At 60.1% G+C, this 114600-nt stretch carries 105 protein-coding genes and 2 pseudogenes (2 of these 107 running past the window's edge); 46 read left to right on the top strand and 61 right to left on the bottom strand.

The annotated features are described in order from the left end of the window. The 11 genes from JFU37_RS20615 to JFU37_RS20665 all read right to left on the bottom strand — a co-directional run. A protein-coding gene (locus JFU37_RS20615) for an acetyl-CoA C-acetyltransferase (RefSeq protein ID WP_201118030.1) crosses the window boundary here: on the bottom strand, nt 1-349 show its 5' portion. Its footprint begins 800 nt before the window's first position; 349 of the gene's 1149 nt are visible here — the first part of the coding sequence; the start codon lies at nt 347-349; the stop codon falls past the left edge of the window. 40 nt (nt 350-389) lie between these two features. Next, nucleotides 390-1445 carry an acyl-CoA dehydrogenase family protein gene (locus JFU37_RS20620; protein WP_201118031.1) on the bottom strand — a complete coding sequence of 352 codons (1056 nt, stop codon included), beginning with the start codon at nt 1443-1445 and terminating at the stop codon, nt 390-392. A gap of 10 nt (nt 1446-1455) precedes the next feature. Further along, the gene (locus tag JFU37_RS20625; RefSeq protein WP_201119487.1) at nt 1456-2622 is read right to left on the bottom strand and encodes an acyl-CoA dehydrogenase family protein; all 1167 of its coding nucleotides are present in this window, start codon (nt 2620-2622) and stop codon (nt 1456-1458) included. 10 nt (nt 2623-2632) lie between these two features. Next, nucleotides 2633-3388, bottom strand: a complete 756-nt coding sequence (locus tag JFU37_RS20630) for an enoyl-CoA hydratase family protein (protein ID WP_201118032.1) — start codon at nt 3386-3388, stop codon at nt 2633-2635. A gap of 11 nt (nt 3389-3399) precedes the next feature. After that, on the bottom strand, nt 3400-4467 hold the full coding sequence (locus tag JFU37_RS20635) for an NAD(P)H-dependent flavin oxidoreductase (RefSeq protein WP_201118033.1): 1068 nt from the start codon (nt 4465-4467) through the stop codon (nt 3400-3402). A gap of 2 nt (nt 4468-4469) precedes the next feature. After that, a complete protein-coding gene (locus JFU37_RS20640; RefSeq protein WP_201118034.1) occupies nt 4470-5342 on the bottom strand; it encodes an enoyl-CoA hydratase in 873 nt (290 codons plus the stop codon). Between the two features lie 26 nt (nt 5343-5368). Next, nucleotides 5369-6157, bottom strand: a complete 789-nt coding sequence (locus tag JFU37_RS20645; protein WP_201118036.1) for a CoA-transferase subunit beta — start codon at nt 6155-6157, stop codon at nt 5369-5371. A 12-nt stretch (nt 6158-6169) separates the two neighbouring features. Beyond that, complete coding sequence (locus JFU37_RS20650; RefSeq protein ID WP_201118038.1) at nt 6170-7051, bottom strand: CoA transferase subunit A; 882 nt, start codon at nt 7049-7051, stop codon at nt 6170-6172. 11 nt (nt 7052-7062) lie between these two features. Continuing rightward, nucleotides 7063-7953: a VOC family protein gene (locus JFU37_RS20655; RefSeq protein WP_201118040.1), complete on the bottom strand. Its 891-nt coding sequence runs from the start codon at nt 7951-7953 to the stop codon at nt 7063-7065. Between the two features lie 400 nt (nt 7954-8353). Beyond that, entirely contained in the window at nt 8354-9475 is a 1122-nt protein-coding gene (locus JFU37_RS20660) for an LLM class flavin-dependent oxidoreductase (RefSeq protein WP_201118042.1), read from the bottom strand. Between the two features lie 123 nt (nt 9476-9598). After that, nucleotides 9599-10783 carry a flavin-dependent monooxygenase gene (locus JFU37_RS20665; protein WP_201118045.1) on the bottom strand — a complete coding sequence of 395 codons (1185 nt, stop codon included), beginning with the start codon at nt 10781-10783 and terminating at the stop codon, nt 9599-9601. Between the two features lie 1066 nt (nt 10784-11849). On the opposite strand from JFU37_RS20665, the gene JFU37_RS20670 reads away from it, so the two are divergent. The 6 genes from JFU37_RS20670 (at nt 11850) to JFU37_RS20695 (ending at nt 18544) form a co-directional block, all read left to right on the top strand. Beyond that, on the top strand, nt 11850-12365 hold the full coding sequence (locus JFU37_RS20670; RefSeq protein WP_201118047.1) for a flavin reductase family protein: 516 nt from the start codon (nt 11850-11852) through the stop codon (nt 12363-12365). A gap of 9 nt (nt 12366-12374) precedes the next feature. After that, nucleotides 12375-14054, top strand: coding sequence for an FAD-binding protein (locus tag JFU37_RS20675; RefSeq protein WP_201118049.1), 1680 nt, complete (start codon nt 12375-12377; stop codon nt 14052-14054). Continuing rightward, the gene (locus tag JFU37_RS20680) at nt 14042-14797 is read left to right on the top strand and encodes a glucose 1-dehydrogenase (RefSeq protein ID WP_201118051.1); all 756 of its coding nucleotides are present in this window, start codon (nt 14042-14044) and stop codon (nt 14795-14797) included. The genes JFU37_RS20675 and JFU37_RS20680 overlap by 13 nt, the downstream gene beginning before the upstream one ends. A gap of 13 nt (nt 14798-14810) precedes the next feature. After that, on the top strand, nt 14811-15899 hold the full coding sequence (locus tag JFU37_RS20685; protein WP_201118053.1) for a ferredoxin--NADP reductase: 1089 nt from the start codon (nt 14811-14813) through the stop codon (nt 15897-15899). Nucleotides 15900-16145: 246 nt separating this feature from the next. Continuing rightward, a complete protein-coding gene (locus JFU37_RS20690; RefSeq protein ID WP_201118055.1) occupies nt 16146-16892 on the top strand; it encodes an SDR family NAD(P)-dependent oxidoreductase in 747 nt (248 codons plus the stop codon). 71 nt (nt 16893-16963) lie between these two features. Beyond that, the gene (locus tag JFU37_RS20695; RefSeq protein WP_201118056.1) at nt 16964-18544 is read left to right on the top strand and encodes a FadD3 family acyl-CoA ligase; all 1581 of its coding nucleotides are present in this window, start codon (nt 16964-16966) and stop codon (nt 18542-18544) included. 412 nt (nt 18545-18956) lie between these two features. On the opposite strand, the gene JFU37_RS20700 is transcribed toward JFU37_RS20695, so the two are convergent. The 3 genes from JFU37_RS20700 to JFU37_RS20710 all read right to left on the bottom strand — a co-directional run bounded on the left by JFU37_RS20700 (nt 18957) and on the right by JFU37_RS20710 (nt 22775). Beyond that, nucleotides 18957-20015 (bottom strand): IS110 family transposase, encoded by a 1059-nt coding sequence (locus tag JFU37_RS20700; RefSeq protein WP_201116416.1) that lies wholly within the window; start codon nt 20013-20015, stop codon nt 18957-18959. A 142-nt stretch (nt 20016-20157) separates the two neighbouring features. Continuing rightward, entirely contained in the window at nt 20158-21036 is an 879-nt protein-coding gene (locus JFU37_RS20705) for an SDR family NAD(P)-dependent oxidoreductase (RefSeq protein WP_201118057.1), read from the bottom strand. Beyond that, complete coding sequence (locus tag JFU37_RS20710; protein WP_201118058.1) at nt 21033-22775, bottom strand: FAD-binding protein; 1743 nt, start codon at nt 22773-22775, stop codon at nt 21033-21035. Before JFU37_RS20710 ends, JFU37_RS20705 begins: the two co-directional genes overlap by 4 nt. Before the next feature lie 265 nt (nt 22776-23040). Here JFU37_RS20710 and JFU37_RS20715 point away from each other — a divergent pair, with 265 nt between their 5' ends. The 3 genes from JFU37_RS20715 (at nt 23041) to JFU37_RS20725 (ending at nt 27077) form a co-directional block, all read left to right on the top strand. Continuing rightward, a complete protein-coding gene (locus JFU37_RS20715; RefSeq protein WP_201118059.1) occupies nt 23041-24618 on the top strand; it encodes a DUF1302 domain-containing protein in 1578 nt (525 codons plus the stop codon). A 23-nt stretch (nt 24619-24641) separates the two neighbouring features. After that, a complete protein-coding gene (locus tag JFU37_RS20720; protein ID WP_201118060.1) occupies nt 24642-26021 on the top strand; it encodes a DUF1329 domain-containing protein in 1380 nt (459 codons plus the stop codon). Between the two features lie 78 nt (nt 26022-26099). Next, the gene (locus tag JFU37_RS20725; protein WP_201118062.1) at nt 26100-27077 is read left to right on the top strand and encodes a 5'/3'-nucleotidase SurE; all 978 of its coding nucleotides are present in this window, start codon (nt 26100-26102) and stop codon (nt 27075-27077) included. 388 nt (nt 27078-27465) lie between these two features. Here JFU37_RS20725 and JFU37_RS20730 read toward each other — a convergent pair whose 3' ends face one another. Genes JFU37_RS20730 through JFU37_RS20740 form a run of 3 tightly spaced genes read right to left on the bottom strand, consistent with a single transcriptional unit; the run spans nt 27466 to nt 30339 of the window. After that, nucleotides 27466-28590 (bottom strand): 3,4-dihydroxy-2-butanone-4-phosphate synthase, encoded by a 1125-nt coding sequence (locus JFU37_RS20730; RefSeq protein ID WP_274609950.1) that lies wholly within the window; start codon nt 28588-28590, stop codon nt 27466-27468. Beyond that, a complete protein-coding gene (locus JFU37_RS20735) occupies nt 28587-29513 on the bottom strand; it encodes an alpha/beta hydrolase (RefSeq protein WP_201118064.1) in 927 nt (308 codons plus the stop codon). The genes JFU37_RS20730 and JFU37_RS20735 overlap by 4 nt, the downstream gene beginning before the upstream one ends. Then, nucleotides 29500-30339, bottom strand: a complete 840-nt coding sequence (locus JFU37_RS20740) for an SDR family NAD(P)-dependent oxidoreductase (RefSeq protein ID WP_201118066.1) — start codon at nt 30337-30339, stop codon at nt 29500-29502. Before JFU37_RS20740 ends, JFU37_RS20735 begins: the two co-directional genes overlap by 14 nt. Before the next feature lie 146 nt (nt 30340-30485). Between JFU37_RS20740 and JFU37_RS20745 the strand changes: the two genes are divergently transcribed. The 4 genes from JFU37_RS20745 (at nt 30486) to JFU37_RS20760 (ending at nt 33925) form a co-directional block, all read left to right on the top strand. After that, the gene (locus JFU37_RS20745; RefSeq protein WP_201118068.1) at nt 30486-31529 is read left to right on the top strand and encodes a Rieske 2Fe-2S domain-containing protein; all 1044 of its coding nucleotides are present in this window, start codon (nt 30486-30488) and stop codon (nt 31527-31529) included. A gap of 136 nt (nt 31530-31665) precedes the next feature. Beyond that, nucleotides 31666-32796 (top strand): helix-turn-helix transcriptional regulator, encoded by a 1131-nt coding sequence (locus JFU37_RS20750; protein WP_201118070.1) that lies wholly within the window; start codon nt 31666-31668, stop codon nt 32794-32796. Between the two features lie 87 nt (nt 32797-32883). Then, nucleotides 32884-33432, top strand: coding sequence for an ADP compounds hydrolase NudE (gene nudE, locus JFU37_RS20755; protein ID WP_201118072.1), 549 nt, complete (start codon nt 32884-32886; stop codon nt 33430-33432). A gap of 325 nt (nt 33433-33757) precedes the next feature. After that, nucleotides 33758-33925, top strand: a complete 168-nt coding sequence (locus JFU37_RS20760; protein ID WP_201118073.1) for a hypothetical protein — start codon at nt 33758-33760, stop codon at nt 33923-33925. Between the two features lie 53 nt (nt 33926-33978). Here JFU37_RS20760 and dmpG read toward each other — a convergent pair whose 3' ends face one another. Genes dmpG through JFU37_RS20780 form a run of 4 tightly spaced genes read right to left on the bottom strand, consistent with a single transcriptional unit; the run spans nt 33979 to nt 37570 of the window. After that, nucleotides 33979-35013, bottom strand: coding sequence for a 4-hydroxy-2-oxovalerate aldolase (gene dmpG / locus JFU37_RS20765; protein ID WP_201118074.1), 1035 nt, complete (start codon nt 35011-35013; stop codon nt 33979-33981). A 13-nt stretch (nt 35014-35026) separates the two neighbouring features. Further along, entirely contained in the window at nt 35027-35935 is a 909-nt protein-coding gene (locus tag JFU37_RS20770; RefSeq protein WP_201118075.1) for an acetaldehyde dehydrogenase (acetylating), read from the bottom strand. Nucleotides 35936-35954: 19 nt separating this feature from the next. Then, nucleotides 35955-36746, bottom strand: coding sequence for a fumarylacetoacetate hydrolase family protein (locus JFU37_RS20775; protein WP_201118081.1), 792 nt, complete (start codon nt 36744-36746; stop codon nt 35955-35957). Next, a complete protein-coding gene (locus tag JFU37_RS20780; RefSeq protein WP_201118083.1) occupies nt 36743-37570 on the bottom strand; it encodes an alpha/beta fold hydrolase in 828 nt (275 codons plus the stop codon). Before JFU37_RS20780 ends, JFU37_RS20775 begins: the two co-directional genes overlap by 4 nt. 266 nt (nt 37571-37836) lie before the next feature. Here JFU37_RS20780 and JFU37_RS20785 point away from each other — a divergent pair, with 266 nt between their 5' ends. Next, the gene (locus JFU37_RS20785) at nt 37837-38610 is read left to right on the top strand and encodes an SDR family oxidoreductase (protein WP_201118086.1); all 774 of its coding nucleotides are present in this window, start codon (nt 37837-37839) and stop codon (nt 38608-38610) included. A gap of 17 nt (nt 38611-38627) precedes the next feature. Further along, the gene (locus JFU37_RS20790; RefSeq protein WP_201118088.1) at nt 38628-39113 is read left to right on the top strand and encodes an SRPBCC family protein; all 486 of its coding nucleotides are present in this window, start codon (nt 38628-38630) and stop codon (nt 39111-39113) included. A gap of 223 nt (nt 39114-39336) precedes the next feature. On the opposite strand, the gene JFU37_RS20795 is transcribed toward JFU37_RS20790, so the two are convergent. From JFU37_RS20795 to JFU37_RS20820, 6 genes are read right to left on the bottom strand one after another with little or no spacing between them, the layout of a single operon-like run. Then, nucleotides 39337-39726, bottom strand: coding sequence for a steroid Delta-isomerase (locus JFU37_RS20795; RefSeq protein WP_201118090.1), 390 nt, complete (start codon nt 39724-39726; stop codon nt 39337-39339). After that, nucleotides 39727-40929, bottom strand: a complete 1203-nt coding sequence (locus JFU37_RS20800; protein WP_201118093.1) for an acetyl-CoA C-acyltransferase — start codon at nt 40927-40929, stop codon at nt 39727-39729. 31 nt (nt 40930-40960) lie between these two features. Continuing rightward, nucleotides 40961-41419: a MaoC family dehydratase gene (locus tag JFU37_RS20805; protein ID WP_201118095.1), complete on the bottom strand. Its 459-nt coding sequence runs from the start codon at nt 41417-41419 to the stop codon at nt 40961-40963. Nucleotides 41420-41421: 2 nt separating this feature from the next. Further along, nucleotides 41422-42204, bottom strand: a complete 783-nt coding sequence (locus JFU37_RS20810) for an SDR family oxidoreductase (protein WP_201118096.1) — start codon at nt 42202-42204, stop codon at nt 41422-41424. Between the two features lie 14 nt (nt 42205-42218). Beyond that, nucleotides 42219-43412, bottom strand: a complete 1194-nt coding sequence (locus tag JFU37_RS20815) for an acyl-CoA dehydrogenase family protein (protein ID WP_201118097.1) — start codon at nt 43410-43412, stop codon at nt 42219-42221. Beyond that, nucleotides 43409-44581 (bottom strand): acyl-CoA dehydrogenase family protein, encoded by a 1173-nt coding sequence (locus JFU37_RS20820; protein ID WP_201118098.1) that lies wholly within the window; start codon nt 44579-44581, stop codon nt 43409-43411. The genes JFU37_RS20815 and JFU37_RS20820 overlap by 4 nt, the downstream gene beginning before the upstream one ends. A 227-nt stretch (nt 44582-44808) precedes the next feature. On the opposite strand from JFU37_RS20820, the gene JFU37_RS20825 reads away from it, so the two are divergent. Next, the gene (locus tag JFU37_RS20825) at nt 44809-45450 is read left to right on the top strand and encodes a DUF480 domain-containing protein (protein WP_201118099.1); all 642 of its coding nucleotides are present in this window, start codon (nt 44809-44811) and stop codon (nt 45448-45450) included. 127 nt (nt 45451-45577) lie between these two features. Here the strand turns inward: JFU37_RS20825 and JFU37_RS20830 are convergent, their stop codons facing one another. Both JFU37_RS20830 and JFU37_RS20835 read right to left on the bottom strand, forming a co-directional pair. Beyond that, complete coding sequence (locus tag JFU37_RS20830; RefSeq protein WP_201118100.1) at nt 45578-46096, bottom strand: cupin domain-containing protein; 519 nt, start codon at nt 46094-46096, stop codon at nt 45578-45580. Between the two features lie 88 nt (nt 46097-46184). Continuing rightward, entirely contained in the window at nt 46185-47003 is an 819-nt protein-coding gene (locus tag JFU37_RS20835) for a shikimate 5-dehydrogenase (RefSeq protein ID WP_201118106.1), read from the bottom strand. Nucleotides 47004-47248: 245 nt separating this feature from the next. Between JFU37_RS20835 and JFU37_RS20840 the strand changes: the two genes are divergently transcribed. The 3 genes from JFU37_RS20840 to JFU37_RS20850 all read left to right on the top strand — a co-directional run bounded on the left by JFU37_RS20840 (nt 47249) and on the right by JFU37_RS20850 (nt 48357). After that, complete coding sequence (locus tag JFU37_RS20840; protein ID WP_201118107.1) at nt 47249-47635, top strand: hypothetical protein; 387 nt, start codon at nt 47249-47251, stop codon at nt 47633-47635. Nucleotides 47636-47867: 232 nt separating this feature from the next. Continuing rightward, nucleotides 47868-48062, top strand: a complete 195-nt coding sequence (locus JFU37_RS20845; protein ID WP_201118108.1) for a hypothetical protein — start codon at nt 47868-47870, stop codon at nt 48060-48062. A 112-nt stretch (nt 48063-48174) separates the two neighbouring features. After that, nucleotides 48175-48357, top strand: coding sequence for a hypothetical protein (locus JFU37_RS20850; RefSeq protein WP_201118109.1), 183 nt, complete (start codon nt 48175-48177; stop codon nt 48355-48357). On the opposite strand, the gene JFU37_RS20855 is transcribed toward JFU37_RS20850, so the two are convergent. Then, complete coding sequence (locus tag JFU37_RS20855; protein ID WP_201118110.1) at nt 48354-49415, bottom strand: AI-2E family transporter; 1062 nt, start codon at nt 49413-49415, stop codon at nt 48354-48356. The two genes, JFU37_RS20850 and JFU37_RS20855, sit on opposite strands and share 4 nt — an antisense overlap. 176 nt (nt 49416-49591) lie before the next feature. On the opposite strand from JFU37_RS20855, the gene trhP reads away from it, so the two are divergent. Continuing rightward, on the top strand, nt 49592-50917 hold the full coding sequence (gene trhP, locus JFU37_RS20860; RefSeq protein WP_201118111.1) for a prephenate-dependent tRNA uridine(34) hydroxylase TrhP: 1326 nt from the start codon (nt 49592-49594) through the stop codon (nt 50915-50917). A gap of 125 nt (nt 50918-51042) precedes the next feature. Here the strand turns inward: trhP and JFU37_RS20865 are convergent, their stop codons facing one another. Beyond that, entirely contained in the window at nt 51043-51906 is an 864-nt protein-coding gene (locus tag JFU37_RS20865) for a LysR substrate-binding domain-containing protein (protein ID WP_201118113.1), read from the bottom strand. 96 nt (nt 51907-52002) lie between these two features. Here JFU37_RS20865 and JFU37_RS20870 point away from each other — a divergent pair, with 96 nt between their 5' ends. Then, nucleotides 52003-52914 carry a DMT family transporter gene (locus JFU37_RS20870; RefSeq protein WP_201118115.1) on the top strand — a complete coding sequence of 304 codons (912 nt, stop codon included), beginning with the start codon at nt 52003-52005 and terminating at the stop codon, nt 52912-52914. 165 nt (nt 52915-53079) lie between these two features. On the opposite strand, the gene JFU37_RS20875 is transcribed toward JFU37_RS20870, so the two are convergent. Then, the gene (locus JFU37_RS20875; RefSeq protein ID WP_201119516.1) at nt 53080-53241 is read right to left on the bottom strand and encodes a hypothetical protein; all 162 of its coding nucleotides are present in this window, start codon (nt 53239-53241) and stop codon (nt 53080-53082) included. A gap of 92 nt (nt 53242-53333) precedes the next feature. After that, on the bottom strand, nt 53334-54047 hold the full coding sequence (locus tag JFU37_RS20880) for a FadR/GntR family transcriptional regulator (RefSeq protein ID WP_201118117.1): 714 nt from the start codon (nt 54045-54047) through the stop codon (nt 53334-53336). Between the two features lie 280 nt (nt 54048-54327). On the opposite strand from JFU37_RS20880, the gene JFU37_RS20885 reads away from it, so the two are divergent. After that, a complete protein-coding gene (locus tag JFU37_RS20885; RefSeq protein WP_201118119.1) occupies nt 54328-55674 on the top strand; it encodes an MFS transporter in 1347 nt (448 codons plus the stop codon). A 34-nt stretch (nt 55675-55708) separates the two neighbouring features. Further along, complete coding sequence (gene gudD / locus JFU37_RS20890) at nt 55709-57052, top strand: glucarate dehydratase (RefSeq protein ID WP_201118124.1); 1344 nt, start codon at nt 55709-55711, stop codon at nt 57050-57052. A gap of 205 nt (nt 57053-57257) precedes the next feature. On the opposite strand, the gene JFU37_RS20895 is transcribed toward gudD, so the two are convergent. Beyond that, a complete protein-coding gene (locus JFU37_RS20895) occupies nt 57258-58136 on the bottom strand; it encodes a LysR family transcriptional regulator (RefSeq protein WP_201118126.1) in 879 nt (292 codons plus the stop codon). 158 nt (nt 58137-58294) lie between these two features. Here JFU37_RS20895 and ampC point away from each other — a divergent pair, with 158 nt between their 5' ends. Both ampC and JFU37_RS20905 read left to right on the top strand, forming a co-directional pair. Then, on the top strand, nt 58295-59461 hold the full coding sequence (ampC, locus tag JFU37_RS20900) for a class C beta-lactamase (protein WP_342214960.1): 1167 nt from the start codon (nt 58295-58297) through the stop codon (nt 59459-59461). A 250-nt stretch (nt 59462-59711) separates the two neighbouring features. Further along, nucleotides 59712-60710, top strand: coding sequence for an autotransporter outer membrane beta-barrel domain-containing protein (locus JFU37_RS20905; RefSeq protein WP_242485788.1), 999 nt, complete (start codon nt 59712-59714; stop codon nt 60708-60710). A 135-nt stretch (nt 60711-60845) separates the two neighbouring features. Here the strand turns inward: JFU37_RS20905 and JFU37_RS20910 are convergent, their stop codons facing one another. Next, nucleotides 60846-61394 (bottom strand): DUF4174 domain-containing protein, encoded by a 549-nt coding sequence (locus JFU37_RS20910; protein ID WP_201118132.1) that lies wholly within the window; start codon nt 61392-61394, stop codon nt 60846-60848. Nucleotides 61395-61574: 180 nt separating this feature from the next. Between JFU37_RS20910 and JFU37_RS20915 the strand changes: the two genes are divergently transcribed. After that, nucleotides 61575-61943 carry a VOC family protein gene (locus tag JFU37_RS20915; RefSeq protein ID WP_201118142.1) on the top strand — a complete coding sequence of 123 codons (369 nt, stop codon included), beginning with the start codon at nt 61575-61577 and terminating at the stop codon, nt 61941-61943. A gap of 28 nt (nt 61944-61971) precedes the next feature. Here the strand turns inward: JFU37_RS20915 and JFU37_RS20920 are convergent, their stop codons facing one another. Together JFU37_RS20920 and JFU37_RS20925 are read right to left on the bottom strand one after the other, a co-directional pair. After that, nucleotides 61972-62757 carry a sulfite exporter TauE/SafE family protein gene (locus tag JFU37_RS20920; protein WP_201118144.1) on the bottom strand — a complete coding sequence of 262 codons (786 nt, stop codon included), beginning with the start codon at nt 62755-62757 and terminating at the stop codon, nt 61972-61974. A gap of 199 nt (nt 62758-62956) precedes the next feature. After that, nucleotides 62957-63706: a hypothetical protein gene (locus JFU37_RS20925; protein WP_201118145.1), complete on the bottom strand. Its 750-nt coding sequence runs from the start codon at nt 63704-63706 to the stop codon at nt 62957-62959. Nucleotides 63707-64037: 331 nt separating this feature from the next. On the opposite strand from JFU37_RS20925, the gene JFU37_RS20930 reads away from it, so the two are divergent. Further along, nucleotides 64038-64859, top strand: a complete 822-nt coding sequence (locus JFU37_RS20930) for an aldo/keto reductase (protein WP_201118146.1) — start codon at nt 64038-64040, stop codon at nt 64857-64859. A gap of 30 nt (nt 64860-64889) precedes the next feature. Next, on the top strand, nt 64890-65360 hold the full coding sequence (locus JFU37_RS20935) for a DUF1810 domain-containing protein (RefSeq protein WP_201118147.1): 471 nt from the start codon (nt 64890-64892) through the stop codon (nt 65358-65360). Here JFU37_RS20935 and JFU37_RS20940 read toward each other — a convergent pair. The 4 genes and pseudogenes from JFU37_RS20940 to JFU37_RS20950 form a co-directional block, all read right to left on the bottom strand. Next, nucleotides 65325-67685 (bottom strand): DNA polymerase II, encoded by a 2361-nt coding sequence (locus tag JFU37_RS20940; RefSeq protein WP_201118148.1) that lies wholly within the window; start codon nt 67683-67685, stop codon nt 65325-65327. The two genes, JFU37_RS20935 and JFU37_RS20940, sit on opposite strands and share 36 nt — an antisense overlap. 193 nt (nt 67686-67878) lie before the next feature. Continuing rightward, nucleotides 67879-68700 carry a methyl-accepting chemotaxis protein gene (locus JFU37_RS31335; protein WP_446739605.1) on the bottom strand — a complete coding sequence of 274 codons (822 nt, stop codon included), beginning with the start codon at nt 68698-68700 and terminating at the stop codon, nt 67879-67881. 36 nt (nt 68701-68736) lie between these two features. Next, nucleotides 68737-69561, bottom strand: a pseudogene (locus JFU37_RS31340) (cache domain-containing protein); the annotation flags it as partial. A 173-nt stretch (nt 69562-69734) separates the two neighbouring features. Further along, nucleotides 69735-71054, bottom strand: coding sequence for a Na+/H+ antiporter NhaC family protein (locus tag JFU37_RS20950; protein WP_201119489.1), 1320 nt, complete (start codon nt 71052-71054; stop codon nt 69735-69737). Nucleotides 71055-71402: 348 nt separating this feature from the next. Here JFU37_RS20950 and JFU37_RS20955 point away from each other — a divergent pair, with 348 nt between their 5' ends. The 5 genes and pseudogenes from JFU37_RS20955 (at nt 71403) to JFU37_RS20975 (ending at nt 76991) form a co-directional block, all read left to right on the top strand. Further along, nucleotides 71403-73550 carry a methyl-accepting chemotaxis protein gene (locus JFU37_RS20955; RefSeq protein ID WP_201118150.1) on the top strand — a complete coding sequence of 716 codons (2148 nt, stop codon included), beginning with the start codon at nt 71403-71405 and terminating at the stop codon, nt 73548-73550. A 285-nt stretch (nt 73551-73835) separates the two neighbouring features. Then, nucleotides 73836-74078 carry an AbrB/MazE/SpoVT family DNA-binding domain-containing protein gene (locus JFU37_RS20960; RefSeq protein ID WP_201118151.1) on the top strand — a complete coding sequence of 81 codons (243 nt, stop codon included), beginning with the start codon at nt 73836-73838 and terminating at the stop codon, nt 74076-74078. Next, nucleotides 74075-74470 carry a PIN domain-containing protein gene (locus tag JFU37_RS20965; RefSeq protein ID WP_201118153.1) on the top strand — a complete coding sequence of 132 codons (396 nt, stop codon included), beginning with the start codon at nt 74075-74077 and terminating at the stop codon, nt 74468-74470. Before JFU37_RS20960 ends, JFU37_RS20965 begins: the two co-directional genes overlap by 4 nt. 227 nt (nt 74471-74697) lie before the next feature. Continuing rightward, nucleotides 74698-75624, top strand: coding sequence for a transaldolase (gene tal, locus JFU37_RS20970; protein WP_201118155.1), 927 nt, complete (start codon nt 74698-74700; stop codon nt 75622-75624). A 113-nt stretch (nt 75625-75737) separates the two neighbouring features. After that, a pseudogene (locus JFU37_RS20975) lies at nt 75738-76991 on the top strand (IS3 family transposase). Nucleotides 76992-77146: 155 nt separating this feature from the next. Here the strand turns inward: JFU37_RS20975 and rssC are convergent. Continuing rightward, on the bottom strand, nt 77147-77629 hold the full coding sequence (gene rssC / locus JFU37_RS20980; protein WP_074875167.1) for an anti-sigma factor antagonist RssC: 483 nt from the start codon (nt 77627-77629) through the stop codon (nt 77147-77149). Then, nucleotides 77629-78810: a two-component system response regulator RssB gene (rssB, locus tag JFU37_RS20985; protein ID WP_201118160.1), complete on the bottom strand. Its 1182-nt coding sequence runs from the start codon at nt 78808-78810 to the stop codon at nt 77629-77631. The genes rssC and rssB overlap by 1 nt, the downstream gene beginning before the upstream one ends. Before the next feature lie 277 nt (nt 78811-79087). Between rssB and JFU37_RS20990 the strand changes: the two genes are divergently transcribed. Next, nucleotides 79088-79387 (top strand): PilZ domain-containing protein, encoded by a 300-nt coding sequence (locus tag JFU37_RS20990; protein ID WP_201118163.1) that lies wholly within the window; start codon nt 79088-79090, stop codon nt 79385-79387. A 124-nt stretch (nt 79388-79511) separates the two neighbouring features. Here the strand turns inward: JFU37_RS20990 and JFU37_RS20995 are convergent, their stop codons facing one another. Then, nucleotides 79512-80201, bottom strand: coding sequence for an MlaA family lipoprotein (locus tag JFU37_RS20995; protein WP_201118165.1), 690 nt, complete (start codon nt 80199-80201; stop codon nt 79512-79514). Nucleotides 80202-80401: 200 nt separating this feature from the next. On the opposite strand from JFU37_RS20995, the gene JFU37_RS21000 reads away from it, so the two are divergent. Together JFU37_RS21000 and JFU37_RS21005 are read left to right on the top strand one after the other, a co-directional pair. After that, entirely contained in the window at nt 80402-81022 is a 621-nt protein-coding gene (locus JFU37_RS21000) for an HAD family phosphatase (protein WP_201118167.1), read from the top strand. 109 nt (nt 81023-81131) lie between these two features. After that, nucleotides 81132-81395, top strand: coding sequence for a DUF4404 family protein (locus tag JFU37_RS21005; RefSeq protein WP_201118169.1), 264 nt, complete (start codon nt 81132-81134; stop codon nt 81393-81395). 108 nt (nt 81396-81503) lie between these two features. On the opposite strand, the gene queF is transcribed toward JFU37_RS21005, so the two are convergent. Together queF and copI are read right to left on the bottom strand one after the other, a co-directional pair. Next, on the bottom strand, nt 81504-82334 hold the full coding sequence (queF, locus tag JFU37_RS21010) for an NADPH-dependent 7-cyano-7-deazaguanine reductase QueF (RefSeq protein WP_201118171.1): 831 nt from the start codon (nt 82332-82334) through the stop codon (nt 81504-81506). Nucleotides 82335-82395: 61 nt separating this feature from the next. Then, complete coding sequence (copI, locus tag JFU37_RS21015; protein WP_201118174.1) at nt 82396-82920, bottom strand: copper-resistant cuproprotein CopI; 525 nt, start codon at nt 82918-82920, stop codon at nt 82396-82398. A 154-nt stretch (nt 82921-83074) separates the two neighbouring features. Here copI and JFU37_RS21020 point away from each other — a divergent pair, with 154 nt between their 5' ends. Both JFU37_RS21020 and JFU37_RS21025 read left to right on the top strand, forming a co-directional pair. Continuing rightward, on the top strand, nt 83075-83755 hold the full coding sequence (locus JFU37_RS21020; RefSeq protein ID WP_201118176.1) for a heavy metal response regulator transcription factor: 681 nt from the start codon (nt 83075-83077) through the stop codon (nt 83753-83755). Beyond that, nucleotides 83755-85104, top strand: coding sequence for a heavy metal sensor histidine kinase (locus JFU37_RS21025; protein WP_201118178.1), 1350 nt, complete (start codon nt 83755-83757; stop codon nt 85102-85104). The genes JFU37_RS21020 and JFU37_RS21025 overlap by 1 nt, the downstream gene beginning before the upstream one ends. 107 nt (nt 85105-85211) lie before the next feature. Here the strand turns inward: JFU37_RS21025 and JFU37_RS21030 are convergent, their stop codons facing one another. The 3 genes from JFU37_RS21030 to JFU37_RS21040 all read right to left on the bottom strand — a co-directional run bounded on the left by JFU37_RS21030 (nt 85212) and on the right by JFU37_RS21040 (nt 88464). Further along, nucleotides 85212-86456: a lipoprotein-releasing ABC transporter permease subunit gene (locus JFU37_RS21030; protein WP_201118180.1), complete on the bottom strand. Its 1245-nt coding sequence runs from the start codon at nt 86454-86456 to the stop codon at nt 85212-85214. 66 nt (nt 86457-86522) lie between these two features. Then, nucleotides 86523-87206 (bottom strand): lipoprotein-releasing ABC transporter ATP-binding protein LolD, encoded by a 684-nt coding sequence (gene lolD / locus JFU37_RS21035; protein ID WP_201118182.1) that lies wholly within the window; start codon nt 87204-87206, stop codon nt 86523-86525. A gap of 7 nt (nt 87207-87213) precedes the next feature. Beyond that, nucleotides 87214-88464, bottom strand: a complete 1251-nt coding sequence (locus JFU37_RS21040; protein ID WP_201118184.1) for a lipoprotein-releasing ABC transporter permease subunit — start codon at nt 88462-88464, stop codon at nt 87214-87216. A gap of 94 nt (nt 88465-88558) precedes the next feature. On the opposite strand from JFU37_RS21040, the gene JFU37_RS21045 reads away from it, so the two are divergent. After that, a complete protein-coding gene (locus JFU37_RS21045; protein ID WP_201118186.1) occupies nt 88559-89140 on the top strand; it encodes a PilZ domain-containing protein in 582 nt (193 codons plus the stop codon). Nucleotides 89141-89154: 14 nt separating this feature from the next. Continuing rightward, nucleotides 89155-89877, top strand: a complete 723-nt coding sequence (locus tag JFU37_RS21050) for a glycerophosphodiester phosphodiesterase family protein (protein ID WP_201118188.1) — start codon at nt 89155-89157, stop codon at nt 89875-89877. A gap of 42 nt (nt 89878-89919) precedes the next feature. On the opposite strand, the gene sthA is transcribed toward JFU37_RS21050, so the two are convergent. Together sthA and JFU37_RS21060 are read right to left on the bottom strand one after the other, a co-directional pair. Then, nucleotides 89920-91314 carry a Si-specific NAD(P)(+) transhydrogenase gene (gene sthA / locus JFU37_RS21055; RefSeq protein WP_201118189.1) on the bottom strand — a complete coding sequence of 465 codons (1395 nt, stop codon included), beginning with the start codon at nt 91312-91314 and terminating at the stop codon, nt 89920-89922. A gap of 207 nt (nt 91315-91521) precedes the next feature. Next, nucleotides 91522-92547, bottom strand: coding sequence for an FAD:protein FMN transferase (locus tag JFU37_RS21060; protein WP_201118190.1), 1026 nt, complete (start codon nt 92545-92547; stop codon nt 91522-91524). 356 nt (nt 92548-92903) lie between these two features. Here JFU37_RS21060 and tcuC point away from each other — a divergent pair, with 356 nt between their 5' ends. Then, entirely contained in the window at nt 92904-94205 is a 1302-nt protein-coding gene (gene tcuC / locus JFU37_RS21065) for an MFS transporter (RefSeq protein WP_201118191.1), read from the top strand. Nucleotides 94206-94375: 170 nt separating this feature from the next. On the opposite strand, the gene JFU37_RS21070 is transcribed toward tcuC, so the two are convergent. Beyond that, nucleotides 94376-95839: a glyceraldehyde-3-phosphate dehydrogenase gene (locus JFU37_RS21070; RefSeq protein ID WP_201118192.1), complete on the bottom strand. Its 1464-nt coding sequence runs from the start codon at nt 95837-95839 to the stop codon at nt 94376-94378. A 363-nt stretch (nt 95840-96202) separates the two neighbouring features. Here JFU37_RS21070 and mfd point away from each other — a divergent pair, with 363 nt between their 5' ends. The 3 genes from mfd to JFU37_RS21085 are packed head-to-tail and all read left to right on the top strand — an operon-like array spanning nt 96203 to nt 102934. Further along, nucleotides 96203-99652: a transcription-repair coupling factor gene (gene mfd / locus JFU37_RS21075; protein WP_201118193.1), complete on the top strand. Its 3450-nt coding sequence runs from the start codon at nt 96203-96205 to the stop codon at nt 99650-99652. 10 nt (nt 99653-99662) lie between these two features. After that, nucleotides 99663-100229, top strand: a complete 567-nt coding sequence (locus tag JFU37_RS21080) for a CsiV family protein (protein ID WP_201118194.1) — start codon at nt 99663-99665, stop codon at nt 100227-100229. An 11-nt stretch (nt 100230-100240) separates the two neighbouring features. Further along, a complete protein-coding gene (locus JFU37_RS21085; protein ID WP_201118195.1) occupies nt 100241-102934 on the top strand; it encodes a DEAD/DEAH box helicase in 2694 nt (897 codons plus the stop codon). A gap of 144 nt (nt 102935-103078) precedes the next feature. Here JFU37_RS21085 and JFU37_RS21090 read toward each other — a convergent pair whose 3' ends face one another. The 3 genes from JFU37_RS21090 to JFU37_RS21100 all read right to left on the bottom strand — a co-directional run bounded on the left by JFU37_RS21090 (nt 103079) and on the right by JFU37_RS21100 (nt 105705). Further along, nucleotides 103079-103816 (bottom strand): S-methyl-5'-thioinosine phosphorylase, encoded by a 738-nt coding sequence (locus JFU37_RS21090; protein WP_201118197.1) that lies wholly within the window; start codon nt 103814-103816, stop codon nt 103079-103081. Between the two features lie 12 nt (nt 103817-103828). Then, complete coding sequence (nagZ, locus tag JFU37_RS21095; RefSeq protein WP_201119490.1) at nt 103829-104827, bottom strand: beta-N-acetylhexosaminidase; 999 nt, start codon at nt 104825-104827, stop codon at nt 103829-103831. A gap of 170 nt (nt 104828-104997) precedes the next feature. Then, nucleotides 104998-105705: a TetR/AcrR family transcriptional regulator gene (locus JFU37_RS21100; protein WP_201118199.1), complete on the bottom strand. Its 708-nt coding sequence runs from the start codon at nt 105703-105705 to the stop codon at nt 104998-105000. Nucleotides 105706-105934: 229 nt separating this feature from the next. On the opposite strand from JFU37_RS21100, the gene lexA reads away from it, so the two are divergent. Together lexA and sulA are read left to right on the top strand one after the other, a co-directional pair. After that, nucleotides 105935-106543, top strand: coding sequence for a transcriptional repressor LexA (gene lexA / locus JFU37_RS21105; protein WP_054054288.1), 609 nt, complete (start codon nt 105935-105937; stop codon nt 106541-106543). A gap of 10 nt (nt 106544-106553) precedes the next feature. Next, the gene (sulA, locus tag JFU37_RS21110; protein ID WP_201118201.1) at nt 106554-107027 is read left to right on the top strand and encodes an SOS-induced cell division inhibitor SulA; all 474 of its coding nucleotides are present in this window, start codon (nt 106554-106556) and stop codon (nt 107025-107027) included. 94 nt (nt 107028-107121) lie between these two features. Here the strand turns inward: sulA and JFU37_RS21115 are convergent, their stop codons facing one another. From JFU37_RS21115 to fadB, 6 genes are all read right to left on the bottom strand, one after another. Next, nucleotides 107122-107355, bottom strand: coding sequence for a hypothetical protein (locus JFU37_RS21115; RefSeq protein WP_201118204.1), 234 nt, complete (start codon nt 107353-107355; stop codon nt 107122-107124). Between the two features lie 106 nt (nt 107356-107461). Then, the gene (locus JFU37_RS21120; RefSeq protein ID WP_201118213.1) at nt 107462-107986 is read right to left on the bottom strand and encodes a DUF6586 family protein; all 525 of its coding nucleotides are present in this window, start codon (nt 107984-107986) and stop codon (nt 107462-107464) included. Between the two features lie 254 nt (nt 107987-108240). Further along, the gene (gene topA / locus JFU37_RS21125) at nt 108241-110874 is read right to left on the bottom strand and encodes a type I DNA topoisomerase (protein WP_201118218.1); all 2634 of its coding nucleotides are present in this window, start codon (nt 110872-110874) and stop codon (nt 108241-108243) included. Between the two features lie 114 nt (nt 110875-110988). After that, entirely contained in the window at nt 110989-111225 is a 237-nt protein-coding gene (locus JFU37_RS21130) for a DUF1653 domain-containing protein (RefSeq protein ID WP_008028485.1), read from the bottom strand. 88 nt (nt 111226-111313) lie between these two features. Next, nucleotides 111314-112489, bottom strand: coding sequence for an acetyl-CoA C-acyltransferase FadA (fadA, locus tag JFU37_RS21135; protein WP_201118219.1), 1176 nt, complete (start codon nt 112487-112489; stop codon nt 111314-111316). Nucleotides 112490-112518: 29 nt separating this feature from the next. Then, nucleotides 112519-114600, bottom strand: the 3' portion of a protein-coding gene (gene fadB / locus JFU37_RS21140; protein WP_201118220.1) for a fatty acid oxidation complex subunit alpha FadB. Its footprint extends 66 nt past the window's final position; only the last 2082 of its 2148 coding nucleotides appear in the window; its start codon lies off the right edge, out of view; its stop codon occupies nt 112519-112521.

Consider the following 114600-nt stretch of genomic DNA (forward strand, 5'->3'; position numbering starts at 1 on the left):
GCACGCCACCGGCGACAACCACATCTTGAGTGCCGCTCATCACTGCCTGGGCGGCAAAGTGCACCGCTTGCTGGGACGAACCGCACTGGCGATCGATGGTAGTGCCAGGCACCGATTGCGACAGGCCGGCGGCCAGCCAACTGGTCCGGGCAATGTCCCCGGCCAGCGGGCCAATGGTGTCGACACAGCCAAAGATCACGTCGTCGTAATCCTCATCGGGGATGTCGTTGCGCTCGACCAGCGCGCGCAAGACATGGGCGCCCAGATCGGCCGCGTGAATCTGGCTCAAACCACCCTTGCGCCGGCCGGTGGGCGTGCGCAGAGCGTCTACAATATAGGCTTCAGGCATGGTCTACCTCGCAGTCAGTTGAAGTCGGGCACGGTCGCCGTCAGAAAGTATTGCCAGCACCCAGGGCGTGATTGCCGTTAAACAACGCCGCACGGATTCGTCCTTTGTGATGGCCGCGATCACCCCAGACCTTGTCCAGCGCCCAGGCGCGTTTCATGAACAGGTGCAGGTCGACTTCCCAGGTGTAACCCATGGCGCCGTGAGCCTGAATGGTGTTTTTGGCCGCAAGCATCGCTGCTTCCGAGGTCGCCAATCTGGCATGGGAAATCAACACCTCCTGACCCGGCTGTTGCTCCGCCAGTGCATAGGCGGCGCGATACAACGGTCCCTTGGCAAATTCGATCTGCACCGCAATATTGGCCATCAAGTGCTTGACCGCCTGGAACGAACCGACCGGTTTGCCGAACTGTTTGCGTTCGAAGGTGTAATCCACCGCGAGATCGACCATGCGTTTGGCCAGCCCGAGCAACTGCGCGGCACTGCCTAGCGCCCCGCGGTTAAACGCAGCGGCCCATAAACGCCGCCCTTGTTCACCGGCAGCCACACAGGTAGCGGACGTTGGTGTCCAGTCGACCTGGAACAGTTGACGACTGGGGTCGATAGATACATTGCGGGTCAATCGCACGGTGCCACGCTCAACCGCGTGCACCTCATCGCCATGGGCCAGCAACAGCAAATCGGCGACATGGGCATCGCTGACCAGCGGGTTACCCGGCTCGGCGATCGCCAACCGCGCGCGGCCTTCAGCGACGCGCACCAACCAATGTTGCTTAAGCGCCGCGTGACGTTCATCAAGGGCAGCGAGCAACGGCACGCCGATCAGCATCGTCTCCACCAGCGGCTCCGGCAGACCGGCGTAACCACATTCCTGAGCGATCAAAATGAAGTCCAGTTCATTCATTCCCATCCCGTCATGCGCCTCGGGCACGGTCAGCGCAGTGAGGCCCAACTCCACCAGTTGCGCCCAGAGCCGGTCGCTGCGCCCGCTGTCACTGAGCCACAGTTCGCGAATGCGCTCCGGGGTCACTTCGTTGATCAAAAAACTTCTGACGTTGTCCTGAAACAGCAATTGGTCGCGGCTGAAACTAAAGTCCATGATTGATTCCTCAGGCACGCGGCATGCCGAGCATGCGTTCGGCAATGATGTTGCGCTGGATCTCGTTGGTGCCGGCGTAAATCGGCCCGGCCTGGGCAAACAGAAAACCTTCTAGCCAATGGCCAACATCGCCAGCGGCGGGAGCCTCGGGCAGCAGCTCGCCGCGCCATCCGAGAATGCTCAGGGCGGTGTCGTGCATGCGCTGATCGAGTTCCGACCAGAAAATTTTATTGGTCGAGGATTCCGGCCCGATCTTCCCGCCCTGCACCAGTTGCGAGGCGGTCATGTAGGTGTTCAGGGTGTAGGCCTCAGCGTCGAGCCAGGCGCGCATAACCGCTTCGCCAATCGCCGGATCACGGTCGGCTTGCTCACGATTCGACTGGTACAGCTGCACTAGACGCCGGGCGGTTTCCTGAAAACGTGCCGGCGAACGCAGCAACAACCCGCGCTCGAATCCGGCAGTGGACATCGCCACATGCCAGCCCATGCCCTCGCCGCCCAACGCGTTCTCCACCGGCACTTTGACGTCGTCAAAGAAAATCTCGGCGAACCCCGGCAAGCCATTGAGCTGAGGAATGGGCCGTACGGTGATTCCCGGGGTATCGAGCGGCAGCAAAATAAACGTAAGGCCCTGATGGCGCTGCGAGTGAGGGTCGGTGCGGAAAATCCCGAACGCCCAATCGGCCCACACCGCACGGGTCGACCAGGTTTTCTGGCCGTTGATCACGTAGTGGTCGCCCACCCGTTCAGCCCTCGAGCGAATCGCCGCCATGTCGGAGCCGGCACCCGGTTCGGACCAGGCCTGGGCCCAGATTTCTTCCCCGGTGGCCATGCGCGGCAGAAATCGCGCTTTCTGTTCTTCACTGCCGTATTCCATCAGTGTCGGCCCGAGCAGGAAGATGCCATTCTGGTTGACCCGTGCGGGGGCACCGGAGCGGTAGTACTCCTCTTCGAAAATCAGCCACTCGATCAGGTCGCAACCGCGCCCACCGAGTTCGGTTGGCCAGGTGACCATACCCCAGCGTCCCTCATTGAGGCGGGTTTCCCAGGCACGATGCTCGGCAAATCCCTGCTCGGTGTCGAACGATTGCAGCGGTTCACTGGGTACATTGGCCGTCAGCCAGGCCCGCGCTTGCGCGCGAAAGGCCTGCTGGGCCGGGGTGTATGTCAGGTCCATGAGAGTGCCTTCAGCCGTTGAATCGGGCATCGCGTTTCTCGACGAACGAGTCGCGTGCTTCCTGAGAGTCCAGTGAGCGATAAGCCTCGAGAGTGAAGCCCTGCTCCCAGCGATATTTATCTTCCAGATTGCCGTCTTCGATGCCGCTCAAGGCCTCCTTGGCCAGGCTGATCATGGCCGGGCTTTTGGCGGCGATGGCGCGGGCGATCTGCAATGCGGCTTCACGCAAGTCTTCGCGCTTGACCACACGCTCCACCGCACCGAGACGCCAGGCCTCGGCGGCGTCGATCATCTCGCCGGTGAAGTACATGTGCCGCACCTTCTGCACCGGGAACAGCCGCTGCAAATGGGCGCCGCCGCCCATGGCGCCGCGATCCACTTCGGGCACCCCGAAACGGGCGCACTCGGAGGCCACCAGAATGTCGGCAGCGCCGCAGAGGCCGATGCCGCCGCCAAGGACGAAGCCGTGCACGGCGACGATCACCGGTTTCGGATTACGGTGGATCGCCTTGAAGCTGTCGTAGTTGCCCTTGTTCACCGCCACGATCAGGTTGCCGTCGGCGGCCAGTTCCTTGATGTCGACCCCGGCACAGAAGCCGCGACCTTCAGCACGAATGACGATCACCCGGACGCTGGAGTCGCGACCGAAGCTTTCGATTTCGCTGGCGATATCGGCCCAGCCCTGACAATTGAAGGCGTTGACCGGTGGCTGGTTGAACACCAGTTCGGCGATGCCGTTTTCGATACTGACGCTAAATGGTTTCATGCCTTTCCCCTTCACAACACACGGCGGCACAGCTCGCCCAAGCGCGCTTCAGCGTCGCGGACGATCTGTTCAATCAATTGGGCGCAGCTGGGCAAGCTGTCGATGGACGCGGCGATCTGGCCGGCGGGCAATACGCCGACCGCCGGTTGCCCGTCGACCATGGCTTTCTGGATCACCATCGGTGCGTTGGCGGCCATGAGGCTTTGCGCGGCCGTCAGCTCTGCGCTGCCACGCATCTTCAGCGCGCTGCCGAGCAGTTGAACCAGGCTTATGCCGCTATGGCGGCGGTAGGCCAAGCCACTGCGCACCGCCAGCAACCAGCGCTTGAGACCGCCGCTGGCTTCTAGTTGGTTGAGCAATTCGTTGCGGATCATCCGTTGTGGCATGCCGTCGATGGCGCGGCTGATGATGATCGCCGCGGGGTCCTTGACCGCCAGGTATCGCGCCAGCGTCGCCCGCGGCACCGGGCTGTCGGCGCACATCAGAAAGCGTGTACCCATCGCGATGCCTTCGGCGCCATAGGCCAGGGCGGAAACCAGGCCTTTGCCGTCCTTGAAACCACCGGCCGCCACCACCGGCACCGAGACCGCGTTGACCACTTGGTCGAGCAGCATCAAGGTCGGCACCGAACCGGTATGCCCACCGCCCTCGCCGCCCTGCACGGTCACCGCGTCGGCGCCCATTTCCACGGCTTTCTGCGCATGCTTGAGCGCACCGACCGTGGGAATACACACCACGCCGGCGTCTTTCAGACGACTGATCATCTGCTTGCCGGGCGATCGGCTGTAGCTGACCGCCCGGACCTTATGACGCAGTACCAACTCGACGATCTCGCCGGCATTGGCCTGGTACATATGAAAATTGACGCCGAACGGTTGATCGGTCAGGCGTTTGGTTTCGAGGATCGCCGCTTCCATGTGCTGCGGTTCGATGGTCGCCCCGGCGAGAAAACCAAAGCCACCGGCATTGCCTGTGGCCGCCACCAGTTTCGGGTCGGCGACCCAACCCATGGCGGTCTGGATGATCGGATAGCGGCAACCGAGCAGTTCGGTCAAACGGGTATTCAACGAGATCGCCATGCTCACGCCCCGCCCGTTTTACGTTGCGAACTGGCCATGGCCTTGGCGTCATAACCGCCGAGGCGGTCGCCGGACACCAGCTCATTGTGGGCGTGGGCGAAGTGATGCAGACCGAACACCATGTCCATGGTCGCGCGCTTGCCCATCAGGTCTTCGGCATTGTTCACCGCCTGTTTGCTCAGTTGCAAACCGAGGCGCGGCATCTGCCCAATGCGCCCGGCGATGTCGAGAGTCTGTTGTTCAAGCTCGTCGCGGGCCACCACTCGATTGAGCATGCCCATCTGGTAGGCGCGGGGTGCGGGCATGCGCTCGCCGAGGAACAGAAACTCCTTGGCGATGCGCGGGTTCAGTTCATGCGCGTGGGCAAAATACTCGACCCCTGGAATGCCCATGCGCACCACCGGGTCGGCGAAATAGGCGTCTTCGCTGGCGACGATCAAATCGCAAACCCAGGCCAGCATCAGCCCGCCGGCAATGCACGCGCCCTGGACCATGGCGATGGTCGGTTTGGGCATGTCGCGCCAGCGTCGGCACATGCCCAGATAGACTTCTTGTTCCCTGGCGTAAAGAAATTCACCGCCCGGTTTGTTCACATGGTCGTACCACAGGCTCGCCCGGTCGAACGTCTGATCGACATCACGGCCCGGGGTGCCGATGTCATGCCCGGCGGAGAAATGCTTGCCGGCGCCACGCAACACAATGACCTTCACTTCATCGTCATCACAGGCCCGGCGAAACGCCGCGTCCAGCGCATAGGTCATCTGCGAGTTCTGCGCGTTGTGGTACTCGGGGCGGTTCATGGTGACCAACGCCACCGCGCCACGCACCTCGTAAAGCACCACCTCGGCCTGATTATTATCGTTATGTTCAGCCATCACTTTTCTCCAAAACCGGGGGACGCTCAGCGCTGGCCTGGCGGGTTGTCTTTGAGCTGAGTGGCGCGCAGGTTGTGCGGGTCCAGGCGCTGGATCAGCTGCAGTTGTTCAACCGTCGGCGCCACCGTGGCCGGGCAGTTTTGCGGTACGTGCAGCTCAAACCCGGTGTTGTCCTGAACCTGAGCAACGGTGACGCCAGGGTGGAGCGAGCGAATGCGCATCTGGCGCTGCGGCCCCTGGAAATCCAGCACGCACAGGTCGGTGATGATCAGGCGGATATCGATCTCGTCCAGCGACCAGCCACGCGCAAGGCGAGCCGGGTTGTAGCCGACCGAGGCGACCATATCGACCTCGCCTTCGACGAATACCCGCCGGTTGTGGCTGGGCACGCAAAAGGAGTTGGCGTGGCTGATCGAGTTGCCAGGAAAACCGCGCACCCCGAGCATCTGCGCCTTGGGTTTGGCGTAGTCGCCGATGCAGGAGATGTTGGCCTGACCGAAACGGTCTATCTGGGTCGGGCCCACCAGCGCATGGCGCTTACCGCCCCAGACGTTGTCGAAAATTCGCGAGAAGCCCATCCAGCTGTCGCGCTTGGGTTGATAGCCGTTGCGTGCGCCAAGGGGTACCGGCTCGGCGACCATGTAGGCTTCGGAATCGGTCATCAACAGCTGCGGATTGCTGCTGAGCATGGCCAGTGACGCGGCCAGGCGCGGGATCACGCCGATGCCGCTGGCCAGCACCTCGCCGTCGTCGCGCCAGGCTTCGGAGGCGGCGCAGATCATCAGCTCAGCGAGGCTGTAAGTCGTAGTGCTCATCGGAAGGCTCCCTTAGAAAATCGGCAACGGCAGTTGGCGGATCGCAGTCAGGCCACCGACCTTGTCCAGATACTGTTCGTGGGTGCAGTCGACGTAGTCACGGACGTAGCCCTGCCAGCCATCGACGGCCTGAGCCGTGGCGTTGTAGGCCTTGAAGTGCGCGACGTCGAAACCGTACAGCGGCCCGCAGGAAGACGGATGCGCCCCGCCCGGCACGTGGGCCACGGCGGTGGTCAGGTTGCGTTCCCAGAACACTTGGTGCGCCTGCCCGGCATCGCGGTGGAAATATTCGCTGTCCACCAGCTCATCGCAGGTCACGTAGCTGTGGGTCGCGGCCCGCACGAACAGGTCGTCCATGTAGTGATCGGTGCCGCTGATCTGGCACACACCGCGCACATCGGCACGGTCGACATGCACCAGCGCTGCATCAAGCTTGAGCGCCGGCATGGCCACCCAGTCCTTGCCATCGGCGTATGGCGAGGCGATCAATTTGATCTGCGGGTTATGACGCAGCACATCCGTGCCCAGGCCCACCGCGGTCGGAATAAAAGGCACCTTCATTGCCGCTGCCCGCAAGCCCAGCAAGAGCATACCTTCGTCGATTTCCATCACCTCCAGCGCGGCTTCCTGACGGGCCTTGCGGAAATACGGCTCCAGTGGAATGAAGTCCAGAGAAACGAAAGCGAATACCAATTTCTTGATCTTGCCAGCTGCGCAGAGCATGCCGACATCGGCGCCGCCGTAGGCGATCACAGTAAGGTCTTTAAGGTCCGAGCGCAGAATTTCGCGCACCAGCGCCATGGGTTTGCGTCGCGGGCCCCAACCACCGATGCCGATAGTCATGCCGTCACGCAGTTGGCCGACGATCTCGGCTGTGGTCATTTGCTTGTCCATGGTCATATTCCTCATTGCCGACCGACACTGAAGTCGTGACCCCAGTGGCTGACCACGGTGCTTTCGAACGGAGTGTGGCGATCCCAATCGACCACCAGGCCATCGCAGCCGTATTCCAGGTCAAAGCCGGACGGGGTCGTGATATAGAAAGAGATCATTTGATCGTTGGTATGCTGGCCGAGGGTGGCCGACAGCTTCACGCCGTTGGCGTGCACGCGGTCCAGGGCGCGACCGACTTCGTCCAGCGCGTTGACCTCGACCATCATGTGCACGCAGCCGTGAGGCATCGGGCACTCGAAAATCGCCAGCGAGTGGTGTCGGCCGTTGTTGCAATGCAGGAAGTGAATGCGTTTTTGCGGCTCGGCCGGGTCCGGGGTGAAGCGGACTTTCATCAGGTCGGACAGGCCGAAACCCATTACCTGTTCGTAGAAATCCCGGCAGCGTTCGAAGCTTGGTGCCGGCAGCACCACATGGCCCATGCCCAACTCATTGGTGACGAAACCTTTGACCCCGACCGGTGAAACGAAGCGTGCGAAGTCTTGCAACGGGCCCCAGAACAGTTCATGGCGATTGCCATCCGGATCGCTGAAGTGCACCAGTTCCTGGACTTTACGCAGCTCGGCTTCGGCTGCTGTGCCTCGGGTGACTTGCACATCGGCCTGCTGCAGCTCGCTGACAGCCTGTTCAAGGGCCGCTTTGCCGGCCACTTCCCAACCGCAGGCGCCGAAGCCGTTTCCAGTGTTTTTCTGCACCAGGATGCGGTAATGGCGCTCATCCATTTTCAGGTACAGGTGCTCATTGTCGCCGGCGACCATCATGCCCAGCACCTGGCTTGCGTAGTGACGCCATTGCGCCAGGTCGCTGGACAACAGGGTGACGTAACCCAGACCACGGATATCCATGGATGCACTCCTCGTTTTACTCAGGCGGTGCCACCCTTCGGCGGCTGCCGGGGGAGACTTTATGTAGGGCTATTCAAGCGGGTTCGGGGAGGGGCAACATCGTCCAATGGGACTAGCGGGAGGGGATGACGGGGAGATATAAAAATGGGCTTTGAGGGGGCCCTGTAGGAGCTGCCGCAGGCTGCGATCTTTTGGCGATCTCACAATTGTCGAAGATCAAAAGATCGCAGCCTGCGGCAGCTCCTACAGGGGTCGGGTGTCAGGCCCAAAACCTGTGGGAGCGGGCTTGCTCGCGAAGGCGTCGTGTCAGGCGACATCAACATCGACTGTCACTCTGCCTTCGCGAGCAAGCCCGCTCCCACAGGGGGTTATGCAGTGTTCATGCCTTGAGCGTTAGCTCTCAACCCTTACGAAAATGCGGGATCACTTTCTCGCCAATGTTGCGCAAGGTCTCCAGCTGCGCCCACTGCGGCACAGTGCCCATCTGGCAGATGAACAGGATTTCGTCGGCGCCGGCATCGATCAGGCGCTGCACGTAGCCAATGCAATCCTCGACGGTGCCGTAGGCGTGGTTGGGGTTCATCATCGCCATGGTCGGGTCGGAGAAATCGACACTGACTTCTTCCGAGGCGAAGCGCGACTTGATCACGCTCTGGCCGTTGCCATCGACAAAGGTGTCGTCCTTCCACTTCTCCGGGTCCGGACGCTCGCCACCGCCATACCAATAGCCCAGGGATTCCATGAAATAACGCTGGCCACGAATACCGATGCGGCGCGCCTCTTCGTTGTCTTCAAGCACAATGGCCGGGCACAGCGCGGCGATGTGGCGGTTGGGACGGAAGCCCACCTGCTGCTTCTCATCGCGGTTATCAAAGGCTTCGTGATAGACCTCGACCTTCTTGGCGATTTCTTCCGGGCCACCGAAGCCCAGCACCAATGCACCCATTGCGCGACCACCCGCCTTTTTCAGCGACTCGGTATTGGTGCACGCCAGGTACATCGGCGGGTGCGGGTCTTGATAAGGCTTGGGATGGATCGGGCGTTTGGGGATCTGCACGAAGTCGCCGTTGTGCTCGATTTCATCTTGCACGAACATTTTCGGAATCAGGTACATCATCTCGTCTATCTGCGGCTGCAACGTCGCCAGGTCATAACCGAAGGTGCCGGCTTCTTGCTGGGTGCCGCCCTTGCCGACGCCAAAGTGCACGCGGCCCTTGGACAGCAGGTCGAGGGTGGCGATGCGTTCGGCCACTTTCACCGGGTGGTTCATCGCCGGCGGCAAGCACACCACGCCGTGGCCGATGCCGATGCGTTCGGTTTTACCGGCCACAAAGGCCAGCATGGTTTCCGGTGCGGACATGTGCGAGTAGTTGCTCAGCGCCGTGTGTTCCACGCACCAGAAGGTGTCGAAGCCAAGCTTGTCGGCCAGCACGGCCTGCTCGACGGTGTCTTCGAAAATCTTGCGGTCGCCTTCGCGGCTGGAGTCCACCGTCTGTGCTTCGTAAATCAGGGAAAATTTCATGGTTGATCCTTGTGCTTATTTGGATGCGCAGTCGGCGCCAGAGACCTGTGCCTTGCCCCATGCTCGGGCATCGGCGGGGCGCTCGAATCACGCAAACGGACTAGCTGATTCGAAGGGAAAGTGTCAGAGGAAGAAGTCGTTACTGTCCTGGCCCATGCTCACCCCGCCGAGGTTCCAGGCGTACTTGGCCGGGCTGTTGGCGACGTGGGCGCGCCCGGTGTGAATGTCGCGAAATGCGCGGTTGATCGGGTGACTGCGGAAAATCGTCGAGGCGCCGCTGTTGAACATCAACTCGGCGACAGCCTTGGCGCACTTGTCGGCCACCAGCGCCGAGTCGTAACGCATTTTCACCCGCTCGGGCATGCTCAACGGCTCGGCGCTTTGCGCCCGTTGCAGCATCAGCGCGAAGTTGCGCAGCAGCACGGTCTTGCACTCGTCGACGCAGACCATGGCGTTGGCCAGCGCCGATTGCGCGGCCGGGTCCTGGAGCATTTTGCGACCGTCGTTGACCCCGACTCGCGTGCGGTTGTGCTCGACAAACTGATCCACCGCGCCTTGCAGCGCACCGATGGCCGAGGACGACACCGCCCGCACAAAAATCTGCCCGAAAGGCAGGCGGAACAGCGGCGCGGTGTTCACCGCGTTACCCGGACTGTTCTGCATGAAACCGTCGAAGGCACGATGGGTGCGGTACTCCGGAACGAAGGCGTTTTCCACCAGAATGTCGTGGGAACCGGTGGCTTCCAGGCCCATGACATTCCAATTGTCGAGAATCTGGTAGTCGCTACGTGGCAGCAGGAAAGTCCGGTAGTCCGGCGCCCCACCCGCTTCCTCCGGCGGCACCAGCGCGCCGAGAAACACCCAGTCGCAATGCTTGCTGCCGGAAGAAAAACCCCAGCGCCCGCTCAATTTGAAACCACCGTCGACCCGCTCGACCTTGCCCACCGGCATATAGGAAGAAGAAATCAGCACACTGGAATCGGAGCCCCAGACATCTTGTGCGGCACGGTCATCGAACAGCGCCAGTTGCCAGTTATGGATCGCCACCACCCCCAGCACCCAGGCCGAAGACATGCAACCTTCGGCAAGGGTCATCTGTACGTCGAAGAAGTCCTTGGGCTCCAGTTCATAGCCTTCCCACCGGGACGGTTGCAAGATGCGAAAGAATCCGGCGTCCTGGAAATCCTTAAGCGTCTCTTCAGGCAACTGGCCGGCTTGCGCGGCGTTCAAGGCGCGCTCCCGCAGGATCGGCACCAGCTCGCGGGCACGTTGGCTCAGACGCTGGCGAATCAGGTCTTGATTGAGCATTTTTATTGTTCTCCTCTGATCACCCCATCCGCCGGGGCGCGCGTGCAGCGAGGCGTGTGCAGCACCAGCGGTGCTCGCCTCTAGGGGGCATTCAAGCAATGCACAGGACGGTGGGCATCCCTCAAACGGACCATGTGCGGCAGAGAACAGTGAAGATTCAATGTGAGAGCGGGCTTGCCCGCGAAGAGGCCGGCACATTCAGCGCAAGCGTCGGGTATCAGGCCGCCTTCGCGAGCAAGCTCGCTCCCACAGGGTCGAGGTACATTCTTCAAATTCAGGGGGGCTGGCAGGCCTCCTTCGCGAGCAGGCTCGCTCCCACAATTGGATCGGGTACAGCCGCGAAATCAGGTCGGCTGGCAGGCCGCCTTCGCGAGCAGACTCGCTCCCACAATTGGATCGGATACAGCCGCGAAATCAGGTCCGCTGGCAGGCCGCCTTCGCGAGCAGGCTCGCTCCCACAATTGGATCGGATACAGCCGCGAAATCAGGTCGGCTGGCAGGCCGCCTTCGCAGGCAAGCCAGCTCCGACAAAAAGCAGAGCGACGTACACCCATTTCCTCACCACTCATCAGGCCGAGCGTTAGCTCGCCTGCAGCTTTTGATCTTGATCTGGGCGCCCCATCGAGAGGCCGAGCGCAGGTTCTGCGCAGTGGGCAACCCGGCATGGATGCCGGGTTAGCCGCCCCCGGCCATGGATGGCCGATGGCGGCGGGCCCACGGAGCAGGACCGGAGCGAGGGCATGCCGAGCCTAGGCGAGGCACCGAACGAAAGGGGCAAAAGCCCTTGGTTACTTGGGGCTTTTCCAAGTGACCCGCCGTAAGGGCGGAACCCTAAGTAGCCGTAACCGCAGGAATGGATATGTACACCACCAAAAATCCTGGTCGGCTATCAGGCCGCCATCGCAGGCAAGCCAGCTCCCACAGGTTGGCGGTGTACATCAGCAAACACCCGGTCAGCCCGAAGGCCGCCAAGCTTCCCGGTCGACTAGTCCCCTCGGACGATGTTCCAGATGGACACCAGAGCAAGAATCCATCGCACTCCATGCACAACGAAAGGGCTCGTGCGATGAATGACGTCAATCTGAAAGCCGACATGCTCCAGGCCATGCGCCGCCTGGCCAAGTCAGTCACCATAATCAGCACCAGCAACGGCTCCGAGCGTTTCGCCATGGCCGCCACGGCCGTCGATTCCCTCAGCACCGAACCACCGTCGCTGCTGATCTGCGTCAACAAAACCGCTTCGCCCCATGCTGCACTGGCGACCGGTGCAGATTTCTGCGTGAACATTCTCGGGGTCGAACAACAGGACCTGGCGCACCTGTGCAGCGGCGCGATCAAAGGCGAGGCGCGTTTCGACCGTGGCAACTGGCTGACCAGTGCCGGTGGCATTCCGTACCTGGGCGATGCGCAATCGGCGATACTCTGCCGCCAGGACGGCCACTTCAGCTATGGCACCCACACGGTGTTCATCGGGCGCATCCTGCAAATCCATACCAGCGACGCCATTACCCCGCTGGTGTACCTCGATGGCAGCTACACCACCACCGCAAAACCCGCGCCCTCCTTCGCTGCCGCTGGCTGAGGCCCGAACATGGACGGCCTGAACGGATTGACGGCGTTGCGAGTGACCAGCGCCGACCAATTGAGCTGGGATGATCGCTGCGACTGGCTGGTGGTCGGTTTTGGCGGCGCCGGCGCTTGCGCCGCCATCGAAGCGGCCAGTCGCGGATTGGCGGTGTTGGCGCTGGATCGCTTCGAAGGGGGCGGCGCCACTGCGCTCAGTGGTGGTGTGGTGTATGCCGGCGGCGGCACGCCATATCAGCGTCAGGCCGGTTACGAAGACACCAGTGAAGCGATGTTCATTTACCTGCGCCGTGAAGTCGGCGAAGCCGTCAGCAGCCAGACGCTGCGGGAATTCTGCGAAGGCAGTGTCGAGCAACTGGCCTGGCTCGAACATCAGGGCGTCGCGTTTGAATCCAGCGTGCCGCCGCACAAAACCTCGTACCCGAGCGACCAGTACTACCTTTATTACTCCGGCAACGAAGCCGTACCGGCCTACGCCGCCAGCGCCAAACCGGCGCCGCGCGGCCACCGCACCAAAGGTCCGGGCATGTCCGGCGCCAGCCTGTTCGCCCCGCTCAAGGCCAGCGCCCTGCGTCACGGTGCACGCCTGCGCAGCCAATGCGAAGTGCGGCGTCTGGTGCTCGATTCCCGCGATCAGGTGCTCGGCGTCGAAGCCTGGCACCTGCCACCCGACAGCCGCGCCGCCCACCAACATGCGCGACTGTCGCGCTGGGCCAGCGCCATTCATATGTACGCCCCGGCGCTGGCCGACCGATTGCGCGCTCGCCTGCGTCACATCGAACAAACCAGCGCCGAACGCCAGTTGATTCGCGCCGAACACGGCGTGCTGCTGAGCAGTGGCGGCTTTATCTTCAATCGCGATCTGGTGCGCCAACATGCTCCGCAGTACCTGGCCGGATTGCCGCTGGGCACCACCGGTTGCAGCGGCAGCGGTATCGCCTTGGGCCAGAGCGCCGGTGGCAGCGTGGCGCGGATGGACAAGATCAGCGCCTGGCGTTTCATCAACCCACCGCTGGCCTGGGCCCGGGGGTTGATCGTCAACGCACGCGGACAGCGTTACGCCAACGAAGAAATCTACGGCGCGACCCTCGGCCACGCGATGGTCGAAGAACAGGACGGCCGCGCCATTCTGATTCTCAACCGGGCGTTGGTGCGCGAGGCGTTGCGTCAGGTCGGTCCGGGCAAGGTCTGGAATTTCCAGCGCCTGCCGGTGCTGCTCAACCTGTTGTTCAACGCCAAACGCAGCAACAGCCTGGCCGGATTGGCCAAGCGAAGCAATCTGCCGCCCGAGCTACTGCGGCAAAGTGTCGAGCGCTATAGCCGCGCAGCACGCGGGGAAATCGCCGATGAGTTCGGCAAATCTGCGGCGATGCTCGCCAACCTCGAACAAGGCCCGTGGTACGCCCTCGACCTGTCCTTCGCCAGCCGTCTGTTCCCCTGCCCGGTGATCACCCTCGGCGGGCTGAAAGTCTGCGAGCGCAGCGGTCAGGTGCTGGACCACGCAGGCGTACCGATCCAAGGCCTGTATAGCGCCGGTCGCAACGCCGTCGGGGTCGCTTCCAACCTGTATGTCTCCGGCCTGTCGCTGGCTGACTGCATCTATTCCGGTCGGCGGGCGGCGGCCCATGTGGCCGACCAAGTCGCACTTCAAACCACACGCTCAGGAGAACAACAATGCAACGTGTAGAAGGCAAAGTCTGCATCATCACCGGCGCCGCCAGCGGCATCGGCCGCGAAGACGCCCTGCTGCTGGCCCGCGAAGGCGCCAAGGTCGTACTGACCGACCTCAACGAAGAGGCCGGCCGCCAGGTCGCCGCCGAAATCGGCAGCAGCGCGCTGTTCATTCGTCACGACATCGCCAGCGAAAGCGACTGGCAACAGGTGATCAAAACCACCCTGGAACACTTCGGACGCCTCGACGTACTGGTGAACAACGCGGCGATCCTGGCCCTGGGCAGCATCGAAGACACCACCCTGGAACTGTGGCAGAAGGTGCAGAAGATCAACGGCGACGGTTATTTCCTCGGTTGCAAATATGCAATCCAGGCGATGAAAGAAACCGGCGGCGGCTCGATCATCAACATGTCCTCGGTGGCGGCCCTCGGTGCGATGCCGATGTTCTGCGCCTACTCGGCCTCCAAGGGCGCGGTAGCTGCAATGACCCGTTCCATCGCCTTGCATTGCAAGCAACAGGGCTACCGCATTCGCTGCAACAGCGTGCACCCGGATGGCGTCAACACGCCAATGACCCAGGCCCTGGCCGGCGGTCAGGCGATTCCTCAGGAAGCGCTCGACCAGGACCCGATGAACCGCATGTGCGCGCCCCGCGACATTGCCAACGTGGTGCTGTTCCTTGCCACGGACGAGTCGCGTTTCGTCAACGGCGCCGAGATCCGCGTCGACAACGCCCAACTGATCAGCGGGCTCTGAGGCCGAGGTGAGCATGGGCACGCAACAGCAGAATCTGAAACCGGCCGAATCGACGACGGCAAGCGTCTCATTGCAAGTGTGCGCGGTGATCGACGAGACCTTTGATGCGCGCTCGCTGGTGCTGGATGTACCGCCAACCCTGCGTGAGCGCTTTCACTACAAACCGGGCCAGTTCCTGAGTTTTCGCGTGCCCTGCGCCGGCAAACTGTTGACCCGCTGCTATTCCATGGCCAGCTCGCCGCTTGCGGATGCACTGCCCAAGGTCACGGTGAAACGGGTCGACGGTGGTCGGGTGTCGAACTGGATGAACGAAGTCCAGGTTGGCGACTGGCTGGAAGTGCTGCCCCCAGCCGGACATTTCTGCCTGGACCCTCAGCAACCGCCTGACACCACGAAACCGTTGGTGCTGTTCGGCGGTGGCTCGGGCATCACGCCGGTGTTTTCCATTCTTAAATCGGTGCTGCACAGCAGTCAGCGGCCGATCAAATTGATCTACGCCAACCGCGATGAAGCCTCGGTGATTTTCAAGGAAGAGCTGCGGCAGTTGATCAAGGCGCATCCTGATCAACTGCACGTGGTCCACGTCCTCGACTCGGTGCAGGGTTTCCTGACGGACAATCAAGTTCGTCATCTGCTGCGTGGATCGGCGGGCGGTGATTACTTCATCTGCGGGCCCGGCCCCTTCATGGATACCGTGGAACGCACGCTGCTGGCACTTGGCGAAGCCGCCGAACGCATCCACGTTGAGCGCTTCGTCTCGCCGCCAGACCCGGACGAACTGCTGGCCGAAGAATCCCTGGCCAGAGCCGCTGCGCTGGACTCACAGTGCGAAGCACTGATCGTCGAGCTCGATGGCCAGCAACACGAAATAGCCTGCCGCCCTGGCGATACCTTGCTGCAAAGTTGCAAAGCGGCCGGCCTCGACGTGCCCTCGTCCTGCGAAGAAGGCTTTTGCGGGGCCTGCATGTGCGTGGTCCAGGAAGGTGAAACCCAATTGGCGCGCAACGACGTACTGAGCACCAAGGAGCTGGCCGAAGGCTGGACGCTGGCGTGCCAGAGCCGTCCGACCGGTGCCCGGGTACGCCTGAAATTCCCGGATTGAGGGTACGTGTCCCGTGTAGGAGCTGCCGCAGGCTGCGATCTTTTGATCTTGCTTTTAAAAAGATCAAAAGATCGCAGCCTCGTTGCACTCGACAGCTCCTACAGTGCGGGCGAGAGCCACCATCGATTGACTCAAGCGAACAGCATTCCGCTCTGTCGCCTTAGTCTCAACGGACGATCACTCGGGCACGGTCTACGGTTAGACTCGGCCGCAGCATTAGCCCACAACAATAAAAGAGGTGCAGTTATGGCTCGTTTGCAGAATAAGGTCGCGGTAGTTACCGGCGGCGCTTCGGGGATCGGCCTGGCATGCGTGCGCCGCTTCGCCGCTGAAGGCGCGCAAGTGGTGGGGCTGGACATCGGCAGCGCACCGACGGATTTCCCTGGCCTGTTCATGACCCTCGATGTGCGCGACGAAGCGCAGGTCCAGCAGGTTATGCAAGAAGTCATCAGCCGCTTTGGCCGCATCGATGTGCTGGTCAATGCCGCCGGGGTCGCCGATCAGGGCAGCGTGACCCAGACCACCACCGCCAACTGGCAACGGGTGATGGACATCAACCTGACCGGCAGCATGCTCACCAGCAAGTACGCGCTGGAGTCGATGGTGTCGCAACGCAGCGGCTCGATCATCAACGTCGGCTCGATCTTCGGCCTGCAAGGCTGCGACGGCAACGTCGCCTATAACGTCTCCAAGGGCGGTATCAATCAACTGACCCGCTCGATGGCCATCGACTATGGCTACGCCAATGTGCGCGTCAACGGTTTGTGCCCTGGCCTGATTGAAACGCCGATGACCAGCATGGTCCGTGAACAAGCGGCTTTCCATGCGTTCTTCGCCTCGCAACACATGCTCAACCGCTCGGGCCAACCAGAAGAAGTGGCCAACGTCGCGCTGTTCCTGGCTTCCGATGAAGCCTCCTTTGTCAGCGGCCAAATGATCGCCGTGGACGGTGGTTTCTCCGCCGGTCGCCGCTTCGCCCCGCCCGCGGCGTAAAACGCCACCCGGCCGGGTGTCCTGCCCGGCCCATCCCCATTTCGCACTTGTCCTCTAACCGAGGAGGCCCCATGCCGCCCGTCGCAATCGCACTGACCATTCCCCAACTGTTCGCCAACGCTGCCCAGGCCTACGGCGACCGCCCGGCCATCGAGGACGCGGGCCGCATCATCAGCTACCGGGAACTCAACCAACTACGCCGACAAGCCGCCCGCGCGCTGCTGGCGCTGGACGTTCAGGCCGGGGATCGAGTGGCGATCTGGGCGCCCAATGTGTGGGAGTGGATCGTCGCCGCCGGTGCGCTGCAAAGTGTCGGCGCCGCGCTGGTGCCGCTCAATACCCGCATGAAAGGCAGCGAGGCCGGCTACATCCTGCGCGAAAGCGGTGCCTGCGTGCTGTTCGCCATCGGCGAATTCCTCGGTGCCGACTACCCCGCCATGCTGGCATCTGAAGAACTGCCGGCGTTGCGCCAGATCGTCACGTTGCGCGGTGGCGGATCGGGCACGTTGACATGGAACGATTTTCTCGACCTGGCGGACGAGGCTTCGCAATTGGCCCTGCGCACCCGCGAGCAGAGCGTTGGCCCGCAAACGCTGTCCGACCTGCTGTTCACCTCGGGCACCACCGGCAAGCCCAAAGGGGTGATGACCTGCCACGGACAAAACCTGCGGGTGGTGCGGGACTGGAGCGAAGTGGTCGGTTTGCGCGAGGGCGACCGCTACCTGATCGTCAATCCGTTCTTCCATTCCTTCGGTTACAAGGCCGGGTGGCTGGCGGCGCTGATGCGCGGCTGCACCATCCTGCCGCAGCAGGTGTTCGATGTGCAGGCGATGCTCGACTGTGTCCAGCGCGAACGCATCACCGTGCTGCCGGGGCCGCCAACCCTGTATCAGTCATTGCTGGCCCATCCGCAGCGCCACGCATTCGATTTGACCTCGTTGCGGGTCGCGGTGACGGGAGCGGCGGCCATTCCGGTGGAAATGATCCACCGCATGCGCGACGAACTCGGTTTCGCCACCATCGTCACCGCCTACGGCCTCACCGAGGTCTGTGGTTTTGCCACGATCTGTCGCCCCGGCGACTGCGCCGAACTTGTCGCCAACACCAGCGGTCGGGCGATGCCCGGCGTAGAGATCCGCTGTGTGGGCAATAACGGTCGCAGTCAACCGGCGAACATCCCCGGTGAAGTCCAGGTGCGCGGTTACAACCTGATGCAGGGCTACTTCAATGATCCCCAGGCCAGTCAGGAGATTGTCGACGCCGACGGCTGGCTGCACACCGGGGACATCGGTGTGCTGGATGAACAGGGTTATTTGCGCATCACCGACCGGCTCAAGGACATGTTCATCACTGGGGGGTTCAATGTGTACCCGGCAGAGATCGAGCAATGTTTGCTGACCTATCCGGGCGTGGCCCAGGTCGCGGTGATCGGCATTCCTGACGAGCGCATGGGCGAAGTGGCGATGGCGTTTTTGCTGCCGGCACCGGGAATCGAGATCGAGCAAACCCGATTCCTCGCCTGGTGCCGCGAGCAGATGGCCAACTACAAGGTCCCGCGGCGGGTGCGGGTGCTTGAGAGCATGCCGCTAAATGCGGCGGGGAAAGTGACCAAGAATGTGTTGCGCGAGTGGGCTGAGGTGGGTACTGACTGACCGATTTCGCAAGGGCACCGCAATCCCCAGTAGCAGCTGGCGAAGCCTGCGTTCGGCTGCGCAGCGGCCGTGAAATCAGACGCTACGGTTTTTCAGGATAACCGTGTTGGCAGGATTTACGACTGCTTCGCAGCCGAACGCAGGCTTCGCCAGCTGCTATGTATGGACTCGCCCCCCACTGTCTACCCGCTTTTGAAAAACCGTCGCCCCGTTGCATCTATGTATCAGGCCTGTTCGTGGAAGCCGTCTTCGGCTTCTGGCCAAAATTGGAAAAGCTCGTGGTATGCCGATTACGGTCAGGCCTCGAAGGCCAGTAGCAGCTTAGGCATCAATCCACGCCGGTCTTACCTGGGGTCAATTTTTTTCAGCAAAGGGTCGGACAGTTAGTACCTCGGTGACAGAACTCTTTCGCTCAGTGGCTCATTGTCGCTTGCTGGCCATCACCAGCGTGGCGACGATAAGTCTGATCATTCTGTAAAAGCACCCAGACGATTCGCAGGTTGCGGTTGGCTAGCCTGATCGCAGCCTCCTTACGGCCCAGCCGGCTCATCCAGCGCAACAAGCGGCGGTCATCGGGTTGCTGGGAATCAGGTCGTAGTTGTTGCAGCACCGCATGGGCTCCCTGGATCATCAGGCTGCGTAAATAAACATCGCCTCGCTTGGTCATATCCCCTAGCCGGACCGTCTCCCCGCTGCTGTGCTGGTCAGGCACCATGCCAAAGTACGCGGCAAACTTGCGGGCATTGGGGAATCGCTCGGGCTTGGTTTCCTTGGCCACCAGTGCCGTGGCCGTGACTGGGCCGATGCCGCGCACAGTCATCAGTCGCTTCGCCGTCATGTCGGCGTTGGCGGCCACTTCCAGGCGTCCCGTCAGCACGCTGATGCGCTCGCCCAAATGGCGCCACTCGGCCAACAGTTCGTCGATCAGTTCACGCAGCAGGCCCGGCACCGGCTGGGTAGCATCTTCCAGTACCCGCGGAATTTTCTGGCTGATCGCAACATCGCCCTGCGCCAAGGCCACGCCGTGCTCGAGCAGCAGGCCGCGCATCTGATTACTGACGGCCGTGCGCCGACGCACATAGCCCTGACGGGCGCGATGCAACGCCTGCATTGCCAGCGCCGCGACGCTTTTGACCGGTACTGCGCAGATTTTTTCATCGCGACCAGCCCGCAGAATCGCCAGCGCATCGTTGCGATCATTTTTTGGCCCGCTGCGATGCGTGGCCACCAAACCGGCTGGAAGAATCCGCGCCAGATTGCCTTGTTCTTGCAACTGCCGGGCCCAGGCTTGAGCACCCGGACCGGTCTCCATCAAAACCACGACATGAGGCGGTAACTTGTGGAGAAACTCATAAAACGCCTCGCGCGACTTGATCCGCTGCTCGTAGCGCACCTGACCGAGGACATCTTCACCGGCAACCTGAAAGACCTGCTTGGCCAGATCGACCGCTAAGGTTGTGCAGGCCGACAAATCGGAAGAAGACAGGGATTGATCAATCGAACTATGATTTTTCATGGACTCGCCCTCGCTGTCGTTGGCTGTTTAGACTGCCACCGTGGCGCATTGACGCCTCGGCTTGGGCGAGTCCATCCAATTACAGGGAATACGCCTGTCAGACCACCCGCGCCGGATGCTGCTGGCGCGGGTCGCCGAGCATGGCGCGGTGCGAGGGTGGTTGGCGGCCGCCGGCTTCGCTGATGCCATAACCACGGGCTATTTCGGCGGTAATCAAGGTCTGCCCGGAGAAGCTTGTCAGCTGCGGATCGTTGAGCAACGCATAAATCACCCGGCCATTGAATTGCGGGGTTTCGGCGTGGGCCAGAAAGGCCTGGTATTGCTCGCCATGCTGCTCGCCGGCAATCCGCGTGCGCTCGGTCAGTTGCGGGCCGAGCCACAGCGACAACGCCGCCACACCCTGCCCTTCGAAATCGATCGCCATGTCTGCCGCCAACTTGTCGACACCGGCCTTTTGCGCGCCGTACGCCGGGCCGTGCATGTAGCACCCGGCGCCGAATGACGAGGTAAAACAAATCAGTCCTTGAGGGCTGCGCAGCAACAGCGGCGCGGCGTAGTAGCTGGCGATGTACGCCGAGCGTAGCCCGACGTCGAGTATCCGCACCAGGTCCAGCGGTTTGTCCCAAAACGGTCCCGGTTCGATCAATTGGTCATGAATGAACGCCGCATTGTTCACCAACAAATCCAGTTGCCCGCATTCGTTTTCGACCCGCTCGAACAGCGCCTTCACTTGCGCATCATCGGCATGATCGCAGACCACCGCGATGCCGTGACCACCGGCCGCCGTAATCGCGGCGGCGGTGTCCTCCAGCGAGCCACGCAACGCATGCCCGTACAAACTCGATCCACCGTTTTCCGGGGTGCGGCCAGTGACGAACACGGTCATGCCCGCCGCCCCCAGGGCCAGGGCAATGCCCTGACCCACCCCGCGACTGGCGCCGGTTACCACGGCAATCTGCTTGCGCTGGTTGTTCATTCGACGCTCCTGAACAAGGTTTTGGCCGAGCTGCTCTCGCTCTGGCGCTTGATGTGGTTGGCCGCCAGGTAACCGAAAGTCATGGCCGGCCCGATGGTCGAACCGGCGCCCGGATAAGTGCGGCCCATCATCGAAGCTGCGCTGTTACCAATGGCATACAGGCCTTCGATGGGTTGCCCGTCCTCATGCAACACCCGGGCGTGCACGTCGGTCAGCAGCCCCCCTTTGGTGCCAATGTCCCCGGCGTCGATGCGCACGGCGTAGAACGGCCCTTTGAGCAACGGCGCCAGGCATGGATTGGGCTGTACGTTCGGGTCGCCGTAGTAACGGTCGAACAGCGATTCACCTTTATGGAAATCTTCATCGACACCCTGCACGGCCATGCCATTGAAGCGGTGCACGGTACGCGTCAGGCCAGCGCCATCGACACCGATTTTCGCCGCCAGCTCCTCCAGGCTTGCCGCTTTGTGAAAATACTCGCGCAGGTGCTGGGGCAACTGCCAATCGCGCTGGGCATAGCCCGGCAGCAACGCGCCGCAGGGGTATTTGCGGCGGAACTCGGCATCGAACACCATCCAGCACGGCACGCTCACGGCGCCTTCGCGATTGTTGGCGTACATCGCGTAAACAATATCGGTATAGGGCGCGGCTTCGTTAACGAAACGTTCACCCGCAGAGTTGACCATCACGCAGCCTGGCAAGGTCCGTTCGACGAACAACGCGCGCTGTTTTTCTTCGCCCTGGACGTGGGTGGTCGGTGCCCACCAACTGTGCTCCATCAACGCCGTACGTGCGCCGATAGCCTGACCAGCACGGATACCGTCCCCGGTGTTGTGGGGCGGTGTGGCACTCCAATCAGATTGCGACGGCTGCGGCAGATACTGCGCGCGCATCGCCTGATTACGCTCGAAACCACCGGCAGCGATGATCACCCCGTAGCGTGCCTTGATGTTGAGCAACTGGCCATTGCGACAGACCCGCGCGCCGCCGACCCGATCGCCAACCAGCAGTAATTCTTCCAGCCCACAATTGAGCCACAGCGATTTTCCACGGTCCTGCAACGAACAACGCAAGGCGCCGATCAAGGCGTTTCCCAGGGTCAGGTAACGATCCCGGCGCGATAAGCGCCGGCCGTCGCGGTCGCGCCAGTAACGCCACATCACCCGCAGGGTCAGGCGCAACCAGCCGGGGCCACGGCACAGCAACACCTGCGCCTCTTTCATGGTCATCGCCATGCGCCCCATCATCAGCGTACCGGGGGATGGCGCGCGCATGCGCAGGAATTCTTCACCCAGTTCGGCGGCGTCAAACGGTTGCGGATCCATAGAGCGGTAGCCCGGTTTTCCGCCTTCGATTTCCGGGTAGTAGTCGGCGTAGCGAGGCTGCGCTTCGAAGCGCACACGGGTTTGGCGTTCGAGGTATTCGACCATCTCGCGACCGTGCTCGACATAAGCCTCGATCCGCCCGTCGTCGATCTCACCATGGGTCACGGCGCGAATGTAGGCAATCGCTTCAGCCGCCGAATCGCTGCCACCGAGGGCTTTGATGCGATGGTTGTCGGGTATCCAGATGCCGCCACCGGACACCGCCGAAGTGCCGCCGTACTCGGCGCTCTTCTCGATCAACAGCGCATTGAGACCCAGGTCGTGGGCGCGCAGTGCAGCGGTCATGCCCCCTGCTCCGGAGCCAATCACCAGCACATCACAGCACTCGTCCCATTTGATCCCGGCAGCGTTCATGCGATCACCCTTGTTCAGCGCCCATCAGGCAGAAACCGCCGCTGCCGGATCTTCGCCCGGTGCAGTCGGTCTCGGGATTGTTCGCCGCACGCGCGCAGTGTTCATCGTCCGATGGGACTAAGGCGAAGACGGCTGCCCTCCCCTGCAAACCGCTTAGTCCGCTTGGACGATGTTGCGTTGAAGTCGTGACTCCATAGTCGCCCACAACACCAATCACCCCCCTGAAATGCAGGTCGGGCAGGTCTGACCTGGGCATGAGGACGACATGATAAAAACAATAATCGCCCCACCAACGCTGCACCCTCGCACACAACTGGCTTTGCTGTTGCTGGCTGGCGGATTAAGCGCTCAGGTTAACGCCATGAGCTTCCAGCCCAATGAGGATTTGAGCGTCGACTGGGACACTACGCTGACCTACAGCCTGGCTTGGCGGACCGAAAATCGCGATCACAAACTGACGGCCAATGCCGACGCCAACGATGGCGACAATGCGTTCGCCAAGGGCAGTCTGATTAACAACCGCAGCGGCTTTCTCACCGAAGCCAACATAAAGTGGCGGGACGACTACGGCGTGTTTGTCCGTGCAACGGGCTTCTACGACAACGTTTACGATCAGAGCAACGACAACAACACCGGCACTTCCAACTGCTTCGCCGGCGGCCATTGCAGCCAACCGGACCGTTTCTCCCAGGAGACCATCGACCAGCACCGCAACGAACTGCGCATGCTCGATTACTACGCCTATGGCACCTGGGACATGAGCGGCCACGCCCTCAACGCGCGCCTGGGTAATCAGGTGGTGAGCTGGGGTGAAAGCCTGTTCTACCCCGGTATTTCCGCCGCGCAGAGCCCGGTGGATGCGACCAAGGCGACCACGCCGGGCGTCGAGGTCAAGGAAATCCTGCTGCCGGTCGGCCAACTGTTCACCCAGTTCAGCCTGACCGACAGCCTGGATGTTCAGGCCTACTACCAATACAAGTGGGAAAAAACCGAGCTGTTCGGCGTCGGTAGCTACTTCTCCACCACCGACTTCATCGACGAGGGTGGCTTCAACGATGCTACCGGTTTCGTCACCCGTCTGAAGGACGACAAACCGAGCGACAGCGGCCAGTACGGCGTGGCCTTCACCTACGCCGCCGCGTCGTTGAACAACACCGAGTTCGGTATCTACTACTCGCGTTATCACGACAAGACCCCATCGCTGGATTTCGCTACGAATCTTGGCCACTACACCGTGCGCTACTTCGACAACATCGACCTGTTCGGCGCGAGTTTCTCCACCGTACTGGGCAGCGTGAGCTGGGCCGGTGAAGTCAGCTACCGCGACGGTTCACCGGTGATGGTCGACAACGGCTTCTCAAGCCCGGTGCGCGGCAAAACCATGCAGGCCCAGACCTCGATGATCTACGTGGTTGGCCCGACCTCATGGGCGGACAACACCACCCTGACCGGCGAGCTGGTTTACAACACCGTGATCAGCAACGACAAGTCGCAGCCGGTAACCCTGGCCCCCGGCTTCTCGTTGCCGGGCACCGACAGCCTGGTCTACGACCGCGACGCGTGGGGCTATACGGTTCAGGCGAACTTTGACTACAACGATGTGTTCAGCGGTTGGGACATGTCGGTGCCGGTCACTTTCAGCGCCGCCGCCCACGGTGACAGCTCGCTGGTGGGCTCGATCAACGCAGGCCAAAACGACAACCGCGCGAGCATCGGCAGCTCGTGGCGCTACCTCGGCAACTTCACCGTCGAAGCCCGTTACAACGCCTATCTGGGCAACGCCAACAACAGCCCGTTGGCCGACCGCGACAACGTCGCGCTCAACTTCAAGTACCGGTTCTGATTCCCCTGTTGGAGGAGCACAGCATGTCTAGATTCACCCATACCTTGTTGGGCACGGCACTGGCCGTCAGCCTGCTAAGCAGCGGCCTGGTTCAAGCCAAGGTCAGCAACGAAGAAGCCGCCCGCCTGGGCCAGGACCTGACGCCGATGGGCGCCGAAAAAGCCGGCAACGCCGATGGCAGCATCCCGGCCTGGACCGGCAAATGGCGTGGCCTGCCACCCCAGCTCAAATACGCTGGCCCCGGTACGCCGTACCCGGACCCGTACGCCGCTGAAAAGCCGTTGTTCGTGATCGATGCGAAGAACATGGACAAGTACGCCGACAACCTGACAGATGGCCAGAAAGCGCTGCTCAAGCGCTACCCTGAGACGTTCAAGATCCCGGTGTACCCAAGCCATCGCGACTTCCGCCTCGATCAACGCCTGGAAGACATGGTCAAGAAAAACGCTGTCACTGCCGAACTCGCCAATGACAACAACGACACCAAAAACGCCTGGGGTGCTTCGCCGTTCCCGATTCCAAAGAACGGCAGCGAGTTGATGTTCAACCATACCTTGCAGGGTCGCGCAAACACTGAAGAGGCCAACTATGGCCAGGCGGTGGTGTACTCCAACAAGGAAAAGGTGCTGGAAGAGGTCAACTACAAGATCTTCTCTATCTGGTCGAGCCCGGACAAAACCCTGGAAACGGCCGACGGCGTGCTCACCAACTTCCTGATCACCACCCTGGAACCGGTGCGCAAAAAGGGCGAAATCGTGGTCGGTCACGAGTTCATCAACCCGACTGCCTCCCCGCGCCAGGCCTGGCAATACAGCCCGGGGCAACGTCGCGTACGTCGCGCGCCGACCGTGGGTTATGACTCGCCGACCGGTGCTGGTGGTTTTCGTGTGTACGACGAAGACCGTTTGTTCAACGGTGCGCCGGACCGCTACAACTGGACCATTGTCGGGAAAAAGGAAATCTACATTCCGTACCACAACTACAAGATCGACGACCCGAGCGTAACGGCCGATCAGATCCTGTCCACCACCGGGCACGTCGATCCGCAGTACATGCGCTACGAAAAACACCGTGTCTGGGTTCTGCAGGCCAACCTCAAGGAAGGTGCCCGCCACGTGTACGCCAAGCGTGTGTTGTACCTGGACGAGGACACCTGGTCCGCGACCATGGCCGACAACTACGACAGCCGTGGCCAGTTGTGGCGCACCAACATGCAGACTTCGATCTACGCCTATGAGATCCAGCGTTACCACGCTCGTCTGGGCATTTACCACGACCTGATCGCCGGGTCCTACCTGGTGGACCGGTTGCTGGTCGATCAGAAACCGGCCAAGCTCAACGCCACCGCTTTCACCGACGACGAATTCACCCCTGGCAACCTGCGAAAACTCGGCACCCGCTAAACCCACCGCGCCCCGACCGATTCATTCGGTCGGGGCGTTGTGCTTTTCTGAACCCGCTCAATTCACGGAAGACTCTCCATGAATAAACTCTTCACTGGCGTCATCGCCATGGCCAGCGTCGGTCTGTCGATGCAGGCCAATGCCTTGAACATTCTGCTGACCAACGACGATGGCTGCCGCGCGCCCGGCATCGATTCGATGTACCGCGCACTGACCGCCGCAGGGCACAAGGTCACGCTGGTCGGCCCTTTGAACGACAGCAGTGGCATCAGCGCCGCCAGCGTGGTCGTGCCCGGCCAGGTCCTGGCGGTGACCGAACTGGCACCCGGCAAGTTTTGTGTCGGCCCACCCGAGGGCTACACCCCACCAAGCGGCAAGACGTCCGCCATTGGCACTCCGGTGGATGCGGTCAACGTCGGCCTCGACGTGTTGCTCAAGGACATGCCGCCAGACCTGGTGGTTTCAGGCAGCAACTTTGGCGAAAACGTCGGCCCGCTGACGCAAATGTCCGGCACCCTGAACGCGGCCGTGCGCGCGATGTTCAAGGGTATTCCGGCGGTGGCGGTATCGACGGCCATCGACATGGACCTGATCATCCGCGATCAACAGGCCGGCTACCGCAAGACCCTTGGGGCCATGGACGATACGGCGCGTTTTGCCGTGAACGTCATTCAGCAAGCGAGCCTGGCCGGTGCGCAAGCGAAACAGGCCTGCGCCAAACACCAACACCGGTGCGAACTGAACGTACTTGGCCTGCCGGGTGTCAGCGGCTTGAACCTCAACTACCCGGCACTGCCGGCCAGCGAGGTCAAAGGCGTGAGCTTTGCGCCAATCGGCAACTGGGATCGGGTGAACTTCACTTCACAGCGCGGCGCCGATGGTGTGGTTCATGTCAACCTGGCCCCACCGCCAACGCCGACGGCCGCACAACAACAAGCCGATGCGTATCAGCTGTGGCAAGGGCATGCGGTCATTACCGTGATTGACGGCAACATGAGTGCACCGGGTACGGTGCAGGATCAAGCAAAGAAGATACTGCGCGGAGTTAAACCTTAAGCCAGCGCGAAACCTGTGGGAGCGGGCTTGCCCGCGAAGAGGCCGGCACATGCAACCTCAATGTCGCCTGACACACTGCCTTCGCAGGCAAGCCAGCTCCCACAAGCAATCGGGGTCGCACACAAACTCCGAGGCCAACAAAAAAACCTGTGGGAGCGGGCTTGCCCGCGAAGAGGCCGGCACATGCAACCTCAATGTCGCCTGACACACTGCCTTCGCAGGCAAGCCAGCTCCCACAAGCAATCGGGGTCGCACACAAACTCCGAGGCCAACAAAAAAACCTGTGGGAGCGGGCTTGCCCGCGAAGAGGCCGGCACATTCAACCTCAATGTCGCCTGACACTCAGCCTTCGCGAACAGGCTCGCTCCCACAGGTAGATGTGCTTGCCTCAAATTACAGGTTGAAACGGCACAAATTCGGTCACTTCCAGATCAAACCCGGACACGGCCTTGTACGGCACCGGCGAGCTCATCAGGCGCATTTTGCGGACGTTTTGATCGCGCAGAATCTGCGCCCCGACGCCAAGGGTCCGTTGCGGGAACTGTGGCGCCCGTGGCTTGCCGCCGCTGCGCTGACGCAATTGTTCGAGCACGCCGTCGGCGGTTTCCTTCTGTGCCAGCAGTACCAGCACGCCACAGCCGGCCGCTGCGATGCTCGCCAGTGACCGTTCCAAAGTCCATTGCCGAGACCCGCCTTCGCTTTCACAACCCAGCACATCACGCAGCGTCTCGACACTTTGCACCCGCACCAGAATCGGCTGGGAGCTGTCGATCCGGCCTTTGACCAATGCAAGATGCAGCAAACCTTGATAAGTGTCCTGATAGGTCGTCACCTGGAACTCACCGTGACGGGTATGCAACGGATATTCACCGCCACGTTCGATCGTGCCTTCATGCAGGATGCGGTAATGGATCAGGTCGGCAATGCTGCCGATCCGCAGAGCGTGACGACGGGCAAATTCGTGCAGCTCAATGCCCCGCGCCAACTCACCCTCCTCATTGAGGATACCCACCAGCGTCGACGCCGGTTGCAGGCCCGCGAGACGGGTCAGGTCGCAGGCTGCTTCGACGTGCCCGGCGCGCTGCATGACGCCGCCCGGCAAGGCCTGCACCGGGAAGATATGCCCAGGCTGAACCAGGTCCGCAGGACCGCTGGCCGGGTCCACCGCAACCTGAATTGTTCGCGCCCGGTCCGCCGCGGAAATGCCGGTGGATACCCCGGTGGCCGCTTCGATCGAACAAGTAAAACCCACGCCGTGCTGCGCCCGCGAATGGGGCACCATCAGGTCCAGCCCCAGTGCGCGGCAGCGTTGTTCGGTCAATGCCAGGCAAATCAACCCACGCGCCTGCACCGCCATGAACGTGACCGCTTCGGAACCGGACTGTTCGGCGGCCATCAGCAACGAGCCTTCACCGTTGTGTTCGTCGTCGGTGATCACCACCATTTGCCCGGCAGCAATGGCCTCGATCAGCTGTGGCACGGTGTCGAAGGTCAGGTTATCCGCGCCGTTCAATTGAGTGCCCTGCGCAGGTCTGCCGCGGCATCGGACAAGGCTTGTGCGGCACGCTCGACAAACGGCGCCATGCTGATAAACCCATGAATCATGCCTTCGCAACGTTGCAGGCGCACGGATACGCCAGCCTGTACCAGGCGCCGGGCAAATGCCTCGCCCTCGTCACGCAACGGGTCGAACTCGGCAGTGATCAGGGTGGTCGGCGGCAAATCCGCCAGCCGGTCGGCGTGCAATGGCGAGGCCAAGGGATCATCACCCAGCCCGGCATCCGGCAAATACTGCTGCCAGAACCAGTACATCATCGCGGCCGAAAGGAAATACCCCTCGGCAAAATCCTCATAGGACTGACTGTCGCATCGCGCGTCGGTGACCGGGTAAAACAGGCACTGGTAACTGACTTTCGGCCCCTGACGTTGCGCCGCCAGCCGGCTGACCGCGAGCGCCAGATTGCCCCCGGCACTGTCCCCGGCCAGCGCCAGACGACGGCCATCGATGCCGAGTTCGGCGGCATGCTCGACCAGCCAGCAAGTGGCCGCGTAACAATCCAGCGGTGCCGCCGGGAATTGGCTTTCCGGGGCCAGTCGATAGGCAATGGAAACCACCACTGCTTCGGCCTGACTGGCCAGGGAGCGGCAGAGGTTGTCATGGGTATCGAGGTTGCCCATGATAAAACCGCCACCGTGGAAGAACACCAGCAACGGCAAGTTATCGTCTTCAAACGGCCGGTACAGCCGCGCATCCAGTTCGCCCACCGCGCCGGCGACCTTCAGGTTACGTACCTCAACCATCGGGTCGCCGGGGATGGCGGGCTGCAGGTTGTCGCAGAGCTGGCGGTATTGCTCGGCGTCGAGCTGGCCGAAATTGGGCTCTGGCAGGTCGCGAAACTGCTGGAGCACCGCGGCGATTTGCTTATCGAGCGGCATGGGCATCTTCCTCTACATCGGTCATTTGAAACTGCGGATTGGTCTCTTCCAGGATGCTTTGAACCCGCCGCTCCAGCGCCGGTTTGAAGCCTTTGTGGGGGAAGATCCAGAAGCGTTTTTCGGCGATGGCGGCGAACACCTGCGCCGCCAGTTCAGCCGGTGTCATGCCTTGGCGAATGGTGCTGTCGAGCAGCTCACTGAAAGAAGTACCGGCAGTGTCCACCACCTGGTTCGACGCCATGATTTCACTGGCCACCGGCCCTGGACACAGCACAGAAACCGCCACCGGCGCACCGAGCATGGCCAATTCGTAATGCAGGGTTTCCGAGAGCGCGACCACCGCTTGTTTGGTCACGTTGTACGGCGCCATCAACGGACTGCTGAGCAAACCGGCGAGGGAGGCGGTGTTGATCACATGGGCCGCCCTGCCCTGGCGCAGAAACAGCGGCACGAAAGCGCGAATGCCGTTGATCACGCCGTTGAGGTTGACGTCGAGCATCCGTTGCCATTGCGCCTGGGTGATTTCCCAGCTGTAGCCGGTTTGCATCACCCCGGCGTTGTTGAACAGCAGGTCCACCCCGTCAAAGTGCTCGACAGCACAATCACGCAAGCGCTCGACCTGGGCCGCATCCCCCACATCCGTAACGCAGGCAATCGCCTGCGCACCGTCCGCCTGCAAGTGCTCGCACAAGGTTTGCAAGCCTGCGGCATCCCGATCGGCCAGCACCAGGCGCATGCCCAGTGTCGCCGCGTGTTCGGCCAGGCCTCGACCAATACCGCTGGCGGCCCCGGTGATCACCGCGACCGGCCCTTGTTCTTTATTCATCGCCAACTCCTGCACTGGGTCCAATGGCGCCAGTAGAGCGGGCCTGTCTTACGTAGCCATCGTCCATTCAGACGATGCCGGCTTTTACAGGGTCGGCAGAATCCGTTACGTGCGTCAAACCCGTGAGCCTCCCGGAGAATAATAAGATGAGTACCCTGCACCGCATCGAAGCCAAACTGCTGGAAGACCGCTACGCCCGAGGCTGGCATTGCCTCGGCCTGGCCGCCCAATACCGCGACGGCAAGGCCCATCGCCTGGAGGTGTTCGGCACCCGGTTGGTGGCCTTCCAGGGCGAAGACGGCGAGTTGCATATTCTCGATGGCTATTGCCCGCACATGGGCGCCGACCTCAGCACAGGCTGTGTCGAAGGCAACTCGATCCGCTGTCCGTTCCATGCCTGGCGCTGGGGCGCCGATGGCGTCTGCGATGACATTCCTTACGCCAAACGCATTCCGCCACGGGCCAAGATCAAGAGCTGGCCGCTCATGGAAGAAAACAATCTGCTGTTCGTCTGGAACGATCCGGAAGGCAATCCACCACTGCCCGAACAGCATATCCCGCGCATCGACGCCTGCTTCAGTGACGAGTGGGCGGCGTGGGAAGTCGCCGAGTTGCAGATCGGCACCAATTGCCGCGAACTGATCGACAACATCGCCGACATGGCGCACTTCGGCACCGTACACGGCGCACCGGTGGAAGAATTCAGCAACGTCTTCGAAGGCCACCTGGCCACGCAGATCATGAGTGCCCGCAGTGAGCGCTTGTCCGGTGACAGCGCCTTGAGCACCGTGGCCACCTACTTCGGCCCGGCCTATCAGATCACCGAAATGACCGGTTCCATGAACGGCCAGCCGATCCACTCGATCCTGCTCAACTGCCATGTACCGATCGACCTCGACAGCTTCACCCTGCGCTACGGTGTGCTGGTGAAAAAGATTCCGGGGCTCAGCGAAGAACAGAATCAGGCGATGGCCAAGGCCTACGTGCAACAGGCCCAGGAAGCCTTCTACGAAGACGTGGCCATTTGGCACAGCAAGACCCGCGTCGACAACCCGTTGCTGTGTGACGGCGACGGCCCGGTTTATCAACTGCGCCGTTGGTACGAGCAGTTCTACACCGACGTCGAAGCGCTGTCGGCCGACGTACTGGAACACAAACGTTTTGTCGTGCGCTCTCGCGAACGAGCCTGAATACGCTGCCCATTTTGCGTTACAGACGCCAGATGGGCAGCCGCCCGTCAGGCCCTGCGCCCGAGCGTTGCAAGGAGTCGATATCGACGCTTATTCTCGGCCACCGCCAACGCTAATAATAAGAACGGTTTTCCCTATGCAGCAGGACTTCAGCCTCGATACGTTCAGTGATTTGGTCGGCAACCTCTATCAGGGGCCACTGGAAACCATTCCCTGGGCGACCTTTCTCAATCAGCTCAACGTGCATCTGCACAGCAAGTACGTGACCTTCATCCTGCGTCCGCCCAGTGCGCACGTGGACGGCTTGATGGTCAACACCACCGGTACCTCGACCGAGGCGACCGCGTCCTATAACAAACACTTTTTCAGCCTCGACCCCTTTGTCGACCTGCCCAACCGCCAAGTGGTGACCCTTGCCGAGTTCGTGTCCAACGACGATTGGCAGCACTCGGAGTTCTACAAGAGTTTCCTCGAACCGGTGGACGTGTTCCACATCCTCGGCGCCGACATCAACACCGTCGATGGCGCCCAGTGCCGCATCCGCATCAGTCGCGGGCGTGACGACAAACCCTTCGGCAACGAAGAAAAAGCCTTGCTGACGCATTTCATTCCGCACCTGGAACGCTCGATCAAGATCCACATGCAGCTCAATCGCATCGAAGCCGAGCGCAATCTGTACGCCGGCGCGGTGAATCAGATGGCAGTCGGCACGATCATCCTCGACGAGGCCGGCAAAGTGCTGCAGACCAACCAGGTTGCCGACCGGCTGATCCAGGAAAAGGACGGCATCAAACTGGTCAACGATGGCCTGCAAGTCGGTACGGCCCGTGACACCCAAGAGTTTCGCCGCCTGGTGAAGCAGTCGCTGCTTTCGCAAAAGAGCAGCAACCCGTCGGTGGTCGAAGCCCTGCGGGTACAAAGGCCGTCCGGGAAGGCCGACCTGGGGATCATCGTGCGCTCGGTGCCGCTGACGGACTGGAGCGAAGGCAAACAGTGCCCCACCGTGGTGATTTTCATCAGCGACCCGGAGCAACAGTCCACCGCACCACAGGAGATCGTTCGCGCTCTGTTCGACTTCACCCCGGCGGAAACCCAGCTGGCGATGTTGTTGGCCAACGGTTTGACCCTCGACGAAGCCTCGGAAGAGCTGGGCATCAGCCGCAATACCTCTCGGGCGCATTTGCGCTCGACTTTCTCAAAAACCGGCGTGACCCGCCAGACCATGCTGGTGCGCTTGATCCTGCGCAGCGTGGCGACCCTGGGCTAACGCCCATTTTCCGCCCTCGTCCGCTCGGACGATGGCGGCCACTACGGTACGGCGCACAGTGGCTCTATCCCAACCAGGGGCCTGACCATGCGCAACTGTCCAACCATCCTCAAGACTGAATTGCTGGCTGAAAGCGGCTATTTTCAGATCGAAGCTCTGCACCTGCAATTCAGCAACGGCCAGCAGCGGGTTTACGAACGCCTGCGCGGCACTGGCTACCGCTCGGTGATGTTGGTGGCGATGCCCGATCCGCAGCATGTGTTGCTGGTTCGCGAATACGCGGTCGGCGTGGAAAAAACCGTGCTTGGCCTGCCCAAAGGTGGCGCAGAACCCCACGAAGACTATCTGCAGGCGGCGCAACGGGAACTCTGCGAAGAAGTCGGGCTGCGTGCCGCGCGCCTCAGCGAACTGGGCGAACTGACGTTGGCACCGGGCCACTTGTGCCATCGCTACCGGGTGGTGCTGGCCGAACATCTGAGCCCCTGCCAACTGGACGGCGATGAGCCCGAACCCCTGGAGTGCCTGCGCGTACCACTAACGCAAATCCCCGACCTGGTCGCCCGCGGCGAACTCAATGAAGCCCGCGCCATCGCCGCACTGTTCATGGCCATCGGCGCCATCGCCCGGCGGGGATGACGCCCAAAACCTGTGGGAGCGGGCTTGCTCGCGATGAGGCCAGAACATTCACCATCGATGTCGCCTGATACACCGCCATCGCGAGCAAGCTCGCTCCCACAGGGGGGCGAGGTCGTACGCAAAGACGAGATACACCACAAAACCTGTGGGAGCGAGCTTGCTCGCGATGAGGCCAGAACATTCAACATTGATGTTGCCAGACACACCGCCATCGCGAGCAAGCTTGCTCCCACAGGGGGCCTGTGTAGTCCATTCGGACGAAGCCACACCCCGCCAGCCGCAATACCTTGCCTCTACAACAATAAAATCCGTGTCGAGGCTCGCTATGCGAAAAGCCACCTGTGCCCTGTTCATCATCGTCTGCGCCGGCAGTAGTGCCGGCCTGTGTCAGCTGTTCAAGAACGAAGCCTACCGCCCCACCACCGCCTACTTCAGCTGTTCAAGCACGTCCATCAACTGCTACCCCCCGTTGGTGCACAACCTGCTGCCATAAAAAAACCACCGGAACTGCAAGCCAGTTCGGTGGTTTTTTTTGTTGCCCAAACGTCAGGTCGGCAAGACACCACGCGAACGTGACAACGTCAGCGCCAGGTCCTCGATCATGTCTTCCTGGCCGCCGACTGTCCCGCGTCGGCCCAACTCCACCAGCAGTTCACGGGCAGCAATGCCGTACTTTTGCTCGGCACGTTTAGCGAACAACAGGAACGAGCTGTATACACCGGCGTAACCCAGGGTCAGCGCATCGCGATCCAGGCGAATCGGCTGATCCATCATCGGCACCACCAGGTCCTCGGCCACGTCCATGATCCCGTACAAGTCGATGCCACTGTTGACCCCCATCCGCTCCAACACCGCAACAAACACCTCAAGCGGCGTATTACCTGCACCCGCCCCCAGCCCCGCAACCGAACCGTCGATCCGCGCAGCACCTGCCTCGATCGCCGCCAGGGAGTTGGCAATCGCCATGCCCATGTTGTGATGACCATGAAAACCCACCTCGGTCCCGGCACTCAGCCCGGCGCGCAACACGGCGATCTTCTCGCTGACCTCATCGGGTAGCATGTAGCCAGCCGAGTCGGTGCAATAGATGCAATTGGCGCCGTAACTCTCCATCAGCCGCGCCTGCTCCAGCAGTTTTTCCGCACTGACCATGTGCGCCATCATCAGGAAACCGACGGTATCCAGGCCCATCTTCGCCGACATGCCGATGTGCTGGCCGGAGACATCCGCCTCGGTACAGTGGGTGGCCACGCGAATGGTCGACACCCCGTGCTCATGGGCCATGCGCAAATGATCGAGGGTGCCGATGCCCGGCAACAACAGCGCCGATACCTTGGCCTGCTGCATGCGCGGGATCACCGCCGCGAAATATTCCTCGTCGCTGTGGGCTGGGAACCCGTAGTTCAGCGAAGCACCACCCAGGCCATCGCCGTGGGTGATTTCGATCAGCGGCACGCCGGCCGCATCGAGACCGGTCGCCACCGAGATCATCTGTTCCAGACTGATTTGATGCTGTTTGGCATGCATGCCGTCGCGCAGGCTCATGTCATGCAGACGGACGCTCTTACCTTGCAAATTCATCGCAATTCTCCACTCAACGGACGGGCAGTTGCAGGGTGCCCTTGTGGGCTTCTTCGGCGAACATCTCGGCCGTGCGCAAACCGGCGGCGGTCATGATGTCAAGGTTACCGGCGGACTTGGGCAGGAAGTCGCCGAGGCCTTCGACCTCAATGAAGATCGACACCTTGCGCCCGTCGAACACCGGCCCGTTGATCAGCTTGTAACCGGGCACGTAGCGCTGCACCTCGTGAACCATCTGCAACACCGAGGTGCGAATCGCATCCTGATCAGGTTCTTCATCGGTCAGGCAGTGGATGGTGTCGCGCATCATCAGCGGCGGCTCGGCCGGGTTAATGACGATGATGGCCTTGCCGCGTCGGGCCCCGCCGATTTTCTCGACCGCGCCAGCGGTGGTGCGGGTAAATTCATCAATGTTCTGCCGCGTGCCCGGGCCAACAGAACCGGAAGACACCGTGGCGACGATTTCGCCGTAACTCACCGACTGCACGCGCGACACCGCCGCGACCATCGGAATGGTCGCCTGGCCCCCGCAAGTCACCATGTTGACGTTCATCGCGAGGCTCGACGCGTGCTCTTTGAGATTGACCGGCGGCACACAAAACGGGCCGATGGCCGCTGGCGTGAGGTCGATCATGATCACCCCGAGCGCGTTGAGCTTGCGGCTGTTTTCCGCGTGCACATAAGCCGAGGTGGCATCGAAGGCGATACGAATATCATCGTCGAGCACATGCGGCAGCAGCCCGTCGACGCCTTCCGCGGTGGTTTTCACGCCCATTTCCCGGGCGCGTTTGAGGCCCTCGGACTCAGGGTCGACGCCGACCATCCACACCGGCTCGATCCATTCCGATCGGTACATCTTCATTAGCAAATCAGTGCCGATATTGCCCGGGCCGATAATGGCCGCTCTGAGTTTCTTGCTCATCCGGTTAACACCCCACAGGTCAGACGCAAAAGGACACCCGGGCACTGCCCAGGCCATCGATGGTCAGGGAAAAAAGGTCGCCGGCACGCGCCGGTTCCAGCGGCACCAGGGAGCCTGAAAGAATGATCTCCCCGGCCTTGAACGGAATGCCGAAGGCGCCGAGGGTGTTGGCCAGCCAGGCCACGGCGGTTAACGGATTGCCTTGCACCGCCGAGCCCAGCCCCTCGCTAAGGGGCTCACCGTTCTTCAACACGCGCATGCGCAAGTTGGGCAAATCCAGCGTCCGTGGATCGACCCGGCTATCGCCCAGCACGAACACGCCGCAAGAGGCGTTGTCGGCGACGGTGTCCTGAATGCGAATGCGCCAGTCATGAATCCGTGAATCGACAATCTCGAAGCACGGCATTACGTACTCGGTCGCTTCCAGTACGTCGGCTTCGGTAACACCGGGGCCGATCAGGTCGTGCTTGAGCTTGAAGGCAATCTCGCCCTCGGCGCGGGGCTGGATCAATTTGTTGGCCGACAGGGAAATCCACGCATCGTTGGCAAATGACATCTGCCGGGTGATGAAGCCGAAATCCGGTTGATGCACGTTAAGCATTTGCTGGACCGCTGCCGAGGTCACGCCGATTTTTTTGCCGACAATCTCGTCCCCGGCCGCTACTCGGCGTTCGATGCTGTAGAGCGAAATATGGTAGGCATCCTCGATGCTGATCGCCGGCCAGCGCTCGGTCAGCGGCGCCAATGTGCTGCCGCTCAGCAATGCCTGATAAAGCTCTTCGCCGTATTGCCGGCGCAGTTGCACGCTCATCGGCGGGCCTCCTCAAGGAATACCAGGCACTCGCGATTGAACAGCTCACGGTGCTCGACCTGGACCCAATGCCCGCATTCGCTGAGCAGTACAAAGCGGATTTTGTGGCACTGCTGCATCATCGTGTGCGCGCCAGACACCGGGCAGAACTTGTCGTTCATGCCCCAGAAACCGAGGATCGGGCACTGCAATTCGCCGAGTCGCGACGTCATGTTCGGCACTTGCATGGTCGACAGCACACACACCGGTTGTTGATGCACCACGGCGACCCGCTCGTTGACCGTCTCGTCGCTGATCAGGGTCTCGTCGAACAGCTGCAATGTGAGCAACCGGCGCATGCCGGCCGCGTCATGGAGTTCACCCTTGGCGAAGGCCGCGCCCATTTTCTGGATGCCTTCCATCTGCAAGTAATACTGTTCTTTTTCCATCAGGCCGCCGGGCGCCATCAGCACCAACCGGCTCACTCGCTGCGGCTGGTCGAGGGCCAGTTTGATGGCGATTGCACCGCCCAGCGAATTGCCCACCAGCACGCAACGCTGGATATCCAGCGCGTCGAGCAAGCCGCTCAACGCTGCGACAAAGAAATCCAGGGTGTAGAGGGTGTCGGGTTTATCCGAAGCGCCATAACCCGGAAGGTCCGGGACAATGGTGCGGTAACCAGCCGCCGAGAACACCGGGTAGTTCTGCTTGAAGTTGCTGTGACCACTGGCGCCCGGTCCGCTGCCATGGATGAAAATCACCGGTTCGCCACTGCCGACGTCTTGGTAATGCAGCTGCAGACCTTCCGGCAGCGTAACGAAGTGCCCTTGCGCTGATGCGCCCATAAGGTGTCCTCCCGGCCTGTTGTTGTCGCCGGATTATTCCGAGGGCCCGGACAAACAACATCGTCCGACAGGACTACGCGTCTGTAGGAGCGAGCTTGCTCGCGAAAAACGTCTGGACAACGCACTCAGTCAGGCAGGGCACGCTTTCGTTGACGTCCATCGCGAGCAAGCTCGCTCCTACAGTCTCTAGTCTCATCGGACGTTGGCCGACAAGTGCTGCAGTCCTAGCATCAACAGTATTTCCACCCGACAGAACGAGAATCCCGATGCTTGATCCGATGGACTTTCGCGGCAAAGTGGTACTGGTCACCGGCGGTGGCAAAGGTGTCGGTCGCGGCATCAGCCAGCGCTTTCTGGACAGCGGCGCCGACGTGGTGATCTGCGGTCGCGAAGCGCCGCACACCTTGCCCGCCAGTGCTGAGCGCGAGGCGTTGTTTTTGCCCTGCGATTTGCGCGATGTCGAGCAGTCCGCGCAGTTGATTGAGGCCATCGTCGAGCGCTTTGGTCGCCTCGATGTGTTGGTCAACAACGCCGGCGGCTCACCGAATGCCGACGCTGCCAGCGCCTCGCCGCGTTTTAGCGAAGCGATCATCCGCCTTAATTTGCTGGCACCGCTGAATCTCTGTCAGCAGGCCAATCAGGTGATGCAAACGCAGGCCGGGGGTGGCGCGATCATCAATATTTGCAGCGTCAGCGCCACCCGCCCCTCCCCCGGCACTGCTGCCTATGGTGCGGCCAAGGCCGGTTTGTTGAACCTGACCACATCACTGGCGGTGGAGTGGGCGCCCAAGGTGCGGGTCAACGCCGTGACCGCCGGGCTGATACTCACCGAACAAGCCGCCATGCACTATGGTGACGACGCCGGTATTGCCCGGGTGGCGGCGACCATTCCGTTGCAACGCCTGGCAGCCCCTGAAGACATTGGCGATACCTGCCTGTACCTGGCGTCGTCGCTGGCTCGTTACGTCAGCGGCGCAGACATCACCGTGCATGGCGGCGGCGAACGCCCGGCTTTTCTCGACGCGGCTCAATCCCATTGAACAAGAGGAGTTCCGACATGCCCGCGATTGCCAGCCACAGCGTTCTACTTGATCTCACCCCGCAAGCCGCCTGGGCCAAACTGCGCGACCTGAGCCTCGCCCCGCACTATGTGCCGGGCTTGACCGGTTGCCAGTTTCATCCCGGCGCACGTGAAGGACTTGGCGCCAGTCGCCGGGTGTTTCGCAAGGGCGGCCAATGGCTGGATGAAAGCGTGGTGCAATGGCAGGAAGGTGCAGGTTTCGTACTGATCCTGCACCGGGCCAGTGACGGCGCGCCCTTCCCGTTTCGCGAGGCCAGCTTCAGTTATGCCCTGCAAGGCGAGGGAGATGGGGCACGCATTACCACGCGCATGAGCTACAGCCTGCGCGGTGGCAGGCTGGTGGAATGGCTGCTGGCCAAGGCGTTCAACAACGTCGTGCGACAGATCGCCGAGAACCTCAAGGCGTACTACGAAAGCGGGCAGACGCAGAATTGCGACTTGCTCGCCGAACGCGCCCTGTAGCAGGCTCGTGTAGCAGCTGCCGAGCCTGCGAGGCTGCGTTCGGCTCGCGTAGCAGCTGCCGAGCTTGCGAGGCTGCGTTCGGCTGCGCAGCAGTCGTAAAATCAGGCGATTCGGTATTCGAGACAAACCGTGGGGGCAGGATTCACGACTGCTTCGCAGCCGAACGCAGCCTCGCAGGCTCGGCAGCTGCTACGGGGATGTGTTCAAGCTGCTTGGCATTAGCCTATGCCCCACCTTGAGCGGTCAGATTGACCTCGCTCCAATAGGCTTTCATCGAGCGGATCTTGCCGTCCGCATCGAACTCCATCACATCGATCACATGTAGCGAACACGGTTGCCCGGCCCACTCCATGTCGACCCGGAATGGCATCGCCCCGCAACCGTTGAGTGTCGCTCGAACCGGGCCGGTCAGGGTCGCCGAGACGTTGCTTGCACCCAGTCCTTCACGGTAGAAACGTTCGATGGCCACAAGTCCCTGAATCGGCGGCTGGCCGACCGGGTCTTCGACCACCGCACCCTGGGCGTAGAGCGCCACAATCGCGTCGATGTCGCCGGCGTCCACCAGCTCCACATAACGCGCCATGGTCTGTTGAATCTGCTGAGTGCCGATCATTCAAACCACCTCGAACAGTGCAGCGGCCCCCATGCCACCACCGATGCACATACTCACCACCACGTAGCGCAAACCGCGGCGCTGTCCCTCGACCAACGCGTGACCGACCATCCGCGCGCCGGACATGCCAAACGGGTGCCCGATGGAAATCGCCCCGCCGTTGACGTTCAATCGCTCAGACGGAATGCCCAGGGTGTCGCGGCAGTACTGCACCTGACAGGCGAATGCCTCGTTCAATTCCCAGAGGCCAATGTGGTCCATGGTCAGACCATGACGCTTGAGCAATTTCGGAATGGCATACACAGGCCCGATGCCCATCTCGTCGGAGTTGCAGCCAGCGACCGCCATCCCGCGATAAATCCCCAGCGGTTCCAGTCCACGCTTTTCAGCGAGTTTGGCGCTCATCAGCACAGACGCCGAAGCGCCATCGGACAATTGCGAGGCATTGCCGGCCGTGATGAAGCGGCCCTTGTCACTCCACTGACCGCCCGGCCACACCGGCTCCAGTGCATTCAGGCTTTCACGCGTGGTGTCGATGCGGTTGCACTCGTCGCGCAGCAAGGTGACGGACTCGTAGCGGGTCTCGCCGCTGGTTTTGTCGACAATCACTTTGCGGCTGGTCAGCGGCGCGAGTTCACGGTCGAACAACCCGGCACTTTGCGCCAACGCCGTACGCACCTGGCTCTGGTAACTGTATTCGTCCTGTTCCTCGCGGGAAATGCCATAACGTGCAGAGACGATCTCGGCCGTTTCGATCATCGGGATATAAGCGTGCGGATCAAGTTCGATCACCGCGCCGGACTGGTTGCGATACAGGTTTTTGTGTTTGTTCTGCACCAGGGAAATCGACTCCAGGCCTCCGGCCACGGCGATGTCGATTTCGTCGCACATGATGCCTTTGGCGGCCATGGCGATACTCATCAGGCCCGACGAACATTGGCGCTCGACGGTCATTCCGGCGACGGAGGTCGGCAAGCCGCCGGCAATCGCGCACAGGCGCCCCAGGTTATAGGACTGCGTTCCCTGCTGCGCCGCCGCGCCGATGATCACGTCGTCCACTTCGCCCGGCTCGATGCCGGCTCGGCGCACGGCTTCGCGCACAACATGGCCGCCAAGTTGCGGTGCTTCGGTGTCATTGAATGCACCGCGAAAGGCTTTGCCGATCGGAGTGCGGGCGGTCGAAACGATGACGGCTTCTTTCATGTTCAATTCCTCAAGTGTTCTGCTGGCTGGCTCAAGCGGGGTAGTAACGGCTGATGGTGTCGACCACGCAGCCGGGACGCTCCTCGCCATCGATTTCGACGCTGACGCGAATGGTGGCCTGGACGCCACCCTTGACCTCCTCGACCAACGTCAACTGCGCACTGCCGCGCACCCGCGCACCGACGCGCACCACATTGGGAAAGCGCACCCGCTCACAGCCGTAATTGACGCCCATGGCAATGCCACGCACCTCGACGATTTGCGGCAAAAACAGATTGACCAGCGAGAGGCTCAGATAGCCATGGGCGATGCAGGCGCCAAAGGGTCCGCTGGCGGCCTTGAGCGGGTCGACGTGAATCCACTGGTGATCACCGGTGGCTTCGGCGAACTGGTCAATGCGTGGTTGCTCAAGCGTCAGCCAGTCACTGACCCCAAGGTCCTGGCCCACGGCGTCGAACAAGGCAAGCGGCGTGTCGAAAACTCGTGGCATGTTCAAGCCCTCTGACTGGACACCGACAACACTTCGCCGGTCATGTAGGAGCTGTAGTCACTGGCCAGGAACATCATCACGTTGGCCACTTCCCAGACCTCGGCGGCACGGCCGAACGCTTCGTTGGCGGCGAGTTGATCGAGCACCGCCTGGGGCGCGGATTTGCGCAGGAAATCGTGCAACGCAATACTCGGGCTGACCGCGTTGATGCGAATGCCGTAGTCGGCGGCCTCTACCGCTGCGCATCGGGTCAATGCCATGACGCCGGCTTTGGCGGCGGCGTAGTGCGATTGTTCTTTTTGCGCCCGCCAGCCCAGCACCGAAGCGTTGTTGACGATGACCCCGGTACGTCGCTCGATCATCTTCGGCAACATCGCGCGGGTCATGCGCATGGTGCCGGTGAGCGTCACCTCGAGAACCCGGTTCCACTCCTCGTCCGTCATCTCCACCAGCAGCCGCGAACCGCCAAGCCCGGCGTTGTTGATCAGCACATCGACGCCTTGCAAGTCACGCTCGGCGCACGCGATTAGCTCCTGCACCTGGGCTTCGTCGGCGACATTGCAAACCTGGCCGAAGACTTGTTCCAGGCCAGTGGTTTCGCGGATCTTCAACACCGCCTCGGCCAACCGGCCTTCGTGAATATCGCTGATCATCAGCGCGCGGCAACCTTCCTCGGCAGCACGCACCGCGGCGGAGAAACCGATACCGGCACCCGCCGCTGCCGTGATCAGCACCGACTTGCCGCGCAACAGGCCGTGGCCCGCAACATAGTGTGGAACAGACATGGAAAACTCCTTGGTCAGGTGCGCGGGCGCGGTTCTTTGGGCATTCCCAAAGCGCGCTCGGCGATGATGTTGCGCTGGATCTCGTTGCTGCCGCCGTAGAGGGTGTCGGCGCGACTGAACAGGTACAGCGACTGCAATCGGGTGAGTTGATACGGCGCGGCTTCGAGCAACTCGGCCTCGGCGCCGAGCACGTCCATCGCCAACTTGCCGAGGCTGGCATGCCAGGTCGACCAGAACAGCTTGTAGATGGTCGCCTCTTTGCGTAGCGAACCGTCCTGCGCCCCGGAGAGCATGCGCAGCGAGTTGTAGCGCATGATCCGCAACCCGCTCCAGGCTTCGGCCAGGCGCTGGCGCAGGACTGGATCGCACGCGGCGCCATTGGCCCGGGCGATGGCGATAATTTCGTTCAGTTCATTGTGAAACTGCATCTGCTGGCCAAGGGTCGAGACCCCACGTTCGAACCCCAGCAGTGCCATGGCAATTTTCCAGCCTTCGCCCGGCGCGCCGATGATGTTGGCGGCATCGGTGTGGGCATCGTCGAAGAACACTTCGTTAAATTCCGAGGTGCCGGTCAGTTGCTCGATGGGGCGTACGGTGATTTCCGCTTGGGCCATGGGCACCAGCAGGAAAGACAGGCCACGGTGGCCAACGCTGCCGGGTTCGGTGCGGGCGATCACAAAGCACCAGTCCGACTCATGGGCCAGCGAAGTCCAGACTTTCTGGCCGTTGATCACCCAGCTGCCGCTGGCTTCGTCCAGCACTGCGCGGGTCTTGACGTTAGCCAGGTCTGATCCGGCCCCCGGTTCGGAATAGCCCTGGCACCAGAACGTTGTACCGTTGACGATGCCCGGGAGAAACCGCTGGTGCTGGTCTGCGTTGCCGAAGGCGGCGATGGTCGGCCCGGCCAGGCCTTCGCCGATATGCCCCATGCGTCCGGGGCCACCCGCGCGGGCGTACTCCTCGTGGAAAATCACCTGCTGGTTGATCGACAAGCCTCGTCCGCCATGCTCTGGCGCCCACCCGACACAGGTCCAGCCGCCCTCGGCGAGTTTGCGTTCCCAGGCCTTACGCTCTTCGGGAAAGCTATGTTCATCGCCTGGGCCTCCGCGAAAACGCAGGGGCTCGAATTCACCGCAGAGGTTGGCACTCAACCAATCGGCCACTTCCTGACGGAAGCACTCATCCTGCTCGCTAAAACTGATTTTCATGACTGTTCTCCAAGAATTGCCACGGCAATCCGCTCGCGGTGCCAGGCAGGTAACCCGAGAAAGCTTTCGCTGGCACGGGCGCGCTTGAAGTAGAGGTGCGGGTCGTATTCCCAAGTAAAACCGACGCCGCCGTGCAACTGGATCGACTCGGACGCGCAGTGGAAATAGGTTTCAGAGCACTGCGCCTTGGCCAGCGCCGCCGCCAGCGGCAACTCGGCGGCCACCCGCGAGTCGCCCTGTGGATCGAGGACTTCCTGAGCCACGCAGGCCGCGTAATAACTGGCTGATCGTGCGCATTCGACCTGCAGCATCATGTCGGCGGCACGGTGTTTGAGCGCCTGAAAACTGGCGATCGCACGCCCGAATTGTTGGCGTTCCTGCATGTAGGCGATGCTCAGGTCGAGCACTTGCTGCGCGCCGCCGGTCTGTTCGGCGGCCAGGCCAATGCAGGCCAATTGCAGGACTCGCTCCAGGTAAGGCCAACCCGCGCCGAACTGACCCAGCAGGCAGTTAGCGCCGAGGGAGACGCCTTTGAGTTGAAGACGCGCCTGACGACGGGTCTGGTCCATCGTGGGCACCCTCTGCCGCTCGATCCCGGCACGGTTCGCGTCCACGGCGAACAGGCTGATACCTGCTTGACCGGTCGATCCGGGAGTCCGTGCGGCAATGATCAAGAGATCGGCGCTGTGCCCGTCGAGGACATGCTTGAGGATTCCGTCGAGCACGAACCCTTCGCCCTCGGGCACCGCCGTCACCTGAACATCCTCGGCCGTCCAGCCATTGGCGCTGCTGAAGGCCAGCGTCGCCGTGAGGCTGCCATCAGCGATCAATGGCAGCCAGCGCCGCTTTTGCTCATCGTTGGCGGCCAGCAACAATGCCGGCGTGGCCATGCAGGCGGTGGCAAAAAACGGCGAGCACAGTAAGCTGCGACCCATCTGTTCCAGTAAAATCACTAGCTCGACAAAGCCCAGACCAAGCCCACCGTATGCTTCGGGAATATGAATCGCCGGCCAGTACATTTCGCGGCACAGACGTTGCCACAGTGCCTCGTCGAAACCTCGCTCACTGACCATCGCCGCCCGTACGGCGGCAGAATCCGACACGGCGGCGAGAAAGCCTTCGGCCGATGTACGGATCATTTCCTGTTCGTCGCTGAATGCAAACTCCATCGCGGCGCCTTCTGCTCGTTTGGCGGGGCACGCATGCAGCGACACCCCTCTGGCCTTCGAGTTTGGTGCCAGCCGGACGCGACAGAATCGTTAGCCCTGCCTAGTCCGAACGGGCGATGCCGCAGAGAATGAAACGCTGCACGGCAGGAATGCTCGACTAACCTCCCATTACGAGGTCTTATTGGCCGAGAACATCAAAACCAACCGCTAGCGAGGTTCCAGACACTGTGAGCACTGAGCAAGAGACGACCTTTGACGAGCCGCGACTCAACAGCACGGAAATCCGCATTCTGGGTTCGTTGATCGAGAAACAGGCCACCAGCCCGGAAACCTATCCGCTGACCCTCAATGCGTTGGTGATTGCCTGCAACCAGAAAACCAGCCGTGAACCGGTGATGAACCTTACCCAGGGTCAGGTTGGCCAGAGCCTGCGCGCCCTCGAAGGTCGCGGTTTCACCAGACTGGTGATGGGCAGCCGGGCGGATCGCTGGGAACATAAGGTCGACAAGGCACTGGAACTGGTGCCGGCGCAGGTGATTCTGACGGGGTTGCTGTTTTTGCGTGGTCCGCAGACGGTCAATGAACTGCTGACCCGCAGCGGGCGCATGCATGAGTTTGAAGATGCCGAACAAGTCGTGCATCAGCTGGAACGGTTGATCGCGCGAGGTCTGGCACTGCTGATTCCACGCCAGGCGGGTCAGCGTGAAGACCGGTATATGCATGCGTTGGGGGATCCGGCGGATATTGAAGTGATCCTCGCGGCACGGCAGAACCCGGTGGAACGCAGTGGCGGTGTGTCGGCTGAGCGCATCGAAGAGCTGGAAGCGCGAATTGCAGCGCTGGAAGAACGCCTGGCACGCCTCGAATAACTAAGCCACACATCGTCCAATGTGGGAGCGGGCTTGCTCGCGAAGGCGGCGTAACGGTCACCTGAGATGGTGAATGTCATGCCCCCTTCGCGAGCAAGCCCGCTCCCACATTTTACTTTCGGTGAGGCTACTCGCCGTCCCAGTAATCCACACCGTCGCCCGGCCGGGCGATGGCGACGAAGCCCGAGACATTGCCCTGCGCATCGACCTTGAAGTCGTCCATCACCGCGTACTTGCCGGAATCCGGGTATTCGCAGATCTCCGGCGATTGCTGGGTGCTGACCGCCAGGTAGCGTAATTCGCCGTGGCTGGTGTTGATGATCTGGTGCGCCGCCTCAGGACCGCCCGGCGGGCAGGCAATCACGTCGCCCGCACGAATGGGAAAACGCTCGGCACCGAGACGAACCTCCCCTCCCCCGGCCACGACGTAAAACATCTCCTCGTTAACCCGATGACTATGAAACGGGCTGCCGCGCATGCCCGGCTCCAGTACGTACAAGCGATAACCCAGCTTTTTCGCCCCCAATTGCTGACCGACACGCGCTATCCGCTGTTGATAGCGTCCAGCCGTGTCGCCGGTGGGCGCCAGGGCCTCGGGTAGCGGTTCAAGTTTGACCTGGTGCAGATTGAGGATCGCGGGATGCATGGAAACCTCCAGAGGGTACAAAACGCAAAAGATCGCAGCCTGCGGCAGCTCCTGTAGGAGCTGCCGCAGGCTGCGATCTTTTGATCTTTCAGCTACGGGCAAATTCCACCGCTTTATGAAACTGCTCATCCGTCGGCCGCACGCCGGTATAAAGCACAAACTGCTCCAGCGCCTGAATCGCGATCACTTCCAGCCCGGTGATCACCCGTTTGCCTTCGGCACGGCCTCGCATGATCAACGGCGTTTCCGAGGGGATCGCCACCACATCGAAGACAATCTCGGCAGCTGCAATGGCTTGACCATCGAACGCCAGTTGATCGGCTTCCGGGCCGCCGGTCATACCGATCGGTGTGACGTTGATCAACAATTGCGGCCGCTGGCTGCCCAGTTCCGCCTGCCATTGATAGCCCAACGATTCGGCCAGCGCCCGACCCGCCTGTTCATTGCGGGCGACGATCAGGCCATTTTTGTAGCCACCGTCGCGCAGGGCACTGGCCACGGCCTTGGCCATGCCGCCGCTGCCACGCAAGGCGAAGGTCGAGCTCTTCGGCACTTCGTGGGTTTTGAGCAATTGCTCGATGGCAATGTAATCGGTGTTGTAAGCCTTGAGGTGCCCGTCGGTATTGACGATGGTGTTGATCGATTGAATGGCCGCGGCAGACGCGTCCAGTTCATCGACCAGCGCAATGCAGGCTTCCTTGAATGGCATCGAGACGCCGCAGCCACGAACTCCCAGGGCACGAATACCGCCGACTGCTCCGGTCAGGTCCTGGCTACTGAAGGCTTTATAGTAAAAATTCAGGCCCAGCTGTTCATACAGATGATTGTGAAAGCGCAGGCCAAAGTTCCCCGGGCGTCCCGACAGGGACATGCACAACTGGGTGTCTTTGTTGGGGTTCATCTGCATGTGGATCTCCTTCATAAGCACTTTCAGATGGACGGGATTAGCCAATCCATCGGGTTCTGATCGATCATAGAGGCCTGTCTACGCGGGTTTTCGCGGGACCGTAAGGATGCCGGTACAGACCTTACACAAAATTTACCTAACGGCCGTGCTGATTTTCAAAAAAGCGCTGTCTTAGATGTATCCCCGCGACAATCCTTGGGTCTATTGCAGACGCAAGCGCCGGGTCGAAGAACCGAGGAATTATCATGATCCGTAAAATCCCCACAGTAGCTTTGCTGATCGGCGCCCTCGCTATCGCAGGGCAGGCGCAAGCCCATGGCGGTGGTGGCAACAGTTGGGAAGGTCCAGCGGTGTTTGGCGCGATCGTCGGTACTGCAATTGTCGGTTCGGCCCTGATCAACAGCAACCGGCCGGTCTACGTACAGCAACCGGTATACGCGCAGCCACAACCGGTATACGCGCAACCACAACCGGTTTACGTGCAACAACCGCCACCGGTTTATTACCAGCCGGCCCCGGTCTATGTGCAACAACCGGTCTACGTCGGCCCACCACCGGTTTATTACGGTCCGCCACGTGGTTACTACGGCCGCGGTTACTACGGCCCTCCCCACGGGTATGGCCACTGGTAACGGTGTCATCAAGCCCCGCCTCGACAGCGGGGCTTTTTTGTGACCGTCCGTCGGTGCAAGTCTGGATAAATCGCGTCAAGGTCGCTGTCGGGACAGTGGCGCTGGTTCAACTTGGCAAGATTGACTCAGCCCCCCCGCCCATGCGAGGAAAACGGTCATATTTTCGTCATACCAGGTCCGCAAGCTTGGATCTGTCCGCCAACAACAGGTTGATAAAAACAAGGACGACCTCATGCCAACACAAAACCCGCACCGCAATGTCGACTTGTGCACTTCCAGCAAGGTGTACAACGCACTGACCGAACTCAAGCACCTGGAAGGCCATCGCAGTGCCAAGTTTCTCTCGCTGCTGGCCGAGAACCTTGTACGCAAAGGCCTGCTCAACGAGCACGAAGTCATTCATATGCTGGATTTGACCGTCGACTGACCGATAGACAGTTGATTGGCTTCACCGCCATCAATGACCACTATCGAAAGTGTTGATTGTCCGAAAAATCGCCAGGTCCGTAAGGTAGCTCCATAGATTGATGGAGGTACTTATGTCTCAGGTTCAGATTATGTCCGTTATCGGCAGCGCCGTTCCCGCCCCACTGCGAGCGCTGGGATTGCTCGCCTGTTGGTACCTGATGCAGGACGGCGAACCCATCAGCGGTCCGCTTACATCATTGCCGGCCGCCCAGGCACTTTCGCAAACAATAGGCAGCGGAAAACTCAGTGCCTAAGGCAGCTGAACCCGCGGTTTGGTTTCGATGAAAATGGCCCAGCTCGACATGAACAGCGCCGCGATCAACGGTCCGATGACAAAGCCATTGAGGCCGAAGATCGCCAGACCACCCAGGGTTGAGATGAGGATCAGGTAGTCCGGCATCTTCGTATCCTTGCCCACCAGGATCGGTCGCAGCACGTTGTCCACCAGGCCGATGACGAACACCCCGAACAACCCCAGCACCACGCCCTGCCAGATGGCCCCGCTGAGCAGGAAAAACGCCGCCACCGGTGCCCAGACAATCCCCGCCCCCACCGCTGGCAACAGCGACAGAAACGCCATCAGTACTGCCCAGAGCAGCGCGCTCGGAATATCCAGAAACCAGAAAATCAAACCACCCAACGCGCCCTGCGTGATCGCCACCACCAGGTTGCCCTTCACCGTCGCCCGCACCACGTGATTGAACTTGAGTTGCAAACGGCGTTTCTGGTGCTCCTGCAATGGCACGGCAGAGCGTACTTTGCGTGCAAGCTCGGCGCCGTCCCGCAGAAAGAAGAACAACAGGTAGAGCATGATGAAAAAGCTCACCACAAAATCAAACGTGCCTTGGCCAAAACTGAACGCCTGCGTGGCAACGAACTCGTTGCCCGTCACCGCACTCTTGATGATTTTTTCCCGCAGCCCGTTCAACTCGCCCATGCCCAGCCTGTCGAGCAAATGCTGAAAGTACGGTGGCAAGCTGTGTTTGAACAGCGTCACATACCCCGCGATGTCCAGCTCGCCGCTTTCGATGTTCTTGTAAAGCGTTGTCCCTTCTTGAAGCAGCAGGGTACTGAGGATGATCACCGGCAGGATCGCAATCAACAGGCAGATGCTCAGGGTGAGCAACGATGTCAGGTTGCGCGGCCAGCCGAACTTCAGTTGCAGTCGACGCTGCAGGGGCGCAAAAAGTATGCCGAGGATCACCGCCCAGAACACTGCGCCGTAGAACGGCAGCAAAATCCAGATAAACGCGGCGGTCACCAGCCCCAGCAAGATCACCAGCGATTTGTCTTGTAGCGTCGTGTCTTTCATGTCCGATCCATGTCAGTCCGCAGGGGCGCCTGCTCTTGTATTGAAGAGCCGTCCTGATGCTTAGTCCGCCACGGTTCGCACGAGTGCCATCCGTTTGTTCATCAAGCATAGATCCAGATCAATGAATACCGAGGGCAAGCCGCTTACCCTTGGCGGCTTTTGCGATCGACGCCGCCATGACCCTTGTCTCCCCCGAACTATTGGCCCCCGCCGGCACCCTGAAAAACATGCGTTATGCCTTCGCCTACGGCGCCGATGCGGTCTACGCCGGACAGCCGCGTTACAGCCTGCGCGTGCGCAACAACGAATTCGATCATGCCCACCTCGCCCTCGGCATTCGCGAGGCACAGGCCCAGGGCAAGCGTTTCTACGTGGTGGTGAACATCGCCCCGCACAACGCCAAACTCAAGACGTTCCTCAAGGACCTGGCACCCGTCATCGCCATGGCGCCGGACGCGTTGATCATGTCCGACCCGGGCCTGATCATGCTGGTGCGCCGGCACTACCCGCAGATGGCCATCCATCTTTCGGTGCAAGCCAACACGGTGAACTGGGCGAGTGTCGAGTTCTGGCAACAACAGGGCTTGAGCCAGATCATCTTGTCGCGGGAACTGTCCCTGGAAGAAATCGCTGAAATTCGCCAGGAAGTGCCGGCGATGGAGCTGGAGGTGTTCGTGCACGGAGCATTGTGCATGGCCTATTCCGGCCGCTGCCTGCTGTCGGGCTACATGAACAAGCGCGATGCGAATCAAGGCAGCTGCACCAACGCCTGTCGCTGGAAATACTCGGCGCAGCAGGCCACGGAAAATCAGCTCGGCGAAATCGTTCAGACCTTCCAGCCCGAACCCACATTAGGCATCGGCGCCCCGACCAATCAGGTGTTCCTGTTGCAGGAAGCCAATCGACCTGACGAACTGATGCCAGCCTTCGAAGATGAACACGGCACGTACATCATGAACGCCAAGGACCTGCGCGCCGTGCAGCATGTCGAGCGTCTGACGCAGATGGGCGTGCATTCATTGAAAATCGAGGGCCGGACCAAATCGCACTTCTACTGTGCGCGGACCACTCAGGTCTATCGCCGGGCCATCGATGATGCAGTGGCTGGTAGGACGTTTGACCGCAGCCTGATGACGGACCTGGAATCTCTCGCCAAGCGTGGCTACACCGAAGGCTTCCTGCGTCGGCATGTGCATGACGAATACCAGAACTACCAGCACGGCAGCTCGGTGTCGGAGCGACAGCAGTTTGTCGGTGAATTGACTGGCGAGCGGCGTGACCGGCTGGCGGAAGTCAAAGTCAAGAATCGTTTTGGCCTGGGCGACCACATGGAATTGATGACACCCAAGGGTAATTTCCACTTTGATTTGCATCAGCTGCAAAACGCCAAAGGTGAGTCGATTGAAGTGGCGCCGGGGGATGGCCACACGGTGTATGTGCCGATTCCGGATGCAGTGGAGTTGAGTTTTGGGTTGTTGATGCGGGATGTGAGCGTGACGTAATCATCAAGAATACACATACCCCATGTGGGAGCGGGCTTCCCGCGAGGAGGCCTTCACATTCAACCTCTATGCCGGCTGATACACCGCCATCGCGGGCAAGCCCGCTCCCACAGGGGTTATGCGCGTTACGTGAACTCTTCGCGCAACATCGCCACAAAAGCCTCTCGCGCCGGGTGAACCCCGGCGTTTTCATGCCAGTAAAACAGGTTGTCGATGGCCGTCAGCTCAGGGAATTCATAGCCGGCGCAACCGGCGCCTTTGGCGTACTGATCGAACACCCCTTTAGGCACCAGTGCCACACCCGCCCCGGCGCTGACGCAACCGACAATCGCGCCGTAACTGGCGAGGCTGACAATCGGCAACGCCTGCCCTTGCCGCAGCAACCAATGCTCCAGTGCCGCCCGGTAAGGGCAACCCTGGGGCCACATGAAAACGGTCTTGTCCTGCAAATCCGCAACGTCACGTATCGGCCCCAGCGACGTCGAGGCAATCAGCAACAGCTCTTCGCGGTACATCGGCGTGCGCTTGAGGTGTGAGCGCTCGACATCCACGGCGACGATCGCGCCGTCGAGCCGGTGCTTCAGCGTGTCATCGAGCAATTGCCCCCAGGTGCCGGTGGTGAGCTCCAGCGCAACGGCCGGGTAACGCTTGTGGAACTTGGCCAGCAAACGCGGTAAGCGACCGGTAGCCGAGGACTCGATGGCGCCAATGCGCAAGGGTCCGGACGGCTCCGCCGATGGATCCACCGCGCGTTTGGCTTCTGCTGTCAGCGCGAGAATCTTTGAGGCGTAGGCCAGAAAGGTCTGTCCCGAGGGACTGATTCGCAGCCCTCGGCCCTCGCGCAGAAACAGCGCGACACCCAGCTCCGCCTCCAGCGATTTGATCCGGGCCGTAATGTTCGACGGCACGCAATGCAACAACTCGGCGGCACGGGCGATGCTGCCGAGATCGGCGACGGTCTTGAACATGCGAATCTGAGCCAGTTCCATACATCACCTAAAGTGAACAATTGCCACAGTATAAGTCAGTTGTGGCGAACGGTTCGGCTTCCGATACTCGGTGCATACGCCCACAGGTGCCCGACCATGCAATCACTCACAACCGCCTCCCCCTCTGCCGCAAAAATCACCCTGGCGATGGCGTTCGTCGTCGCCTGCTGGGGGTATTCTCCAACCGGTATCCACATCGGTTTGCAGGCCTACGACCCTGTTCACCTGGCGCTGTTGCGGTTTCTCGTAGCGTCGGCATTCATGGCCGTGGTCGCGGTGTTCAGAGGCATCCAACTGCCGAATGTTCGTGACTTGCCGTTGATATTCGCCCTCGGCTTCTTTGCGGTCAGCCTGCATCACGTCTCGATCAATTTCGGCCAACAAGGTGTCAGTGCGGGAGCGTCCAGTGTGTTGGCGCAATCGACGCCCTTGTTCAGCACGCTGCTGGCGCGATTCGTGTTCAAGGAGCGAGTGAGCGTCTGGCGCTGGGGCTGTATTTTTCTGGGATTGATCGGCGTGGTGATTGTGGTAGCAGGCGATCATGGGCTGGGCAGCATCGACGCCCACGGCCTGCTGATCCTGTTGGCTGCGGTGTCCTGGAGTGTCTACTTTGCCTTGCAAAAGCATCACACCGGGCGCTACGACGGGCTGACACTGGTGTGTTACACGGTGTGGGCCGGGACGGCGCTGCTGCTGATCTTTCTTCCCGGCCTGGTGGATCGGGTCGTCAGGGCGCCGGCTCCTGTGCAGCTCGCCGTGATCGGGCTGGGGGTATTTCCAAGCGCACTGGCGTATCTCGCCTGGGCGTATGTGCTGGCTCATGTGGATTTGAGTCGGGCCGCGATGACGCTGTATCTGGTGCCGCCGACGGCCATGGCGATTGCGTCTTTTGCACTGGGCGAGCGGCCAACGTTGATGATCGTTGTGGGTGCGCTGGTGGTGTTGGTGAGTGTGCTGGCGTTGAATCTGGAGCGGCGGGTGGTGGCGATTCGGGTGGTCGGTGCCTGATGAGTAGTTTGTGGTGATACTTCAGACGCCTTCGCGAGCAAGCCCGCTCCCACTCTGATCGCACTAACACCGAAGATCCAATGTGGGAGCGGGCTTGCTCGCGAAGAACGATGACCCGATAAACCTGCCGTGCACAAAAAACCCGGCACACTGGCCGGGTTCTGTTTATCGCCTGTCATCGGATAGCGGGGTTGGCTCATCCGCCGGAGGCACGTCTTCTTTCGCCGCCGGGTCCATCCAGTCTTCAGGTTGATCAGGCTCCGCCTCGGCCGGATCTCGCGAAGGGTCCATGCCAGGTGGAGCATCGTTATCCATTGAGTTAGCCATGACGCACCTCACTGATGAGGTCCAGTAAATCTGGGCCGTACACGTTGGAAGCAGGCGTGCTTATAGCGTGCTATTGAACAGACATACGGTCGTCAGGCACCCGCCGAAAACCGGTCGCGGCTATTCGTCAGGTGCAGCCACATCGCTGCCCTCGCGGCATCCGGATCTTGCCGCTTGATGGCGTTGAGAATCGCCTCGTGTTCGAGATTCGCCAGCTGTCCGAGCTTGCTCAAATCCGCCGCCCCGCGTTCGGCAGCATTGACGCGGGTCCGGGGAATCATGGCGCTGCCCAGGTGCTGCATGATTTCGGTGAAGCAGACGTTGCCGGTGGCTTCCGCGATCAGCAGATGAAAACGCTTGTCGGCTTCGACGCAGCTATCGTTGTTGGCGAGCAGGCTTTGATAGTCGTCCAGCGCTTCGCGCATCAGCGCCAATTGATGATCAGTACGCCGGATGGCAGCCAGCGCTGCGGCCTGGGTTTCGAGGCCCATGCGCAACTCCAGAATGCTGCGCACCCCCAGTGCCGTATCGACATTCAGTCGCAGCCCCTGCTCCGGTGCACGCTCCAGCACAAAGGTGCCAATGCCGTGGCGGGTTTCCACCAGCCCGGACGCCTGCAATTTCGAGATGGCCTCGCGCACCACGGTGCGACTGACCCCGTGCTCCTGAACAATCGTGTTCTCCGACGGCAGCTTGTCGCCCGGCAACATCTGGCCGAGCAGGATGCTCTGGGTCAGTTTGGCGACCAGGTCATGGGCCAGGTTGTGAGTGCGCTTGCGAGCAGGCGCGTCGAGGTCTTCTTGCATGGCGATCATCCGAAAGCAGGGCTAACGGAATCGTAGCACTGCGATCGACTGGAATCCCAAGAAAACCTCACTCAACTTGTATGACAACACTCAACATCCAGGACGCCAGCCACCGTAACGCAGGCCGAACCCCACCACAAAAACAAGAAAAACTCTTGAGCAAGCGCCATTTTGTTGAATAACAGTGCTTGCAGGACGAAAAAACCTAGTTGTATGATGTCTATCAACACGCACCACCCGGTTACACCCCGCATAAAAATAATCAGTGGGAGATAACGCAGTGAATACATCCATATCCGGGATGAACGACGGCACCGATTCGGTCTTGCAGTCAGCCATCGCAAAAGTGAAACGGCACGTCCTGCCGCTGTTCGTGATCATGTTCATCGTCAATTACATTGACCGAGTGAATATCGGCTTCGTCCGCGCCCACATGGAACATGACTTGGGAATAGGCGCTGCCGCCTATGGCCTCGGTGCCGGTCTGTTCTTCATCGGTTACGCGCTATTCGAAGTCCCCTCCAACATCCTCCTGCAAAAAGTCGGCGCACGAATCTGGCTGACTCGCATCATGTTGACCTGGGGCCTGGTGGCCGCCGGCATGGCCTTCATCCAGAACGAAACCCACTTCTACATCCTGCGATTCCTGCTGGGCGTGGCCGAAGCCGGGTTCTTTCCCGGCGTGATTTATTACTTCACTCGCTGGTTACCCGGAGTAGAACGCGGCAAGGCGATTGCGATCTTCCTCAGCGGCTCGGCCATTGCTTCGCTGATCTCCGGCCCGCTGTCCGGGTTGCTGTTGCAAATCAGTGGATTCGGCCTGCACGGCTGGCAATGGATGTACTTCATAGAAGGCATGTTCTCCGTGAGCCTGTGCGTGTTCGTCTGGTTCTGGCTGGACTCCAAACCCCACGACGCCAAATGGCTGAGCCGCAACGAGCAGGACGCACTGGTCAAAGCCATCGATGACGAACAACTGGCCCGCGAAGCCGCGACGCCGATCAAGCCGTCACTGGGCAAGCTGCTCAAGGATCGTCAGATCATCCTGTTCTGCCTGATCTACTTCTTCATCCAGCTGACCATCTACGCCGCAACCTTCTGGCTGCCGAGCATCATCAAGAAGATGGGCGACCTCAGCGACATTCAGGTCGGGCTGTTCAACTCGATCCCGTGGCTGCTGTCGATCGTCGGCATGTACGCCTTCGCTTCGCTGTCGGCCAAATGGAAACACCAGCAAGCCTGGGTCGCTGTCGCCCTGCTGATCGCGGCGGCAGGGATGTTCATGTCCACCACCGGCGGGCCGATCTTCGCCTTCGTTGCAATCTGCTTCGCAGCGCTGGGTTTCAAATCGGCATCGTCGCTGTTCTGGCCGATCCCCCAGGCTTATCTGGATGCACGCATCGCCGCTGGCGTCATCGCGCTGATCAACTCGGTGGGCAACCTCGGTGGCTTCGTGGCGCCAACCACGTTTGGCCTGCTGGAAGAACACACCGGTTCAATCCAGGGTGGGCTGTATGGCCTGGCTGTCACCTCGATCATCGCCGCGATCATCGTCTTCGCCGCACGCAACAAACCGAAACCCGCACCGGCCGCAGCGCTGGGCAAACCAACGCCCAACCACGCCTGACTCCAACAAGAGCATGGTTTTTAAGGACAGGAAAATGAACGCACAAGACACTGCAAAAGCCCCGATCATCACTAGCATGCACGTGGTTCCCGTGGCGGGTCACGATGGCATGCTGCTCAATCTGAGCGGTGCCCACGGTCCGTTTTTTACCCGCAACATCGTGATCCTCAAGGACAACGCGGGCCACACCGGCGTCGGCGAAGTACCCGGTGGCGAGCGCATTCGCCAGACCCTGGAAGATGCGCGCAGCCTGGTGGTCGGCAGCCCGATCGGCACCTATCAGAAGATCCTCAATCAAGTGCGCCAGACCTTCGCCGACCGTGATGCTGGCGGCCGCGGTTTGCAGACCTTCGACCTGCGCATCACCATCCACGCTGTCACCGGCCTTGAAGCCGCGTTGCTCGACCTGCTCGGTCAGCATCTGGACGTGCCGGTCGCCGCCCTGCTCGGCGAAGGCCAGCAACGCGATGAAGTGAAGATGCTCGGCTATCTGTTTTATGTCGGTGATCGCAAAGCAACCGATCTGGCTTATCGCAGCGAGCCGGACGCCGACAACGACTGGTTCCGCGTGCGCCATGAAAAAGCCATGACCGCCGACGCTGTTGTGCGCCTTGCCGAAGCCGCGCACGCTCGTTATGGTTTCAAGGACTTCAAACTCAAGGGTGGCGTGCTGAGTGGCGATGAAGAAATCCAGGCGGTGACCGCCCTGTCCGAACGCTTCCCGGACGCGCGCATCACCCTGGATCCGAATGGCGCGTGGTCGCTGAAAGAAGCGATTCGTTTGTGCCGGGATCAGCATCATGTGCTGGCCTACGCCGAAGACCCGTGCGGTGCGGAAAACGGTTACTCGGGCCGGGAAGTCATGGCTGAATTTCGCCGCGCCACGGGCCTGAAAACCGCCACCAACATGATCGCCACCGACTGGCGGGAAATGGGCCACGCGATTCAGTTGCAATCGGTGGACATCCCTTTGGCGGACCCGCATTTCTGGACCCTGCAGGGATCGGTTCGAGTCGCCCAGATGTGCCATGAATGGGGCCTGACCTGGGGCTCGCATTCCAACAACCACTTCGATATCTCCCTGGCGATGTTCACCCACGTCGCGGCGGCCGCGCCGGGTGAAATCACCGCCATCGACACGCACTGGATCTGGCAGGACGGCCAGCGCCTGACCAAGGCCCCGCTGCAAATCGTCGATGGCTGCGTGCAAGTGCCGAAAAAACCTGGGCTGGGTGTGGATCTGGATATGGATCAGTTGGCCAAGGCCCATGAACTGTACAAAGGCATGGGATTGGGCGCGCGGGATGACAGTGTGGCGATGCAGTTTTTGATCCCGGGGTGGACGTTCGATAACAAGCGGCCGTGTCTGGTGCGCTAATCAGCCGGAACACCGTAAACCTTGTATGTGGACCGGGAGTGTAGGAGCGAGCTTGCTCGCGATGGACTTGAGAGCAACGCGTTTATTCAGGAAGAACGCATTATCGTTAACGTCCTTCGTCGGAACGCCGCCCGGAGCAAGCTCGCTCCTACACTCCCGGTCCGCATACAAGCGAGCCGGCTCGTTCCCACAGAGATGGCATTCGTTAATTCATTTGTGCCGCACACAGCAACCAGCCCTTGAACGCCGCCATGGACGACGTTTCGGGCCGCGACTGCAAGCGGGTCAGCCAGTAGCTGCCGGTAGTGATGCCGATGGCGAAGGGTTGCTCAATTGCACCCGCCGCCAATTGCCGGGCAAACATCAGCGGTGGTGCCAATGCCACGCCAGCGCCTTGCAGCGCCGCCTCCATCATCGCCAGCGAAGAATCGAAGACGATGCTCCGGGGCGGTGCGGCATGGGCAGGAAGGCCGGTCGCCTGAAACCATTCGGGCCATTCGTCCGTGCGATAGGAGCGCAGCAGCGTTTGCTGCAAAAGGTCGGCGGGTGCTTGCAGTTGCCGGGCAATCTCGGGAACGCACATCACCGACAATGGCGCCTCGATCAACCGCACCGCCTCAATCCCGTGCCACGCCCCCGCACCAAACCGAATGGCGTAATCCAGCCCTTCAGCCGCCACGTCCACCCGGTTGTTGTTGGTAGACAGGCGCAAATCTATGAGCGGATGTTTCGCCTGGAAGTCTGCCAATCGCGGTAACAACCAGCCCACCGCGAACGTCCCGACCGCGCCCACCGTCAGCACTTCGCGAAAGTGCCCGCCTTCGAAACGCTCCAGGGTTTCGGCGATTCGGTCGAAGGACTCGCGCAACACCGGCAATAGGGTCTGCCCTTCACTGGTCATCATCAACCCGCGGGGCAAGCGTTTGAACAGTGCTACGTTGAGCTGGGCTTCAAGACTTTTGACCTGATGGCTCACTGCCGCCTGCGTGACGCACAACTCCACCGCCGCCCGTGTGAAACTCAAATGTCGTGCAGAGGCCTCGAAGGCGCGCAGTGCATTGAGCGGTAATTGAGGCCGGATCATGCTCACTCCCAAATTTTTCTAATAGCTCATCCGAAATATCGTCGTTTGTCGATGGCCGACAGAGTGAATAGATTTGGCACGCCTATCGGCGCCCGATTTAAAAACCGCTCGGAGTGTAGCGGGTTAAACCAACAAACCTCATGGACAGCGGCTCAATCATGCACAACTTCAAACTCAACAAGGTCTTATCCTACAGCGCTTTCGGACTCTTCCTTGGCGCAGGTTACGGCGTGGCCGGGAATCAGACTGACGAACAGGTCGAAGCGGCTGTTAAGGCTGCCGTTGTACCGGTCATGCAGCAACAGCACATTCCAGGCATCGCAGTCGCGATCACCCTCAACGGCAGACAGCATTACTTTAACTACGGCGTGGCCTCGAAGCAAAACGGCAAAGCCGTCACCGAAGACACCCTTTTCGAGATCGGTTCGGTGAGCAAGACCTTCACCGCCACCCTCGCCGCCTACGCCCAGGCCAGCGGCAAACTGACCCTGTCCGACAAGGCCAGTCAGGTCCTGCCGGCCTTGCGTGGCAGCGCGTTCGATCACATCAGCGTGCTGCAACTGGGCACCTACACCGCCGGTGGCCTGCCACTTCAATTCCCTGACGAGGCGGATCATCAGGACAAGATGCTCGGCTATTTCAAACAGTGGACACCGACCTACGCCGCTGGCACCCATCGCCAATATTCGAACCCCAGCATTGGGCTGTTCGGTTATCTGGCCGCCAACAGCATGGGCGCTCCCTTCGATGACCTGATGGAAAAAACCTTGCTGCCAAAACTCGGGTTGAAGCACACCTACCTCAAAGTACCGCAAGATCAGCTGGGGATTTACGCTCAGGGTTACAACAAGGATGACAAGCCGGTGCGGGTGGGTCCGGGTGCGCTGGATTCGGAAGCGTATGGCGTGAAAACCAGCGCGGCGGATCTGCTTCGTTACGTTGAAGCGAACATGAAACCGACGGCACTGGAGCAGCCGTTGCAACAGGCAATCGCCACGACGCACACCGGCTACTACAAAGTCGGCGACATGACTCAAGGACTAGGCTGGGAGTTCTACAACTACCCGGTCACTCTCGATCAATTGCTGGCGGGCAACTCGTCGCAGATGACCATGGAAGCGCATGAAGTGCAGTGGCTGAACCCGCCGCAGCCTCAACCGGAAAACGTGCTGTTCAACAAAACCGGCTCCACGGGTGGCTTCGGGGCTTATGTCGCGTACGTGCCATCGAAAGACATCGGAATCGTGATCCTGGCCAACAAAAACTACCCGAACCCGGAACGGGTCAAAATCGCCCATGCGATATTGAGCGAATTGACCCAGTAACTTAGCGGACTTTCTTGTAGGAGCGAGCTTGCTCGCGAAAAACCCGAGAACGCCGTGGGGTGTCCGGTTGCACGCGTTATCGTTGACGACCATCGCGAGCAAGCTTGCTCCTACAGGGTTCGGCGGGGACAACAAAATGGGCGACCTCTTGAGGTCGCCCATTTTCGTTACTGCACCTGCAATCGTCGCCCGATCACATCCATCAAATACAACCATCGCGCATTGGAATCGCCAACACCCGCGCGAAGTCTTGCAACAGCAACGCATAACGACTGATTCCTTCGCCTACGAGCCCGACAGACCGGTTCAGCAACCGCATCTTCCTCAAGCTCAAACCCTGAGCAAAGGCGCCAACGCGGCAGTCGCCAGCCCCGCCGCCAGTGCGGCGCTTATCAGCGCCCAGATGAGCGCCACCACCGGGCATTTCGGCGAACTGCGCTCGGGCAAGGATCAGGGCGGCCTATGGACACGTGGCTACGGCACCGAACAACACCTGAACACGGGTGCCAGCCGGGCTTTCCACCAGCAAGTCGAAGGCATGGAACTCGGCGCGGATAAAGCCCTGCCCTTCGCTAGCGGCACGCTGTATGTGGGAGGTTTGATCGGCCAGGGCCAAGGGCGGCAGCAATTCGGTGAGGCCAGCAAAGGCACCCTCGACAGCACCACGCTCGGCGGTTATGCCAGTTACCTGGACAACAGCGGGTTGTACATCGATGGCGCGTTGAAATACAGCCGGTTGGACAATGAAATCGACATCACCAGCAACCTGGGCGACAAGGTCAAGGCGCGGCACAAAAACCACGCCGTGAGCACTGACGTTCAAGTCGGCAAGCACATCGATCTGGGACGCGGCTGGTTTGTCGAGCCTCAGGCGGGGTTGCAAATGACGCGCATCAGTCGTGGGCACTACACGGCCAGCAATGGCCTGGAGGTCGAGCAAGACGCGATGAACTCGGTTCAAAGTCGTGTCGGTGGAATGTTCGGACGCCATCTGGAACTGGGCAACGGCCTCGCCGTAAAGCCCTACGCCAAATCAGCGTGGATCACCGAACATGCCGGCGACAGCACGGTGGCGGTCAACGGAACAAAACTGGACAGCCGGCTGCCGGGTTCACGGGTCGAGGTGGGTGGCGGGGTCCAGGTGACGGCGGCTGACAAGCACAACTTCTTCGTCGAAGGGGGCTACACCAAAGGCAGCGACATTGAGCAGCCCTGGGCGGTGACGGTCGGGTATGGCTACAACTGGTAATTCCAGGGTGGCACAAAACCTGTAGGAGCGAGCTTGCTCGCGATGGACTCAAGCGCGGCGCGTTTACTCTGGAAGAACGCGTTATCGTTCACGTCCATCGCGAGCAAGCTCGCTCCTACAGGGGTGTAGTGGTGTTCAATCATCCGGCATTTCTGGTGGCTTGGCGGGTTTGCCCGGTTTGCCGTTTTTTGTACCCTTGGCACCCTTGACCGGTGCAGCTTCAGCGGTAGGTGGTGGTGGTGGCACCACGGCTTCTTTCTCGGTGGCCGGCAACTGGTCGATCGCGGCGAAAATCGCCTTCAGATCAACCGCATCCGATTGTTCGAGTTTCTTTTCGCCGTCCTTGCCAACCAGAATGACCTTGGTCTTTGCCCCTGCTCCCAACTTGAGCGCACGGATCAATGCCGCCGTGTCTTGGGGTCCCAGGTCTTTGCCTTCGCGCTGCCCCATCAAGTTGAGGACCGTATACAGGACCATATTTCGCTCGGTGAACCCCTGCTTGTTCGCCGGCTCCTCCAGCGATTTTTTCAGGTTGAGCCACGTCGGGTCGACAGTGCTGGGTGCGATGACAATCAACGGCCGGGATCTGCCTTTGTCCATATCCAGAGGTGAGCCGTCATCGGCGGCGAACAGGGGGCCGGCGAAAGCCAGCAGGGTTACCAGGGTCAATGACCTGATGAGCATGCGCATCTCCTTTTGATATCCACGCTCTAATGATTGCGCATCGCGGCGATCGTTCCGGGTGACGCACCGCAATTGTGTTCCGCCTTGCCCCAAGCTTAGGTCAGGGCGGTCATTGCGCAACAGGCTGAGCTAATCTCAAGGCTCAATACTTGCCACCTGAACCGCCGTGAGGACCTGTGCATGAGCGCTCAGCTGAACCACACCATCGTCTGGTGCCGCAACAAGCAAAACTCGGCCGCTTTTCTCGCCGAGATACTTGGCCTGCCCGCCCCCGAGCCCTTCGGCCCGATGCTGATCGTCAAGTTCGACAATGGCGTCTCGTTGGACTTCTACGACAATGACCCGCCCATCGCCTCCCAGCACTATGCGTTTTTGATCGATGACGATGATTTCGACGCAGCCTTCGCGCGACTGCAAGCGCGCAAGCAACCCTGGTGGGCCGATCCCGGCAAGCAACGGCCTAATGAGATCAACGATTATGGCGGTGGCCGGAGGGTGTATTTCGATGACCCGGACGGGCATCTGCTGGAGATTCTGACCCGGGCCTGAGGACGGGCAGCTGACGCCTGATGCGGGATCAGAACGCCAGTTTGTAGCCGATCATCACCAGCATCGTCGCCAGGCAAGGACGCAGCACTTCGTCGGAGATGCGCCCAGTCAAATGACTGCCCAGCCAAATCCCGGGCAATGAACCGATCAGCAAATAGCCCAGTACATGCCAATCCATATTGCCCATGCTCGCATGACCCAGACCGGCGACCAGGGTCAGCGGCACGGCGTGGGCGATTTCAGTCCCGACGAGGCGCCGGGTCGGCAGCAGCGGATACAGGATAAACAGCGCCACGGTGCCGAGGGCGCCAGCGCCGATGGACGTCAGCGCAACCATGGTGCCAAGGACCAGGCCCGTGATAACGGTCATCGCATTCAGCCGCGAGCCGCTGGGGTTGTAGTTGCCGCCCGCGCGTTTGTGAGCGAAATCGAGCAAGCGTTTCTTGAAGAAAATTGCCAGGGCCGTGGCGAACAACACGAAGCCCAGTGCCTGTTTGATGACGGCGTTCATGGCATCGGGTGATGTGTGCAGCGTGCTCAGAAACCACAAGGTCATCGCCACCGCCGGCACGCTGCCGAGGGTCAGCCAACCGGTGATTGCCCAGTCGATGTTCTGGTTCTTTCGATGAGCCAGCACACCGCTGGATTTGGTAATCGCCGCGTACAACAGGTCCGTGCCCACCGCCGTGGCCGGGTTGATCCCGAACCACAACAGAATCGGGGTCATCAACGAACCACCGCCCACGCCGGTCATGCCGACGATAAAGCCGACCACCAACCCTGCAACCACCAACCCGAAATTAGCGAAATCCATTAACACGCCCACAAAAAAAAGCATGGAAAAACTGGCCCGCAGCATAGCGATTTTTCTTATAACCACTTATATCGATGCGGACTATGGTTATTCCCGAAAAACACAGCCCTTGTAGGAGCGAGCTTGCTCGCGATGGTGTGTCAGCTGCAGTGATGTCGACTGACACACCATCGCGAGCAAGCTCGCTCCTACAAAGGCTTCACTGCACCGGTAAGAAATTCAAAAACAGCAAACTCTGCGCGTAATTCAAACCGATTCGCCGGTAACGCTCGTCGAGCATTTGTGTCAGCAAGTCCAACCGCGCAACAATCTTGCCGAACTCCACGGCAAAACTCAGGTTGCTGCCCTCCTCCGAGATTTCATTGGAGAACAGCATCGGTTCGCCGTTCCTGTTTTGCCGTTGGCTCAATATCCAGGTGGCTGTCTCGATGTTACGCGCGGCGTTGCTGACGAACGTCGGGTTGATGGCGTCTGTCATGTAGAACTCCAGCCGATTGCCGTGGGCCGTGACCAACATGCTGCCGATGGCATAGATAAAGGCGCCGACGCGGTCACCGAGGAATTGCGGACTCATGGCATATCTCAACGCCGCCAGGTCTTTTTTACCGCCCAGGGTCGGGAGCGGCTGTTGCAGTTCGATAGCCATGCGCACTTGCTGTCCAGCGATGCGGGCGTCGAGGAAACCGGATTTTTTCAGCTCTTCGGGGTTTCGCAGGTAAAGCTTGCTCATCAGCAGGTAGAGGCTGTCGAGGTTATCGCGCATCGTCAGCGTCGCCATGCGATCAACGCTGGTCTGGAGGAATTCCTGGGGTTGGCCTTCGCGGAACTGGCTGACGATGTCCCGGCCTTGCTGCTGGCTGCAACCGTCGGCAAAGAGCATCGACACGCAGGCCAGCACCAGGCAATGGCGACGGATTGGCGGGGCGATGAGGGGTAAAACTCGAGCCATGGGCACTTGAACTTGGGCATGGGCCTGAAGTGGGGATCGCCGCAGGCAGGCCAAGGGTAGAGCGGTGAATCCTGAAAAAGTGCAGTGCCGACGGTCCGTAAGCAGTCGTCACCTGGGCCAACTCACCGCCGATGTCAGCGAAATTCTCGCTTCGACGAGTTCTCGGCTCAATAAAGATCAAAAGATCGCAGCCTTCGGCAGCTCCTACGGGGGTATTGAGTCCCCTGTAGGAGCTGCCGAAGGCTGCGATCTTTTGATTTAAAAGGGGAACCTCAGGGCTATTCTGCTGCCAACCGGAGAGCATTCATCGATTCAAAATAAGGAGGTTTTCATGCGAACCCTCGAACTGGCCGGCGTCAACGTACCGGTCATCGGCCAGGGCACTTGGCGCATGGGTGAGGATCCCACCCGACGCACTCAGGAAGTCGCCGCACTGCGCCTGGGCATCGAGCTGGGCATGACCCTGATCGATACCGCTGAAATGTACGCCGAAGGTGGCGCCGAGGACGTGGTGGGCGAAGCCATCGCCGGTCGGCGTGACAACGTCTTTCTTGTCAGCAAGGTCTACCCGCACAACGCCAGCAGCACCGGCATCCCTCAGGCGTGCGAGCGCAGCCTGCAGCACCTGAAGACCGATTACATCGATTTGTACTTGCTGCACTGGCGTGGCCAGTATCCCCTGGAAGAAACCGTCGAAGCCTTCGAACGCTTGCGCGATGCCGGCAAAATCGGCCGCTGGGGCGTGTCCAATTTTGACGTGGATGACTTGCAGGAATTGGCCTCACCGGCCTGTGCCACCAATCAGGTGCTCTACAATTTGGAAGAGCGTGGCATCGAATTCGATCTGCTGCCCTGGTGCCAACAGCATCAGCTTGCGCTCATGGCCTACTGTCCGATCAGCCAGGGTGGGCATATGCTGGTCAATTCGACACTCAAGCAGGTGGCGGCCCGTCACGGGGTGACGCCGGCTCAGGTAGCGCTGGCATGGATCCTGCGTCAGGACGCTGTGATCGCCATCCCCAAAGCGGTCCGGCCTGAGCATGTGCAGCTCAATGCGCAAGCGGCGCAATTGCAGCTTCACACGGGGGATCTGGAGGCGCTGGACCACGCGTTTCGCGCGCCACAACGCAAACAGCGGTTGGCCATGGTCTGAGCCATCGCGGTTCCATCAGAGGGCTTCTGTATGAGAAGCACTGATCAGTTGGACCCCTTTAATCTGCAACGTTTTGTCCTGGCGCAGGCCCCGGTGTTCGAACGGGTTAAGGAAGAACTGAGCGCCGGCAAGAAACGCCGACACTGGATGTGGTTCATTTTTCCGCAGATTGCCGGCCTCGGCGCCAGTGAAATGTCCCGCCATTTCGCCATTGCTTCCGCTAACGAAGCGGCGGCGTACCTGGCTCATCCCCTGCTGGGCGCACGCTTGCGAACGTGCACGGAGTTGGTGCTGAACGTCCAGCAAGGCTCGATTGCCGATATTTTCGGTCATCCCGACGACCTCAAGTTTCACTCATCGATGACGCTGTTCGCCCAGTTCGCCCCCGAAGGCAGCCCGTTTCATACGTCGCTGGAGCGCTACTTTCACGGCATACAGGATGACTGGACACTCTCGCTGCTGGACTCAAAACAGGCCCAGCTGCCCACCAATCAAGGTTGAAAAGTCGTCATCCACAAACGGCAATATGGCGTCCGCCACCGGTTGCAGCTGCCGTGTGACGTAATGGTCGTAGTCGATGGGCGCACTGCGGACTTCCAGCGGCTCGGGACCGGCGACGGTGATCACATAACTGATCCAGCCACCGTTCTGGTATTGCCGCGGCCGCCCCTGCCGGTCGTTGTAGTCATCGGCCATGCGCGCTGCTCGCACGTGCGGCGGTACGTTGCGCTGATAGTCATCAAGGGTGCGGCGCAGACGCTTGCGGTAGATCAGACGGTCATCGAATTCACCGGCCAGGGTTTTGCGCACGTAGTCGCGCACGTAGTCCTGATAGGGCTTGCGATGGAAAATCCGCGAATACAGCTCTTGCTGGAATTGCCGGGCCAGCGGCGACCAGTCGGTGCGCACGGTTTCCAGCCCCTTGTAGACCATTTCATCGCTGCCATCGGCGCGAGTGACGAGCCCGGCATAGCGCTTCTTGCTGCCCTCCTCCGCCCCCCGAATAGTCGGCATCAGAAAGCGTTTGTAGTGGGTTTCGAACTGCAATTCCAGGGCACTTTCCAGCCCATATTCCTGCCGTACATGCTCGCGCCACCATTGGTTGACGTGGTCCACCAGCGCGTGACCAATCTTCGCCGCCTCTTCCTGGCCGTGGGCGCGGCGTAGCCAGACGAAGGTCGAGTCGGTGTCGCCGTAAATCACGGTGTGGCCCTGGGCTTCGATCAGCTGTCGGGTGCGCAGCATGATCTCGTGCCCACGCAAGGTAATGGACGACGCCAGACGTGTATCGAAGAAGCGGCAGCCGCTGGAGCCGAGCACGCCATAGAACGCGTTCATGATGATCTTTAGCGCTTGGGACAGCGGTGCGTTGTATTCGCGCTTGGCGGTTTCGCGACCTTGCGCGACGCGGGCCACGATGGCGGGCAGGCAATGCCGGGTCCTGGAAAAACGCGCGCCACGGAAACCGGGCACGGACTCGCTGTCTTCGGGATGCTTGAGTCCCTCGATCAGCCCTACCGGATCAATCAGGAAGGTGCGAATGATCGACGGATAAAGGCTTTTGTAGTCAAGCACCAGCACCGATTCGTAGAGCCCGGGTTGCGAGTCCATGACAAAACCACCGGGGCTGGCTTGTGGTGGTCGGCCGCCGAGATTGGGCGCGACGAAACCCTGGCGGTGCATCAGCGGCATGTAGAGATGGGTGAACGCCGCCACTGAACCGCCGCTGCGATCTGCCGGCAGACCGGTGACACTGGCCCGCTCCAGCAGAAACGTCAGCAATTGGGTCTTGGCAAAGATCCGCGTGACCAGTTCGCAATCCTTGAGGTTGTACTTGGCCAGCGCCGGTTTGTCCTCGGCGAACAGGCGATTGATTTCATCCATGCGCTGGTACGGCGTGCTGATCGCCTTGCCCTCGCCGAGCAGGGTCTGCGCGACATTTTCCAGGCTGAACGAAGGGAAGCTCCAGGTCGCCGAGCGCAGGGACTCGATACCGTCGATGATCAATCGGCCAGCGGCCGAGGCGAAGTAATGGTTGCGGCTGCCGTGCTCACGCCACTGCATTTCCTCGCCGCCACGCCCAAGTTTTAGCGGCACCGCCAAGCGTCGGGCGTGTTCGTGCAGCACCCGCAAATCGAACTGCACGAGGTTCCAGCCGATGATCGCGTCGGGGTCGTGCCGGGCAAACCATTCGTTGAGTCTTTTCAGCAGCAGGGTTCGGGAGTCGCAGTACTCGAGCTGGAAATCCACACCGGAGTCGTCGCCATTGGGCGGGCCAAGCATGTAAACCTGGCGCTCACCGCAGCCTTCCAGCGCAATGGAATACAGCTCGCCTTGGGCGGTGGTTTCGATGTCCAGGGAGACCAGCTTCAATGTTGGGCGATAATCGGGGGCGGGTTTCATCTGCGCATCGAGCAGCAGGCCCTCGGCATTCGGTGTGCCACCGAAGATGACCGGCGCCGTGATGAATCGCTCCATCATGTAGCGCTCTGGCGGGCGAACATCGGCTTCGAACATATCCACGCCAGACTTGCGTAGCGCGGTTTCCAGTCGCATCAACTGACCATGTTGCTGGCAATACAGGCCGAGCACCGGACGGTGCTCGAAATCCAGCAATGCCAACGGCCGCAGCTCGACGTTTTTTTCGCCGCGCAATACCTGTTCAGCCGGCTTACGCTGCGCCGCTGGAATGAACGCCACCGACGGCTGGTGAGGCAGGCGGATTCGCTGGGGACCGCTATCGGTCGCCAGCCAGAACTCGACTTCCGTGCCGGCCGGGGTATCGCGCCAATGCCGGGTCAGGACGAAGCCCTGCTGTAAATCCACCACTGCAACCTCAAATCTGATTCAGGTCGCAATTCTACGCGTGCCCGCCCTGAAAAGATCGCCGCCCGCTGCGGATCGGTGCTATGCCTGTCTCCCCTGTAGGAGCGAGCTTGCTCGCGATGGAGTGTCAGCTAAACAAGGTGTCGACTGACACTCCATCGCGAGCAAGCTCGCTCCTACGGGGGTTGCGGTGTCAGATACGAAACTGCCCGACCAGTTTGCCCAGGCGCTGACCGAGCTCGGCGAGGCTGCGGGAGGTTTGGGCGCCAAGCTGGGTTTCGTCGGCGACGTTGTCCACGGCCGCGGCAATCTGATGCACGCTGCGGTTGATCTCCTCGGCCACGGCGGTCTGCTCTTCGGCGGCGCTGGCAATCTGGGCGTTCATCGAGTTAATGGTGGCGATCAACTGAGCCATGGTATCGAGCGAGGCGCCCGCCTCGTTGGCCTGGGCCGACGTGCCGTCGCCGGCCTCGCTGGATCGGCGCATCGCCTCCACTGCCGATTGGGTGCCGGCCTGCAAACGGTCGATCATGCCCTGGATTTCCTGGGTGCTGATTTGCGTGCGACTGGCCAGCGCTCGAACTTCGTCCGCCACCACGGCAAACCCTCGGCCGGCCTCACCGGCCCGGGCTGCTTCGATGGCCGCGTTGAGCGCCAGGAGGTTGGTCTGATCGGCAATCGAGCGGATCACCCCCAGCACGCTGACAATCGACGACACGTCTTTTTGCAGGCTGTCGAGGGACACGCCGCTGCTGCGAATGTCATCCACCAACGCATGAATCTTCACAATGCTGCCCGCGACCACACGCTTGGCAGCCTGGCCTTCTTCGTCGGTCTGCTGGGCAGCCACCGCCGCGTTTTGCGCGCTCTTGGCGACTTCCTGCGCGGCGGCCGACATTTCGTTGATCGCCGTGGCGACCTGATCGGTTTCGTGACGCTGACGCTCCATCGCCTGATCCGAGCGCTGGGCCTGGTCAGAGACCTGATTCACCAGCCCGGTCAGTTGCGACGTCATTTCAGTGATCTGACGCACCAGGCCGTGGATCTTGTCGACGAAACGGTTGAACGAGCCGGCCAGCTCACCGAGTTCGTCCTGACGGGTGATGGTCAAGCGCCGGGTCAGGTCGCCCTCGCCCGCCGCGATGTCGTCAAGGTTGGCTTTCATCAGGTTCAGCGGACGCAGAATGGTGTTGGCCAGCAGCATCCCGACAGCGGCGATCACCAGCAACATCACGGCGGCGAGGCCGGCAATGGTTAACACCACGCCCTCCATCCGCGCCTGCACCTTGGCCTCAACCAGCGCGACTTGTGCCTCGATACCGTCGAGGTTCACCGACGTACCGACTGCCATGTCCCACTTTGACAGGTATTCGGTGTAACCCAGTTTGGGTACCAGCACCTGGCTGTTGCCGGGCAACGGCGAACTGTATTGCAGGTAATGGGTGCCGTCCTTCGCGACGTTCACCAGGTCGCGGTTGACATAGACACCGTTCGGATCGCGGTTGTCCTTGAAGCTCTGGCCCACGCCTTCGGGACTGTTGGCCTTGAACAGGCGCACGGTGTTGGAGTCGTAGCCAAAGAAATAGCCTTCCTTGCCATAGGTGATACTCGACAGCAACTTGATCACCTGGGCCCGCGCCGCGTCATCGCCGGGAGCAGCGGCGTCGTAGAGCGGTCTGATCGTGGTCATGGCCACGGCAACGTAACTTTGCAGGGTCGCCTTGGCATCGCTGAGCAGACGCTGGCGCGTTTCCTCGACTTCCTTGTGAGCCTGTTCCTGAAGAATGAACAACGTGGCCAGGCTGATGACCAGCGCAAAGAGCAACACCGGGAGAACGGCAAGGGACAGGACTTTGGCCTTCAGGCTCATGCGCATGACGTTCACTCTTTTGATTTTATTGGCGTGGTTAAAGGCTTTAACGGCAGGCCAATTCAAAAGTTGAACACCGTTACTGTAGGAGCGAGCTTGCTCGCGATGGTGTGTCAGCTACATTTGAGTCGACTGACACACCATCGCGAGCAAGCTCGCTCCTACAAGGGGATATGTGTTTAGAGCACCATCGCTGCCACCCAACCGAACACCAGCAGTGGCAGGTTGTAGTGCAGGAAGGTCGGGACGACGGTGTCCCAGATGTGGTGATGCTGGCCATCGATGTTCAGGCCGGAGGTCGGGCCGAGGGTCGAGTCCGAGGCGGGCGACCCCGTGTCACCCAACGCCCCAGCGGTACCGACGATGCAAACGATCGCCATCGGGCTAAACCCCAGTTGCACGCACAACGGCACAAAGATCGCCGCCAGAATCGGCACGGTGGAGAACGACGAACCAATGCCGATGGTCACCATCAACCCCACCAGCAACATCAGCAATGCACCAATGGACCGGCTGTGATCAATCCACGCGGCGGCGCTTTCGACCAGTGTGCGCACTTGCCCGGTGGCCTTGAGCACTTCGGCAAAACCCGAGGCGGCGATCATGATGAAACCGATCATCGCCATCATCTTCATGCCTTCGGTGAACAGGTCGTCTGTTTCACGCCACTTCACAATCCCCGAGACAGAAAAGATCAGAAAACCGGCCAACGCACCGATGATCATTGAATCCAGCAGCAACTGGATAATGAACGCCGCCGCAATGGCCAGCCCGGCAATGCCCAGGGTCATCGGGTTGTAGGCGATGCTGACCTGCTCCACCTGCTCGATCTTCGCCAGATCGTAGACGCGTTGTTTGCGGTAGCTGAAGAACACCGCCACCAACAAGCCGAAGACCATCCCCATCGCCGGAATCGCCATCGCGTGCATGACGTTGATCTGGCTGATGTCCACGCCGCTCTTGCTGACATTGGCCAGCAGAATCTGGTTCAGAAAGATATTGCCGAAACCGACAGGAAAGACCATGTACGGCGTGATCAAGCCGAAGGTCATGACGCAGGCGATCAAGCGGCGGTCCAGTTGCAGCTTGGTCAGCACGTATAAAAGCGGCGGAACCAACAGCGGAATGAACGCGATATGTATCGGCAAAATGTTCTGCGAAGCGATGGCCACCACCCACAGCAAGCCAATCAGCAGCCATTTGACCTGCCGGCCACCGCTGGCGTGCTGGCGGTCGACCATCGCCAACGCCTTGTCCGCCAGCGCGTGAGCCAGGCCGGACTTGGCAATGGCGACCGCGAAGGCACCCAGCAGCGCATAAGACAACGCCACCGTCGCCCCATTGCCCAGACCACTGTTGAACGCTTTGAGTGTCGCGTCGATGCCCAGGCCACCGGTCAAACCACCCACCAGCGCGCCCACAATCAGCGCGATCACCACATGCACGCGGGACAGGCTGAGTATCAGCATGACGCCCACCGCGGCAATTACTGCATTAATCATCGTTACCTCAAGGCAAACGGAATGAGTCCGGCCGGCAGTCTGCAAAGAGCCGCCAGCGGATTAAAGAATGGGTTTTATTAGAGGGCGCGCACTTTGCCGCAGAGTCGACTTGGTGTCAAAGCCGCAACACCTTGTATGTTGACCCGGAGAATGTAGGAGCGAGCTCGCTCGCGAAGGACTTAAGAGCAATGCGTTTATTCAGGAAGCTCGCGTTATCGTTAACGCCCTTCGCGAGCAAGCTCGCTCCTACAGGGGCGGTGGTTATTCGTTGGGGACCATAAAGAAAGCCGAATCACGGCCGCTACAGTGCAAAGTCTCAGATATATATCGAATAAGGACGTCTCCATGTCGCTCAGACAACTTTCCATTCAATGGAAGATCACCCTGCTGGCCGGGCTTTGCCTGGCCGGTATCGTGACCCTGCTCGTGGGTCTTTCGCTGTATCGCATGGAGCACAGCTCCGCGCTGGTGAAAGCCTCGAGCATGGAGATGCTTAACGAAGCTGCCCAGGCCCGGATCGAATCCCAGGGCGAAAACCAGGCGCTGAACATTCGCCAGCAGTTTATGGACGCTTACCAATACGGCCACGGCTTTTCGCGTCAGGTGCTGTTTCTGCGAGAGCAGGCCGAGAAGCGCTTTCTCGATGCCTTCGACCTGCGTGAGGACATGACCCGTCAGGTCAAGTCGGCCCTGCAAGCCAACCCGGACTTGCTCGGCCTATCCTTGGTGTTCGAACCCAACGGTCTGGACGGCAAGGACGAACTGTTCGCCGGCCAGAGCGAAGTCGGCAGCAACGACAAGGGGCGCTTTGCCTTGTACTGGTCGCAATCGACCCCAGGCCAACTGACCTCCATGCCACTGCCGGAAAGCGACATTGCCGACACCCGCACCGGCCCCAGCGGCGAACCGGCCAACGCCTGGTTCACCTGCCCGCGCACGACGCTCAAGCCGTGTGTGATCGAACCCTACTTTTACATGATCAACGGCCAGAACGTGCTGATGACCAGCATCGTTTTCCCGCTGATGGTCAACGGCAAGGTCATCGCTTCGCTGTCGGTAGATATCAACCTCAACAGCCTGCAAGCGGTCAGCCAGAGCGCCAGCAAGAAGCTTTATGACGGCCAGACCAACGTCAGCATTATCAGCCCGGCCGGTTTGCTTGCCGGTTACAGCCCGGATGCCAGCAAACTCAGCCAGCGCCTGGAGGCCGTGGACAAAACCAGCGGCGCCGAGCTGATCCGCATGCTCGCTTCCAGTACCCACACCCAAAGCCTGCGCAGCAATCAGCAATTGAAAGTGCTGTCGCCGTTCCAGCCGATTCCCGGCGGCAAGTCGTGGGGCGTGCTGCTCGATGTGCCGGAAAAAGTCCTGATCGGCCCAGCCGAAGCGCTGAAAAAACAACTCGATGACAGCAACACAGCCGGCACACTCGTCGAACTCGGCCTGGGCGTGCTGGCCGCGTTGATTGGCCTGTTGCTGGTATGGCTAATGGCGCGTAGCGTCACCAAGCCGATCCTCGGCGTGGCGCACATGCTGGAAGACATTGCCAGCGGCGAAGGCGACCTGACCCGCCGCCTGGCCTACGACAAGAAGGACGAACTGGGCCAGTTGGCCGGCTGGTTCAACCGCTTCCTCGACAAGCTGCAACCGATCATCGCCGAGGTCAAACGCTCGGTGCAGGACGCTCGCAGCACGGCGGATCAATCCTCCGCCATCGCCACCCAGACCAGCGCCGGCATGGAACAGCAATACCGCCAAGTGGACCAGGTCGCGACCGCGTCCCACGAAATGAGCGCCACCGCCCAGGACGTCGCCCGCAGCGCCGCGCAAGCTGCCCAAGCGGCGCGGGATGCTGATCACGCCACCCGGCGTGGCCTGACGGTGATCGATCAGACCACCACCAGCATCGACAACCTCGCCGCCGACATGAGCGCGGCGATGGTGCAAGTCGAAGGGCTGGCGGCCAACAGCGAGAAAATCGGTTCGGTGCTGGAAGTGATTCGCGCCATCGCCGAACAGACCAACCTGCTGGCGCTCAACGCCGCGATCGAGGCGGCCCGCGCGGGTGAAGCCGGACGCGGTTTTGCCGTGGTGGCCGATGAAGTGCGCAACCTGGCGCGTCGGACCCAGGAGTCGGTCGAGGAAACCCGCCTGGTGATCGAGCAGTTGCAGAGCGGCACGCAGGAGGTGGTGGGCTCGATGAACAACAGCCATCGTCAGGCTCAGGGCAGTGTCGAGCAGGTCAGTCAGGCCGTGACCGCGCTGCGCCAGATTGGCGACGCGGTGACGGTGATCAGCGACATGAACTTGCAGATCGCCAGTGCCGCCGAGGAGCAAAGCGCAGTGGCCGAGGAGATCAACAACAACGTGGCGACCATCCGGGATGTGACCGAATCGCTCTCGGGTCAGGCCAATGAGTCTGCCCGGGTGAGCCAATCGCTCAACAGCCTGGCCAATCAGCAACAGAGCTTGATGGATCATTTCCGCGTGTGATGATTGTTGCGTCCTGATCTTTCCCACGTCGAGGCGTCGAACCGTCCGCGTGGGAATGCTCTGCGTCACCTCTAAAAGCGGAACGCGAAGTATCCGAACCTCGGCGCCATATCCAGTCACAAAGATGGAATGTCATAACACAGGCATTGATCGCAAGATAACTGGGCAGCACCGGGTGCTCCGAGCTACATCTCGTTTTGCCGTCCATCGCGGCACCTTCTTGAACATTGATTTGAAGTCCTCCTTACCACAATGTAAGGAAACTGATCAAAAGGAGAATCCGCCATGGCAACCGCTACATTGACCTCGAAGGGACAAATCACCATTCCTGCACAGGTCCGGGCTTCGCTTGGTCTCGACACTGGGGATCGCATCGAATTTGTCGCTATAGGCGATGGTAAATTCGCAATCATGGCTGCCACGCATTCTGCTCGGGATCTCAAAGGACTCATTCGCAAGCCCTCTAAAGCCGTAAGCATCGAGGACATGAACCATGCCATCGCAGCCCAGGGTTCCAAGGCCATATGATAGGACTGGATACCAACGTACTTGTGAGGTACGTCGCTCAAGATGATCCAAAACAGTCGGCGCTAGCCTCTGAATTGATTGAGTCATTGACGATAACCTCCCCGGGCTTTATTACCATGGTTTCAGTAGTAGAACTGGTATGGGTACTCCAATCCTGCTACGAGAGCGCTAAAAGCGAGATCATTACAGTCCTCGAAACGCTTTTACGGACGCGTGAATTTTCAGTGGAAAACCCCGAAATTATTTGGCAGGCGTTACGTGTTTACTCCCAGGCCAATGCCGACTTTGCAGATTGCTTGATTGAGCGCAGTGCCAACGCTGCAGGCTGCGAGTACATCGTCACCTTTGACAGCAAGGCCGCCAAGCCCGCAGGTATGCGCCGTCTGACGTGAGCTGACGCTTTTTACCCAGCCTCAGCCTCATAACCGCAATCCGGGCTAGCCATCAGACCGATTGAACCTGTGAGCTTGTTTGGCATCGTATTTATCGACACTGCACCTCGCTATTCAAACAGCCGTTTTCAGGTTGTTGCCGCTGAGGCCATCGATACACCTACGTGCCCTTGAGTGGCTGTCAGCGCTCGGGTAATGTCAACAGACCCATAGGACAGAGCACGCCCATGACTTCCAAGCTGGAACAACTCAAACAAATCACCACCGTCGTTGCCGACACCGGCGACTTCGAAGCTATTGCTCGCGTTAAACCGGTGGACGCTACGACCAACCCTTCCCTGCTGCTCAAAGCGGCGGCCATTCCCGGTTATGCCGAGTTGCTGAACACTTGCGTCAGCGACTGCAAGGGCGATGTGGGCCTGGCCAGCGACCGTTTTGGTGTGGCGGTAGGGCTAGAAATCCTGAAGGTCATCCCCGGCCGTATTTCCACTGAAGTGGATGCGCGGCTGTCGTTCGACACTGACGCGGTCTTGAAGCGCGCGCACCGTCTGATCGATCTCTACGACAAGGCCGGCATTGGCCGCGACCGTGTACTGATCAAGATCGCTTCCACTTGGGAAGGCATTCGCGCTGCCGAGATTCTGGAAAAGGAAGGCATCCAGACCAACCTCACGCTGTTGTTCTCGTTCGCTCAGGCAGCCGCCTGTGCCGATGCCGGCGTGTTCCTGATTTCGCCGTTCGTGGGCCGTATCTACGACTGGTACAAGAAAGCCAACGGCAACGACTACACCGGCGCGGATGATCCGGGCGTGCAATCGGTGACCCGTATCTACAACTACTACAAAGCCAATGACTACAAAACTGTCGTGATGGGCGCGAGTTTCCGTAACCTGAACCAGATCGAGCAACTGGCCGGTTGCGACCGCCTGACCATCAGCCCGGACTTGATCGATAAGCTGGCGGCGGATACTGGCAAACTGGAGCGCAAATTGGCGCCGGGGCATGCGGGTGAAGCACGCTTGAGCCTGAATGAAGCGCAATTCCGCTGGTTGTCCAACGAGGATGCGATGGCGACCGAGAAACTGGCTGAGGGGATTCGTCAGTTCGCCCGTGACCAGGAAAAGCTCGAAGCACTGCTGCAAGCCAAGCTGTGATTCAATAGAGCAAACGCAAAAAGGGCGAACCTAGACGGGTTCGCCCTTTTTTGTGTGCTTTGTCCCGTCCTGAATAAGGTTTACACCTTCTGATCTATTTTCAGGAGGGCGTAATGGAAGCAGGAAAAAGGCGTAGTCAGCGAGACTACACGCTGACTTTTAAATTGTCGGTCGTCGACCAGGTCGAAAAAGGCGAGCTGAGTTATAAAGAGGCTCAGGAGCGCTACGGGATTCAAGGCAAAACGATCGTTCTGACGTGGTTACGCAAGCATGGTCGGCAAGATTGGAGCCCAGGCACATACATTGGCTCGCCGAGGATGGGGTCTATGCCCGACAAAAACCGACCATTGACGCCAGAGCAACGCATCAAAGAGCTTGAAGAACAGTTGGCTCTATCCAATCAGAAAGCGCAGTTTTTCGAGGCTGTCGTGGATGTCTTGAAAAATGACTACGGTCTCTCTGTCGTAAAAAAGCGTCCCGGCAAGTCCTCGCGCAGAAACGAATCCAAAACCTGAGCATCAGCAGGGCTTGCCAGTTCATGGGGATAAGCCGACAGGCTTACTACAAACGCAATCGCGCCGACGCTGCTCGTCTGATTCTGGATGAGAAAGTTGCCGATTTCGTTCAGCAAAAGCGCCTGCGGCAGCCGCGGCTGGGTACCCGAAAGCTGTATTACTTGCTGCAGTGCCAGCCGCAGCATGAGCTGCAAGTGAGTCGAGATCGCCTGTTTGCGATTCTGCGTGAACGGCGTTTATTGGTAGCTCGCAAGCGGGCGTATCACAAGACAACCGACAGTCATCATCGCTTTCGACGCCATCCGAACCTGCTCAAGCCGGGGCCTGATCAGGTTGTTCCCAGCGGCCCGGAACAGGTCTGGGTGGCTGACATCACCTATCTGCCCACTCAGGAAGGTGTGGCCTATTTGAGCCTTGTGACGGATGCTTTTTCGCGAAAGATAGTGGGCTATCACGTCCATGAAAGCCTGCACACCGAGTCGGTCGCGCAGGCGCTGCGCCGGGCGGTGAGCCAGCGTCAAACCGTGCAGCCACTGGTTCATCACTCGGACAGAGGCAGCCAGTATTGCTCGGGAATGTACCAGGAGCTGCACGCGAAACACGGTATCAGGTGTTCGATGACGGACGGCTACGACTGTTATCAAAACGCCCTGGCAGAGCGGGTCAATGGGATATTGAAGACGGAGCTTTTGCTCCAGCGACCACAGGATTTAACGCAGGCGAAGAAGATGGTGAGTGAGTCGGTATCGATCTACAACCGCGAGCGTCCGCACCTGTCTTTGAAATACAAAACGCCCGATGCGATGCATCGGGCGTTGGGGTGAAACAGGTGTAAACCTATTTCAGGACTAGACACTTAATTTGGGTATTGGAGGTCGCGCCGAGATGTGTAGTGTTTGTCAGGCCGCCTTCGCGAGCAGGCTCGCTCCCACAGAGGGGACGCATTCCAATGTGGGAGCGAGCCTGCTCGCGATAGGGCCAGACCGGCTCACATCACTTTCAGGGAATCAGTGACGCTCCAGCGCATTCACCAAATCATGGAACGCTTCACGATTGGAGTCATTGAGGCCCATGAGGATCTTGTGCGCTTCGAGCACTTTGATTCGCACCACCTCTTCGGACTGATCCTGATCTGGCAGGTCGGTCAGGCACTCAGGGCACGGGATCGGGCGGTCAACGATGTTGAACACTTGCTCGAAGCCCATGGACTGCAGCAGTCGGGTGATGTCTTCGTGGGTGGTGACGACGGTCGGAAGCAAGCCGACTTTTTGCCGCGACAGAATCGACAACTTGGCCAACAGGCCAAGGGTGGTGCTGTCGATGCTGCGGGTTTCGGTCAGGTCGATCACGATCGTGTTGAAGTTCAACGCCGTGAAGATCCGCTCAATAGTCGCATCCAACGCCGAACACAGGGTCAGGCGAACTTCACCGACGAACTTCAGGACGAAGGTGCCGTCCTGCTCGGCGAACTGGATTCTACCGGTACTCATTAAAGATTCCTGCTCAACACCAACAGGGCGATATCATCCGGCATCTCCCCTAGCGTGGCCAATCCAAAAACCTGCCGCAGACCATCCAGGCTGCCGCCCGCTGCCTTGACCCGTTGAGGCAAAGCCGCTTCTTTTTCTTTGAGTGTAGGTTCTGGCAAAAGGTCCAGAATGCCATCGGACATCAGCGTCAGGCTGAACGTCGGCGGCAGCTCCAGCACGTGGTCTTCGTAGGTGGCTTCATTGAAGAGGCCCACCGGCAAACCACGCCCTTCCAGATAACGAACACTGTCTGGGGTGTACAACACAGGCAACGGCAAATGACCACCGATGCTATAGGTCAACAAACCTGTCTCCTCGTCGATGACTCCACCGACCATTGTGACGTGTTTACCCAGCTTACAACTGATCAGGCCTCGGTTGATATGACCAAGGACCTCTGAAGGCTTGAATTCAGGCAATGTGCCGCTGCGCTTGGATTCGAACAGCAAGCGCGTGGTCATGAATTTCAGCAGCACAGTGACGAAGGCTGAAGAAGCGCCATGCCCGGAAACGTCCGCCAGGTAAAACGCAACCCGACGTTCATCGACCCGAAAGTAGTCGACGAAATCACCCGACAGGTACAGCGAAGGGATGATCTGGTGAGCAAACTTGAACTCGTCGATGGTCCAGGGGCTGACCGGCAGCATGTTCATCTGCACCTGGCGACCGGCGTTCTGGTCTTCCTGGAGCAGGTTCAGGCTGGCTTCAAGCTCGCGATTGGCCTTTTCCAGCTTCTCGCGGTAGCGCTGGTTTTCCAGCAGCAGGCGCGCGCGATCCAGGGCCCTGCGCACAGAATGCTCGAGCACAGCCAGATCTTCGAGAGGCTTGATCAGGTAATCCGCCGCGCCCAGGCGCAGGGCCTCGACCGCATCGTTCATCACGCCAGCGCCCGAAACCACGATGACCGGGGTTTGCGGCGACAGCTCGGTGATCTGGCGGATAAGTTCGAGTCCGCCCATCTGCGGCATGCGCAGATCGCAGATGACCAAGTCGGGCTTGTCTTGCTCGAATACCTGAAGACCTTGCTGGCCATTGCTGGCCTGCAAGACGCTGAAACCACTGTCTTCCAAATAGGCGGCGAGGCTCGCGCGCACTACTTCGTCATCATCGATTATCAGCAGCGTGGCACTGGTTTTTGGCATGTGGGCAAACGGCGCCAGAATTAGGTTGGCGTAGCAGGCGGGGTTTTTTGGCCCGGCTCACACTACTGGATTCGCTTTCTAGCCACTCTGCTGCACTGTTTTCGAGCGTTTGCCCTACACACAGGCACACCAGAGGTGCCCTTCTAAGGCGCAGACGGTACTCCCATCCGCGGGGCGTTTCAAGCTCACGCCGATGGTCGCTTGACGTCTTTACTTGTCAAATCACTGAGAGTTATAAGAACAGGCAAAACCGTAACCCAATGGAAGGTCCAAGCCCATGAGTCAAATCGATCGGGACTACAGCGAAAAGCGTGACTTCATCCGCATGCGAGTCGATGCCGATGTGTCGCTGATTCATGAGGGAGACGAGGTTGCAGCCGTCTGCATCGACCTTTCCAGCAGTGGCATGCAGGTAGAAGCGCCGCGCCTGTTCAAGGTTGGTGACCGCCTGAGCATACGGATAGATTCAGAGCACGCCGCCCTCAAAGGGCTTGAAGCCGACACCGAAGTGGTGTGGGTCAGGGAGCAGGACGGCAGTAGTCAGAAACTTGGGCTTACAATCCTGAAGATGAATTAACCCGGATCCCCTTGTAGGAGCGAGCTTGCTCGCGATGGACTCAAGAGCGCCGCGTTTAGCCAGTAAACAAGCGTTATCGTTAACAACCATCGCGAGCAAGCTCGCTCCTACAGGGCGGTCGAGATCAAAAATCGTCTTCAACCTTGCCGTCTTTGACTTTGAATTCGCGGTTCTGCAAGTACGCATTGCGGATAAAGATGTACTTGTCGCCGGTGATCAGCTTCTCGGACGACAGCAGGTTTGCGCGGGTATCGGTGACATCCAGAGCGAAGAACGAGTTACGCACCGCCACGTCGTCGACGTAACGATAAGGGCCGGTGTAGGTGTCGATGTACTTGGACGGCGCGTCACGCAAGGTGCTTGGGCCGAAGAACGGCAGCATCACGTACGGACCGCTGCCTACGCCCCAATAGCCGAGAGTCTGGCCAAAGTCTTCGTCATTGCGGTGCAGGCCCATTTTGGTGCCGACATCGATAACGCCCAGCAAGCCGAAGGTGGTGTTGAAAATCAGCCGTGCCGTGTCAACGCCTGCTGCGGCTGGCTTGGCCTGCAAGACATCGTTGGCCAGGTTGCGCACATCACCGATGTTCTGGAAGAAGTTGTGAATGCCGTCTTCGACAAATTGAGGCGTCACGTACTGGTAGCCTTTAGCCAAAGGTTTCAGCGCGTAAGTGTCGAGCACATCGTTGAATTTGTAGATTGGACGGTTGATGCTTTCCCAAGGATCGTCTTCCGAAGCTGCCTGAGCAACGAACGGAACCAGCAATACACTGGCACACACACAAAGCTGAGCTAAATGATTGCTCCAGCGCATAGAAAAACTCCTTGGATTGTACTGGCGCGGGCCCTGGGCCCAAGCGTTAAGCTCGTTAGTATAAGACGTAAAGGCCGGATTAGGCAGCATCGGGCGCGGTGGCCTACGGATGATTGGCCCTGATTGTGAGCGATTCACAACAATGTCACTCAACTGTCACCGGCACCGCCTAGCCTTGTCACTATTTCAGGGACGTTGACATGCCACACGCCGAAACCTTGCCCCTCGTTGCGCCCAGCCTGACCGCCGTGTTGTTCGGCCTCAGTGGTTGCCTGGTGGATTTCGGCGCCCGCACGCGCCCGCATGGTGCTGCTGTTGCCGAACACGCCGAGGTCACACCGGGTGCGCTGGAGAGTCTGCGCAGCCTGCAGCGTCAGCAGATCCCCTGCGCCTGGCTCGATGAGCTCCCCCCTGCCCTCAGCCATTCACTGGCCGCCGGGTTGCCGGAATGGATCAAACCGTCGCAACACCCTGCAACGATCAACCCCTGGCCGGCACCCAATGCCTGCTGGCAAGCGTTAATGACCCTGAATGTCGAACGCCTGGAGGGTTGTGTGCTGGTCAGCGGCGAACCGCGATTGCTGCAAGCTGGGCTCAATGCCGGGTTGTGGACGATTGGCCTGGCCTCCTGCGGCTCGCTGTGCGGGCTGGCGCCCAACGAATGGCACGCGCTGACCCAGCAGGAAAGGGAACTCAAACGGGGCAAGGCGACGGTCCAGCTGTTCGGTCTGGGCGTGCATTCGGTGATTGATCACCTTGGTGAACTGGACACCTGCCTGGCAGACATCAGCTTGCGCCGACTCAAGGGCGAAAAGCCCTGATCGAGATCATGCACGTTGTGCGGGAGTGGATTAATCTAAAGGTCAGCCATAGACCTTTGGCGCGCTGCTGCGGTCTATGCCAGTGCCTATCGATAAAAGGAAGAACGCCATGCCTGCCCGCGAACTGCAAGATCAGCTCAATACTCTGCGCGAGCAATTGGAACAGAATCCACCGCTGTCCGAAGCCGAGCGCGAAGACCTGCACGCGCTGATGCAACAGATCGAGCTGGAGCTAGAGCTCGAAACCAAAACCAAGGATTCCAGCCTGGCCGACGGCGTCAACCTGGCTGTTGAACGTTTCGAACTTGAACACCCCGTCATTGCCGGCACCTTGCGCAACATTGCGCAAACCCTGGGCAATATCGGGATCTGAACACGCCACCCCCCCTGTAGGAGCGAGCTTGCTCGCGATGGTGTGTCAGTTGACATCAATGCAGCTGACACACCATCGCGAGCAAGCTCGCTCCTACAAGGGGGTTATTTATTGACGGACCAGTCGATGGTTCGGCAGCTGCACTGCTTCAGTGCTGCGATAGGGGTTGATGTCCAACCCGCCGCGACGCACATACCGCGCATACACCGTCAACTTCTCGGGCTTCAGCAACCGCTGCAGATCGAGGAAAATTCGCTCCACGCACTGCTCATGGAAGTCCGAGTGCTGACGGAAGCTCACGATGTACTCCAGCAAACTCGCGTGATCCAGCGCCGCGCCCCGGTACTCCACCGCCACACTGCCCCAGTCCGGCTGGCTGGTCACCGGGCAGTTGGATTTGAGTAAATGACTGTGCACGCTTTCTTCCACAATCCGCGAATCATCGCAACGCAGCAGCTCCGGACGTGGATGTTCATAGTTGCTGACGCTGATCTCCAGGTCATCGATGCACACGCCCGGCAACGCCACGACACCTTCGGCCTCGACATCCTTCAGGCTGCGAATCCGCACGCCCACCGGTTTGCCGGCAGCGGTGGACAGGTCTTTCACCAGCGTCGCCTCAAGGCTTGCGGTGTCGGCAAACGGCGTCTGGTTCAAGGAGTTCAGATACAGCTTGAACGACTTTGACTCGATGATATTGGGCGAGTCCGCCGGGATGCTGAACTCACCAATCGCCACCACTGGCTTGCCCGACGGCAACAGCCACGACAGCTCGAAGCAGTTCCAGAAATCCACACCTTTATACGGCAGGGTGTCTGCCGTCAGGCCCAGCTCCGCCCATTTCGCGGTGCGCGGGATCGGGAACAGCAAGGACGGTGTGTACGTGGCGATGTATTCGCTGGATTTGCCCAGCGGCGAGTGTTCGGCTGCGGGATGCATGGCGGAAACCTGACTGAAGAATCAGCGGATTCTACCAGCCTTTGCTCCCACCTTTGAGTGCTTACTGACTGACAGTCAACTTCCCGACCATGCCGGCCTGGTAATGACCAGGAATATTGCAGGCAAATTCCAGGTTGGTGGCTTTGGTAAAGGTCCAGGTCAACTCTGCAGTTTTCCCCGGTTCTACGAGGACGCTATTCGGGTCGTCGTGCTTCATCATTCCATGGTCCATGCCGGCCATGGAGCCGTGATCCATTCCCTTTATGCCGGTAGGCGTGAGCATGCCGCTCTGCTGCATCTTCAGCATTTCCTGCTGATGTCTTGCATGCATCGCCGCGTCCCCGAGGTTGAACTCGTGGAGCAATTGACCTTTATTCACCAGCACAAAACGAACCGTCTCACCGGCCTTGATATCGATGGCCTTAGGCGTAAACGACATATCGCGCATCACCACTTCAACGCTGCGGGTCGCATTGGCCGCCGGGGCCGGTTGACCGAAATCATAGGTAGGCGCCGGCGATGCCCATACCGGCGAACTCAGTGCCAGCAAACATGCCGTCAGCATCAGAGGTTTGCGCAAAAACATAGTCGTACTCCAACAAGATAAGGTTCAGCCTGTGGAAAACTCTAAACTGCCACCACTGCCCGCAACCTGACTGCCAGATTACAACTTTGTCAGGTTGGCCTGCACCCGCGCTGCCCACGGTATAAAGCGTTCGTTCCATTTGCCCGAGTTGTCCATGAAACTGCTGATCGTCGAAGACCAACCGAAAACCGGCCATTACCTGCGCCAGGGCCTGACCGAGGCCGGTTTCAACACCGAACTCGTGGCCGACGGCAGCACCGGCCAGCAGCTGGCGTTGAGCGGTGATTACGCGCTGTTGATCCTCGATGTGATGTTGCCCGGCCGCGATGGCTGGCAGATTCTGCAAGCGGTGCGGGGTGCTGGCCTCGACACGCCGGTTCTGTTTCTGACCGCGCGAGACGCGGTGGAGGACAGGGTTCACGGCCTCGAACTGGGCGCCGACGATTACCTGGTCAAGCCGTTCGCCTTTTCCGAACTGCTGGCCCGGGTCCGCAGCTTGTTGCGGCGCGGCAGCGCCACGCCGCAGGAAACCAGTCTGCAACTGGCCGATCTTCGGCTGGATTTGATCCGTCGCCGGGTTGAACGCGGCGGTCAGCGCATTGACCTGACGGCCAAGGAGTTCGCCCTGCTGGAAATGCTCCTGCGCCGTCAGGGCGAAGTCTTGCCCAAGTCGCTGATCGCCTCTCAGGTGTGGGACATGAATTTCGACAGTGACACCAATGTCATCGAAGTCGCGATCCGCCGTCTGCGCCTGAAGATCGACGATGAGTTTCCCAACAAGTTGATCCACACCGTACGCGGCATGGGTTACGTCCTTGAAGAGCGCCCCGCCTGATGCGCCGACTTTCGTTAAGCAGTCGTCTGGCACTGCTGTTTGCCGCATGCACGGCCGTGGTTTCGTTGTTCGCCGGGGTGTTGTTCAGTCGCGCCAGTGAGGCGCATTTCATCGAACTCGATCAGCAATTGCTGGACGGCAAGCTGATTGGTTTGCGCCGGGCGCTGCATGACATTCAGTCGAGTGAAAGCGAATTCAAACTGGCCGACGAATTGAGCCGACAGGCTGATCTGTCCCTGCGGATCACTGGCAGCGATGGTCAGCGCTGGTATGACAGCGCCGCGCGCCTGCCCGATAAGCTCCCGCAAACACCGGGCTTATCGACCCTGAACGACGGCGACACCGACTACCGGGTCCTGAATGCGCCGCTGTTTGTCGACAAGCCTGATTCACCGCAACTGACCCTGCTGCTGGACATCACGCATCACCAGCACTTTCTGCAACGCATGCAGCACTTGATCTGGCTGACGGTGGGTTTGTCAGCCCTGGCCACCGCCCTGCTCGGTGCCTGGGCAGCGCGCAGCGGGCTGCGTCCATTGCGGCGCATGAGCGCGGTCGCCAGCGGCGTTTCGGCGCAATCGCTCAACGCACGCCTGCCCGAAGAAAACATGCCGCCAGAGCTCGCGGAAATGGCTCACAGCTTCAACGCCATGCTCGGGCGCCTCGACGACTCTTTTCAACGACTCTCGGCCTTCTCCGCCGACATCGCCCATGAACTGCGCACGCCACTGTCGAACCTGTTGACCCACACCCAGGTCACCCTCACCCGCCCACGGCCCATCGAGGATTACCGCGAAGCGCTGCACAGCAACCTCGAAGAACTGCAGTGGATGGCGCAATTGGTCAACGACATGTTGTACCTGGCCAAAGCTGACCATGGGTTGCTGATGCCCAAGCGCGAACCGTTGGAGTTGGCGGAAGAAGCGGATCTGCTGCTGGAGTTTTTTGCGCCGCTGGCCGAGGACGCTCGGGTGACGTTGAGCCGCGAAGGACAGGCGCACATGGAGGGCGACCGCAGCATGTTGCGCCGGGCGCTTTCGAATTTGCTGGATAACGCTCTGCGGTTTACGCCGGTCGAGGGTGAAGTTCGGGTGCGGATTGTCGATCAGCCTAAAGGGTTGAGTCTGACGGTAGAGAACAGCGGAAATGGCATTGACGGGGCGTTGCTGCCGCGTTTGTTTGATCGCTTCTACCGGGCGGATCCGTCGCGACAGGAAGGCAGCAGTGAGCACGCGGGGTTGGGTTTGGCGATTACCCAGTCGATCATCCGCGCCCATGGCGGGCAGATTCGTTGTGAATCGAATGATGGGTGGACCAGGTTTGTAATCGAGCTACCAAGGGAAAATTGAGGCCCGCTCCCTGTAGGAGCTGCCGAAGGCTGCGATCTTTTGATCTTGCCCTTTAAAAATCAAAAGATCGCAGCCTTCGGCAGCTCCTACAGGGGCGGAGTCAGGACTTACGAATACCGCAACGCGTAAGCCGGCTCGATCTTCGCCGCCCGCCACGCCGGGTAAACCGTCGCCAGGAAGCTCAACACAAACCCTGCCGAGCAAATCAACAGCACATCCCCACCTTGCAACTCCGACGGCAAGTTACTGACGAAATACACGTCAGAACTGAAGATGTGCTGCCCGCTCACCCGCTCTATCCATCCCACCATTTCACTGACGTTCAGCGCCGCAATCACGCCCAGCACGCCACCGATCAAGGTCCCGACAATCCCGATCACCGTGCCCTGCACCATGAAGATCGCCATGATCTGCCGCGGTGTCGCGCCAATGGTCCGCAGGATCGCGATGTCCGCGCCCTTGTCGTTCACGACCATGATCAGGGTTGCGATGATGTTGAACGCCGCCACCGCGACGATCATCAGCAACAGCAGGCCGATCATGGTTTTTTCCATTTTCATCGCACTGAACAGACTGCCCTGGGTGTGGGTCCAGTCGTCAGCCTTGTAAGCGGTGCCCAGCCCGCCCGCGATATCGCTGGAGACCTTCGGCGCAGCGTACAAATCCTTCACCGCCAAGCGCACGCTCTGCACCTGATTCGGCTGCCAGTGCTGCATCTGCGCGGCATCGGCGACGTGGATCAGCGCCATGGAGCCGTCCAGCTCAGCGCCCACCTTGAACACGCCAACAACGTTCAGTCGCTGCATGCGCGGGGTAATGCCCCCCGGTGCATTGCTGACCTCCGGCACGATCAGGGTGATTTTGTCGCCGACATTCAAACGGAAGCGCCGCGCCGTGATCTCGCCGACCACCACGCCAAACTCGCCCGGCTTCAAGGCATCGAGACGGCCCTGAACAATGTGTTGAGCAACGATCGACACCTTGCCCTCCAGCGCAGGATCGACACCGCTGACCTGGATCGGCTGCATCGTGCCTTTATAGGAGAGCATGCCTTCCATCTCGGTGAACGGCACTGCAGCCGTCACTTCGGGATTTTTCATCGCGGCGGCGGCGACGGGCTGCCAATCGTCGATCGGATTCACACCGACGATGGTCGCGTGCGGCACCATGCCGAGGATGCGCGAGCTCATTTCGCGCTGAAAGCCGTTCATGACCGACAACACCACAATCATCGAAAGCACGCCGAGGGCGAGGCCGATCATCGACGTCATCGAGATGAAGGAGACAAAGCGATTGCGGCGCTTGGCGCGGGTATAGCGCATGCCGATAAAGATCGATAACGGTCTGAACATTCGCTGGGGCACCGTATAAAAATAAAAGACCCGACGCACTGTTCAGTGCCGCCGGGTTTCGGCCAATCAGATGGGGGTCAGGCAACCTTCCTGCAAATGCAGGACGCGATCCATCTGGCGGGCCAGGTTCATGTCGTGAGTCACCACCAGGAACGCCGTGCGCATCGAGGTGCTGAGTTCCAGCATCAAATCCTGAATGCCCTGGGCGGTGTGGGAGTCGAGGTTGCCGGTCGGCTCGTCGAGCATTACCAGGCCTGGCTTGTTCACCAGCGCACGGGCGATCGCCACACGCTGGCGTTCGCCACCGGACAATTCGGCCGGTTTGTGTTCCAGACGATGACCCAGCCCTACCCGCTCCAGCAACGCCGTCGCACGCTGACGGGCGTCCGGGATTGCGGTTTTACCGATCAGCAGCGGCATGCAGACGTTTTCAAGCGCGGTGAATTCCGGCAGCAAGTGGTGGAACTGGTACACGAACCCGAGGGAACGGTTACGCAGCAGACCACGCGCCTTTTCGTTCAACGCCGACAGTTCTTCACCGGCCAGCCAGACACTGCCCTTGGTCGGCGTATCGAGACCGCCGAGCAGGTTGAGCAAGGTACTTTTGCCCGAACCCGACGTCCCGACAATCGCCACGCGCTCGCCTGGGTGCAGCTCCAGTTGCAGACCGGCCAGCACTTCGACCGACTCCGGGCCTTCCTCGTAGGATTTGCCCAGGTTGCGGCAGCTCAAGATTGCTTTATCACTCATGCCCGACTCACTCATAACGTAACGCCTCCGCAGGCTGGGTGCGTGCAGCACGCCAGGCTGGATACAGGGTGGCGAGGAAACTCAGGACCAACGCGGCAGCGCAGACCATCAACACATCCTGGCTCTGCACTTGCGACGGCAGGTAATCGATGAAATACACGTCGGCGTTGAGGAATTTGTGCCCGATCAGGCCTTCGAGGACCGAGATCGCGGCGCTGACGTTCAACGCAGCGAAAATCCCGACCACGGCGCCGATCAGCGTTCCGACCACACCGATGACGGTGCCCTGCACCATGAAGATCGCCATGATCGACCCCGGTGTAGCGCCGAGTGTGCGCAAAATCGCGATATCGCCCTTCTTGTCGTTCACCACCATCACCAGCGTGGAAATGATGTTGAACGCCGCAACGGCGACGATCAGCAGCAACAGCAAACCGATCATGGCTTTTTCCATGCGGATCGCCTGATACAGATTGCCGTGGGTGCGGGTCCAGTCGCGAGCGTAATAATGATCTTCGCCGAGCTGCTGGGCGATGGTCCACGCGGTGCGCGGCGCCTGGAACAGGTCGTCGAACTTCAAGCGGATGCCCTGCACCTGATCCGGTTTCCAGCGGTGCAGCTTCGCCAGATCCTGCAGATTGGTGACGCCCAGGTAGCCATCGAGCTCACCGGCGCCGACATGGAAAATGCCGACCACGGTAAAGCGCTTCATCCGCGGGAACATCCCGGCGGGGGTCACCGTGACTTCCGGCGCGACAAATGTCAGCTTGTCGCCGATGGCCGCGCCGAGCTTGGCCGCCGCCTTGTCGCCGATGACGATGCCGAAACTGCCGGGCGTCAGGTCGTCGAGTTTGCCCTGCTGCATGAAGTTATCAATGATCGAGACCTGCCGTTCCAGCGCAGGGTCCACGGCATTGAGCAGGACTTTGGAGACTTTGCCATTGTTGGTCAGCAAACCCTGCATCTGAGTGAATGGCGCAACGGCCGTCACCTGCGGGTTCTGCTTGACCTTGGCGGCCAGGCTTTGCCAGTCGCTGATCGGTTCACCGGACTCGATGGTTGCGTGGGGCACCATGCCCAGCACGCGGGTGCGCATCTCATGATCGAAGCCGTTCATCACCGACAGCACCACAATCATCACGACGACGCCAAGGGCGAGTCCGATCATCGATGTCAGGGAAATGAACGACACAAAATGATTGCGACGCTTTGCACGGGTATAACGCGTGCCAATAAATACGAAGAGAGGTCTGAACATGTCGGGGCTTGTTCGGAGGGAAAAGGAACGTCCTTGTGGCGGGGGTCGATAACCAGCTTTACACTCAGACCACCGCCGCTACCATGGGTTCGCCATGTCGACATTAGATGAAGAAGATCGCCGCGAATACTACCGTATCGAGGATTCGATCGCACTGGAAATTCGGCCCCTGTCTGCGCCCGAAGCGGCTGGCCAGGAAGTGTTACAGGATGCTTCCCCGCTCTTCAACTTGCTCAGCGAGCTTCACCTGAGTGAATTCGAGTCGCAACACCTGCTGCGCCAGATCAGTGAGCGCGACCGGAACCTCGCCGCGTTCCTGAAATCCCAGAATAAACGTATCGACTTGCTGAGTCAGGTGATCGCAATCACCGTGCTCGGGCAAATCGGCGAGCCGCAGCCGGTGATCATCTCCGAAGGCGGCATCGAATTTCAGCACCCGACGCCCATCGCCGCCGGTGCGCACCTGTCGGTCAAGCTGGTGCTGATGCCACAAGCGCTGGGCCTGCTGTTGCGGGCCAAGGTCACCCACTGCGACCGCAAGGGCGACGGTTATGACATCGGCACCGAGTTTGAATACCCGACTGATGCCCAGCGCCAACTGTTGGCTCGCTACATTTTGCAGAAGCAGGCCCAGGAACGACGCCTGGCCCGCGAACAAAACGAATCAGGCATTTAATTTAAGGAAGAACCGTGACCCTCATCTACGGCCATCGCGGCGCCAAGGGCGAAGCACCGGAAAACACGCTGACCAGTTTTCAGCAATGTCTCAAACACGGCGTGCGCCGCTGCGAACTGGACCTGCACCTGTCCATGGACGGCGAGTTGATGGTCATTCACGACCCGACCCTCAAGCGCACCACCGACCGTCGCGGCAAGGTGGTTGAGCATACGGCCGCCGAGCTGGTGACCTATGACGCGCGCAAGGGCGGCCCGGGCTGGATAAAACCCTGCCCGATTCCTACGCTGGAAGCGCTGTTCGAGCAATGCGATTTCGAGCACTGGCAACTGGAAGTCAAAAGTGCGTCACGCACCCGTGCCGCGACGACGGTGCTGGCCATTCGCGAAATGGCACAACGGCATGGCTTGCTGGACAAGGTGACGATCACCTCGAGCTCACGCGAAGTATTGAAAGCCGCGCTGGACCTGGTGCCGGACGTGTCTCGTGGACTGGTGGCCGAATACGCCTGGCTCGACCCATTGAAGGTCGCCCAAAGCTATGGCTGTGAGATTCTGGCGCTGAACTGGACGCTGTGTACCCCGGAACGCCTGCAGAAGGCGCAACGTCAGGGGCTGCATGTGTCGGTATGGACAGTCAACGAGCCCGCGCTGATGCGCAGACTCGCCGACTTCGGCGTTGACAGCCTGATTACAGACTTTCCCGGTTTGGCCACTGCCACGCTCGAGAATTGCTGAAATCGGTCTCCCCGGCCGGCTCAGGCCACCGGCCGGAGCCGCTCAAAAAAGCCGGTTGAGGCCATCGTACGCCGCTACCCGATAGGCTTCGGCCATGGTCGGGTAGTTGAACGTCGTGTTGACGAAGTACTTCAGCGTGTTCAATTCGCCCGGCTGGCTCATGATCGCCTGACCGATGTGCACGATCTCCGACGCCTGATAACCGAAGCAGTGAACGCCCAGCACTTCCAGCGTCTCGCGGTGGAACAGGATCTTCAGCATGCCCTGAGGTTCGCCGGCGATTTGCGCCCGCGCCATGCTCTTGAAGAACGCCTTGCCCACTTCGTACGGCACTTTGGCGTGAGTCAGTTCCTGCTCGTTCTTGCCGATCGAGCTGATCTCCGGAATGGTGTAGATGCCGGTCGGCACGTCATTCACAAAGCGCCAGCTGTTGTTATCGACGATGCTGCCAGCGGCCGAGCGGCCCTGGTCGTGAGCAGCACTGGCCAGGCTCGGCCAGCCGATCACGTCACCGGCACCGTAAATGTTCGGAACGCAGGTGCGGTAGGCCTCGTCGACTTCGATCTGGCCACGGCTGTTGACCTTCACGCCGATGTTTTCCAGACCCAGCTGATCGGTGTTACCGGTACGGCCGTTGCACCAGAGCAAGGCGTCGGCCTTGATTTTCTTGCCGGACTTCAGGTGCAGGATCACACCGTTGTCCACGCCTTCGACGCGGTCATAGTCTTCGTTGTGGCGAACCGTGATGTTGTTGTTGCTGAAGTGGTAGCTCAGCGCCTGGGAAATCTCCGAGTCGAGGAAGCTCAGCAACTGACCGCGGTTATCCACCAGTTCAACCAGTACACCCAGACCACTGAAGATCGACGCGTACTCGCAACCGATCACGCCGGCGCCGTAAACGATGAGTTTGCGCGGGGTGTGGCCGAGGCTGAGGATGGTGTCGCTATCGTAGATACGCGGGTGGTGGAAATCGATGTCCGCCGGACGATAAGGACGCGAGCCGGTGGCGATGATGATGTGCTTGGCCACCAGTTTTTCGACCACGCCGTTGGCGCAGACCACTTCGATGGTTTGCTCGTCGGCGAAGCTGCCGGTACCGAAGAACACGTCGACGCGGTTACGGGCGTAGTAGCCGGTGCGCGAAGCGACTTGTTTGGAGATGACTTTTTCTGCGCTTTTCAGCACGTCAGGGAACGAGAACCAGCGTGGCTCACCAATGGCCCGGAACATCGGGTTGGTGTTGAACTGCATGATCTGCCGGACCGAGTGACGCAACGCCTTGGACGGGATGGTGCCCAGGTGGGTGCAGTTGCCGCCGACCTGGCGACGGCTATCGACCATCGCGACCTTGCGCCCTGCTTTGGCGGCGTTCATTGCCGCGCCTTCTCCCGCCGGGCCGGAACCCAGCACCACCACGTCGTAGTTGTAGACAGCCATGCGTACTCCTCAGAACAGGCCGCGGCGCCCTCGGCACCTGCGGCTAAATCACGCCGATCTGCGGCGTGAAGGAACAATTTGGGGCCAGTGCAGAACCCGGACACAGTCTATAGAAGCGTCAACGCCGCGCACATTAACCCTTGGTCGCGTCGTAGGCTAGTTTTGCCTGCACTACAACGCCATTCTTCAATGTGCGAATCGCCGTAATCATTCGGTTTTGCCGCCACTGAGGCGTTCAAAAGCCTGATTGGTTCGTGTGACGAAACCTGTATCGGCACGCATCACAAAAAATGCACCGATGTCGTGTTTTTGTGCGTAGTCCCAACCGCGCTCCGGGCCGAGAATCAACAGCAGCGTCGATAAGCCATCGGCCATCAGGGTTGAAGGATTAATCACCGTGACGGAGGCCAGGGCGTGGGTGATTGGTGCGCCGGTGCGCGCGTCGAAGGTGTGGGAGTAGCGCTGACCGCCCTGTTCGAAATAATTACGGTAATCGCCGGAGGTGGATACGCCGTAGCCGTCGACCGCGATGACGCGTTCTGCGACTTGCTGATCGTCGCGGGGTTCTTCCAGGGCAATGCGCCAGGGTGAGCCGTCGAGTTTCTTGCCCGCAGCCTTGAGTTCGCCGGTGGCTTCGGCGAGGTAGTTGTGGATCCCCATCGCCTCGAGTTTTGCGGCAATCGTGTCGACCGTGTAGCCGGCAGCGATGCTGTTGAAATCGACTGCGACGGCGGCGTCCTTGCAGAGTTGATCGCCGTCGATGTGCAGGTGCGCGTGACCCACTCGCTGCATCGCCTCGGCCAGGACTTCGGCGCTCGGGACTTTTTCTACTCGGGCCTGCGGACCGAAACCCCAGAGGTTCATCAGCGGTTCAACCGTCAGATCGTAGGAGCCGTCGCTTTCCTGCGACAGTTGTTCACCGACTCGGACCAATTCGAGGATCGGTGCAGACATTGTCTGACAGCGGTTGGCGGGCAGATCATTGAAGCGCTCGATGTCCGAGTCGCTGCGGTAGGTGGACATTTGCCGATCGACGTCGGCCAGGATTTTTTCGACTTCGACTTGCACCTCTTTCGGGCCGGGTAACCCGGCATCGCGCAGGTATTTGATCGAATAAGTGCTGCCCATGGTCGGGCCGCCGAAGCTCTCCATGGAATCGCCGTTGCCGCAGCCGGATAGCGTGATGATCAAAGTCACAAGACTGCACAGCCGCCAATTCAACAAATCCTGCATCCCCTGAAGAATCCCCTGACACAACGCCAAGGCCAGCCATTATGCATCACCCCCTGTAGGAGCTGCCGAAGGCTGCGATCTTTTGATCTTGCTCTTTAAGATCAAAAGATCGCAGCCTTCGGCAGCTCCTACAGGGGGTCTGCATTGTTCACAGGCCGTAATTCGCTCCAGTCCGCGATTCATGCCGCGTAATGGCTATATCGTTTAAGCAGCAAGCTAACTAGTTGTTGCCTATCCAACTCCACACACATATTGTTACAAAGCTGTTCGCCGACGGAGCCTGTCCCTATGGGCGACGGCGAGGACGCGTCTAGACCAAGGATTTCCAACAAGACAACCAAAAGTGAGTACGTCAAATGTCCTCGAATACGGGCAAAGGCAAAGCAATTTTTCGCGTTGTCAGCGGTAACTTTCTCGAGATGTTCGACTTTATGGTCTACGGCTTTTACGCCACGGCCATTGCCAAAACCTTCTTTCCTGCCGACAGCGCTTTCGCTTCCCTGATGTTGTCGCTGGCCACCTTCGGTGCCGGCTTCCTCATGCGCCCGCTGGGGGCGATTTTTCTCGGTGCCTACATCGACCGCCATGGCCGCCGCAAAGGCTTGATCATCACTCTCGCCTTGATGGCTGCCGGTACCGTGCTGATCGCCTGCGTACCGGGTTACGCCACATTGGGCGTGGCCGCGCCACTGATCGTGCTGTTCGGCCGATTGCTGCAAGGTTTCTCGGCTGGCGTGGAACTGGGCGGTGTGTCGGTGTACCTGGCCGAAATCTCCACACCGGGCCGTAAAGGTTTCTTTGTCAGTTGGCAGTCCGCCAGCCAGCAAGCGGCGGTGGTTTTCGCCGGACTGCTCGGCGTGGGCTTGAACCATTGGCTGAGCCCGGAACAAATGGGCGATTGGGGCTGGCGCGTGCCGTTCCTGATCGGCTGCATGATCGTGCCGGTGATCTTCGTCATTCGTCACTCACTGGAAGAAACGCCGGAATTCCAGGCGCGCAAATTCCGCCCTACCCTGAAGGACATCATCCGTTCGATCAGTCAGAACTTCGGCATCGTCATTGCCGGCATGGCTTTGGTGGTGATGACCACGGTGTCGTTCTACCTGATCACCGCCTACACCCCGACATTCGGTAAAGCCGAACTGCATCTGTCGGACATGGACGCGCTGCTGGTCACGGTGTGCATCGGCCTGTCGAACTTCTTCTGGCTGCCGGTGATGGGTTCTGTGTCCGACAAGATCGGACGTAAACCCCTACTGCTGGCGGCGACCATTCTGGCGATCCTCACCGCCTACCCTGCACTGGCGTGGCTGGTAGCCAACCCCAGCTTCAGCCATTTGCTGATCGTCGAGTTGTGGCTGTCGTTCCTGTATGGCTCGTACAACGGCGCCATGGTGGTGGCACTGACCGAGATCATGCCGGTGGAAGTGCGTACGACCGGTTTCTCTTTGGCCTACAGCCTGGCCACGGCGACCTTCGGCGGGTTTACGCCGGCGGCGTGTACGTACCTGATCCATGTGCTGGACAACAAGGCGGCGCCGGGGATCTGGCTCAGTGGCGCGGCGGTACTGGGGTTAATCGCGACACTGGTATTGTTCCGTGGCAACCGGCACGAACTGCGCACTGCGCAGGCCGCGGTGGTCGGCGGCACCCGATAGATCGCCTTCGCGGGCAAGCCCGCTCCCACAGGGTTTGGTGGTACCCCCTGTGGGAGCGAGCTTGCTCGCGATGAGGCCCGCATAAACAACACATCTGCAACTGACCAAACCCCACAAACAAAAACGCCCCGACCAAAGTCGGGGCGTTTTCATGTGCAGCTAACTAACGCTTAGCGCGGGAACGCTGGCGGGTTTACACCGGCCATGTCTTCCATCACGCGAACAACCTGGCAGCTGTAGCCGAATTCGTTGTCGTACCAAACGTACAGAACAACACGGTTGTCTTGGCTAATGGTCGCTTCAGCATCGACAACACCGGCGTGACGCGAGCCAACGAAGTCGGTGGAAACCACTTCCTGCGAGTTGACGTAGTCGATTTGCTTATGCAGATCGGAGTGCAGCGCCATGTAGCGCAGGTACTCGTTCATCTCTTCACGGGTAGCGGCTTTCTCAAGGTTCAGGTTGAGAATGGCCATCGACACGTTTGGCGTCGGAACGCGGATCGCGTTACCGGTCAGTTTGCCGGCCAGCTCAGGCAGCGCCTTGGCAGCAGCAGTGGCAGCACCGGTCTCGGTGATCACCATGTTCAACGCGGCGCTACGGCCACGGCGATCGCCTTTGTGGAAGTTGTCGATCAGGTTCTGGTCGTTGGTGTACGAGTGAACCGTTTCAACGTGACCGTTGATGATGCCGAACTTGTCGTTGACTGCTTTCAGCACCGGCACGATGGCGTTGGTGGTGCAGGAAGCGGCGGAAACGATCTTGTCATCCGCGGTGATTTCACCGTGGTTGATGCCGTGAACGATGTTCTTCAGCTTGCCTTTGCCAGGCGCGGTCAGAACAACGCGGTCGATACCCGGGCAAGCCAGGTGTTGACCCAGGCCATCGGCGTCACGCCATACACCGGTGTTATCCACCAGCAGCGCGTTTTTGATGCCGTACTGTGTGTAGTCCACTTCAGTAGGGTTTTTCGCGTAGATAACCTGAATCAGGTTGCCGTTGGCGGTGATGGTGTTGTTGGCTTCATCAATGGTGATGGTGCCATCGAACGGACCATGAACCGAGTCACGACGCAGCAGACTGGCACGTTTGACCAGATCGTTCTCGGCGCCCTTGCGGACAACGATGGCGCGCAGACGCAGGCCGTCGCCACCACCGGTTTTCTCGATCAGGATGCGCGCCAGCAGACGGCCGATACGGCCAAAGCCGTACAGAACAACGTCAGTGCCTTTGCGAGCGGAAGCGTTCTGCTGGCCAACCACATCAGCCAGCTCTTCACGGACGAACTGCTCGGCCGTGCGGCCATTGCCTTCGGCCTTGAATTTGACCGCCAGCTTGCCCAGGTCTACCGAAGCGGCGCCGAGCTTGAGCTCGCTCATCGCCTTGAGCAGCGGGAATGTTTCGTGGACGGACAGTTCGCTGTCATCGGATTGGCGATGGCGAGCAAAGCGGTGAGCTTTGAGAATCGCAATGACTGAACGATTGATCAGGCTGCGGCCATAGATCGAGCTCACCACGTTGTTATTGCGGTAGAGCTGACCGATAAGCGGAATCATCGCTTCTGCGAGTGCTTCACGGTCGATCCATTCACCAAGACACTGGTCGGGCTTCTGAGTCACGGGAACCTTCCACATGTAGGGGCAGAAAAAAGGGGCTACATTATGCCGCCGAGTGCTTCCCGTAGCAATGCGCGCCTGTCGTGCCATCGGTAACAAAATCTCGTTCAAAAAAATTACGCTGCGCTCAAGCCCAATAAAACCGGGGCTTTCAGCACCGTCAGTTTTTTGGAGACAACGCTATCTTGTCCGTAACCCTCCGTAACACTCGCTCGTTTTGCCACTACATATTCAGTAATTCCCGGTCAAAAACCGCCGGTTTTTGTCTTTACCACTACATTTCGTCCAACCTGCGTAATAGACACAGTCTGCAACTGACAGGCGGCACCCGGGCCCGCTACAATTACCGACTTTGTCGCAACGCTTGGAGCTCAACCTTCCGTGCCCGTTCTGCGTCTACCGCTTCTCCCTGCCGCGGCAGGTAAACAGCACTGGGGCAATCTGCCCGGTGCCGCCCTGAGCCTGGCCATCGCCGAGGCCGCCAGCGCTGCCAAGCGCTTTACCCTGCTGCTGACCGCCGACAGCCAAAGCGCTGAACGGCTGGAACAGGAGCTGAGTTTCTTCGCCCCGGATTTGCCGGTGCTGCATTTCCCGGACTGGGAAACCTTGCCGTACGACCTGTTTTCGCCGCACCAGGACATCATTTCTCAGCGCATCTCGGCCCTTTATCGGTTGCCGGAGCTCAGTCATGGTGTGTTGGTGGTGCCGATTACCACGGCCCTGCATCGCCTGGCGCCGACTAAATTCCTGCTCGGCAGCAGCCTCGTGCTGGACGTCGGCCAGAAACTCGATGTCGAGCAAATGCGCACCCGGCTTGAAGCCAGCGGCTATCGCTACGTCGATACGGTTTACGAGCACGGCGAATTCACCGTACGCGGCTCGCTGATCGATCTATTCCCGATGGGCAGCAAGTTGCCCTTCCGGATCGACCTGTTTGACGACGAAATCGAGACCCTTCGTACATTCGATCCGGAAAACCAGCGCTCCATCGACAAAGTGGACACTGTCCGCCTGCTGCCCGCGCGTGAATTTCCGCTGCAAAAAGATGCGGTGACCCGCTTCAAGGCGCGTTTCCGCGAGCGTTTCGATGTCGACTTCCGTCGTTGCCCGATCTTTCAGGATTTGAGCAGCGGGATTACACCGGCCGGTATCGAATACTACCTGCCGCTGTTCTTCGATGAGACCTCCACGCTGTTCGATTACCTGCCCCAGGACACGCAAGTGTTTTCCCTGCCCGGCATCGAACAGGCGGCGGAGAATTTCTGGAACGACGTGCGCAATCGTTATGAAGAACGCCGCGTCGATCCGGCCCGTCCTTTATTGCCACCCGCCGAGTTGTTCCTGCCGGTGGAAGACTGCTTCGCTCGCCTGAAGAACTGGCCACGGGTGGTTGCCAGTCAACAGGACGTGGAAACCGGTGTCGGTCGCGAGCGCTTCCCGGCACGGGAGCTGCCAAACCTGGCCATCGAAGCCAAGGCCACTCAGCCATTGGCGGCGCTGGCCGGCTTCCTCGACGAGTTTCCCGGTCGCGTGCTGTTTACCGCCGAGTCTGCGGGCCGTCGTGAAGTGCTGCTGGAATTACTCGAACGCCTGAAGCTGCGACCGAAAACCGTCGACAGCTGGCCAGACTTCGTCGCGAGCAAGGAGCGCCTGGCAATCACCATCGCCCCGCTCGACGAAGGCCTGGTGCTCGACGACCCGGCCCTGGCGCTGGTGGCCGAAAGTCCGTTGTTCGGTCAGCGGGTGATGCAGCGCCGGCGCCGCGAAAAACGCGCCGACGCCAACAACGATGCTGTCATCAAGAACCTCACCGAACTGCGCGAAGGCGCGCCGGTGGTGCACATCGATCACGGTGTCGGGCGTTATCTCGGCCTGACGATTCTGGAGATCGATAGTCAGGCCGCCGAATTCCTGACCCTCGAATACGCTGAAAACGCCAAGCTCTACGTGCCGGTGGCCAACCTGCATTTGATCGCCCGTTACACCGGCAGCGATGATGCTCTGGCCCCGCTGCACCGCCTCGGTTCCGAGACCTGGCAAAAAGCCAAACGCAAAGCCGCCGAACAAGTGCGCGATGTGGCCGCCGAGTTGCTCGACATCTATGCCCGTCGCGCCGCCCGCGAGGGTTATGCCTTTGCCGACCCGAAAGCCGATTACGCCACCTTCAGCGCCGGTTTCCCGTTCGAAGAAACCCCGGACCAGCAAACCACCATCGAAGCGGTACGCGCCGACATGCTCGCACCGAAACCGATGGACCGACTGGTCTGCGGCGACGTCGGCTTCGGCAAGACCGAAGTGGCGATGCGCGCGGCGTTCATTGCCGTGCATGGAGGTCGTCAGGTGGCCATTCTGGTGCCGACCACCCTGCTCGCCCAGCAGCACTACAACAGTTTCCGCGATCGTTTCGCCGACTGGCCGGTAACCGTGGAAGTGATGAGCCGGTTCAAGTCGACCAAGGAAGTCAACGCTGCGGTCGCGGACCTCGCCGAAGGCAAGATCGACATCGTCATCGGCACGCACAAGCTGTTGCAGGACGACGTGAAGATCAAAAACCTCGGGCTGGTGATCATCGACGAAGAGCACCGTTTTGGTGTCCGTCAGAAGGAACAGCTCAAGGCTCTGCGCAGCGAAGTCGACATCCTGACCCTGACCGCGACGCCGATTCCGCGCACGCTGAACATGGCGGTGTCGGGCATGCGCGACCTGTCGATCATTGCCACACCGCCGGCTCGTCGGTTGTCGGTGCGGACCTTCGTCATGGAACAAAACAAAAGCACGGTCAAAGAGGCCCTGCTTCGTGAGTTGCTCCGTGGTGGCCAGGTCTATTACCTGCACAACGATGTGAAGACCATCGAGAAATGCGCCGCCGACCTCGCCGAACTGGTGCCCGAGGCGCGGATCGGCATCGGCCACGGGCAGATGCGCGAACGTGATCTCGAACAGGTAATGAGCGACTTCTACCACAAGCGCTTCAACGTGCTGATCGCCTCGACCATCATCGAGACCGGCATCGACGTGCCGAGCGCCAACACCATCATCATTGAGCGCGCCGACAAATTCGGCCTGGCGCAACTGCACCAGTTGCGCGGCCGTGTCGGTCGCAGTCACCACCAGGCCTACGCTTACCTGCTGACGCCGCCGCGCCAGCAAATTACACCGGATGCGGAAAAGCGTCTGGAAGCGATCGCCAACACCCAGGACCTTGGCGCGGGCTTCGTGCTTGCCACCAACGATCTGGAAATCCGTGGCGCCGGCGAATTGCTCGGTGACGGACAGAGCGGACAAATCCAGGCGGTCGGTTTCACGCTCTATATGGAGATGCTCGAGCGCGCGGTGAAGTCGATCCGCAAGGGCGAACAACCGAACCTCGACCAGCCGCTGGGCGGTGGTCCGGAAGTCAATCTGCGCGTACCGGCGTTGATTCCCGAAGACTATCTGCCGGACGTTCATGCTCGACTGATTCTCTACAAACGCATTGCCTCGGCCACCGATGAGGAAGGCCTCAAGGACCTGCAAGTGGAGATGATCGACCGTTTCGGCCTGCTGCCGGAGCCGACCAAGAACCTGATGCGCATCACTGCGCTGAAATTGCAGGCCGAGCTACTGGGCATCAAGAAGGTCGATGGCGGCCCGCAAGGGGGGCGAATCGAGTTCGCGACGCAAACCCCGGTCGACCCGTTGACGCTGATCAAGCTGATCCAGAGCCAACCCAAACGCTACAAATTCGAAGGCGCCACAATGTTTAAATTCCAGGTGCCGATGGAGCGTTCGGAAGAGCGCTTTAATACTGTAGAGGCGCTGTTCGAGCGCCTCATTCCGAAAACTGCTTGAAGGACGCCGCATGCGCCTGTTTCGCTCGCTGACCTTGTTGATCACCCTGGTCGCACCCTCGGTGTTTGCCGATGATCTGTATCAGGTTGAAATGATCCTGGTCCGCCAAAATGCCGTGCCCGCCATCGTCAGCCGCGCCGCACCGGAAGACTGGGCCGTCGGTGCGCAGCACATCGACCCCAACAGCCTGCGCACACCAAGCCTGAATGGCGAAGTGGAAAAACTCACCGCCAGCGCCGACTACACGGTGTTGCTGCATAAGGCCTGGCAACAGACCCTCGGTGAAGCCGCCAGCAAAGTCGCGATCAGCGAGGGCAAAGAGCAATACGGCCAATTTCCGATCGAGGGCACCTTGAACCTGAAACTGGGACGCTTCACTGACGTCGACGCCGATTTCTGGGTCAACCGGTTCGACGCCAGCGGCGTGGTCACTGCCAGTGAACACCTGAAGCAGGAAAGCCACACCAAGAACGGCCAGCTGAACTTCCTCGACAATGGCCACTTGGCCCTGCTGATCAAGATCACTTCGCTGACCGTCCCTGCGCCTCGGACAGTCCCCGATGAAATCCCGGACTGATTGAAGTCCTTATGCCCCCCTCCCTGAGCAAACCCCTGGCACCTTCCTGGGTCAGCCGATTCAAGGAACAGAGCCTGGAGCGTGGCCGCCGCTACGCGATGGAGAACCGCGTCAGGATCGTCGAGGCCGGCGACGCCACCATCATTGCTGCCTGCGAAGGCTCTGGCGGTAACGTTTACCGTCAGACCATTCGCCTGCGCGAGTCAGCCAAAGCCACCTTGCTGATGGTCGATGCCAGCTGCACTTGCCCGGTCCATAGCAACTGCAAGCATTGCGCGGCAGTGCTGCTAAAAGTTCAGGAAACCCTGGCTTATCCCGCCGCCGCCCAAGACGCCGAGCTGCTGGAAAAGCTGCAGGCCGTGCTGGAAAACCGTAGCCCCAAGGCGCCGCCGCAAGTGCTGGTGGATAACGTGCAACCGGTGCCGCGTCTGTGGCTGGCGAGTATCGAGTTCAGCGCCTTCGAACCACGCAACGGCAAGATGCAACGCTACATCCAGCATCGCGCGGCGCTGTCCTTCAGCTATCTGGATGAATACGTTTCCGGGCAGAAGAACACCGACATCCTGATCCGTCAGGAAACCCAGACGCTGCGGATAAAACGTCATCCGGAAGTCGAACAGGCCTACAGGGAACAGCTGCGAATTCTCGGTTTCAAAATCGCCACCCGGCAAAGCAAAGCCTTGCCGGAAAGTGCCGGCGAGCTGTTCGAGATGGTCAATGACAGCGCCTGGCTGACCTTTACCCTCAATGAGCTGCCGAAACTGCGCACCCAAGGCTGGGAGCTGCAGATCGACGAGGAATTCGGTTTCGACCTGACCGCCGTGGATGACTGGTACGCCACGGTCGAACAGGCTCCGGAGCGCGACTGGTTTGACCTGGAGCTGGGGATCATCGTCAACGGCGAGCGGCTGAGTCTATTGCCGATCCTGTTGAACCTGATGCGCTCCCACACCGAAATCCTCAACCCGGAGCGCCTCGCCCGACGCCGCGACGATGAGTTGATCCTGGTGAACATCCCCAACCGCCCGAACTCCGAGTACGGCCCCTTACAGGTCGCCCTGCCCTTCGGCCGTTTGAAACCGGTGCTGGCGACCCTCGGTGAGTTCTATCTGCAAGGGCCCGGCGAAACCACGTTGCGCCTGAGCAAGGCCGACGCCACGCGCCTGAACCCGCTGGAAGGTATGCCGCTGCTTTGGGAAGGTGGCGAACAGATCCGCACCTTGGCTCAGCGCCTGCGGGACATCAAGGACGTCACCGCAACCGCACCGGAAGGCTTGAACGCCACGTTGCGTCCGTATCAGCTGGAAGGCCTGAGCTGGATGCAGTCGTTGCGACAACTGGAAGTCGGCGGGATCCTCGCGGACGACATGGGCCTGGGCAAAACCCTACAAACTCTGGCGCATATTCTCAGCGAGAAGATCGCCGGACGCCTCGATCGGCCGTGCATGGTGGTGATGCCCACCAGCCTGATCCCCAATTGGCTGGATGAAGCGGCGCATTTCACACCGCAACTCAACGTGTTGGCGCTGTACGGTGCCACTCGCAAAAAACACTTCGATAATCTGGCTGATTACGACCTGATCCTGACCACCTATGCGCTGCTGCCCAAAGACGTCGAACGTCTGGCTGCACAGCCGTTGCATGTGCTGGTTCTGGATGAAGCGCAGTACATCAAGAACCCCAACAGCAAGGCTGCCCAGGCCGCCCGCGAGCTGAATGCCCGCCAACGCCTGTGCCTGAGTGGTACGCCGCTGGAAAACCACCTGGGAGAGCTCTGGTCGCTGTTTCATTTCCTGCTGCCCGGCTGGCTCGGCGATGTGAAAAGCTTCAATCGCGATTACCGTGTCCCCATCGAAAAGCGCGCCAGCGAAGTCAGACTTCAGCACCTCAACGGTCGGATAAAACCCTTCCTGTTGCGTCGCACCAAAGAACAAGTGGCCACCGAACTGCCGCCGAAAACCGAGATCATCCATTGGGTCGAACTCAATGAAGCTCAACGCGACGTGTACGAAACCATGCGCCTGGCCATGGACAAGAAAGTCCGCGACGAGATCACCCGCAAGGGCGTGGCCCGCAGCCAGATCATCATTCTTGAGGCGTTGCTGAAACTGCGCCAGGTGTGCTGCGATTTGCGCCTGGTCAACGAGGCGGTGCTGCCGACTCGCGGCAGCACGTCGGGCAAGCTCGATAGCCTGATGGAAATGCTGGATGAATTGTTCGAAGAGGGCCGGCGAATTCTGCTGTTTTCGCAGTTCACTTCAATGCTCGCGTTGATTGAGGTCGAGCTGACGAAACGCGGCGTTGAATATGCGTTGTTGACCGGACAAACCCGCGATCGACGCGCGCCGGTAAAAGACTTCCAGAGCGGCAAGCGCCAGATCTTCCTGATCAGTTTGAAGGCGGGTGGTGTTGGGTTGAACCTGACTGAAGCGGACACCGTGATTCACTACGATCCGTGGTGGAACCCGGCGACGGAAAACCAGGCAACCGACCGTGCGTATCGCATTGGCCAGGAAAAACCGGTGTTCGTCTACAAGATGATTGCCCGCGGCACGGTGGAAGAGAAGATTCAGCACCTGCAAAAGGAAAAGTCCGACCTGGCGGCCGGCGTGCTGGATGGACGCAAGACCGGGGACTGGAAGTTGCAGAGTGATGATATTGAGGCGTTGTTTGCGCCGTTACCGGATAAGTTGGAGAAGCGCTGAGGTACTCGGTGCCTAATAGATCGCCTTCGCGAGCAAGCCCGCTCCCACACTCGATCTGTGTTACCCAATGATAATGGGGCCAACATAAAACTAATGTGGGAGCGGGCTTGCTCGCGAATGGATCAACTCGGTGTACGGGAATACTCAGCCAGCCAACACCCGCGCCAACGTCGACTTCACCTTCCCCATCCCGTCATGCAATGCCTGCTCGATCTCGGCCATGGTAATCACCGCCGTCGACTTGCCCGCCGCCGGGTTCACCACCAGTGCCAGGCAGGCGTAATCCAGTTCCAGCTCGCGCGCCAATGCCGCTTCCGGCATCCCGGTCATGCCAACGATGTCGCAACCGTCACGCTCCAGTCGCGCGATTTCAGCAACGGTTTCCAGTCGTGGGCCTTGTGTGCAGGCATACACGCCATGACTGCTGTAGCCCACGCCTTCAGCCGCCAACGCCGCGATCAATTGCTGACGCAGGGGCTCGCTGTAGGGATAGCTAAAGTCGATGTGAGTGACTTGCTCCAGGTTATCGGCGAAAAAAGTGTGGTCGCGACCGCTGGTGTAGTCGATCAGCTGGTGTGGCACGCAGAAATGCCCGGTACCCATCGCGGCATGAATCCCACCCACCGCGTTGACCGCCAGAATCGCTTCGGCACCGGCCTGTTTCAGCGCCCAGAGGTTGGCGCGGTAATTCACTTGATGCGGCGGGAAACGATGCGGGTGACCGTGACGCGCCAGGAACAGCACTTCCTTGCCGGCGTACTCACCGATCTGCACCTCGGCCGACGGCGCACCGTAGGGCGTGTCTACCACCAACGACTGACGAATGCTGAGGCCTTCGAGTTGAGTCAGGCCGGTGCCACCGATAATCGCGTAAACCGTCATAACGAAAAGTCCTTATTCAATCAGTTGAGCTTCTTTGAGTGCGCCGATAGCTGTGAGCCAGCGCGGGTCCTGACGGTACTCAGTGCTGGCGTACGACCGGCCGCGCATCCGCGCAATGCGCTCGGACGGTTTCACCTTCAGGCGCTGGGCAGCGCTCAGGGCCAACTCCGCCGCCGCGCGATCGTTGCACACCAGGCCCATGTCGCAACCGGCCGTCAGCGCCGCTTCGATTCGGCTGGCGGCATCGCCAACCACGTGGGCACCGGCCATGGACAGGTCGTCGCTGAAAATCACGCCGTCGAACTGCAACTCGCCGCGCAAGATGTCCTGCAACCAGCGACGAGAGAACCCGGCTGGTTGGGAGTCGACCTGTGGATAAATGACATGGGCAGGCATGACGGCAGCCAGTTGCTTGCTCAGTCGGGCGAACGGCACCAGGTCGTTGGCGCGGATTTCGTCGAGGCTGCGTTCGTCAGTCGGGATCGCGACGTGCGAATCCGCCTCGGCCCAGCCGTGACCCGGGAAGTGCTTGCCGGTGGCGGCCATGCCAGCGCTGTTCATGCCGCGGACAAAGGCACCGGCCAGCAACGCTGCGCGCTCGGGGTCACCTTCGAAGGAGCGCGTGCCGACCACCGCGCTGCGCTGGTAATCCAGATCCAGCACCGGAGCGAAACTCAGGTCGAGACCGACGGCCAGCACCTCTGTCGCCATGATCCAGCCGCACTGCTCGGCCAGGTAGTCGGCATTCGGGTTGTCGGCGATGGCGCGCATGGCGGGCAGCCGTACGAAGCCCTGCCGCAGACGCTGAACCCGGCCTCCCTCCTGATCCACCGCCAACAGCAGATCAGGACGGATGGCACGGATCGCGGCGCTCAACTCACGCACCTGGCGTGGATGTTCGATGTTGCGGGCAAAAATGATCAGGCCACCCACTTCGGGCTGACGCAACAATTGGCGATCTTCAGCCGTCAGCCAGGTACCGGCGACGTCCACCATCAACGAGCCTTGCAGGCCAGCAGTCATAGAGATTCCTTGATAACGATAAACCCGGCTCGCATGCGTTCGCTGCCAAGGGCTGTGCCCGGCAGGTCGGCGCTATAAATGGGGAGCGGGTTCAGAACGAGAGTCGGCATGGGCGGCTAGCTTAGCGGATGTAAGCTGTCGCGCCCACCCGTGTGCGGTTAAACCTTGGCGGCGATCGGGGTCGATTTGCTGCGCGGACGCAACTGCGCGGTGGCCATGGCCATATCGGTGACGCCGGTTTCGGCACGCATGCCAGCGGCCAGGAACGGCACCATCAGTCGCATCACTTGCTCGATGGACGTATTAACACCGAAATCGGTCTCGGCAATCGCGCGCAAGGCCTTGATACCGGACATGCTGAACGCTGCGGCACCCAGCATGAAATGCACGCGCCAGAACAGTTCGATCGGCGGAATACGCGGTGCGGCTTCATTGACGAGCATCATGTAGCGGCGGAACACCTTGCCGTACATGTCTTCCAGATAACGACGCAAGTGGCCCTGGCTCTGACTGAAGGCCAGCCCGAGCAAACGCATGAAAATGGACAGGTCATTACCGCTGCGTGGCTGCACCACCAGGGCTTGTTCGACGAGGATTTCCAGCAGCTCTTCAAGTGTCGGTTTGTTCTCAGGCTTGGCCTGGCGCCGCTCCAGCTCTTTATCGAGACTGAGGCAAAACGGCCCGAGAAAGCGCGAGAAGACTGCCTGAATCAGCGCCTTCTTCGATCCGAAGTGATAGTTCACCGCCGCCAGATTGACACCGGCCTTGCTGGTGATCAGACGCAACGAGGTTTCAGCGAAACCTTTTTCCGCGAACAACTGCTCGGCAGCATCAAGAATACGTTCAACGGTTTCCGACTGGGCCATGGCTACTCCGCCTGACAAACACTTGTTTGAAACATACGTTTCAGCCTTGGCCTTGTCAAGCCTGGCGGTTCGTTTTGGGAATGGTCGGTCAGCTATTTAACCATACATCGGCGAAGCGTAAATCAGCAGGCTGATCGACCGTCCGGCGGCATGCAAAAAAAGGGGCATTGCCAAGACGCTTTCACTGTATATAATCCCAGTCACTGTATAAAAAGACAGAGCGATCAATATGCTAAAGCTGACGCCACGCCAAGCAGAGATTCTGGCCTTCATCAAACGCTGCCTAGAAGACAACGGCTACCCGCCGACCCGGGCGGAAATCGCTCAAGAGCTGGGTTTCAAGTCGCCCAACGCGGCGGAAGAACACCTCAAGGCGCTGGCCCGCAAGGGGGCGATCGAAATGACGCCCGGTGCTTCCCGCGGAATTCGCATTCCCGGCTTTGAAGCCAAGGCCGACGAATCCACCCTGCCGATCATTGGCCGAGTGGCCGCCGGTGCGCCAATTCTCGCCCAGCAGCACATCGAAGAGTCCTGCAACATCAACCCGACCTTCTTCCATCCTCGCGCCGATTATCTGCTGCGGGTTCATGGCATGAGCATGAAGGACGTGGGCATCTTTGACGGCGACCTGCTGGCAGTCCACACCACCCGAGAAGCCCGCAACGGCCAAATCGTGGTGGCGCGAATCGGTGATGAAGTGACCGTCAAGCGCTTCAAGCGCGATGGCAGCAAAGTCTGGTTGATTGCCGAAAACCCGGAATTCGCCCCTATCGAAGTGAACCTGAAAGATCAGGAACTGGTGATCGAAGGCTTGAGTGTCGGCGTCATTCGCCGCTAAAGGAGGCTTTATGCAGTTCCCACACACACCACAGCAAGCCCAACTGCCCTTGTTCGAGGCGTTTATGGCGCAGCCGTTGGCGCCTATCCTGAAAGACGTGATCGAGTCTCCCTGGAGCGCCGAACCTGAAGTTTTCAGTGAACTGTCACTGCGTGGTGCGACCGGGAACTGCCTGAACCTTCTGGCACCGATCCTCAGGGAATTGAGCCAGGATCAGGATGCGCGCTGGCTGACATTGATCGCCCCGCCTGCCAGCCTGACCCAGGCGTGGCTGCGGGACGCCGGCCTGAACCGCGAAGGCATCCTGCTGTTGCAACCGCGCGGCACCCAAAGCGCCCAGCAATTGACTTGCGAAGCCTTGCGCCTGGGCCGCAGTCATACAGTCGTCAGCTGGCTCAATCCACTGAGCACAACTTCACGGCAACAGTTGATCAGCGCCGCCCGCATCGGGGACGCACAAAGCTTGAATATTCGACTGGGTTAACTGATACACAATGCGCGCCTGGAACAGCGCGGGGCTTCTCCAAGGATAGAGAAGCCGATCTGTAGCGGTGTCCGCAGAAACCGACGGACGGGGATCAATGAAGAACCCGCGCGCCCTCTTCCGTGTTGAAATCGCCTTCAACCAGACGTCCTGCCATCTGTACACCGACGCTCAACATCGCCTTGGCGACTTCCACGTGTTGGCCTTGCAGGAACGCTTTGGCATCCTTGGAGAAATCCAAAGTAACCAGAGAACCCTCGTCCTCAGCCCTGCGCAACTCGATACGACCGTCTGGTAACTCGACAATTTCTAGAAAGGACGTTGGCATAAAGGTCTGTTCTCCACGAAAGGCGGGGATTATATAGGCATCGCTCAGGCTTCGCTCGGGATCTTGACCAGCAGCGCTTTTAATCACACCACTGGATCACCGGCAATCAGCACTCGTTCAGACCTTCGCGAAACCGAATCGCCAACCCTTTCAGATTTTGACGCCAGCTCTCCAGCTCGTCCCGGCTCAACTCTTCAGTTGCCTCTTCCTCATCCAGGTTAACGGCCAGGATCAGCGGCTGTGTCACATCGCCCTTGGGTTTGTGCGGAGCGCGAGGCGGCTGAAACAGTGCGGCATGGGCCGCCAACAGTTTGGCCAGCCAGGTTTCCGAGTTGTTAGCCAACTCGACCATCTCGGCCATTTCGGGAATGGCGATGGCTTCCAGCACCTCGCGAGTCAGCAGCATCTCGGCCCGAGGCGCATTAGCCTGAGGCAAGCGATAGAAGCCGGCGATTTCATGGCACAGCCCCAGCAAAGCACCGTACAGGTGAAACAACGCTGATTCACGCCCAGCCTGAATCAGCGCCAGCGAGTTCATCGCCCGCCCCTCTTCGGCTTTGGCGAGTGCTTCCAGCGACAGGCCGGCGAAATAAATCTTCTGGTTGGTGCGGGTATAGAGTTCGTGGGCCATGACGGCAGCCTCCACAACGAAATAAGTGCTTCACGCAGGTCAGACAGTGTCGTGGATCACCTCCGTTTCCCGCAAGCCCAAAACAAAAAGGCCGCATGAAAACCCGAGGGTTGTCATGCGGCCTTTTGTAGCGAGGGCGCTTGCTGTAGGAGCGAGCTTGCTCGCAAAGGACGTTAACGATGACGCGTGTTATCTGGATGCAAACGCCGCCCTCAGGTTCTTCGCGAGCAAGCTCGCTCCTACAGTAAAGCTCTTTAAGCCTTGGCAGCCTTCGCCGGGCGCTTGTCTTCAACCGTCCACTTGCCGCCGTCGTAATACGCCTTCCAGCCAGTCGGTTTGCCGTCGACCTCTGTCTGCACGTATTGCTCTTTGGTCTTGCGGCTGTAACGGATCACTGCCGGCAGGCCGTCCGGATCTTTCTTCGGCGCTTCGCAGAGGAAGTGGTACTTCGGATCGATCTCGTCCTTGTGCGGCACAATTTCCATGACCAACGGGGCACGGGTCTCACGGTTTTTCGGGAATTGGCTGGCCGCCAGGAACAGGCCGGAAGCACCGTCGCGCAGGATGTAGGTGTCGTTGACCTTTTCGCATTTCAGCTCAGGCATCTTCACCGGGTCCATTTTCGGCGGCGCCGCGTCACCACTTTTCAGCAGTTTGCGGGTGTTCTTGCAGGTCGCGTTGGTGCAACCGAAGAACTTGCCGAAACGGCCGGTCTTGAGCTGCATCTCGCTGCCGCACTTGTCGCACTCCAGGCTCGGACCTTCATAGCCCTTGATACGATAGGTGCCCTCTTCGATCTCGTAACCCGAGCAATCCGGGTTGTTACCGCAGATGTGAAGCTTGCGCTTCTCGTCGAGCAGGTAAGCGTCCATCGCCGTGCTGCAAATTGGGCAACGGTGCTTGCCACGCAGTACCAGCGATTCAGACTCACCCTCGTCATCCGCAGCGATTTCATCGCCCGGCACCAGGTTAACGGTGGCCTTGCAGCGTTCTTTCGGCGGCAGGCTGTAGCCCGAGCAGCCGAGGAACACGCCGGTCGATGCGGTACGAATCTGCATCGGACGACCGCACACCACGCACGGAATGTCAGTCATCACCGGCTGGTTGGCGCGCATACCGCCTTCGGCGCTTTCGGCTACTTCCAGCTTCTTCTTGAAGTCGCCGTAGAACTCGTCCAGCACGTTTTTCCAGTCGCGTTCGCCCTGGGCCACGTCATCGAGATTCTCTTCCATGCCGGCAGTGAAGCCGTAGTCCATGAGGTTGGAGAAGCTCTCGGCCAGGCGCTCGGTGACGATGTCGCCCATCTTTTCCGAATAGAAACGACGGTTATGCAGCGCCACGTAGCCGCGATCCTGGATGGTCGAAATGATCGCAGCGTAGGTCGAAGGACGACCAATGCCGCGTTTTTCCATTTCCTTGACCAGGCTGGCTTCCGAGTAACGCGCCGGCGGCTTGGTGAAGTGCTGGGTCGGATCAAGCTTGATCAGCTTCATCGCGTCGCCCTGGGCCATGTCCGGCAGCACATCGTCGTCGCCTGGCTTGGTGATTTGCGGCATGACGCGGGTGTAACCGTCGAACTTCAGGATGCGGCCCTTGGCGCGCAACTCGAAGTCGCCGGCACCGACGGTGACCGTGGTCGACAGGTATTGGGCTGGCAGCATCTGACAAGCAAGGAACTGGCGCCAGATCAGCTCGTAGAGCCGCTCTGCATCGCGCTCCATGCCCGACAGCTTGCTTGGCTCGGTATTGGCGTCGGACGGACGAATCGCTTCGTGAGCCTCTTGTGCGCCTTCCTTGCTGCTGTAGACGTTCGGAGTTTCCGGCAGGTACTTCTTGCCGAACTCGTCTTCAATGTAAGTACGCGCCATCGTCACGGCATCAGCCGAGAGGTTGGTGGAGTCGGTACGCATATAGGTGATGTAGCCGGCTTCGTACAAACGCTGGGCCATCATCATGGTCTTCTTCACGCCGAAGCCCAGGCGGTTGCTCGCGGCCTGTTGCAACGTGGAAGTAATGAACGGTGCCGACGGCTTACTGCTGGTCGGTTTGTCTTCGCGCTTGACGATGCTGTAGCTGGAAGCCTTGAGCTTCTCCAGCGCGGCCATGGCCTGGGCTTCGTTGAGCGGCTTGAAGGCTTCGCCTTTCTCGCGGGCTACGTCGAAACGCACGGTGGCGCCCTTGGCGGTGCCGAGGTCGGCGTGGACTTCCCAGTATTCTTCCGGGTTGAACGCACGGATTTCGCGCTCACGCTCGACCACCAGCTTCACGGCAACCGATTGCACGCGACCGGCGGACAGGCCACGGGCAACCTTGGCCCACAGCAGCGGCGAAACCATGTAACCCACCACGCGGTCGAGGAAACGACGCGCCTGCTGGGCATTTACGCGGTCGATGTCCAGCTCGCCGGGTTTGGAGAAGGCTTCCTGAATCGCCTTCTTGGTGATTTCGTTGAACACCACGCGCTTGTAGCGGCTGTCGTCACCACCAATGGCTTCGCGCAGGTGCCAGGCAATGGCTTCCCCCTCGCGATCCAAGTCGGTTGCGAGATAGATGGTGTCAGCATCTTTGGCGAGCCGGCGCAGCTCTTCGATGACCTTTTCCTTGCCCGGGAGGATCTCGTACTTGGCTTTCCAGCCATGATCGGGATCGACGCCCATGCGCGAGACCAGCTGCTTGCGCGCTTTCTCTTTCGGCGTGAGCACCGGACCTTCACCTGCGGCAGCCTTGCCGCGCTTGGCGGCTGGCTCTTTGCTGGCGCTAGCCGAACCGCTGGTGGGCAGGTCTCGGATATGGCCGATACTCGACTTCACCACGTATTGGTTACCCAGATACTTGTTGATGGTCTTGGCCTTAGCCGGGGATTCCACAATGACCAGCGATTTGCCCATGGATCAGAAAATTCCTGAATTCTAGAAGTGAAAGGCGGTTGGCGCCTGACGCGGCACCGCTATATATAGTGGCTACAAGGTGAGGTCAAGCGCAGGGTCCTGCGCGCACTCAGCTTATGGCTTGGTAAAAAGGCTCGGTTCGGCTTGCACCAAAGCAAAGCGTGGCACCTGTTCGCCGTCAACCTCGACCGACTCCAGGAACATGCTCAAGGGACGCACCCAAAAGCCGTAATCGCCATACAGGGCTTGGTAGAAGACCACTTCTTCTTCGGTTTCCGAATGCCGCGCAATACTGAATACGCGGTACTGCGGACCTTTGTAATGTTGGTAGAGCCCAGGTTGTATCGGCATGGTTTGGCCCTCACACAAATAAAAAATAAAAAAAATTCAGAAAAACAAAAACCGGGGCACTTGGCCCCGGCTTCCATCAACGGAACGCTTAAACGCGTTCGAAGACGGTGGAGATGCCTTGGCCGAGACCAATGCACATGGTGGCTACCCCGAAGGTGCCGCCATTTTGCTTCATCACGTTCAGCAAAGTGCCGGAGATTCGCGCACCGGAGCAACCGAATGGGTGACCCAGGGCGATCGCGCCGCCGTGCAGGTTAACCTTCTCGTTCATCTTGTCGAGCACTTTCAGATCTTTCAGCACTGGCAGGGCCTGTGCGGCGAAAGCTTCGTTGAGCTCGAAGAAGTCGATATCGTTAATGCCAAGACCCGCGCGCTTCAGTGCTTTTTGTGTGGCCGGTACTGGACCATAGCCCATGATTGCCGGGTCCACACCTGCCACTGCCATCGAGCGAATCACCGCCATAGGCTGGATGCCCAGGTCCTGTGCACGCTGCGCCGACATCACGATCATGCACGAAGCACCGTCAGTGATCTGCGACGAAGTACCGGCTGTCACGGTGCCGCCCTTCGGGTTAAACGCTGGCTTCAATGCTGCCAGGCTTTCCAGGGTAGTTTCCGGACGAATGGTTTCGTCGTAGTCGAACAGTTTCAGGAAACCGTTCTCGTCGTAGCCCTGCATCGGGATGATTTCGTCTTTGAACTTGCCTTCCACAGTCGCCTTGTGAGCGAGCTGATGGGAGCGTACGCCGAAAGCGTCCTGCTGTTCGCGGGTGATGCCGTGCATTTTGCCGAGCATTTCAGCGGTCAGGCCCATCATGCCCGAGGCTTTCGCCGCGTACAGGGACATGTGCGGGTTCGGATCGACACCGTGCATCATGCTCACATGGCCCATATGCTCGACGCCGCCCACCACGAATACGTCACCGTTGCCGGTCATGATCGCTTGCGCGGCAGTGTGCAGGGCGCTCATCGACGAGCCACACAGACGGCTGACGGTCTGGCCGGCGGCAGTGTGCGGGATCTGAGTCATCAGGGACGCCATGCGAGCGATGTTCCAGCCCTGTTCCAGGGTCTGGTTTACACAGCCCCAGATCACGTCTTCGACTTCGCTCGGATCAACCTTGACATTGCGCTCCAGCAATTTGCTGATCAGGTGCGCCGACATGTCTTCAGCGCGGGTGTTGCGGTGCATGCCGCCCTTGGAGCGGCCCATCGGAGTACGACCGAAGTCGACAATCACGACGTCTCTAGGATTCAAGCTCATAAGTTCACTCTCACTCTAGTTGGGGGCGCTTAACCGAAGAAGCTCTGGCCGTTCTGGGCCATTTCACGCAGCTTCGCGGTCGGTTGGTACAGCGCGCCCAAATCAGCGTACTGGTCAGCCAGGGCAACGAACTCTGCAACACCGATCGAATCGATGTAACGCAGCGCACCGCCACGGAATGGAGGGAAACCAATGCCGTAGACCAGACCCATGTCGGCTTCGGCGGCGGTTTCGACAATGCCGTCTTCCAGGCAACGCACGGTTTCCAGGCACAGCGGGATCATCATCCAGTTGATGATGTCTTCGTCAGTGACTTCGCGCTGCTCGTAGACGATCGGCTTGAGCACTTCCAGCACCGACGGATCGGCAACTTTCTTCTGCTTGCCGCGCTTGTCGGTCTCGTAGGCATAGAAGCCTTTGCCGTTCTTCTGGCCCAGGCGCTTGGCTTCGTAAAGCACGTCGACTGCCGAACGACGGTCGTCTTTCATGCGGTCCGGGAAACCTTCAGCCATTACGTCACGACCGTGGTGACCGGTGTCGATGCCGACCACGTCCATCAGGTACGCCGGGCCCATTGGCCAGCCGAATTTTTCCATGACTTTGTCGATACGGACGAAGTCCACACCGGCGCTGACCAATTTGGCGAAACCGCCGAAGTACGGGAACAGCACGCGGTTGACCAGGAAGCCCGGGCAATCGTTGACGACAATCGGGTTCTTGCCCATTTTCTTGGCGTAGGCAACGGTGGTGGCAACGGCCAGCTCGCTGGACTTCTCGCCACGAATCACTTCAACCAGCGGCATCATGTGCACCGGGTTGAAGAAGTGCATGCCGACGAAGTTTTCCGGACGCTTGAGGGCTTTCGCCAGCAAGGTGATGGAAATGGTCGACGTGTTGGACGCGAGGATCGTGTCCTCTTTGACATTGTCTTCCACTTCGGCCAGAACGGCTTGCTTGACCTTCGGGTTCTCGACGACGGCTTCAACCACAAGATCCACGTGACCGAAATCACCGTAGGACAGGGTTGGACGAATGCCGTTAAGCACTTCAGCCATTTTTGCAGCCGTCATGCGACCTTTATCAACGCGGCTCACCAGCAGCTTGGCGGCTTCAGCCAGCCCCTGCTCGATTCCGTGCTCGTTGATGTCCTTCATCAGGATCGGCGTACCTTTGGAGGCCGACTGATAAGCGATACCGCCACCCATGATGCCGGCGCCCAATACGGCAGCCTGCTTCACGTCCTTGGCGATTTCGTCGTAGGCCTTGGCCTTTTTCTTCAGCTCCTGATCGTTCAGGAACAGACCGATCAAGCACTGCGCGGCAGAGGTCTTGGCCAGTTTGACGAAACCGGCAGCTTCGACTTCCAGCGCCTTGTCGCGGCCGAAGTTCGCAGCTTTCTGGATGGTCTTGATCGCTTCAACAGGCGCCGGGTAGTTCGGGCCAGCTTGACCGGCGACAAAACCTTTGGCGGTTTCGAAGGCCATCATTTGTTCGATCGCGTTCAACTTCAGCTTTTCCAGCTTCGGCTGACGCTTGGCCTTGTAGTCGAACTCGCCGGAGATGGCGCGCTTGATCAGCTCGAGGGCCGCTTCCTGCAGTTTCTCAGGCTCAACCACTGCGTCCACTGCGCCGACTTTCAGCGCGTCCTCAGGACGGTTTTCTTTACCGGCGGCAATCCATTCGATGGCATTGTCGGCACCGATCAGGCGCGGCAAACGCACAGTGCCGCCGAAGCCTGGGTAGATACCCAGCTTGACTTCCGGCAGACCGATCTTGGCCTTGGTGGACATGACGCGGTAGTCCGCCGCCAGGCACATTTCCAGACCGCCGCCCAGGGCGATGCCGTTGATTGCGGCGACAGTCGGGACGTTGAGGTCTTCGAAATCGCTGAAAATCTTGTTGGCTTCGAGGTTGCCTGCAACAAGCTCTGCATCAGGCAGCTTGAAGTTCTCGACAAATTCGGTGATGTCGGCGCCGACGATGAACACGTCCTTGCCACTGCTGACGATCACACCCTTGATCGAAGCATCTGCCTTGATGGTGTCTACGGCCTGACGCAGTTCGTTCAGGGTTAGACGGTTGAACTTGTTGACGGACTCACCCTTGAGATC

The organism is Pseudomonas sp. TH41, from assembly GCF_016650695.1.
Classification (GTDB): domain Bacteria; phylum Pseudomonadota; class Gammaproteobacteria; order Pseudomonadales; family Pseudomonadaceae; genus Aquipseudomonas.

Excerpts from the sequence above, each read along its gene's own strand:
- JFU37_RS20865 (WP_201118113.1), bottom strand. The coding sequence starts at position 51,906 with ATGGAACTGGCTCAGATTCGCATGTTCAAGACCGTCGCCGATCTCGGC.
- JFU37_RS20845 (WP_201118108.1), top strand. The coding sequence starts at position 47,868 with ATGCCAACACAAAACCCGCACCGCAATGTCGACTTGTGCACTTCCAGC.
- JFU37_RS21025 (WP_201118178.1), top strand. The coding sequence starts at position 83,755 with ATGCGCCGACTTTCGTTAAGCAGTCGTCTGGCACTGCTGTTTGCCGCA.
- JFU37_RS20635 (WP_201118033.1), bottom strand. The coding sequence starts at position 4,467 with ATGGCGATCTCGTTGAATACCCGTTTGACCGAACTGCTCGGTTGCCGC.
- JFU37_RS20665 (WP_201118045.1), bottom strand. The coding sequence starts at position 10,783 with ATGCTCAATCAAGACCTGATTCGCCAGCGTCTGAGCCAACGTGCCCGC.
- JFU37_RS20805 (WP_201118095.1), bottom strand. The coding sequence starts at position 41,419 with ATGCCACGAGTTTTCGACACGCCGCTTGCCTTGTTCGACGCCGTGGGC.
- JFU37_RS20785 (WP_201118086.1), top strand. The coding sequence starts at position 37,837 with ATGCTTGATCCGATGGACTTTCGCGGCAAAGTGGTACTGGTCACCGGC.
- JFU37_RS21060 (WP_201118190.1), bottom strand. The coding sequence starts at position 92,547 with ATGCAGGATTTGTTGAATTGGCGGCTGTGCAGTCTTGTGACTTTGATC.
- nudE (WP_201118072.1), top strand. The coding sequence starts at position 32,884 with ATGCGCAACTGTCCAACCATCCTCAAGACTGAATTGCTGGCTGAAAGC.
- JFU37_RS20870 (WP_201118115.1), top strand. The coding sequence starts at position 52,003 with ATGCAATCACTCACAACCGCCTCCCCCTCTGCCGCAAAAATCACCCTG.
- JFU37_RS20910 (WP_201118132.1), bottom strand. The coding sequence starts at position 61,394 with ATGCTCATCAGGTCATTGACCCTGGTAACCCTGCTGGCTTTCGCCGGC.
- JFU37_RS21085 (WP_201118195.1), top strand. The coding sequence starts at position 100,241 with ATGCCCCCCTCCCTGAGCAAACCCCTGGCACCTTCCTGGGTCAGCCGA.
- JFU37_RS21030 (WP_201118180.1), bottom strand. The coding sequence starts at position 86,456 with ATGTTCAGACCGTTATCGATCTTTATCGGCATGCGCTATACCCGCGCC.
- gudD (WP_201118124.1), top strand. The coding sequence starts at position 55,709 with ATGAACGCACAAGACACTGCAAAAGCCCCGATCATCACTAGCATGCAC.
- JFU37_RS20735 (WP_201118064.1), bottom strand. The coding sequence starts at position 29,513 with ATGCCGCTCGATAAGCAAATCGCCGCGGTGCTCCAGCAGTTTCGCGAC.
- JFU37_RS20625 (WP_201119487.1), bottom strand. The coding sequence starts at position 2,622 with ATGGACCTGACATACACCCCGGCCCAGCAGGCCTTTCGCGCGCAAGCG.
- JFU37_RS21005 (WP_201118169.1), top strand. The coding sequence starts at position 81,132 with ATGCCTGCCCGCGAACTGCAAGATCAGCTCAATACTCTGCGCGAGCAA.
- JFU37_RS20710 (WP_201118058.1), bottom strand. The coding sequence starts at position 22,775 with ATGAACGCTGCCGGGATCAAATGGGACGAGTGCTGTGATGTGCTGGTG.
- JFU37_RS21115 (WP_201118204.1), bottom strand. The coding sequence starts at position 107,355 with ATGCCAACGTCCTTTCTAGAAATTGTCGAGTTACCAGACGGTCGTATC.
- JFU37_RS21130 (WP_008028485.1), bottom strand. The coding sequence starts at position 111,225 with ATGCCGATACAACCTGGGCTCTACCAACATTACAAAGGTCCGCAGTAC.
- JFU37_RS20650 (WP_201118038.1), bottom strand. The coding sequence starts at position 7,051 with ATGGACAAGCAAATGACCACAGCCGAGATCGTCGGCCAACTGCGTGAC.
- JFU37_RS20955 (WP_201118150.1), top strand. The coding sequence starts at position 71,403 with ATGTCGCTCAGACAACTTTCCATTCAATGGAAGATCACCCTGCTGGCC.
- JFU37_RS20915 (WP_201118142.1), top strand. The coding sequence starts at position 61,575 with ATGAGCGCTCAGCTGAACCACACCATCGTCTGGTGCCGCAACAAGCAA.
- JFU37_RS20800 (WP_201118093.1), bottom strand. The coding sequence starts at position 40,929 with ATGAAAGAAGCCGTCATCGTTTCGACCGCCCGCACTCCGATCGGCAAA.
- JFU37_RS20690 (WP_201118055.1), top strand. The coding sequence starts at position 16,146 with ATGGCTCGTTTGCAGAATAAGGTCGCGGTAGTTACCGGCGGCGCTTCG.
- JFU37_RS20620 (WP_201118031.1), bottom strand. The coding sequence starts at position 1,445 with ATGGACTTTAGTTTCAGCCGCGACCAATTGCTGTTTCAGGACAACGTC.
- JFU37_RS20695 (WP_201118056.1), top strand. The coding sequence starts at position 16,964 with ATGCCGCCCGTCGCAATCGCACTGACCATTCCCCAACTGTTCGCCAAC.
- fadA (WP_201118219.1), bottom strand. The coding sequence starts at position 112,489 with ATGAGCTTGAATCCTAGAGACGTCGTGATTGTCGACTTCGGTCGTACT.
- JFU37_RS20685 (WP_201118053.1), top strand. The coding sequence starts at position 14,811 with ATGGGCACGCAACAGCAGAATCTGAAACCGGCCGAATCGACGACGGCA.
- JFU37_RS20790 (WP_201118088.1), top strand. The coding sequence starts at position 38,628 with ATGCCCGCGATTGCCAGCCACAGCGTTCTACTTGATCTCACCCCGCAA.
- JFU37_RS20760 (WP_201118073.1), top strand. The coding sequence starts at position 33,758 with ATGCGAAAAGCCACCTGTGCCCTGTTCATCATCGTCTGCGCCGGCAGT.
- JFU37_RS20830 (WP_201118100.1), bottom strand. The coding sequence starts at position 46,096 with ATGCATCCCGCGATCCTCAATCTGCACCAGGTCAAACTTGAACCGCTA.
- JFU37_RS20655 (WP_201118040.1), bottom strand. The coding sequence starts at position 7,953 with ATGGATATCCGTGGTCTGGGTTACGTCACCCTGTTGTCCAGCGACCTG.
- JFU37_RS20835 (WP_201118106.1), bottom strand. The coding sequence starts at position 47,003 with ATGCAGATGAACCCCAACAAAGACACCCAGTTGTGCATGTCCCTGTCG.
- JFU37_RS20705 (WP_201118057.1), bottom strand. The coding sequence starts at position 21,036 with ATGAACAACCAGCGCAAGCAGATTGCCGTGGTAACCGGCGCCAGTCGC.
- JFU37_RS20810 (WP_201118096.1), bottom strand. The coding sequence starts at position 42,204 with ATGTCTGTTCCACACTATGTTGCGGGCCACGGCCTGTTGCGCGGCAAG.
- JFU37_RS21080 (WP_201118194.1), top strand. The coding sequence starts at position 99,663 with ATGCGCCTGTTTCGCTCGCTGACCTTGTTGATCACCCTGGTCGCACCC.
- JFU37_RS20880 (WP_201118117.1), bottom strand. The coding sequence starts at position 54,047 with ATGCAAGAAGACCTCGACGCGCCTGCTCGCAAGCGCACTCACAACCTG.
- JFU37_RS20750 (WP_201118070.1), top strand. The coding sequence starts at position 31,666 with ATGCAGCAGGACTTCAGCCTCGATACGTTCAGTGATTTGGTCGGCAAC.
- rssC (WP_074875167.1), bottom strand. The coding sequence starts at position 77,629 with ATGAGTACCGGTAGAATCCAGTTCGCCGAGCAGGACGGCACCTTCGTC.
- tal (WP_201118155.1), top strand. The coding sequence starts at position 74,698 with ATGACTTCCAAGCTGGAACAACTCAAACAAATCACCACCGTCGTTGCC.
- JFU37_RS20780 (WP_201118083.1), bottom strand. The coding sequence starts at position 37,570 with ATGGGCGCATCAGCGCAAGGGCACTTCGTTACGCTGCCGGAAGGTCTG.
- topA (WP_201118218.1), bottom strand. The coding sequence starts at position 110,874 with ATGGGCAAATCGCTGGTCATTGTGGAATCCCCGGCTAAGGCCAAGACC.
- JFU37_RS21045 (WP_201118186.1), top strand. The coding sequence starts at position 88,559 with ATGTCGACATTAGATGAAGAAGATCGCCGCGAATACTACCGTATCGAG.
- JFU37_RS20795 (WP_201118090.1), bottom strand. The coding sequence starts at position 39,726 with ATGATCGGCACTCAGCAGATTCAACAGACCATGGCGCGTTATGTGGAG.
- JFU37_RS20840 (WP_201118107.1), top strand. The coding sequence starts at position 47,249 with ATGATCCGTAAAATCCCCACAGTAGCTTTGCTGATCGGCGCCCTCGCT.
- JFU37_RS20770 (WP_201118075.1), bottom strand. The coding sequence starts at position 35,935 with ATGAGCAAGAAACTCAGAGCGGCCATTATCGGCCCGGGCAATATCGGC.
- JFU37_RS20995 (WP_201118165.1), bottom strand. The coding sequence starts at position 80,201 with ATGCGCTGGAGCAATCATTTAGCTCAGCTTTGTGTGTGTGCCAGTGTA.
- JFU37_RS20990 (WP_201118163.1), top strand. The coding sequence starts at position 79,088 with ATGAGTCAAATCGATCGGGACTACAGCGAAAAGCGTGACTTCATCCGC.
- queF (WP_201118171.1), bottom strand. The coding sequence starts at position 82,334 with ATGCATCCCGCAGCCGAACACTCGCCGCTGGGCAAATCCAGCGAATAC.
- JFU37_RS20630 (WP_201118032.1), bottom strand. The coding sequence starts at position 3,388 with ATGAAACCATTTAGCGTCAGTATCGAAAACGGCATCGCCGAACTGGTG.
- dmpG (WP_201118074.1), bottom strand. The coding sequence starts at position 35,013 with ATGAATTTGCAAGGTAAGAGCGTCCGTCTGCATGACATGAGCCTGCGC.
- JFU37_RS20745 (WP_201118068.1), top strand. The coding sequence starts at position 30,486 with ATGAGTACCCTGCACCGCATCGAAGCCAAACTGCTGGAAGACCGCTAC.
- JFU37_RS21040 (WP_201118184.1), bottom strand. The coding sequence starts at position 88,464 with ATGTTCAGACCTCTCTTCGTATTTATTGGCACGCGTTATACCCGTGCA.
- JFU37_RS20820 (WP_201118098.1), bottom strand. The coding sequence starts at position 44,581 with ATGGAGTTTGCATTCAGCGACGAACAGGAAATGATCCGTACATCGGCC.
- JFU37_RS20850 (WP_201118109.1), top strand. The coding sequence starts at position 48,175 with ATGTCTCAGGTTCAGATTATGTCCGTTATCGGCAGCGCCGTTCCCGCC.
- JFU37_RS20815 (WP_201118097.1), bottom strand. The coding sequence starts at position 43,412 with ATGAAAATCAGTTTTAGCGAGCAGGATGAGTGCTTCCGTCAGGAAGTG.
- copI (WP_201118174.1), bottom strand. The coding sequence starts at position 82,920 with ATGTTTTTGCGCAAACCTCTGATGCTGACGGCATGTTTGCTGGCACTG.
- lexA (WP_054054288.1), top strand. The coding sequence starts at position 105,935 with ATGCTAAAGCTGACGCCACGCCAAGCAGAGATTCTGGCCTTCATCAAA.
- ampC (WP_342214960.1), top strand. The coding sequence starts at position 58,295 with ATGCACAACTTCAAACTCAACAAGGTCTTATCCTACAGCGCTTTCGGA.
- lolD (WP_201118182.1), bottom strand. The coding sequence starts at position 87,206 with ATGAGTGATAAAGCAATCTTGAGCTGCCGCAACCTGGGCAAATCCTAC.
- trhP (WP_201118111.1), top strand. The coding sequence starts at position 49,592 with ATGACCCTTGTCTCCCCCGAACTATTGGCCCCCGCCGGCACCCTGAAA.
- JFU37_RS20680 (WP_201118051.1), top strand. The coding sequence starts at position 14,042 with ATGCAACGTGTAGAAGGCAAAGTCTGCATCATCACCGGCGCCGCCAGC.
- JFU37_RS20925 (WP_201118145.1), bottom strand. The coding sequence starts at position 63,706 with ATGGCTCGAGTTTTACCCCTCATCGCCCCGCCAATCCGTCGCCATTGC.
- JFU37_RS21000 (WP_201118167.1), top strand. The coding sequence starts at position 80,402 with ATGCCACACGCCGAAACCTTGCCCCTCGTTGCGCCCAGCCTGACCGCC.
- JFU37_RS21100 (WP_201118199.1), bottom strand. The coding sequence starts at position 105,705 with ATGGCCCAGTCGGAAACCGTTGAACGTATTCTTGATGCTGCCGAGCAG.
- JFU37_RS20960 (WP_201118151.1), top strand. The coding sequence starts at position 73,836 with ATGGCAACCGCTACATTGACCTCGAAGGGACAAATCACCATTCCTGCA.
- JFU37_RS20720 (WP_201118060.1), top strand. The coding sequence starts at position 24,642 with ATGTCTAGATTCACCCATACCTTGTTGGGCACGGCACTGGCCGTCAGC.
- tcuC (WP_201118191.1), top strand. The coding sequence starts at position 92,904 with ATGTCCTCGAATACGGGCAAAGGCAAAGCAATTTTTCGCGTTGTCAGC.
- JFU37_RS20725 (WP_201118062.1), top strand. The coding sequence starts at position 26,100 with ATGAATAAACTCTTCACTGGCGTCATCGCCATGGCCAGCGTCGGTCTG.
- JFU37_RS20875 (WP_201119516.1), bottom strand. The coding sequence starts at position 53,241 with ATGGCTAACTCAATGGATAACGATGCTCCACCTGGCATGGACCCTTCG.
- JFU37_RS31335 (WP_446739605.1), bottom strand. The coding sequence starts at position 68,700 with ATGACGTCGCAACTGACCGGGCTGGTGAATCAGGTCTCTGACCAGGCC.
- JFU37_RS20715 (WP_201118059.1), top strand. The coding sequence starts at position 23,041 with ATGATAAAAACAATAATCGCCCCACCAACGCTGCACCCTCGCACACAA.
- JFU37_RS20775 (WP_201118081.1), bottom strand. The coding sequence starts at position 36,746 with ATGAGCGTGCAACTGCGCCGGCAATACGGCGAAGAGCTTTATCAGGCA.
- JFU37_RS21120 (WP_201118213.1), bottom strand. The coding sequence starts at position 107,986 with ATGGCCCACGAACTCTATACCCGCACCAACCAGAAGATTTATTTCGCC.
- JFU37_RS20965 (WP_201118153.1), top strand. The coding sequence starts at position 74,075 with ATGATAGGACTGGATACCAACGTACTTGTGAGGTACGTCGCTCAAGAT.
- JFU37_RS20645 (WP_201118036.1), bottom strand. The coding sequence starts at position 6,157 with ATGAGCACTACGACTTACAGCCTCGCTGAGCTGATGATCTGCGCCGCC.
- JFU37_RS20920 (WP_201118144.1), bottom strand. The coding sequence starts at position 62,757 with ATGGATTTCGCTAATTTCGGGTTGGTGGTTGCAGGGTTGGTGGTCGGC.
- JFU37_RS21020 (WP_201118176.1), top strand. The coding sequence starts at position 83,075 with ATGAAACTGCTGATCGTCGAAGACCAACCGAAAACCGGCCATTACCTG.
- sulA (WP_201118201.1), top strand. The coding sequence starts at position 106,554 with ATGCAGTTCCCACACACACCACAGCAAGCCCAACTGCCCTTGTTCGAG.
- JFU37_RS20855 (WP_201118110.1), bottom strand. The coding sequence starts at position 49,415 with ATGAAAGACACGACGCTACAAGACAAATCGCTGGTGATCTTGCTGGGG.
- JFU37_RS20740 (WP_201118066.1), bottom strand. The coding sequence starts at position 30,339 with ATGAATAAAGAACAAGGGCCGGTCGCGGTGATCACCGGGGCCGCCAGC.
- JFU37_RS21070 (WP_201118192.1), bottom strand. The coding sequence starts at position 95,839 with ATGTGGAAGGTTCCCGTGACTCAGAAGCCCGACCAGTGTCTTGGTGAA.
- rssB (WP_201118160.1), bottom strand. The coding sequence starts at position 78,810 with ATGCCAAAAACCAGTGCCACGCTGCTGATAATCGATGATGACGAAGTA.
- JFU37_RS20675 (WP_201118049.1), top strand. The coding sequence starts at position 12,375 with ATGGACGGCCTGAACGGATTGACGGCGTTGCGAGTGACCAGCGCCGAC.
- JFU37_RS21090 (WP_201118197.1), bottom strand. The coding sequence starts at position 103,816 with ATGACGGTTTACGCGATTATCGGTGGCACCGGCCTGACTCAACTCGAA.
- JFU37_RS20895 (WP_201118126.1), bottom strand. The coding sequence starts at position 58,136 with ATGATCCGGCCTCAATTACCGCTCAATGCACTGCGCGCCTTCGAGGCC.
- JFU37_RS20640 (WP_201118034.1), bottom strand. The coding sequence starts at position 5,342 with ATGGCTGAACATAACGATAATAATCAGGCCGAGGTGGTGCTTTACGAG.
- JFU37_RS20670 (WP_201118047.1), top strand. The coding sequence starts at position 11,850 with ATGAATGACGTCAATCTGAAAGCCGACATGCTCCAGGCCATGCGCCGC.
- JFU37_RS20935 (WP_201118147.1), top strand. The coding sequence starts at position 64,890 with ATGAGAAGCACTGATCAGTTGGACCCCTTTAATCTGCAACGTTTTGTC.
- JFU37_RS20930 (WP_201118146.1), top strand. The coding sequence starts at position 64,038 with ATGCGAACCCTCGAACTGGCCGGCGTCAACGTACCGGTCATCGGCCAG.
- JFU37_RS20660 (WP_201118042.1), bottom strand. The coding sequence starts at position 9,475 with ATGAAATTTTCCCTGATTTACGAAGCACAGACGGTGGACTCCAGCCGC.
- sthA (WP_201118189.1), bottom strand. The coding sequence starts at position 91,314 with ATGGCTGTCTACAACTACGACGTGGTGGTGCTGGGTTCCGGCCCGGCG.